The sequence below is a fragment of the Leucobacter allii genome (genome assembly GCF_022919155.1).
GTDB lineage: Bacteria > Actinomycetota > Actinomycetes > Actinomycetales > Microbacteriaceae > Leucobacter > Leucobacter allii.
In genome coordinates this window covers 735,693-846,061 of record NZ_CP095045.1, presented here as the reverse complement: position 1 = coordinate 846,061, position 110,369 = coordinate 735,693, and the positions used below count along the sequence as shown (strand labels likewise).

121 protein-coding genes (2 of these 121 cut by a window edge) are annotated in these 110,369 nt (G+C 71.3%); 35 read left to right on the top strand and 86 right to left on the bottom strand.

Annotated features, from left to right (window positions below; all coding sequences use genetic code 11):
• From glmM to truA, 4 genes are all read right to left on the bottom strand, one after another.
• Window positions 1-920, bottom strand: partial view of a phosphoglucosamine mutase gene (gene glmM / locus MUN78_RS03840; RefSeq protein WP_244693268.1) — the 5' portion only. Its footprint begins 430 nt before the window's first position; 920 of the gene's 1,350 nt are visible here — the first part of the coding sequence; the start codon lies at window positions 918-920; its stop codon lies off the left edge, out of view.
• Window positions 921-934: 14 nt separating this feature from the next.
• Complete coding sequence (gene rpsI, locus MUN78_RS03835) at window positions 935-1,414, bottom strand: 30S ribosomal protein S9 (protein WP_244693267.1); 480 nt, start codon at window positions 1,412-1,414, stop codon at window positions 935-937.
• Window positions 1,415-1,452: 38 nt separating this feature from the next.
• On the bottom strand, window positions 1,453-1,899 hold the full coding sequence (gene rplM, locus MUN78_RS03830) for a 50S ribosomal protein L13 (protein ID WP_244693266.1): 447 nt from the start codon (window positions 1,897-1,899) through the stop codon (window positions 1,453-1,455).
• A gap of 119 nt (window positions 1,900-2,018) precedes the next feature.
• The gene (truA, locus tag MUN78_RS03825; protein ID WP_244728889.1) at window positions 2,019-2,936 is read right to left on the bottom strand and encodes a tRNA pseudouridine(38-40) synthase TruA; all 918 of its coding nucleotides are present in this window, start codon (window positions 2,934-2,936) and stop codon (window positions 2,019-2,021) included.
• Between the two features lie 99 nt (window positions 2,937-3,035).
• On the opposite strand from truA, the gene MUN78_RS03820 reads away from it, so the two are divergent.
• Window positions 3,036-4,982 (top strand): acyltransferase family protein, encoded by a 1,947-nt coding sequence (locus MUN78_RS03820; protein WP_244728887.1) that lies wholly within the window; start codon window positions 3,036-3,038, stop codon window positions 4,980-4,982.
• Between the two features lie 674 nt (window positions 4,983-5,656).
• Here the strand turns inward: MUN78_RS03820 and rplQ are convergent.
• The 40 genes from rplQ to rpoB all read right to left on the bottom strand — a co-directional run bounded on the left by rplQ (window position 5,657) and on the right by rpoB (window position 39,266).
• Window positions 5,657-6,166 carry a 50S ribosomal protein L17 gene (gene rplQ / locus MUN78_RS03815; protein ID WP_244728885.1) on the bottom strand — a complete coding sequence of 170 codons (510 nt, stop codon included), beginning with the start codon at window positions 6,164-6,166 and terminating at the stop codon, window positions 5,657-5,659.
• Window positions 6,167-6,212: 46 nt separating this feature from the next.
• Complete coding sequence (locus MUN78_RS03810; protein ID WP_244693261.1) at window positions 6,213-7,199, bottom strand: DNA-directed RNA polymerase subunit alpha; 987 nt, start codon at window positions 7,197-7,199, stop codon at window positions 6,213-6,215.
• 143 nt (window positions 7,200-7,342) lie between these two features.
• The gene (gene rpsK / locus MUN78_RS03805) at window positions 7,343-7,741 is read right to left on the bottom strand and encodes a 30S ribosomal protein S11 (RefSeq protein ID WP_025133724.1); all 399 of its coding nucleotides are present in this window, start codon (window positions 7,739-7,741) and stop codon (window positions 7,343-7,345) included.
• A 48-nt stretch (window positions 7,742-7,789) separates the two neighbouring features.
• Entirely contained in the window at window positions 7,790-8,158 is a 369-nt protein-coding gene (gene rpsM / locus MUN78_RS03800; protein ID WP_244728883.1) for a 30S ribosomal protein S13, read from the bottom strand.
• A 169-nt stretch (window positions 8,159-8,327) separates the two neighbouring features.
• Window positions 8,328-8,444 carry a 50S ribosomal protein L36 gene (gene rpmJ / locus MUN78_RS03795; RefSeq protein ID WP_017885303.1) on the bottom strand — a complete coding sequence of 39 codons (117 nt, stop codon included), beginning with the start codon at window positions 8,442-8,444 and terminating at the stop codon, window positions 8,328-8,330.
• Between the two features lie 67 nt (window positions 8,445-8,511).
• Entirely contained in the window at window positions 8,512-8,733 is a 222-nt protein-coding gene (gene infA / locus MUN78_RS03790; protein WP_017885304.1) for a translation initiation factor IF-1, read from the bottom strand.
• Between the two features lie 171 nt (window positions 8,734-8,904).
• Window positions 8,905-9,747, bottom strand: coding sequence for a type I methionyl aminopeptidase (gene map, locus MUN78_RS03785; protein ID WP_244728881.1), 843 nt, complete (start codon window positions 9,745-9,747; stop codon window positions 8,905-8,907).
• Complete coding sequence (locus MUN78_RS03780; protein ID WP_244728880.1) at window positions 9,748-10,350, bottom strand: adenylate kinase; 603 nt, start codon at window positions 10,348-10,350, stop codon at window positions 9,748-9,750.
• Complete coding sequence (gene secY / locus MUN78_RS03775; RefSeq protein WP_244693257.1) at window positions 10,347-11,672, bottom strand: preprotein translocase subunit SecY; 1,326 nt, start codon at window positions 11,670-11,672, stop codon at window positions 10,347-10,349. The genes MUN78_RS03780 and secY overlap by 4 nt, the downstream gene beginning before the upstream one ends.
• Before the next feature lie 209 nt (window positions 11,673-11,881).
• On the bottom strand, window positions 11,882-12,343 hold the full coding sequence (gene rplO / locus MUN78_RS03770; protein WP_244693256.1) for a 50S ribosomal protein L15: 462 nt from the start codon (window positions 12,341-12,343) through the stop codon (window positions 11,882-11,884).
• Window positions 12,340-12,528 (bottom strand): 50S ribosomal protein L30, encoded by a 189-nt coding sequence (rpmD, locus tag MUN78_RS03765; RefSeq protein ID WP_244693255.1) that lies wholly within the window; start codon window positions 12,526-12,528, stop codon window positions 12,340-12,342. The genes rplO and rpmD overlap by 4 nt, the downstream gene beginning before the upstream one ends.
• A complete protein-coding gene (gene rpsE, locus MUN78_RS03760) occupies window positions 12,528-13,247 on the bottom strand; it encodes a 30S ribosomal protein S5 (RefSeq protein ID WP_244693254.1) in 720 nt (239 codons plus the stop codon). The genes rpmD and rpsE overlap by 1 nt, the downstream gene beginning before the upstream one ends.
• Entirely contained in the window at window positions 13,244-13,618 is a 375-nt protein-coding gene (rplR, locus tag MUN78_RS03755) for a 50S ribosomal protein L18 (RefSeq protein ID WP_244693253.1), read from the bottom strand. Before rplR ends, rpsE begins: the two co-directional genes overlap by 4 nt.
• A 3-nt stretch (window positions 13,619-13,621) precedes the next feature.
• On the bottom strand, window positions 13,622-14,158 hold the full coding sequence (rplF, locus tag MUN78_RS03750; protein ID WP_244693252.1) for a 50S ribosomal protein L6: 537 nt from the start codon (window positions 14,156-14,158) through the stop codon (window positions 13,622-13,624).
• Window positions 14,159-14,164: 6 nt separating this feature from the next.
• The gene (gene rpsH, locus MUN78_RS03745) at window positions 14,165-14,563 is read right to left on the bottom strand and encodes a 30S ribosomal protein S8 (protein WP_244693251.1); all 399 of its coding nucleotides are present in this window, start codon (window positions 14,561-14,563) and stop codon (window positions 14,165-14,167) included.
• Window positions 14,564-14,679: 116 nt separating this feature from the next.
• Complete coding sequence (rplE, locus tag MUN78_RS03740; protein ID WP_244693250.1) at window positions 14,680-15,243, bottom strand: 50S ribosomal protein L5; 564 nt, start codon at window positions 15,241-15,243, stop codon at window positions 14,680-14,682.
• Entirely contained in the window at window positions 15,243-15,605 is a 363-nt protein-coding gene (rplX, locus tag MUN78_RS03735; RefSeq protein ID WP_244693249.1) for a 50S ribosomal protein L24, read from the bottom strand. The genes rplE and rplX overlap by 1 nt, the downstream gene beginning before the upstream one ends.
• A 4-nt stretch (window positions 15,606-15,609) precedes the next feature.
• A complete protein-coding gene (rplN, locus tag MUN78_RS03730; protein ID WP_053382360.1) occupies window positions 15,610-15,978 on the bottom strand; it encodes a 50S ribosomal protein L14 in 369 nt (122 codons plus the stop codon).
• A gap of 30 nt (window positions 15,979-16,008) precedes the next feature.
• Window positions 16,009-16,281, bottom strand: coding sequence for a 30S ribosomal protein S17 (gene rpsQ, locus MUN78_RS03725; RefSeq protein WP_244693248.1), 273 nt, complete (start codon window positions 16,279-16,281; stop codon window positions 16,009-16,011).
• Between the two features lie 2 nt (window positions 16,282-16,283).
• Entirely contained in the window at window positions 16,284-16,598 is a 315-nt protein-coding gene (gene rpmC / locus MUN78_RS03720) for a 50S ribosomal protein L29 (RefSeq protein ID WP_244693247.1), read from the bottom strand.
• A complete protein-coding gene (rplP, locus tag MUN78_RS03715; protein ID WP_244693246.1) occupies window positions 16,598-17,017 on the bottom strand; it encodes a 50S ribosomal protein L16 in 420 nt (139 codons plus the stop codon). Before rplP ends, rpmC begins: the two co-directional genes overlap by 1 nt.
• A gap of 2 nt (window positions 17,018-17,019) precedes the next feature.
• Window positions 17,020-17,778 (bottom strand): 30S ribosomal protein S3, encoded by a 759-nt coding sequence (gene rpsC / locus MUN78_RS03710; protein ID WP_017885321.1) that lies wholly within the window; start codon window positions 17,776-17,778, stop codon window positions 17,020-17,022.
• Between the two features lie 4 nt (window positions 17,779-17,782).
• Entirely contained in the window at window positions 17,783-18,163 is a 381-nt protein-coding gene (rplV, locus tag MUN78_RS03705; RefSeq protein ID WP_244693245.1) for a 50S ribosomal protein L22, read from the bottom strand.
• 25 nt (window positions 18,164-18,188) lie between these two features.
• Window positions 18,189-18,470, bottom strand: a complete 282-nt coding sequence (gene rpsS / locus MUN78_RS03700) for a 30S ribosomal protein S19 (RefSeq protein WP_105804995.1) — start codon at window positions 18,468-18,470, stop codon at window positions 18,189-18,191.
• Window positions 18,471-18,494: 24 nt separating this feature from the next.
• On the bottom strand, window positions 18,495-19,331 hold the full coding sequence (gene rplB / locus MUN78_RS03695; protein ID WP_244693244.1) for a 50S ribosomal protein L2: 837 nt from the start codon (window positions 19,329-19,331) through the stop codon (window positions 18,495-18,497).
• A gap of 22 nt (window positions 19,332-19,353) precedes the next feature.
• A complete protein-coding gene (gene rplW / locus MUN78_RS03690; protein WP_244693243.1) occupies window positions 19,354-19,653 on the bottom strand; it encodes a 50S ribosomal protein L23 in 300 nt (99 codons plus the stop codon).
• On the bottom strand, window positions 19,650-20,303 hold the full coding sequence (gene rplD, locus MUN78_RS03685; RefSeq protein ID WP_244693242.1) for a 50S ribosomal protein L4: 654 nt from the start codon (window positions 20,301-20,303) through the stop codon (window positions 19,650-19,652). Before rplD ends, rplW begins: the two co-directional genes overlap by 4 nt.
• 3 nt (window positions 20,304-20,306) lie before the next feature.
• Entirely contained in the window at window positions 20,307-20,960 is a 654-nt protein-coding gene (gene rplC, locus MUN78_RS03680) for a 50S ribosomal protein L3 (protein ID WP_244693241.1), read from the bottom strand.
• A gap of 14 nt (window positions 20,961-20,974) precedes the next feature.
• On the bottom strand, window positions 20,975-21,283 hold the full coding sequence (gene rpsJ / locus MUN78_RS03675; protein ID WP_010156393.1) for a 30S ribosomal protein S10: 309 nt from the start codon (window positions 21,281-21,283) through the stop codon (window positions 20,975-20,977).
• A gap of 384 nt (window positions 21,284-21,667) precedes the next feature.
• On the bottom strand, window positions 21,668-22,768 hold the full coding sequence (locus MUN78_RS03670) for an MraY family glycosyltransferase (RefSeq protein ID WP_244728879.1): 1,101 nt from the start codon (window positions 22,766-22,768) through the stop codon (window positions 21,668-21,670).
• A complete protein-coding gene (locus MUN78_RS03665; protein ID WP_244693239.1) occupies window positions 22,765-24,564 on the bottom strand; it encodes a polysaccharide biosynthesis protein in 1,800 nt (599 codons plus the stop codon). The genes MUN78_RS03670 and MUN78_RS03665 overlap by 4 nt, the downstream gene beginning before the upstream one ends.
• A 201-nt stretch (window positions 24,565-24,765) precedes the next feature.
• Window positions 24,766-25,959: an elongation factor Tu gene (gene tuf / locus MUN78_RS03660; RefSeq protein ID WP_244693238.1), complete on the bottom strand. Its 1,194-nt coding sequence runs from the start codon at window positions 25,957-25,959 to the stop codon at window positions 24,766-24,768.
• Window positions 25,960-26,123: 164 nt separating this feature from the next.
• On the bottom strand, window positions 26,124-28,244 hold the full coding sequence (gene fusA / locus MUN78_RS03655) for an elongation factor G (RefSeq protein WP_244693236.1): 2,121 nt from the start codon (window positions 28,242-28,244) through the stop codon (window positions 26,124-26,126).
• Window positions 28,245-28,358: 114 nt separating this feature from the next.
• Window positions 28,359-28,829 (bottom strand): 30S ribosomal protein S7, encoded by a 471-nt coding sequence (gene rpsG / locus MUN78_RS03650; protein ID WP_024356767.1) that lies wholly within the window; start codon window positions 28,827-28,829, stop codon window positions 28,359-28,361.
• Entirely contained in the window at window positions 28,829-29,200 is a 372-nt protein-coding gene (rpsL, locus tag MUN78_RS03645; protein WP_017885335.1) for a 30S ribosomal protein S12, read from the bottom strand. Before rpsL ends, rpsG begins: the two co-directional genes overlap by 1 nt.
• A 300-nt stretch (window positions 29,201-29,500) precedes the next feature.
• Complete coding sequence (locus tag MUN78_RS03640) at window positions 29,501-30,136, bottom strand: spermidine/putrescine ABC transporter substrate-binding protein (RefSeq protein WP_244728878.1); 636 nt, start codon at window positions 30,134-30,136, stop codon at window positions 29,501-29,503.
• Between the two features lie 2 nt (window positions 30,137-30,138).
• On the bottom strand, window positions 30,139-30,621 hold the full coding sequence (locus MUN78_RS03635; RefSeq protein ID WP_244693233.1) for a hypothetical protein: 483 nt from the start codon (window positions 30,619-30,621) through the stop codon (window positions 30,139-30,141).
• Complete coding sequence (locus tag MUN78_RS03630) at window positions 30,618-31,640, bottom strand: hypothetical protein (RefSeq protein WP_244728876.1); 1,023 nt, start codon at window positions 31,638-31,640, stop codon at window positions 30,618-30,620. Before MUN78_RS03630 ends, MUN78_RS03635 begins: the two co-directional genes overlap by 4 nt.
• Before the next feature lie 192 nt (window positions 31,641-31,832).
• Window positions 31,833-35,726 carry a DNA-directed RNA polymerase subunit beta' gene (rpoC, locus tag MUN78_RS03625; RefSeq protein WP_244693231.1) on the bottom strand — a complete coding sequence of 1,298 codons (3,894 nt, stop codon included), beginning with the start codon at window positions 35,724-35,726 and terminating at the stop codon, window positions 31,833-31,835.
• Between the two features lie 42 nt (window positions 35,727-35,768).
• On the bottom strand, window positions 35,769-39,266 hold the full coding sequence (gene rpoB, locus MUN78_RS03620) for a DNA-directed RNA polymerase subunit beta (RefSeq protein ID WP_244693230.1): 3,498 nt from the start codon (window positions 39,264-39,266) through the stop codon (window positions 35,769-35,771).
• A gap of 249 nt (window positions 39,267-39,515) precedes the next feature.
• On the opposite strand from rpoB, the gene MUN78_RS03615 reads away from it, so the two are divergent.
• The 4 genes from MUN78_RS03615 (at window position 39,516) to MUN78_RS03600 (ending at window position 41,970) form a co-directional block, all read left to right on the top strand.
• Complete coding sequence (locus MUN78_RS03615; protein WP_244728874.1) at window positions 39,516-40,223, top strand: phosphatase PAP2 family protein; 708 nt, start codon at window positions 39,516-39,518, stop codon at window positions 40,221-40,223.
• Between the two features lie 79 nt (window positions 40,224-40,302).
• Window positions 40,303-40,599 carry a glutaredoxin domain-containing protein gene (locus MUN78_RS03610; RefSeq protein WP_244693226.1) on the top strand — a complete coding sequence of 99 codons (297 nt, stop codon included), beginning with the start codon at window positions 40,303-40,305 and terminating at the stop codon, window positions 40,597-40,599.
• Window positions 40,600-40,601: 2 nt separating this feature from the next.
• The gene (locus tag MUN78_RS03605; RefSeq protein ID WP_244728873.1) at window positions 40,602-41,513 is read left to right on the top strand and encodes a spermidine synthase; all 912 of its coding nucleotides are present in this window, start codon (window positions 40,602-40,604) and stop codon (window positions 41,511-41,513) included.
• A complete protein-coding gene (locus MUN78_RS03600) occupies window positions 41,506-41,970 on the top strand; it encodes a SprT-like domain-containing protein (RefSeq protein WP_244728871.1) in 465 nt (154 codons plus the stop codon). The genes MUN78_RS03605 and MUN78_RS03600 overlap by 8 nt, the downstream gene beginning before the upstream one ends.
• A 404-nt stretch (window positions 41,971-42,374) precedes the next feature.
• Here the strand turns inward: MUN78_RS03600 and MUN78_RS03595 are convergent, their stop codons facing one another.
• A complete protein-coding gene (locus tag MUN78_RS03595) occupies window positions 42,375-42,968 on the bottom strand; it encodes an NUDIX hydrolase family protein (RefSeq protein ID WP_244693221.1) in 594 nt (197 codons plus the stop codon).
• A gap of 172 nt (window positions 42,969-43,140) precedes the next feature.
• Between MUN78_RS03595 and MUN78_RS03590 the strand changes: the two genes are divergently transcribed.
• Window positions 43,141-44,013, top strand: coding sequence for a carbon-nitrogen family hydrolase (locus MUN78_RS03590; RefSeq protein WP_244728869.1), 873 nt, complete (start codon window positions 43,141-43,143; stop codon window positions 44,011-44,013).
• A gap of 21 nt (window positions 44,014-44,034) precedes the next feature.
• Here MUN78_RS03590 and MUN78_RS03585 read toward each other — a convergent pair whose 3' ends face one another.
• Window positions 44,035-45,324, bottom strand: coding sequence for a CapA family protein (locus MUN78_RS03585; protein ID WP_244728867.1), 1,290 nt, complete (start codon window positions 45,322-45,324; stop codon window positions 44,035-44,037).
• Between the two features lie 49 nt (window positions 45,325-45,373).
• Here MUN78_RS03585 and MUN78_RS03580 point away from each other — a divergent pair, with 49 nt between their 5' ends.
• Both MUN78_RS03580 and MUN78_RS03575 read left to right on the top strand, forming a co-directional pair.
• The gene (locus tag MUN78_RS03580) at window positions 45,374-46,150 is read left to right on the top strand and encodes a M15 family metallopeptidase (protein ID WP_244728865.1); all 777 of its coding nucleotides are present in this window, start codon (window positions 45,374-45,376) and stop codon (window positions 46,148-46,150) included.
• Window positions 46,147-46,575: an NUDIX hydrolase gene (locus MUN78_RS03575; RefSeq protein ID WP_346730608.1), complete on the top strand. Its 429-nt coding sequence runs from the start codon at window positions 46,147-46,149 to the stop codon at window positions 46,573-46,575. The genes MUN78_RS03580 and MUN78_RS03575 overlap by 4 nt, the downstream gene beginning before the upstream one ends.
• 54 nt (window positions 46,576-46,629) lie before the next feature.
• Here MUN78_RS03575 and MUN78_RS03570 read toward each other — a convergent pair whose 3' ends face one another.
• From MUN78_RS03570 to MUN78_RS03550, 5 genes are read right to left on the bottom strand one after another with little or no spacing between them, the layout of a single operon-like run.
• On the bottom strand, window positions 46,630-48,072 hold the full coding sequence (locus MUN78_RS03570) for a mycothione reductase (protein WP_244693215.1): 1,443 nt from the start codon (window positions 48,070-48,072) through the stop codon (window positions 46,630-46,632).
• 60 nt (window positions 48,073-48,132) lie between these two features.
• Entirely contained in the window at window positions 48,133-49,110 is a 978-nt protein-coding gene (locus tag MUN78_RS03565; RefSeq protein ID WP_244728864.1) for an ABC transporter substrate-binding protein, read from the bottom strand.
• A gap of 11 nt (window positions 49,111-49,121) precedes the next feature.
• Window positions 49,122-49,781, bottom strand: coding sequence for an ABC transporter permease (locus MUN78_RS03560; RefSeq protein ID WP_244693211.1), 660 nt, complete (start codon window positions 49,779-49,781; stop codon window positions 49,122-49,124).
• The gene (locus MUN78_RS03555) at window positions 49,778-50,539 is read right to left on the bottom strand and encodes an ABC transporter permease (RefSeq protein WP_244728862.1); all 762 of its coding nucleotides are present in this window, start codon (window positions 50,537-50,539) and stop codon (window positions 49,778-49,780) included. Before MUN78_RS03555 ends, MUN78_RS03560 begins: the two co-directional genes overlap by 4 nt.
• Window positions 50,536-51,348, bottom strand: a complete 813-nt coding sequence (locus MUN78_RS03550) for an ABC transporter ATP-binding protein (protein ID WP_244728860.1) — start codon at window positions 51,346-51,348, stop codon at window positions 50,536-50,538. Before MUN78_RS03550 ends, MUN78_RS03555 begins: the two co-directional genes overlap by 4 nt.
• Before the next feature lie 142 nt (window positions 51,349-51,490).
• Between MUN78_RS03550 and MUN78_RS03545 the strand changes: the two genes are divergently transcribed.
• Window positions 51,491-52,171 carry a lysophospholipid acyltransferase family protein gene (locus MUN78_RS03545; protein ID WP_244728858.1) on the top strand — a complete coding sequence of 227 codons (681 nt, stop codon included), beginning with the start codon at window positions 51,491-51,493 and terminating at the stop codon, window positions 52,169-52,171.
• Between the two features lie 26 nt (window positions 52,172-52,197).
• On the opposite strand, the gene MUN78_RS03540 is transcribed toward MUN78_RS03545, so the two are convergent.
• The 5 genes from MUN78_RS03540 to MUN78_RS03520 form a co-directional block, all read right to left on the bottom strand.
• Complete coding sequence (locus MUN78_RS03540) at window positions 52,198-53,154, bottom strand: sugar kinase (RefSeq protein WP_244728856.1); 957 nt, start codon at window positions 53,152-53,154, stop codon at window positions 52,198-52,200.
• Window positions 53,151-53,810, bottom strand: a complete 660-nt coding sequence (locus MUN78_RS03535; RefSeq protein ID WP_244693203.1) for a bifunctional 4-hydroxy-2-oxoglutarate aldolase/2-dehydro-3-deoxy-phosphogluconate aldolase — start codon at window positions 53,808-53,810, stop codon at window positions 53,151-53,153. Before MUN78_RS03535 ends, MUN78_RS03540 begins: the two co-directional genes overlap by 4 nt.
• The gene (locus tag MUN78_RS03530; protein ID WP_244728854.1) at window positions 53,807-54,559 is read right to left on the bottom strand and encodes an SDR family oxidoreductase; all 753 of its coding nucleotides are present in this window, start codon (window positions 54,557-54,559) and stop codon (window positions 53,807-53,809) included. The genes MUN78_RS03535 and MUN78_RS03530 overlap by 4 nt, the downstream gene beginning before the upstream one ends.
• Window positions 54,549-55,553, bottom strand: a complete 1,005-nt coding sequence (locus tag MUN78_RS03525) for a C-terminal binding protein (RefSeq protein WP_244728852.1) — start codon at window positions 55,551-55,553, stop codon at window positions 54,549-54,551. The genes MUN78_RS03530 and MUN78_RS03525 overlap by 11 nt, the downstream gene beginning before the upstream one ends.
• Before the next feature lie 87 nt (window positions 55,554-55,640).
• Window positions 55,641-56,459 (bottom strand): IclR family transcriptional regulator, encoded by an 819-nt coding sequence (locus MUN78_RS03520; RefSeq protein WP_244728850.1) that lies wholly within the window; start codon window positions 56,457-56,459, stop codon window positions 55,641-55,643.
• Window positions 56,460-56,663: 204 nt separating this feature from the next.
• On the opposite strand from MUN78_RS03520, the gene MUN78_RS03515 reads away from it, so the two are divergent.
• The 9 genes from MUN78_RS03515 to MUN78_RS03475 all read left to right on the top strand — a co-directional run bounded on the left by MUN78_RS03515 (window position 56,664) and on the right by MUN78_RS03475 (window position 67,421).
• Window positions 56,664-57,041, top strand: coding sequence for a cupin domain-containing protein (locus tag MUN78_RS03515; protein ID WP_244728848.1), 378 nt, complete (start codon window positions 56,664-56,666; stop codon window positions 57,039-57,041).
• A 34-nt stretch (window positions 57,042-57,075) separates the two neighbouring features.
• Window positions 57,076-58,824 carry an ABC transporter permease gene (locus MUN78_RS03510; protein WP_244728846.1) on the top strand — a complete coding sequence of 583 codons (1,749 nt, stop codon included), beginning with the start codon at window positions 57,076-57,078 and terminating at the stop codon, window positions 58,822-58,824.
• An 8-nt stretch (window positions 58,825-58,832) separates the two neighbouring features.
• The gene (locus tag MUN78_RS03505; protein ID WP_244728845.1) at window positions 58,833-59,948 is read left to right on the top strand and encodes an ABC transporter ATP-binding protein; all 1,116 of its coding nucleotides are present in this window, start codon (window positions 58,833-58,835) and stop codon (window positions 59,946-59,948) included.
• A 66-nt stretch (window positions 59,949-60,014) separates the two neighbouring features.
• Window positions 60,015-61,124, top strand: a complete 1,110-nt coding sequence (locus MUN78_RS03500) for an extracellular solute-binding protein (RefSeq protein ID WP_244728843.1) — start codon at window positions 60,015-60,017, stop codon at window positions 61,122-61,124.
• 64 nt (window positions 61,125-61,188) lie between these two features.
• Window positions 61,189-62,154 carry a 2-hydroxyacid dehydrogenase gene (locus tag MUN78_RS03495; RefSeq protein ID WP_244728842.1) on the top strand — a complete coding sequence of 322 codons (966 nt, stop codon included), beginning with the start codon at window positions 61,189-61,191 and terminating at the stop codon, window positions 62,152-62,154.
• A 37-nt stretch (window positions 62,155-62,191) separates the two neighbouring features.
• Window positions 62,192-63,019, top strand: coding sequence for a 5-dehydro-4-deoxy-D-glucuronate isomerase (gene kduI / locus MUN78_RS03490; protein WP_244728840.1), 828 nt, complete (start codon window positions 62,192-62,194; stop codon window positions 63,017-63,019).
• A 237-nt stretch (window positions 63,020-63,256) separates the two neighbouring features.
• Entirely contained in the window at window positions 63,257-64,618 is a 1,362-nt protein-coding gene (locus tag MUN78_RS03485) for a hemolysin family protein (RefSeq protein WP_244728838.1), read from the top strand.
• Window positions 64,615-65,655, top strand: a complete 1,041-nt coding sequence (locus MUN78_RS03480) for a CNNM domain-containing protein (protein WP_244728837.1) — start codon at window positions 64,615-64,617, stop codon at window positions 65,653-65,655. Before MUN78_RS03485 ends, MUN78_RS03480 begins: the two co-directional genes overlap by 4 nt.
• Before the next feature lie 65 nt (window positions 65,656-65,720).
• Window positions 65,721-67,421, top strand: a complete 1,701-nt coding sequence (locus MUN78_RS03475) for an FAD-binding dehydrogenase (RefSeq protein WP_244728835.1) — start codon at window positions 65,721-65,723, stop codon at window positions 67,419-67,421.
• A 23-nt stretch (window positions 67,422-67,444) separates the two neighbouring features.
• On the opposite strand, the gene ectB is transcribed toward MUN78_RS03475, so the two are convergent.
• Window positions 67,445-68,710 (bottom strand): diaminobutyrate--2-oxoglutarate transaminase, encoded by a 1,266-nt coding sequence (ectB, locus tag MUN78_RS03470; RefSeq protein WP_244728833.1) that lies wholly within the window; start codon window positions 68,708-68,710, stop codon window positions 67,445-67,447.
• Between the two features lie 196 nt (window positions 68,711-68,906).
• Here ectB and MUN78_RS03465 point away from each other — a divergent pair, with 196 nt between their 5' ends.
• A complete protein-coding gene (locus tag MUN78_RS03465; protein WP_244728831.1) occupies window positions 68,907-70,094 on the top strand; it encodes a pirin family protein in 1,188 nt (395 codons plus the stop codon).
• Window positions 70,091-70,420, top strand: coding sequence for a GNAT family N-acetyltransferase (locus tag MUN78_RS03460; protein ID WP_244728829.1), 330 nt, complete (start codon window positions 70,091-70,093; stop codon window positions 70,418-70,420). Before MUN78_RS03465 ends, MUN78_RS03460 begins: the two co-directional genes overlap by 4 nt.
• Before the next feature lie 72 nt (window positions 70,421-70,492).
• On the opposite strand, the gene MUN78_RS03455 is transcribed toward MUN78_RS03460, so the two are convergent.
• The 4 genes from MUN78_RS03455 to MUN78_RS03440 all read right to left on the bottom strand — a co-directional run bounded on the left by MUN78_RS03455 (window position 70,493) and on the right by MUN78_RS03440 (window position 73,884).
• On the bottom strand, window positions 70,493-70,915 hold the full coding sequence (locus tag MUN78_RS03455) for a Fur family transcriptional regulator (RefSeq protein WP_244693182.1): 423 nt from the start codon (window positions 70,913-70,915) through the stop codon (window positions 70,493-70,495).
• A 110-nt stretch (window positions 70,916-71,025) separates the two neighbouring features.
• Complete coding sequence (locus MUN78_RS03450; RefSeq protein WP_244728827.1) at window positions 71,026-71,670, bottom strand: SDR family oxidoreductase; 645 nt, start codon at window positions 71,668-71,670, stop codon at window positions 71,026-71,028.
• Window positions 71,671-71,716: 46 nt separating this feature from the next.
• Window positions 71,717-72,232 (bottom strand): PACE efflux transporter, encoded by a 516-nt coding sequence (locus tag MUN78_RS03445; RefSeq protein WP_244728826.1) that lies wholly within the window; start codon window positions 72,230-72,232, stop codon window positions 71,717-71,719.
• Window positions 72,233-72,381: 149 nt separating this feature from the next.
• Window positions 72,382-73,884 carry a protein adenylyltransferase SelO gene (locus MUN78_RS03440; protein WP_244728824.1) on the bottom strand — a complete coding sequence of 501 codons (1,503 nt, stop codon included), beginning with the start codon at window positions 73,882-73,884 and terminating at the stop codon, window positions 72,382-72,384.
• Between the two features lie 136 nt (window positions 73,885-74,020).
• Between MUN78_RS03440 and MUN78_RS03435 the strand changes: the two genes are divergently transcribed.
• Genes MUN78_RS03435 through MUN78_RS03425 form a run of 3 tightly spaced genes read left to right on the top strand, consistent with a single transcriptional unit; the run spans window position 74,021 to window position 77,635 of the window.
• Complete coding sequence (locus MUN78_RS03435) at window positions 74,021-76,270, top strand: MMPL family transporter (RefSeq protein ID WP_244728822.1); 2,250 nt, start codon at window positions 74,021-74,023, stop codon at window positions 76,268-76,270.
• A complete protein-coding gene (locus MUN78_RS03430; protein ID WP_244693175.1) occupies window positions 76,270-76,707 on the top strand; it encodes a pyrimidine dimer DNA glycosylase/endonuclease V in 438 nt (145 codons plus the stop codon). The genes MUN78_RS03435 and MUN78_RS03430 overlap by 1 nt, the downstream gene beginning before the upstream one ends.
• 31 nt (window positions 76,708-76,738) lie before the next feature.
• Window positions 76,739-77,635 (top strand): TIGR01777 family oxidoreductase, encoded by an 897-nt coding sequence (locus MUN78_RS03425; RefSeq protein WP_244728820.1) that lies wholly within the window; start codon window positions 76,739-76,741, stop codon window positions 77,633-77,635.
• Window position 77,636: 1 nt separating this feature from the next.
• Here MUN78_RS03425 and MUN78_RS03420 read toward each other — a convergent pair whose 3' ends face one another.
• Complete coding sequence (locus MUN78_RS03420) at window positions 77,637-78,146, bottom strand: MarR family winged helix-turn-helix transcriptional regulator (RefSeq protein ID WP_244693171.1); 510 nt, start codon at window positions 78,144-78,146, stop codon at window positions 77,637-77,639.
• 124 nt (window positions 78,147-78,270) lie between these two features.
• On the opposite strand from MUN78_RS03420, the gene MUN78_RS03415 reads away from it, so the two are divergent.
• Entirely contained in the window at window positions 78,271-78,474 is a 204-nt protein-coding gene (locus MUN78_RS03415; RefSeq protein ID WP_244693170.1) for a hypothetical protein, read from the top strand.
• A gap of 44 nt (window positions 78,475-78,518) precedes the next feature.
• On the opposite strand, the gene MUN78_RS03410 is transcribed toward MUN78_RS03415, so the two are convergent.
• Window positions 78,519-78,905, bottom strand: coding sequence for a DUF1304 domain-containing protein (locus MUN78_RS03410; RefSeq protein ID WP_244728818.1), 387 nt, complete (start codon window positions 78,903-78,905; stop codon window positions 78,519-78,521).
• An 88-nt stretch (window positions 78,906-78,993) separates the two neighbouring features.
• Here MUN78_RS03410 and MUN78_RS03405 point away from each other — a divergent pair, with 88 nt between their 5' ends.
• Window positions 78,994-79,242 (top strand): hypothetical protein, encoded by a 249-nt coding sequence (locus MUN78_RS03405; RefSeq protein ID WP_244693168.1) that lies wholly within the window; start codon window positions 78,994-78,996, stop codon window positions 79,240-79,242.
• Window positions 79,243-79,393: 151 nt separating this feature from the next.
• Here MUN78_RS03405 and MUN78_RS03400 read toward each other — a convergent pair whose 3' ends face one another.
• From MUN78_RS03400 to MUN78_RS03375, 6 genes are all read right to left on the bottom strand, one after another.
• Window positions 79,394-79,861 (bottom strand): SRPBCC domain-containing protein, encoded by a 468-nt coding sequence (locus MUN78_RS03400; RefSeq protein WP_244728816.1) that lies wholly within the window; start codon window positions 79,859-79,861, stop codon window positions 79,394-79,396.
• Between the two features lie 130 nt (window positions 79,862-79,991).
• Window positions 79,992-81,347 (bottom strand): MFS transporter, encoded by a 1,356-nt coding sequence (locus MUN78_RS03395; RefSeq protein WP_244728814.1) that lies wholly within the window; start codon window positions 81,345-81,347, stop codon window positions 79,992-79,994.
• Between the two features lie 20 nt (window positions 81,348-81,367).
• The gene (locus MUN78_RS03390) at window positions 81,368-82,459 is read right to left on the bottom strand and encodes a zinc-binding dehydrogenase (protein WP_244728813.1); all 1,092 of its coding nucleotides are present in this window, start codon (window positions 82,457-82,459) and stop codon (window positions 81,368-81,370) included.
• Window positions 82,456-83,346, bottom strand: a complete 891-nt coding sequence (locus MUN78_RS03385; RefSeq protein ID WP_244728811.1) for an NAD(P)-dependent oxidoreductase — start codon at window positions 83,344-83,346, stop codon at window positions 82,456-82,458. The genes MUN78_RS03390 and MUN78_RS03385 overlap by 4 nt, the downstream gene beginning before the upstream one ends.
• Complete coding sequence (pcaC, locus tag MUN78_RS03380) at window positions 83,343-83,735, bottom strand: 4-carboxymuconolactone decarboxylase (RefSeq protein WP_244728809.1); 393 nt, start codon at window positions 83,733-83,735, stop codon at window positions 83,343-83,345. Before pcaC ends, MUN78_RS03385 begins: the two co-directional genes overlap by 4 nt.
• On the bottom strand, window positions 83,735-85,138 hold the full coding sequence (locus MUN78_RS03375) for an aldehyde dehydrogenase family protein (RefSeq protein WP_244728807.1): 1,404 nt from the start codon (window positions 85,136-85,138) through the stop codon (window positions 83,735-83,737). The genes pcaC and MUN78_RS03375 overlap by 1 nt, the downstream gene beginning before the upstream one ends.
• A gap of 75 nt (window positions 85,139-85,213) precedes the next feature.
• Between MUN78_RS03375 and MUN78_RS03370 the strand changes: the two genes are divergently transcribed.
• From MUN78_RS03370 to MUN78_RS03355, 4 genes are all read left to right on the top strand, one after another.
• On the top strand, window positions 85,214-86,119 hold the full coding sequence (locus tag MUN78_RS03370) for a LysR substrate-binding domain-containing protein (protein ID WP_244728806.1): 906 nt from the start codon (window positions 85,214-85,216) through the stop codon (window positions 86,117-86,119).
• A 27-nt stretch (window positions 86,120-86,146) separates the two neighbouring features.
• Window positions 86,147-86,839: a TetR/AcrR family transcriptional regulator gene (locus MUN78_RS03365; RefSeq protein ID WP_244728804.1), complete on the top strand. Its 693-nt coding sequence runs from the start codon at window positions 86,147-86,149 to the stop codon at window positions 86,837-86,839.
• A 63-nt stretch (window positions 86,840-86,902) separates the two neighbouring features.
• Window positions 86,903-87,649: an SDR family oxidoreductase gene (locus tag MUN78_RS03360; protein ID WP_244728802.1), complete on the top strand. Its 747-nt coding sequence runs from the start codon at window positions 86,903-86,905 to the stop codon at window positions 87,647-87,649.
• A 78-nt stretch (window positions 87,650-87,727) separates the two neighbouring features.
• The gene (locus MUN78_RS03355; RefSeq protein WP_244728800.1) at window positions 87,728-88,126 is read left to right on the top strand and encodes a hypothetical protein; all 399 of its coding nucleotides are present in this window, start codon (window positions 87,728-87,730) and stop codon (window positions 88,124-88,126) included.
• A gap of 82 nt (window positions 88,127-88,208) precedes the next feature.
• Here the strand turns inward: MUN78_RS03355 and erm are convergent, their stop codons facing one another.
• The 5 genes from erm to MUN78_RS03330 all read right to left on the bottom strand — a co-directional run bounded on the left by erm (window position 88,209) and on the right by MUN78_RS03330 (window position 92,792).
• Window positions 88,209-88,973 (bottom strand): 23S ribosomal RNA methyltransferase Erm, encoded by a 765-nt coding sequence (erm, locus tag MUN78_RS03350; RefSeq protein ID WP_244693160.1) that lies wholly within the window; start codon window positions 88,971-88,973, stop codon window positions 88,209-88,211.
• A 256-nt stretch (window positions 88,974-89,229) separates the two neighbouring features.
• On the bottom strand, window positions 89,230-90,594 hold the full coding sequence (locus tag MUN78_RS03345) for an RNA polymerase sigma factor (RefSeq protein ID WP_244728798.1): 1,365 nt from the start codon (window positions 90,592-90,594) through the stop codon (window positions 89,230-89,232).
• Between the two features lie 4 nt (window positions 90,595-90,598).
• Window positions 90,599-91,024: a YciI family protein gene (locus MUN78_RS03340; RefSeq protein ID WP_244693157.1), complete on the bottom strand. Its 426-nt coding sequence runs from the start codon at window positions 91,022-91,024 to the stop codon at window positions 90,599-90,601.
• 193 nt (window positions 91,025-91,217) lie between these two features.
• On the bottom strand, window positions 91,218-92,201 hold the full coding sequence (locus tag MUN78_RS03335; RefSeq protein WP_244728796.1) for an aldo/keto reductase: 984 nt from the start codon (window positions 92,199-92,201) through the stop codon (window positions 91,218-91,220).
• Between the two features lie 9 nt (window positions 92,202-92,210).
• Complete coding sequence (locus MUN78_RS03330) at window positions 92,211-92,792, bottom strand: PadR family transcriptional regulator (protein WP_244728794.1); 582 nt, start codon at window positions 92,790-92,792, stop codon at window positions 92,211-92,213.
• 68 nt (window positions 92,793-92,860) lie between these two features.
• On the opposite strand from MUN78_RS03330, the gene MUN78_RS03325 reads away from it, so the two are divergent.
• Window positions 92,861-94,048 (top strand): FAD-dependent monooxygenase, encoded by a 1,188-nt coding sequence (locus MUN78_RS03325; protein WP_244728792.1) that lies wholly within the window; start codon window positions 92,861-92,863, stop codon window positions 94,046-94,048.
• A gap of 67 nt (window positions 94,049-94,115) precedes the next feature.
• Here the strand turns inward: MUN78_RS03325 and MUN78_RS03320 are convergent, their stop codons facing one another.
• The 7 genes from MUN78_RS03320 to MUN78_RS03290 form a co-directional block, all read right to left on the bottom strand.
• Window positions 94,116-94,946: a CPBP family intramembrane glutamic endopeptidase gene (locus MUN78_RS03320; protein WP_244728790.1), complete on the bottom strand. Its 831-nt coding sequence runs from the start codon at window positions 94,944-94,946 to the stop codon at window positions 94,116-94,118.
• Entirely contained in the window at window positions 94,943-95,944 is a 1,002-nt protein-coding gene (locus tag MUN78_RS03315; protein ID WP_244693153.1) for a glycoside hydrolase family 113 protein, read from the bottom strand. Before MUN78_RS03315 ends, MUN78_RS03320 begins: the two co-directional genes overlap by 4 nt.
• A complete protein-coding gene (locus MUN78_RS03310) occupies window positions 95,937-96,590 on the bottom strand; it encodes a TetR family transcriptional regulator (RefSeq protein ID WP_244693152.1) in 654 nt (217 codons plus the stop codon). The genes MUN78_RS03315 and MUN78_RS03310 overlap by 8 nt, the downstream gene beginning before the upstream one ends.
• Window positions 96,591-96,706: 116 nt before the next feature.
• Window positions 96,707-97,618, bottom strand: coding sequence for a Cof-type HAD-IIB family hydrolase (locus MUN78_RS03305; RefSeq protein ID WP_244728789.1), 912 nt, complete (start codon window positions 97,616-97,618; stop codon window positions 96,707-96,709).
• 42 nt (window positions 97,619-97,660) lie between these two features.
• Window positions 97,661-98,650: a phosphotriesterase family protein gene (locus MUN78_RS03300; RefSeq protein WP_244728787.1), complete on the bottom strand. Its 990-nt coding sequence runs from the start codon at window positions 98,648-98,650 to the stop codon at window positions 97,661-97,663.
• The gene (gene xylB / locus MUN78_RS03295) at window positions 98,647-100,164 is read right to left on the bottom strand and encodes a xylulokinase (RefSeq protein WP_244728786.1); all 1,518 of its coding nucleotides are present in this window, start codon (window positions 100,162-100,164) and stop codon (window positions 98,647-98,649) included. Before xylB ends, MUN78_RS03300 begins: the two co-directional genes overlap by 4 nt.
• Complete coding sequence (locus MUN78_RS03290) at window positions 100,161-100,898, bottom strand: SDR family NAD(P)-dependent oxidoreductase (protein ID WP_244693147.1); 738 nt, start codon at window positions 100,896-100,898, stop codon at window positions 100,161-100,163. The genes xylB and MUN78_RS03290 overlap by 4 nt, the downstream gene beginning before the upstream one ends.
• A 167-nt stretch (window positions 100,899-101,065) precedes the next feature.
• On the opposite strand from MUN78_RS03290, the gene MUN78_RS03285 reads away from it, so the two are divergent.
• The 5 genes from MUN78_RS03285 to MUN78_RS03265 are packed head-to-tail and all read left to right on the top strand — an operon-like array spanning window position 101,066 to window position 105,197.
• Window positions 101,066-101,665: a glucose-6-phosphate isomerase family protein gene (locus MUN78_RS03285; protein WP_244693145.1), complete on the top strand. Its 600-nt coding sequence runs from the start codon at window positions 101,066-101,068 to the stop codon at window positions 101,663-101,665.
• A gap of 2 nt (window positions 101,666-101,667) precedes the next feature.
• A complete protein-coding gene (gene eda, locus MUN78_RS03280) occupies window positions 101,668-102,342 on the top strand; it encodes a bifunctional 4-hydroxy-2-oxoglutarate aldolase/2-dehydro-3-deoxy-phosphogluconate aldolase (protein ID WP_244728784.1) in 675 nt (224 codons plus the stop codon).
• A 6-nt stretch (window positions 102,343-102,348) separates the two neighbouring features.
• A complete protein-coding gene (locus MUN78_RS03275) occupies window positions 102,349-103,323 on the top strand; it encodes a shikimate dehydrogenase family protein (protein WP_244728782.1) in 975 nt (324 codons plus the stop codon).
• A 5-nt stretch (window positions 103,324-103,328) separates the two neighbouring features.
• Window positions 103,329-104,270, top strand: a complete 942-nt coding sequence (locus tag MUN78_RS03270; protein ID WP_244728780.1) for an NAD(P)-dependent oxidoreductase — start codon at window positions 103,329-103,331, stop codon at window positions 104,268-104,270.
• Between the two features lie 54 nt (window positions 104,271-104,324).
• Window positions 104,325-105,197, top strand: a complete 873-nt coding sequence (locus MUN78_RS03265; protein ID WP_244728778.1) for a MurR/RpiR family transcriptional regulator — start codon at window positions 104,325-104,327, stop codon at window positions 105,195-105,197.
• Window positions 105,198-105,248: 51 nt separating this feature from the next.
• Here the strand turns inward: MUN78_RS03265 and MUN78_RS03260 are convergent, their stop codons facing one another.
• The 5 genes from MUN78_RS03260 to MUN78_RS03240 form a co-directional block, all read right to left on the bottom strand.
• Complete coding sequence (locus MUN78_RS03260) at window positions 105,249-106,235, bottom strand: transketolase family protein (RefSeq protein ID WP_244693138.1); 987 nt, start codon at window positions 106,233-106,235, stop codon at window positions 105,249-105,251.
• The gene (locus MUN78_RS03255; protein WP_244728777.1) at window positions 106,235-107,119 is read right to left on the bottom strand and encodes a transketolase; all 885 of its coding nucleotides are present in this window, start codon (window positions 107,117-107,119) and stop codon (window positions 106,235-106,237) included. Before MUN78_RS03255 ends, MUN78_RS03260 begins: the two co-directional genes overlap by 1 nt.
• Window positions 107,120-107,277: 158 nt before the next feature.
• The gene (locus MUN78_RS03250) at window positions 107,278-108,252 is read right to left on the bottom strand and encodes an L-idonate 5-dehydrogenase (protein ID WP_244728775.1); all 975 of its coding nucleotides are present in this window, start codon (window positions 108,250-108,252) and stop codon (window positions 107,278-107,280) included.
• 65 nt (window positions 108,253-108,317) lie between these two features.
• Complete coding sequence (locus MUN78_RS03245) at window positions 108,318-109,337, bottom strand: sugar ABC transporter substrate-binding protein (RefSeq protein ID WP_244693133.1); 1,020 nt, start codon at window positions 109,335-109,337, stop codon at window positions 108,318-108,320.
• Between the two features lie 74 nt (window positions 109,338-109,411).
• A protein-coding gene (locus MUN78_RS03240; RefSeq protein WP_244728773.1) for an ABC transporter permease crosses the window boundary here: on the bottom strand, window positions 109,412-110,369 show its 3' portion. It continues 50 nt past the right edge of the window; the window shows 958 of its 1,008 coding nt (coding positions 51-1,008); its start codon lies beyond the right edge, outside the window; the stop codon is at window positions 109,412-109,414.

Genomic DNA, 110,369 nt, shown 5'->3' with positions numbered 1-110,369 from the left:
CCGGTCTCCACGACCTCGATGCCGTTGTCGGCCATCGCGAGCTTCAGCCCGAGGTTCGACATCACCGTCGCCACGAGCGTATTCCGCTCGAGCTTGCCCCGTGCGGCGAGGGAGAGCGCCAGCACGGCCATGATCCGGTCGCCGTCGACGATCTCGCCGTCGGCGTCCACCGCGAGGCAGCGGTCGGCGTCGCCGTCGTGCGCGATGCCGAGATCGGCGCCGTGCTCCCGAACGGCGGCGATGAGCGGCTCGAGGTGCGTCGACCCCACGCCGTCGTTGATGTTGAAGCCGTCGGGATCGTTGCCGATGACGGTGACCCGGGCGCCGGCGTCCGAGAAGACGTCGGGCGAGATGCCGGCCGCCGCGCCGTGCGCGCAGTCGAGCACGACGTGCAGGCCGTCGAGGCGCACGCCCTCGAGCGTGCCGAGCAAGTGGACGAGGTAGCGGTCCTCGGCGTCGGCGAAGCGACGGATCCTGCCGACCTCGCGACCGGTGACCGCGATGGGCGGCCGCTCCATGGCCGCCTGGATCTCGTCCTCGATGTCGTCGGCGAGCTTGCGCCCGCCCGAGGCGAAGAACTTGATCCCGTTGTCGGCCGCGGGGTTGTGCGACGCGGACACCATCACGCCGAAGTCGGCGCCGGTGTCGGCGACGAGGTAGGCGGCCGCGGGGGTGGGGATCACTCCGGCGTCGTGCACGTCGACGCCCGCGGAGGCGAGGCCGGCGGCCACGGCCGCGGAAATGAACTCGCCGGACACCCGCGGGTCGCGGGCGATCACGGCGGTAGCGCGACGGCTCCCGGCCCGGGCTGAACGCCCGAGCACGAGAGCCGCTGCGTGTGCGAGGCTCAGGGCCAGCTCGGCGGTCACATCGACCCCGGCCAGACCCCGAACCCCATCCGTGCCGAACAGGCGTCCCATATGAGGACCCCTGGTTAGCGCTTCGAGTACTGAGGCGCCTTGCGTGCCTTCTTGAGACCGGCCTTCTTGCGCTCCTTGATCCGCGCGTCGCGGCTCAGGAAGCCGGCCTTCTTGAGGGTCGGTCGGTTGTGCTCGGCGTCGATCTCGTTCAGCGCGCGCGCGATGGCGAGGCGGAGCGCGCCGGCCTGGCCGGAGGGGCCGCCGCCCACGATGCGGGCGATCACGTCGTAGGAGCCGTTCAGCTCGAGCACGGTGAAGGGATCGGTGATGAGCTGCTGGTGCAGCTTGTTCGGGAAGTACTCCGCGAACTCGCGGCCGTTGACGGTCATGGCGCCGGTGCCGGGCACCAGGCGCACGCGCGCGATGGCCTGCTTGCGGCGGCCCACGGCCGCGCCCGGGACGGTCAGCGCCGGACGCGGCGTCTGAGCGGCGGCCTGCGAGGCCGGGGTCTCGGTGGTGTAGCTCTCGGGGGCCACGGTCTGCTCTTCAGTCACTGTGCAGTCTCTCTCTGGATGTCTCGTCGTCGGCGCGATTACTGCGCGACCTGGCCGAAGGTGTAGGGGGTGGGCTGCTGCGCCGCGTGCGGGTGCTCGGGGCCCGCGTAGACCTTCAGCTTGCGGAACAGATCGGCGCCGAGCGAGTTCTTCGGGAGCATGCCGCGGATGGCCTTCTCGACAGCGCGCTCGGGCTTGTTCTGGAGCAGCTCGGTGTAGCTGACCGAGCGGAGACCGCCCGGGTAGCCGGAGTGGCGGTACGCCTTCTTCTGCTCGGCCTTGTTGGCGGTGAGCACCACCTTGTCGGCGTTGACGATGATGACGTAGTCGCCCATGTCCATGTGGGGGGCGAACGTCGTCTTGTGCTTGCCGCGGAGCAGGGCGGCGGCGTGCGAGGCGAGTCGGCCGAGCACCACATCGGTGGCGTCGATGACGAGCCAGTCGTGCTTCTGCTCAGCGGCCTTCGGCGAATACGTGCGAGTCACGATCGTGCTGCTTTCTGTCGAATTGGAGGTGTTCGTGGATCCCACTCCGTGTCCGGTCCCGCGAACGGGTGCTCGGGCGGTGGAGGGCTCAACAAATCGGGTGCTGACGCACCAAAGAACTACTTTAGCACAGGCCGGGTCGGGTCGAGCGGCTCCCGCCGCGCGCGGGTGCGCTCCGCCCGGGCGGCGAGCTCCGCCTCCGCCGGGTAGGCGATCTCCTCGAGCGAGAGTCCGTGCGCCGGCATCACGGTGAAGCGGCTGGAGCGCTCGCGGGCGTCCCGGAGCCCGACGAGCTCCTCGTGGCCGATCCTGCCGCTGCCGACGGCGACGACCGCGCCGACGAGCGCGCGCACCATCGAGTGGCAGAACGCATCGGCCTCGATCCGGGCCGCGAACGCGCCGTCCTCCGTCCGCCGCCAGGTGAATTCGAGCAGATCGCGGATCGCCGTCGCGCCCTCGCGCGCCTTGCAGAAGGTCGTGAAGTCGTTGAGCCCGAGCAGCTCGTCCGAGGCCCGCTGCATCGCCGGGAGGTCGAGCGGACGCGGGACCTCCGCGGTGAATCGCGCGGTCAGCGGATCGCGCGGGCTCCCCTCCCCCCGCAGGCGGTACTCGTAGCGCCTGCGGAGCGCCGAGAACCGCGCGTCGAATGCATCCGGCACCAGCCGCACCCGGTGGATCGCGATGTCCGGTGCGGAGCGCTTGAGGACGCCGTTCAACTTCCTCGCCCGGAGGCGCTCCGCGGCGTCGTCCTCCGGCCCCGCCTCGTCCCGCGCCTCGGCGCCGCGCGCGCCGCTCCACTTCGCCAGCTGCGCGTCGTCGAGGTCGAGGTGGGCGACCTGGCCGCGCGCGTGCACGCCGGCGTCGGTGCGTCCGCCGACCGTGAGCCGCGCCTCCTCGGCGCGCAGCAGCGTGCGCAGGGCGCGCTCGACCTCGCCCTGCACCGTGCGCAGCCCGGGCTGCGCCGCCCACCCCGAGAAGTCGGTGCCGTCGTAGGCGAGGTCGAGTCGCACGCGGTGCGAGGGAGGAGCGGGGGTCACGCCTCGATCCTGCCAGATCCCCGCCGGATCGGCGCGCTCAGTGGGATCGCCTAGACTGGTGCGATCCCCGCCGGCGACCGGACCGGCGCCACGCGCACCATGACGACTCACACCGCAGCCCCCAGCACGCTCCGCCGCTCCGCGAGGTTCGGCGGGCTCGACGGACTCCGCACGATCGCGGTGGCGCTCGTGCTCGTCTACCATCTCTTCCCGGACGCCCTCCCCGGCGGCTTCCTCGGCGTCGACGTCTTCTTCGCGATCAGCGGCTTCCTGATCACCTCGCTGCTGCTGCGCGAGTACGACGCGCACGGCCGCATCTCCCTCGGTCGCTTCTGGCGCCGCCGGGCCAGACGGCTCCTCCCCGCGCTCGCCCTCGTGCTGCTCGTGTGCACGCCGCTCGCGCTCCTCGCGGACCGCGACCTCCTCGTCGGCATCGGCGCGCAGCTCGCCGGCGCCGCGCTCTTCGTGAGCAATTGGGTCTACATCGCGGCGGGCGCGGACTACTTCACGCGGGACGCCCCCGAGCTCTTCCGCAACACCTGGTCTCTGTCGATCGAGGAGCAGTTCTACATCGTGCTCCCGCTCCTCATCCTCGTGCTGTGCCGCTTCGGGCGGCGGGGGACGCCGGCGCTCGTGCTCGCCGGGCTCGGAGTCGCCTCCGGCTCCCTGATGGCCGTGCTGTCCCTGCAGGGAGCGGAGGCCACGCGCATCTACTTCGGCTCCGACGCGCACACCTTCGGGCTGCTCTTCGGCGCCGCGCTCGCCTGCCTCCTCGAGCGTCGGCGCCCCGGAGCGGATGCCGGGCGGCTGCGCACCGGTGCGCAGCTCGGACTGATCGCGGTGGCCGCGCTCGGGCTGACGGTGCTCGGCGTCCTCGCCTGGACGCTGCCGGAGGGCAGCCCCGCGAGCTTCCGCGGCGGTTTCCAGCTCGCCACCGTCGCCGCGCTCGCGACGGTCTGGGCGGTGACCCGCCCCGGCGCGTGGGCGGGTCTCGCGCTCGACGCCCCTCCCCTGCGATGGATCGGCGAACGCTCCTACGGCATCTACCTCTGGCACTGGCCGCTGCTGCTCATCAGCTCCGCGATCCTGCCGGTGCGCACCGATCCCGCAGCCGCATGGGCCGCTGCCGGGATCACGCTCACGACCACCGTCGCCGCGGCCGCGCTCTCCTATCGGTTCGTGGAGCAGCCGATCCGCCGGCTCGGGCTGCGCCGCACGGTGCGGCGCACCTTCGGCGTGCGCGACGCGCCGAGGGATCGTCGGGTGCTCGTCGCCGCGCTCGCCGCGCTCCTCCTGGTCACCGTCCCCGCCACCGGCGTCGCCGTCGCGCAGGCGCCCGAGCGGAGCTCCGCGGCCTCCGCCATCGAGCGGGGCAGGCAGGCCCTCGACGCGCGCTCGGCCGCACCGGAGGACGGCGGTGCGGAGGGCGCCGGCGCGGAGGACGGCTCCGGCGAGGCGGAGGAGGGTTCCGAGGCCGTATCCGGCGGAGCGGGCGGCGGAGCCCGCGGCGCCAACGCCGACGCACCCGTTCGCGCCGCGGGCCCGGACATCAGCGCCGTCGGCGACTCCGTGATGCTCGCGAGCCTGCCGGAGCTCGACGAGGCCTTCCCCGGCATCGCGGTCGACGCCGAGGTGTCCCGCGGGCTCGGCGTCGGCGTCGGCATCTCCGCCGATCTCGCCGCCGAGGGCGAGCTGCGGCGCGTGATCGTCGTCGGGCTCGGCACGAACGGGCCGGTGGATCCCGAAGACCTCGCCGCGCTGAACGCCGTCGCCGGCGATCGCGGTCTCGTGCTCGTGAACGCGTACGCCGAGCGCGACTGGATCCCTGGCGTCAACGCCGAGCTCGCGGCGTTCGCAGACGCGCATCGAGGGGTCGTGGTCGCGGACTGGGCCGGGGCGGTCGACGGCGTGCCCGACGCGCTCGCCGGCGACGGCATCCACCCGAACCCGAGCGGCGGCGTCATCTACGCGGAGGCGGTGCAGCGCGCCATCGACGCGCTCGAGACCCCCGAGGAGTCGCTGGGCTTCGCGCTCCCCCGACGCTGAGCCCTCGCCTCGAGCGGGCCCCGCGCCGCGTGCCGCGGCTTCGGCGAAGCACGCCGCCTCGGCAATCCGCGCTGCCTCGACAAGAGATGCGGCTTCGGCGATGGATGCCGCGTGGTCGAAGCGCGCTGCCTCGGTGATCCGCGGCGCCTCAGCGAGAGATGCGGCCACGGCGATCCGCGCTGCCTCGACGAGAGATGCGGCTTCGGCGATCCGCACTGCTTCGGTGAGAGATGCGGCGTCGGTGACACGAGATCCGGCGGCTCGAGCTCACGGAAGCCGCAGATCCGACCGGAGCGACGCCCCGGGCGGCCGCCCGTTCCCGCAGGAGCCGAACGTCCGCGAGCCGTCAGGCCCGCAGACCGGCACGCCTGCAGTCCCGCACCCTCGCAGACCCGCACGCCCGCAGTTCCGCTGACCCGCAGGCCGACCACGGCCCGCGCACGATCCGGGTCGCTTCGGCAGGGTACGCACCCGTGGCACCCTGCCGGAGCGACCCGATCCGGCCCATGCGAGGTTCGGAGCGACCCGATCCGGCGCATGCGAGGGCTCGGAGCGACCCGATCCGGCCCATGCGAGGCGCGCAGCACCACCCCGAAACGCAAAAAAACACCCCGAAACGCGAGCACCCCGCCGCGCCAGTGGCGCGACGGGGTGCTCGCAGGGGCGGGGTGAGCCTACTCGGCCTTCTCCTCAGCGGCGGGCGCCTCCTCAGCGGGAGCGTCCGCGGCCTCGGCGGCCTCGTCGCTCGCCTCCGGGGCCTCGGGCTCCTCGGCCTTCGGGGCTTCCTCGGCGGCGGCCGGCTTCGCGGCCTTCTGCTTCGGCGCGACGGGCTCGAGCACCAGCTCGATCACCGCGAGCGGCGCGTTGTCGCCCTTGCGGAAGCCGGTCTTGATGATGCGGGTGTACCCGCCCTCGCGGTTCTCCACGAGCGGCGCGATCTCGGTGAAGAGCTCGTGCACGACGGACTTGTCGAGGATCTGGCGCATCACCCGGCGGCGGGCGTGCAGGTCGCCGCGCTTCGCGAAGGTGACCAGGCGCTCGGCCACGGGCTGCAGGCGCTTGGCCTTCGTCTCAGTGGTCTGGATCCGCTTGTGCTCGAAGAGCTGCGAAGCCATCTGGTTGAGCATCAGGCGCTCGTGTGCGGGGCCGCCTCCGAGGCGGGGGCCCTTGTTGGGCTTGGGCATTGTTTACTCCAGTAAGTGGTGCGATCGGGCGGCGGGTGCCTGATCGTCAGTTGGTGTCGTCGTCGTAGCTGTAGAACTGCGCGCCGTCGAAGCCGGGCACGGCGTCCTTCAGCGACAGGCCCATCTCGGTGAGCTTGTCGCGCACCTCGAAGACCGACTTCTGACCGAAATTGCGGATGTTCATGAGCTGCGCCTCGGAGAGCGCCACCAGCTCGCTCACCGTGTTGATGCCCTCGCGCTTCAGGCAGTTGTAGCTGCGCACGGAGAGATCGAGATCCTCGATCGGGATCGACAGCTCGCCCTCGGAGACGACCTCGACCGGCGCGGGGCCGATCTCGACGCCCTCGGCGGCGGTGTTGAGCTCGCGCGCCAGGCCGAACAGCTCGACCAGCGTCGAACCCGCCGAGGCGATCGCGTCGCGGGGACTGATCGCGGGCTTCGTCTCCACGTCCACGACGAGACGATCGAAGTCGGTGCGCTCACCGGCGCGCGTGGCCTCCACGCGGTAGGTGACCTTGAGCACCGGCGAGTAGATCGAATCGACCGGGATCCGGCCGACCTCGGCATCGTCGTTGCGGTTCTGCGCGGCCGAGACGTAGCCGCGGCCGCGCTCGATCGTGAGCTCGAGCTCGAACTGGGCGGTGTCGCCGAGCGTCGCGATGACGAGCTCGGGGTTGTGCACCTCGACACCCGCCGGGGCGGAGATGTCGGCTGCCGTGACCTCGCCCGCGCCGGTCTTGCGCAGGTACGCCGTGATGGGCTCGTCGTGCTCGCTGGAGACGACGAGATCCTTGATGTTGAGGATGATCTCCGTGACGTCCTCGGTCACGCCGGGGATGGTCGTGAACTCGTGGGCGACGCCCTCGAAGCGGACGCTGGTGACCGCGGCGCCGGGGATCGAGGAGAGGAGCGTGCGACGCAGCGAGTTGCCGAGCGTGTAGCCGAAGCCGGGCTCGAGCGGCTCGATGGCGAAGCGCGAACGGTACTCGGAGATCGATTCTTCAGTCAGAGTGGGGCGCTGTGCAATGAGCACGGTGTGTGTTCCTTTCGCTGGAGTCCGCTATATGACTCATGCGTAATGGGGAATAGGGTCCGGGATCGCGGGCGGGCGTGCCGCCCGCGACCCCGGATGCCGCCCGGGGGACGGCGGTCGCGCCGAGGGGCGCGACCCAGTGCTCAGACGCGACGGCGCTTCGGCGGGCGGCAGCCGTTGTGGGTCTGCGGGGTGACGTCGTTGATCGAACCGACCTCGAGGCCCGCGGCCTGCAGCGAACGGATCGCGGTCTCGCGACCCGAGCCCGGGCCCTTCACGAAGACGTCGACCTTCTTCATGCCGTGCTCCTGCGCCTTGCGTGCGGCCGACTCGGCGGCGAGCTGCGCGGCGAAGGGGGTCGACTTGCGCGAGCCCTTGAAGCCGACGCCGCCCGAGGAGGCCCAGCTGATCACGGCGCCGGTGGTGTCGGTGATCGAGACGATCGTGTTGTTGAACGTGGACTTGATGTGGGCCTGGCCCACGACCACATTCTTCTTGTCCTTGCGACGCGGCTTGCGAGCCGCCGTCTTGGGTGCAGCCATTGAGTGTTCTCCTGAAAGCTCTGTGTGATGGTCGTGACGGACCGGCGGTTACTTCTTCTTGCCGGCGACGGTGCGCTTCGGCCCCTTGCGGGTGCGCGCGTTCGTCTTGGTGCGCTGACCATGCACGGGCAGGCCCTTGCGGTGACGGAGCCCCTGGTAGCTGCCGATCTCGACCTTGCGGCGGATGTCGGCGGTGACCTCGCGGCGGAGATCGCCCTCGACCTTGAAGTTGCCTTCGATGTAGTCGCGGAGCGCGACGAGCTGTTCGTCGGTGAGATCCTTGACGCGGGTGTTCCCGTCGATGCCGGTGTCGGCGAGGGTCTTCAGCGCGCTGGTGCGGCCGACGCCGTAGATGTAGGTGAGTGCGATCTCGACGCGCTTATCGCGCGGGATGTCGACTCCTGCGAGACGTGCCATGCTGGCTCTCCTTGCGGATTCTGGAGGTGTGGTGCGCACCGGGGGTTCGGGCCTCCGTCCCGAGGTGTCCCCCGCGCCGTTGCCGGCGGGGTTCTTCGGTGCGCTGTGGGGGTGTTCGGTGATGCATCGACGCCGTCCCGACCGCGTACGGTGCGGGGGCGGCGATCCGCTAGCCCTGGCGCTGCTTGTGGCGCGGGTTGCTCTTGCAGATCACCATGACGCGGCCGTGGCGACGGATGACCTTGCAGTGATCGCAGATCGGCTTGACGCTGGGCTTGACCTTCATGATGTTTCCTTCGTGGTTCGCTGTCCTCGTACCCGCGGGATGCCGCGAGCCGTTACTTTCCAGCGACCTACTTGTAGCGGTAGACGATGCGGCCGCGGGTCAGATCGTAGGGCGTCAGCTCGACGATCACGCGGTCCTCGGGGAGGATGCGGATGTAGTGCTGACGCATCTTGCCCGAGATATGCGCGAGTACTTTGTGTCCGTTGGTCAGCTCGACGCGGAACATCGCGTTCGGCAGAGCCTCGACAACCTGTCCCTCGATCTCGATGACGCCGTCTTTCTTCGCCATAGCCTCACTATCGCTTGCGTAGGTGTGTGCTGGTCTTGCGAATGCTCCGCACCCGATTTCGCGAACGCGAAAACAGGCGCAAGGCACCAACGGACAACTATACCCCCTTTCGGGGCGGCTGTCCACAGCACGCCGCGTCGACCGGCGCAGCGGTGCCGGCGCGGCGCCGGACTACGGGATGGGGATCGGCGTCACGCCGAGCGGCTCGAGGCCCGCCGCGCCGCCGTCCTCGGCCGTGAGGACCCAGATGCCGTCGGCGTGCACGGCGACGGAGTGCTCCCACTGCGCGCTCATCGAGCCGTCGGCGATCGTCACGGTCCAGTCGTCGTCCTCGACGACGGTGTCGATCCCGCCCGCCGAGATGATCGGCTCGATGGCCACGACGAGCCCCGGCTTCACCTCGGGGCCTCGCCGCCGCGTCGGCACGTTGAACACGGGCGGGTCCTCGTGCATGCTCCGACCGATGCCGTGACCGATGTAGTCCTCGAGCACGCCGTAGTCGCTGTGCGCGCGGACGTATGCGGAGACCGCCTCCCCCACCTCGCCGAGGTGGGAGGCGTTCGCGAGCCGCGCGATCCCGCGCCACATCGCCTGCTCGGTGACCTCGCTCAGCCGCGCGTTCGCGGCGGTGCGCTCGTCGTCGGCGTGATCGGGCAGCGCCACGGTGAACGCGGCGTCTCCGTGCCAGCCGCCCACGACCGCGCCGGCGTCGAGGGCGACGATGTCGCCGGGTTCGAGGGGGCGGTCGTCGGGGATCGCGTGGACGACGTGCGCGTTCACGTTCGCGCAGATGGTGTGCCGGTAGCCGGGCTCCAGCATGAAGTTCGGGGCTCCGCCCCGCGCCCGGATCGCCCGCTCAGCGATCGCGTCGAGCTCGAGCGGCGTGACGCCGGGGCGCACCGCCTCGCGCATCGCCGCGAGCGCCGCGGCCGTCGCGAGCCCGGGCGCGACCATCAGCCGCAGCTGCGCGGGCGACTTGTAGATCGAGCGGCGCAGGAGACCGCGGCGCGCCACCTACTCGACCTCGACCGCCGCGCCGAGACGCGCCTCGAGACCGTCCGCGATGCGCGCGGCGACCTCGTCGACCGAGCCGAGGCCGTCGACGCGCACGAGGATCCCGCGCTCGGAGAACAGATCGATCAGCGGGGCGGTCTGCTCCGCGTAGACCTGCTGGCGGTGGCGGATGACGTCCTCGGTATCGTCGGCGCGGCCCTCGAGCTCCGCGCGCTTGAGCAGGCGCGCGACGACCTCGTCGACGTCGGCCTCGAGCAGCACGACCGCGTCGAGCGCGTCGCCCTCGAGCATGCCGTCGAGGGCGTGCACCTGCTCGACGTTGCGCGGGTAGCCGTCGAGCAGGAAGCCGCGCGCGGCGTCCGCCTGCGCCAGCCGGTCGGCGACGATGCGGTTCGTGAGCTCGTCGGGCACGAGCTCGCCCCGCTCGATGATCGCCTGCACCTGCGTGCCGAGCTCCGTGCCGCCCGTGATGTTGGCGCGGAAGATGTCGCCGGTCGAGATCGCGGGCACCCCGAAGCGCTCGGCGATCCGGGAGGCCTGCGTGCCCTTGCCCGCTCCGGGCGGGCCGATGATGAGCAGTCGGACGGTCGTGGTCTCGGTCACTTGAGGAGCCCTTCGTAGTGGCGCTGCTGGAGCTGGGCGTCGATCTGCTTCACCGTCTCGAGGCCGACGCCGACGATGATGAGGATCGAGGCGCCGCCGAACGGGAAGTTCTGGTTCGCCCCGAAGAAGGACAGCGCGATGAGCGGGAGGAGCGCGATGACGCCCAGGTAGAGGGAGCCGGCGCTCGTGATGCGGGTGAGCACGTAGTTGAGGTACTCGGCGGTCGGCCGGCCGGCGCGGATGCCGGGGATGAAGCCGCCGTACTGCTTCATGTTGTCGGCGACCTCTTCGGGGTTGAAGGTGATCTGCACGTAGAAGAACGTGAAGCCGATGGTGAGCAGGAAGAAGACGAGCATGTAGAACGGCTGGTCGCCGTAGACGAGGTTGTTCTGGATCCAGACGACCCAGGGCTTGGCCTCCTCGCCGATCTGCGGCTGGTTGAACTGCGTGATGAGCATCGGCAGGTACAGGATCGCGGAGGCGAAGATGACCGGGATCACGCCGGCCATGTTCACCTTGATCGGGATGTAGGTGCTCGAGCCGCCGTAGGTGCGACGGCCGACGACGCGCTTCGCGTACTGCACCGGGATCCGGCGCTGCGACTGCTCGACGAAGACGACCGCGGCGACCACGACGAGACCGACGGCGAGCACGAGGAAGAAGACCTCCCAGCCGCGCGACTCCTTGATGACCCACATCGCGCCGGGGAAGGAGGCCGCGATCGAGGTGAAGATGAGCAGCGACATGCCGTTGCCGATGCCGCGCTCGGTGATGAGCTCGCCGAACCACATGATGAGGCCGGTGCCCGCGGTGAGCGTGATGATCATGATGAGGATCGCCCACCACTCCTGGGAGACCAGGTTCTGGCAGGCCTGATTCGCCACGGAGCCGAAGAGCTGACCCGAGCGCGCCACCGTGATGAGCGTGGTCGACTGGAGCACGGCGAGCGCGATCGTCAGATAGCGGGTGTACTGCGTGAGCTTCGCCTGGCCGGCCTGGCCCTCCTTGTGGAGCGCCTCGAAGTGCGGGATGACGACGCGCAGCAGCTGCGTGATGATCGATGCCGTGATGTAGGGCATGATGCCCAGCGCGAAGATCGACAGCTGCAGCAGCGCGCCGCCGCTGAAGAGGTTGATCATGTCGTAGAGCCCGGACGTGCCCTGGCTCTGGTTCGCCACGAGGCAGGCCTGCACGTTGTTGAAGTCGACGAACGGTGCGGGGATGAAAGAACCGAGCCGGAACAGCGAGACGATCGCGAGCGTGAAGACGATCTTCCGCCGCAAGTCCGGAGTCCGGAAGATCCGTCCGATGGCGCTGAACAAAATCTGCCTCCTGGGAACGTCAGTGGGGCTTCGCCGAAGACGAGAACCGATTGCACCAGCCTACACGGCGGGCGGGGCGTTACTGGGGTCGGCCGCCCGCGGGCGGGCCGGAATGGAAAAAGCGGGGGCGGGCGGAGCGGCACGAATGCCGGCTCCGCCGCTCCCCCGCTGCCCGAGTCATCCTCGAGATGTCGGACCCGGAAGGGTCCTTACTTGATCTCTCCGCCCGCGGCGACGATCTTCTGCTCGGCCGAGCCGGAGACCTTGTCGACCGACACGGTGAGCTTCACCTGCAGGTCGCCGTCGCCCAGCACCTTGACGGGCTGGTTCTTGCGGACGGCGCCCTTGGCCACGAGGTCCTCGACGGTCACCTCTCCACCCTGCGGGTAGAGCTCGGCGAGCTTCGCGACGTTCACGACCTGGTACTCCGTGCGGAACGGGTTCTTGAACCCGCGCAGCTTCGGGGTGCGCATGTGCAGCGGCATCTGCCCACCCTCGAAGCCGGCCTTGACCTGGTACCGGGCCTTGGTGCCCTTGGTGCCGCGGCCGGCGGTCTTGCCCTTGGACGCCTCGCCGCGACCCACGCGGGTCTTGGCCTTCTTGGCGCCGGGAGCCGGGCGGAGGTGGTGCGCCTTCAGCACGGGCTCGCGCTCCTCGTTCTTCTCGCTCATGCGTCGATCTCCTCAACCTGCACCAGGTGGGCTACCGCGCGGATGTAGCCGCGGTTGGCCTGCGTGTCCTCGCGAACGACCGACTGGCCGATCTTCTTGAGGCCGAGGCTGCGCAGCGTGTCGCGCTGGTTCTGCTTCTCACTGATAACGGACTTCGTCTGCGTAATCTTCAGGCTCTTCGCCATTACGCACCTGCCTTTGCCTTCGCGGCAGCGTCGGCCGCGGCCTTCGCCTCGGCGCGCACGATGCGAGCCGGGGCGACGCGGTCGAAGTCGAGGCCGCGGCGCGCTGCGACGGAGCGGGGCTCCTCGAGCTGCTGCAGCGCCTCGACGGTCGCGTGCACGATGTTCAGGGTGTTCGACGAGCCGAGCGACTTGCTCAGCACGTCGTGGATGCCGGCGCACTCGAGCACGGCGCGGACCGGGCCACCGGCGATGACGCCGGTACCGGCGGCAGCCGGACGCAGCAGCACGACGCCGGCAGCGGCCTCGCCCTGCACGGGGTGCGGGATCGTGTTGCCGACGCGGGGCACGCGGAAGAAGTTCTTCTTCGCCTCCTCGACGCCCTTGGAGATCGCCAGCGGGACCTCCTTGGCCTTGCCGTAGCCGACACCGACGGTGCCGTTGCCATCGCCCACCACGACGAGCGCGGTGAAGCTGAAGCGACGGCCGCCCTTGACGACCTTCGACACGCGGTTGATGGTGACGACGCGCTCGAGGAACTGGCTCTCGTTGCGGTCGCGGCCGCCGCGCTCGCCACGGGTGCCGCGGTCGCGGCTCCCCCGGCGCTGCTCGCGCGGCTCGTTGCGGTGGTCCTGAGCCGGGGCCTGCGCGGCCGCGGACTCAGTGGCCTGGGTCTCAGTGGCTGCTGCAGACACTTCCTGCTCCTTCGTTTCGTTGCTCACAGGGTCAGCCCCCCTTCGCGAGCGCCGTCGGCGATCGCGGCGACGCGGCCGGCGTACTTGCTCCCGCCGCGGTCGAACACGACCGCGTCGATGCCCGCGCCCTTCGCGCGCTCGGCGACGAGCTCGCCGACCTTGCGCGCCTTGGCGGTCTTGTCGCCGTCGAAGCCGCGCAGGTCGGCCTCCATGGTCGAGGCCGAGGCGAGGGTCAGACCCTTCGAATCGTCGATGACCTGGACGAACACGTGGCGCGCGGAGCGGTTGACGACGAGACGGGGGCGGGCCTCCGTGCCGACGATCTTCTTGCGCAGGCGGGTGTGGCGGCGGATGCGCGCGGCCGAGCGACCCTGAGCCCGAGATACTGAAGCGGCCATGGGTTACTTACCAGCCTTTCCTGCCTTGCGACGGACGACCTCGCCCGCGTAGCGAATGCCCTTGCCCTTGTAGGGCTCCGGCTTCTTCAGCTTGCGGATGTTGGCGGCGGCCTCGCCGACCGCCTGCTTCGAGATCCCGCTCACGGTGATCTTGGTGTTGCCCTCGACCGAGAGGGTGATCCCCTCGGGGGCGTCCACGTTGACCGGGTGCGAGAAGCCGAGCGCCAGCTCCAGGCCGCTGCCCTTCTGCTGCACGCGGTAGCCCGTGCCGACGACCTCGAGCTGCTTGGAGTAGCCCTCGGTCACGCCGATGATGTTGTTGTTGATGAGCGTGCGGGTGAGACCGTGCAGCGCTCGGGAGTTGCGCTCATCGTCGGGACGGGTGACGAGCACCTGTCCGTCCTCGAGAGCGACACGGATGGGCTCGGCGACGACGAGCGAGAGCTCGCCCTTCGAACCCTTGACCGTGACCTTCTGGCCATCGATCTTGACGTCGACACCACCGGGGACGGTGATGGGAAGCTTACCGATACGTGACATGACGGCTTACCACACGTAGGCGAGGACTTCCCCGCCGACGCCCTTCTGCTCGGCCTCGCGGTCGGTCAGGAGCCCCGAGGAGGTGGACAGGATCGCGATTCCGAGACCGCCGAGAACGCTGGGGATCTCGGTGGAGCGCGCGTAGACCCGGAGGCCGGGCTTGGACACGCGCTTGATGCCCTCGATCGAGCGCTCGCGGTTCGGGCCGTACTTCAGGGACAGGGTGATGGTCGTGCCGACGCGGGCGTCCTCGACCTTCCAGTCCTTGATGTAGCCCTCGCGCTTGAGGATCTCAGCGATCCGCTCCTTCAGCTTCGAGCCGGGGAGCGAAACGTCGTCATGATGCGCAGAGTTGGCGTTGCGCAGCCGGGTCAGCATATCTGCGACCGGATCAGTCATCGTCATGAGTGACTCTTCTTTCTCGCCTGGTATCACGCCCCGTTACACGAAGCGCGACCTGGGTGACACACGGATGGGGTGCCCGGGAAGCTCCCGGGCACCCTGCCGCTTGGACTATTGAATTATGCGGCCGACTTGAACGGGAAGCCGAGTGCGCGCAGCAGCGCACGGCCCTCGTCATCGGTCTTGGCGGTGGTCACGACGGTGATGTCGAAGCCACGCACGCGATCAATCTTATCCTGATCGATCTCGTGGAACACACTCTGCTCGGTCAGACCGAAGGTGTAGTTGCCGTTGCCGTCGAACTGGCGGTCCGAGAGCCCGCGGAAATCGCGGATGCGCGGCAGCGCCAGGCTGATCAGGCGGTCGAGGAACTCCCACGCGCGGTCGCCCCGGAGGGTGACGTGCGCGCCGATCGCCTGCCCCTCGCGCAGCTTGAACTGCGCGATGGACTTGCGGGCCTTGGTGACCATGGGCTTCTGACCGGTGATCTTGACGAGATCTGCGATCGCGCCGTCGATGACCTTGCTGTCGCGAGCCGCGTCGCCGACACCCGTGTTCACGACCACCTTGACGACGCCGGGGACCTGCATGATGTTGCCGTAGGAGAACTCCTCGCGCAGCTGGGGCACGATCTCGGAGCGGTACTTCTCCTTCAGGCGGGGCTGAATCTTGGTCTCGGTCATCAAAGATCCTTCCCGGACTTCTTCGCGTAGCGGATGCGGACGGTCTTCTTCTTGCCGTCCTTCTCGACCTCCTCGACGCGGAAGCCGACGCGGGTCGGCTGCTTCGTCTCGGGATCGACGATCGCGACGTTGGAGATGTGGATCGGGGCCTCGACGGTCTCGATCCCCCCCTCGCGCGTCCCGCGGTCGGACTGGCCGACGCGGACGTGCTTCGTGACGAAGTTCACGCCCTCGACGACGACGCGATCGCTCTCGGTCAGGACCTCGATGACGCGCCCCTGCTTGCCCTTGTAGCCGCCGCGCTCCTGCGACGGGCCAGAGATGACCTCGACGAGGTCACCCTTCTTGATCTTGGCGCCCATAGGACTAGATCACCTCCGGTGCGAGCGAGACGATCTTCATGAACCGCTTGTCGCGCAGCTCACGGCCGACCGGCCCGAAGATACGGGTGCCGCGGGGCTCCCCGTCGGCCTTGAGGATGACGGCGGCGTTCTCGTCGAACGCGATGTACGAGCCATCGGCGCGACGGGTCGACTTGCGCGTCCGGACGACGACCGCCTTCACGACGTCGCCCTTCTTCACGTTGCCGCCGGGGATCGCGTCCTTGACGGTCGCGACGATCGTGTCGCCGAGACCGGCGTAGCGACGCTTCGAGCCTCCGAGGACACGGATCGTGAGCAACTCCTTGGCGCCGGTGTTGTCGGCGACCTTGAGTCGGGATTCCTGCTGAATCACTTGTTACTCCTTCACTCAGTAAGCCGAGGCTTACTTCGCCTTCTCGAGGATCTCGACCAGACGCCAGCGCTTGGAAGCGCTGACCGGACGGGTCTCGTGGATGAGCACGAGATCGCCGATGCCGGCGGTGTTCTGCTCGTCGTGGGCCTTGACCTTCGACGAACGGCGCATGACCTTGCCGTAGAGCGGGTGCTTCACGCGGTCCTCGACCTCGACGACGATGGTCTTGTCCATCTTGTCGCTGACGACGTAGCCGCGGCGCGCCTTGCGGTATCCGCGCTGTTCAGTTTCGACCTCAGCCATGGTCAGGCCTCCTTCGTCTCGGCATCAGCGGCGGTCTCCGCCTGCTCGGTCTTCTTGCTCTTCTTCGCCTTGGCCGGAGCAGGGGCGGCAGCGGGCGTGGCCCGGATGCCGAGCTCGCGCTCGCGCAGCACGGTGTAGATGCGAGCGATGTCGCGCTTCACCTGACGCACGCGGCCGTGGCTCTCCAGCTGGCCCGTGGCCGACTGGAATCGCAGGTTGAAGAGCTCGGCCTTGGCCTTCTTGAGCTCTTCCGCCAGGCGCTCGTTCTCGAAGGAATCGAGCTCCGTGATGGCCAGTTCTTTGGTACCGATCGCCATTACGCGTCGCCCTCCTCGCGCTTGATAATTCGTGCCTTCAGCGGGAGCTTGTGAATGGCGCGGGTGAGCGCCTCACGAGCGAGCTGCTCGTCGACGCCGGCGACCTCGAAGAGGACACGGCCGGGCTTGACGTTGGCGACCCACCACTCGGGCGAGCCCTTGCCGGAGCCCATGCGGGTCTCGGCGGGCTTCTTGGTCAGCGGGCGGTCGGGGTAGATGTTGATCCACACCTTGCCGCCGCGCTTGATGTGACGGGTCATCGCGATACGAGCGGACTCGATCTGACGGTTCGTCACGTACGCCGGCGTGAGCGCCTGGATGCCGAACTCGCCGAAGGCGACCTTGTTGCCGCCCTTCGACTGGCCGGTCCGGCTGGGGTGGTGCTGCTTGCGGTACTTGACTCGACGGGGAATCAGCATGCTTACTTCTCCGCTCCTGCTGCAGCGGGTGCAGCCTCGGCCTGCGCGCCACGGGGCGCACGGCGGCGGTCGCCGCGGTCGCGGGACGGCTTCTGGGCCGCCTGCTCGCGGGCGAGTTCCTTGTTGGTCAGGTCGCCCTTGTAGATCCAGACCTTCACGCCGATGCGGCCGAAGGTGGTCTTCGCCTCGTAGAAGCCGTAGTCGATGTTCGCGCGGAGGGTGTGCAGCGGCACGCGCCCCTCGCGGTAGAACTCCGAACGGCTCATCTCGGCGCCGCCGAGGCGGCCGGAGACCTGGATGCGGATGCCCTTGGCGCCGGCGCGCTGGGCGCCCTGCAGGCCCTTGCGCATCGCGCGGCGGAAGGCCACGCGCGCGGCGAGCTGCTCGGCGATGCCCTGCGCGACGAGCTGAGCATCGGCCTCGGGGTTCTTCACCTCGAGGATGTTCAGCTGGATCTGCTTGCCGGTGAGCTTCTCGAGGTCGGCGCGGATGCGCTCGGCCTCGGCGCCGCGGCGGCCGATGACGATGCCGGGACGCGCCGAGTGGATGTCCACGCGGACGCGGTCGCGGGTGCGCTCGATCTCGACGCGCGAGACGCCCGCGCGATCGAGCTGCTTCGTCAGGTGCTGGCGGATCTTGATGTCCTCGGCCAGGTAGTCGGCGTAGCGCTGACCCTTCTTGGTCGAGTCCGAGAACCAGCGGGACACGTGGTCCGTGGTGACCCCGAGGCGGAAGCCGTAGGGATGAATCTTCTGGCCCATACCGTTAGGCTCCCTTCTTCGCGGCAGCGAGCTCGTCGGCCGACTGCAGCACGATCGTGATGTGGCTGGTGCGCTTGTTGATGCGGAACGCGCGTCCCTGCGCCCGGGGGCGGAAACGCTTGAGCGTGGCGCCCTCGTCCACGAAGGCGCGAGCGATGACCAGCTCGTCCTCGTTGAGACGCAGGTTCTCCTTGTCGGCCTTGACGCGCGCGTTCGCGATCGCCGAGGCCACCAGCTTGAAAATGGGCTCCGAGGCGGCCTGCGGGGCGAACTTCAGGATGGCGAGCGCCTCCTGAGCGTTCTTCCCGCGGACCAGGTCAACGACGCGACGGGCCTTCTGGGGGGTGATGCGGATATGACGCACGCGTGCGATCGACTCCACCATTGCTCTTCCTCCTTCACGTCGCCGCTTAGCGGCGACGGCCCTTCTTGTCGTCCTTCACGTGACCGCGGAAGGTACGCGTGGGCGCGAACTCGCCCAGCTTGTGACCGACCATGGTCTCCGTGACGAACACGGGGATGTGCTTCCGACCGTCGTGCACCGCGATGGTGTGCCCCAGCATGGCGGGGATGATCATCGAGCGGCGCGACCAGGTCTTGATCACGTTCTTGGTGCCGGCTTCGTTCTGGGCGACCACCTTGTTCAGCAGGTGGTTGTCGACGAAGGGGCCCTTCTTGAGACTACGAGGCATCTTCTACTCTCTCCTACCTGCCGATTAACGCTTCTTGCCGGTCGGACGGCGACGCACGATGAGCTTGTCGCTTTCCTTGTTCGGATGGCGCGTACGGCCTTCCTTCTGACCCCACGGGCTGACCGGGTGACGGCCGCCGGAGGTGCGGCCCTCGCCGCCGCCGTGCGGGTGGTCGACCGGGTTCATGACGACGCCGCGGACGGTCGGGCGGACGCCCTTCCACCGCATGCGGCCGGCCTTGCCCCAGTTGATGTTCGACTGCTCGGCGTTGCCCACCTCGCCGACCGTGGCGCGGCAGCGCACGTCGACGTTGCGGATCTCGCCTGAGGGCAGGCGCAGCTGGGCGTAGGGGCCGTCCTTCGCCACGAGGCGGACGGACGCGCCGGCGGAACGCGCGAGCTTCGCGCCCCCGCCCGGCTTCAGCTCGATCGCGTGGATGACCGTACCGGTGGGGATGTTGCGCAGCGGCAGGTTGTTGCCCGGCTTGATGTCCGCGCCGGCGCCCGACTCGACGACGTCGCCCTGCTTCAGCTTGTTCGGAGCGATGATGTAGCGCTTCGTGCCGTCCTCGAAGTGCAGCAGCGCGATGCGCGCCGTGCGGTTCGGGTCGTACTCGATGTGCGCGACCTTGGCGTTCACGCCGTCCTTGTCATTGCGACGGAAGTCGATGACGCGGTACTGGCGCTTGTGCCCGCCGCCGATGTGGCGCGTGGTGATGCGGCCCTGGTTGTTGCGGCCGCCCGTCTTGGGGAGCGGGCGGAGCAGCGACTTCTCGGGCGTGGAGCGGGTGATCTCGGCGAAATCAGCGACGCTCGACCCGCGACGACCCGGGGTCGTCGGCTTGTACTTGCGAATAGCCATGTTGTGTTCCTTCTCGCCCCTTCTACAGCGCAGCCGTGAAGATGTCGATGGAGCCCGACTTCAGCGTGACGATCGCGCGCTTGGTGTCCTTGCGCTTGCCGGTGCCGAACTTCGTGCGACGGGTCTTCCCCTTGCGGGTGAGCGTGCGGACCTTCTGGACCTTCACGTCGAAGACCTGCTCGATCGCGAGCTTGATCTCGGTCTTGTTCGCCTCGGGCTGCACCTCGAAGGTGTACTGGCCGTTGGCGTCGATGAGACCGTAGCTCTTCTCCGAGACGATGGGGCGGATGATGACGTCGTGTGCGGACTTGTTGAAGCTCACTTCGAGTCCTCCTTGGCGGCGCGGCCGGCGACGAACGCGTCGAAGGCCGCCTTGGTGAAGACGAGATCGTCGCTGACGACCACGTCGTATGCGTTGAGCTGATCCTGGAACAGCACGTGGACGTGCTGCAGGTTGCGCACGCTGAGCGCGGTGACCTCGTCCTCGCGATCGATGATCACGAGGACGCGCTTGCCCGGCGCGACCGAGGCGAGGAACTCGCGCGCGGTCTTCGTGCTGGGCTTCTCGCCGATGCCGAAGCCCTCGACGACGTGCAGGCGGTTCGCGCGGGCGCGATCCGAGAGCAGGCCGGTGAGCGCCGCGGCGATCATCTTCTTCGGGGTGCGCTGGGCGTAGTCGCGCGGCACCGGGCCGTGCACGACGCCGCCGCCGCGGTGCTCAGGAGCGCGGACCGAACCCTGACGGGCGCGGCCGGTGCCCTTCTGCTTGAACGGCTTGACGCCCGAACCGGAGACCTCGCCGCGGTTCTTGGTCTTGTGCGTGCCCTGACGCGCGGCTGCGAGCTGCGCGGTGACCACCTGATGGATCAGCGGGACGTTGGTCTCGGCGCCGAAGATCGCCTCGGGGAGCTCGACCGAACCGGCCTGCTTCCCCTGGGCGTCGAGCACCTCGAGCTTGGTAGCGGTAGCCATGAACTACGCCCCCTTCACTGCGTTGCGAACGAAAACGAGACGACCGCGACCGCCGGGAACCGCACCCTTGACCAGGATGAGCCCCTTCTCGGCGTCGATCGCCTGCACGGTGAGGTTCTGCACGGTGACGCGCTCCCCGCCCATGCGGCCGGCCATGCGCTGGCCCTTGAACACGCGACCCGGGGTCGCGGCGCCGCCGATGGAGCCCGGCTTGCGGTGGTTGCGGTGCGCGCCGTGCGATGCCGAGACGCCCTTGAAGTTGTGGCGCTTCATGGTTCCGGCGAAGCCCTTGCCCTTGGAGGTGCCGACGACGTCGATCTTCTGACCGGCCTCGAAGGTGGCGTCCACGGTGAGCTCCTGGCCCAGCGCGTACTCCGCGGCATCCGCGGTGCGGACCTCGGTGAGGTGACGGCGCGGGGTGACCCCGGCCTTCTCGAAGTGGCCGGCGGAGGGCTTGTTGACCTTGCGGGGATCGATCTGACCCGCGGCGATCTGCACGGCGCTGTAGCCGTCGACCTCGGGGGTGCGGATCTGGGTGACGACGTTCGGCGCCACCTCGATGACCGTGACGGGAACGACCTTGCCGTTCTCGTCCCAGACCTGCGTCATGCCGAGCTTGGTGCCCAGGAGACCCTTCACGTTACGTGCTACTGACATGTCCGGATCCCCCCTTAGAGCTTGATCTCGATGTTGACGTCGGCAGGCAGGTCGAGGCGCATGAGCGAATCGACGGCCTTCGGGGTGGGATCGACGATGTCGATCAGGCGCTTGTGCGTGCGCTTCTCGAAGTGCTCGCGGCTGTCCTTGTACTTGTGGGGCGAACGGATCACGGCGATCACGTTCTTCTCCGTCGGAAGCGGCACGGGGCCGATCACGGTCGCACCCGCGCGGGTCACCGTGTCGACGATCTTGCGCGCGGAGCTGTCGATGACCTCGTGGTCATACGACTTCAGTCGGATGCGGATCTTCTGTCCCGCCATGTGACTCTCTACTTTCTACTTGCGTCGTACCGCGGCCTGACGGCTGCGGCATTGGACGTCTTGCGTACCAGCGCCCTGGCTGCGCGCGCTCCGGGGAGCGCGCCGTGCTGGGTCTCTGTTCACCTGTCAAAACCGCGCCTCGACGGCGCGGCCCCGCACACGAGAAGGCGCCCGGACTCGCATCCGGTGCGCCTCTGGCGTGCGGGTGTCGTTCGCTACCCGCGGCCTAGCCCGGACCGCGGCCCCGAAGGCTCGGGATCGCGGCGGCTATGCACTGCCTGGCAGTGATCCGCACCGAAGCGCGGAGTACTGAACCTGTCTATTCTCGCACGGCTGGTCCCTCCGTGCAACCCGGGCGTGTCGCGCGTCGTTCCGCGCCGCGGATCAGCTGCGCTCGGGCAGCAGACGGGGCAGTAGCAGATAGCAGACGAGCACGGCCAGCCCCCCGAGGAACAGCGCGATCGTGCCGATGAGGCCGGTGAAGAGGGAGCCGAGGCCGAGCAGCGAGACGAGGAGCGTGCACCCCGCGGCAAGCCCCGAGGCCTGCAGGTGGCTGTAGCCGAGCTGCTGGATGCGCTGGTAGGCGTGCTCCTTGTGCGGCTCGTCCCAGCGCCTGCCCGCCCGCACCCGCTTCACGAGCGTCACCGCGACGTCGCCGAAGGGGATCACCATCGGACCGATGGCGGCCAGCAGGGGCACGCCGGAGACGAGCGCGGCGAAGCTCGTGACGGCCACCGCGCCCCCGAGCAGGTAGCTGCCGACGTCGCCGAGGAACGCGCCGCGGCGGCTGAGGTTCCACGGCAGGAAGCCGCCGAATCCCGCCGCGAGCACGAGGCCCGCGATGAGCAGCCACGGCAGGGCCGTGAGCCAGCCCGCGGCGGCGAACGCGAGCCCCGCGATCACGCCGTGGAAGCCGCTGATCCCGTTGAGCCCGTCCATGAAGTTCGCGACGTTGATGTAGCTCGAGATGAAGAGCACCGCGTAGACGGCCAGGAGGGCGAGGCCCCACCACGGCAGCCCGGCCGTGAACGCGGCGCCGGTCCACCCGAAGGCGGCACCCCCGCCGACCACGGGCACCGAGCCGTCGCCCTCGCGCGAGCTGAGGATGAGCGCGAGCGACGCCCCCAGGGCGATGGCGATGAGCAGCGCGCTGCGCGCACGGACGCTCAGGCCGCGCAGATCCTCGGCGAGCCCGAGCGCTCCCGCGAGCGCCGAGCCCGCGACCACGATCACGAGCGTCGTCGCGCCGGGGAGGGCGTTCTCGGGGTGGGCGAGGAGCGCCGCGCCGAGCCCGCCGCCCGCCGCCAGAGCGAGGAGCACCGCGAGGCCGAGGCCGCGCAGCACCGGTCGCGCATGCGAGGAGCGGGCGTTCGGCACGTCCATGACCCCGAGCCGCACGAGGAGCGGCCGCACCGCGAACGGCAGCGCGAGGCTCAGCAGCAGGGTGACGGCGCCCGCGACCGCCGCGATGGCGATCGGGGTCACTGCACGCGCTCCTCGGCCTCTCGGGTGAGATCCATCCGGGCGATCCAGCCCTCGTGATCGAGTACCTCGGGCGCGATCGTGTCGACGTGCGCGTGCGTGATCTTCGGATGGAAGGGGCGCTCGTCGCCCTCCCCGACGCCGATGAGCTCCTCGTGGAGCTTCTCGCCGTGCCGCAGCCCCGTGAACACGATCTCGACGGGCTTGCCGGACTGCGCGATCATCCGCTTGGCGACGTCGAGGATGCTCACGGGCTCCCCCATGTCGAGGATGAGCACCTCGCCCGGCCGCCCGATGCCCCCCGCCTGGATCACGAGCTGGCAGGCCTCGGGGATCGTCATGAAGAACCGCGTCACCTCGGGGTGCGTCACCGTGAGCGGTCCGCCGGCGTCGATGAGCTTCCGGAAGGTCGGCAGCATCGAGCCCCGGCTGCCGATGACGTTGCCGAATCGGACGGACAGGTAGCGCTCCCCCGTCTGCTCCGCCATCCAGGCCGTGAGCTTCTCCGCGACGCGCTTGGAGTGGCCGAGGACGCTCGTCGGGTTCGCGGCCTTGTCGGTCGAGACGTTCACGAAGGTGCCGACGCCCGCGCCCCGGGCCGCGCGGAGGACGTTGAGCGTGCCGAGCACGTTGGTCTTCCACGCCTCGTCGGGGTACTGCTCGAGCATCGGCAGGTGCTTGAGCGCGGCGGCGTGGAACACGACCTCCGGGCGGCGCTCGGCGAACAGCAGGCGGAGGGCGTCGGCATCGCGGATGTCCGCGAGCACCACGTCGCTCGTGTCCAGCAGCCCGTGGCCGCTGATGGACAGCTGCGTCTCCTGCAGCGCGGTCTCGTCCCGGTCGAGCATGATGAGCTCGTCGGGGGCGAAGCGGACGAGCTGCCGGCAGAGCTCGGCGCCGATCGACCCGCCCGCTCCCGTCACGAGCACGCGCCTCCCCTGCAGGTAGGACGCGATCGACTCCGTCTCGAGCCGCACGGGGTGCCGGCCGATGAGATCCTCGATCGAGAGCTGGCGGACGTCGGAGATCGCGGAGACGTTGTTGAGGATCTGGTCGAGCGGCGGCAGCACGAGCGCGGAGATGCCCGCGCGATCCGCGGCGCGGTCGACGCGACGCATCAGCGCGGCGTCGGCGTCGCCGATGCACACGATGAGCTTCGTCGCCCGGGTCTCCCGGATCGCGTCGGCGAGGTCGTCGAAGCCGCCGAGCACCCGCACACCGCGCACGTCCTGGTGCCGCTTGGCGGGATCGTCGTCGATGAAGCCGACAGGCAGGGCCGCGCCCGCGGCATCGGTGAGCAGGCGCTTCACCGTCTGCACGCCCAGGTACCCGGCGCCGTAGATGAGCACGCGCTCCGCCTCGGCGCCCGGCATGAGCTGGCGCTCGGCGTAGAGCCTGAGCACGTAGCGGGCGACGCCCATGAGGCTGAAGGTGATGGGGGCCGCGATGATGAGTGCGCTGCGCGGGATGCCGTTGCCGTAGCCGACGAGGTACGCGAAGACCCAGGCGACGACCATCACGGCGGTGATGTCGATGACGAGCGCGCGCACCTCGTCGAAGGAGCCGATCGCGTAGCGGTTGCGGTAGAGCCAGAAGACCCAGCCGGCCGCGAGCTGCAGCGCCACCGTCACGCCGATCACCGCGAGCGTCCACCCCCAGTGGATGCGGAAGAGCTCGAAGTCGAAGCGGAGCACGAGGGCCGCGAGGATCCCCACCGCCCAGGCCGCCGCGTCCAGCAGGAACAGCAGGCCGTACTGACGGGCGAAGTGGGCGATCCGTTCACCGGCGGTCTGCGGCACGCGTCCTCCATTCCCTGTGCTCGTCGCGAAGCGTCGCCCCACAGGGGCTGCATCGAGGATACCGCGATCCCGCTGCGGATCCGCGCAGCGCGGCCGCCCGCGGCGAAACCGCCCCGGAACGCGCGGAACCCCCGGGAGTGTCCTCCCGGGGGTTCCGACTGCGCGGCTGCAGGAGCCGCGGGTCACACGAGGTCTGAGACCTTACTCGACGACCTTGGTCACCGTGCCGGCGCCGACGGTGCGGCCGCCCTCGCGGATCGCGAAGCCGAGGCCCTCCTCCATGGCGATCGGCTGGATGAGCTCGACCGTCATGTCGGTGGTGTCGCCGGGCATGACCATCGGCTTGTCCTCGGGCAGGGTGATGACACCGGTCACGTCAGTCGTACGGAAGTAGAACTGCGGACGGTAGTTCGTCTCGAACGGGTTGTGGCGGCCGCCCTCGTCCTTCTTGAGGATGTAGGCAGTGCCCTCGAACTTGGTGTGCGGGGTGATCGAGCCGGGTGCGACGACGACCTGGCCGCGCTCCACATCCTCGCGCTTGGTGCCGCGGAGGAGGAGGCCGCAGTTCTCGCCGGCCCACGCCTCGTCGAGCTGCTTGTGGAACATCTCGATGCCGGTGACGGTGGTCTTCTGCGTCGGACGCAGGCCCACGATCTCGACCTCGGAGTTGATCTTCAGCGTGCCGCGCTCGGCGCGGCCCGTGACGACCGTGCCGCGACCGGTGATGGTGAAGACGTCCTCGACGGGCATGAGGAACGGCTTGTCCTTGTCGCGCACCGGGTCGGGGATGTTGTCATCGACGGCCTGCATGAGCTCGAGGACGGAGTCGACCCACTTCTCGGTGCCCTGGAGCGCCTCGTAGCCGGAGACGCGGACCACGGGGACGTCGTCGCCCGGGTAGCCCTGCTTGGAGAGCTCCTCGCGGACCTCCATCTCGACGAGCTCGAGGATCTCCTCGTCGTCGACCATGTCGCTCTTGTTCAGGGCGACGAGCAGGTAGGGGACGCCGACCTGCTTGGCGAGCAGGATGTGCTCCTTGGTCTGCGCCATCATGCCGTCGGTCGCCGCGACCACGAGGATCGCGCCGTCCATCTGAGCGGCACCGGTGATCATGTTCTTGATGTAGTCGGCGTGACCCGGCGCGTCGACGTGCGCGTAGTGGCGCTTGTCGGTCTCGTACTCGACGTGCGAGATGTTGATGGTGATGCCGCGCTGGCGCTCCTCGGGAGCCGAGTCGATCGTGTCGAAGTCGCGCTGCACGTTGACGTCAGACGGGAACTTGTCAGCGAGGGTCTTCGAGATCGCCGCGGTAAGAGTGGTCTTACCGTGGTCGACGTGACCGATCGTACCGATGTTTACGTGCGGCTTAGTCCGCTCGAACTTGGCCTTCGCCACTATGGTCCTCCTCAGGACGTCGTTGCACCCGCTTCTCTCCGACGGTTTCGAAGAGGCACGGGCACGGGGTTTGTGTACCTATGTTACAAGCTCGGGACGGTGAACGCGACCTGAGCGGGGTGTCGGGCGGCGGGAGGAGATCCCGCCGCCCGCAGCGGGCGGAGTTACTCGCCCTTAGCCTTCTGAACGATCTCCTCGGCCACGGCCTTCGGCACCTCAGCGTAGGAATCGAAGGTCATCGAGAACACCGCGCGACCGCTGGTCTTGGACCGCAGATCGCCGATGTACCCGAACATCTCGGACAGCGGGACGAGCGCGCGGACGACCTTGACGCCCGACGCGTCCTCCATCGACTGCACCTGCCCGCGACGCGAGTTCAGATCGCCGATGACGTCGCCCATGTACTCCTCGGGCGTGCGGACCTCGACGGCCATCATCGGCTCGAGCAGCACGGGCTGCGCGAGGCGGGCGGCCTCCTTGAAGGCCATGGAGCCGGCGATCTTGAACGCCATCTCCGAGGAGTCGACGTCGTGGTACTGGCCGTCGAGCAGCTGCGCCTTGACGTTGACGACCGGGAAGCCGGCCAGGATGCCGTACTGCATCGCGTCCTGGATGCCCGCGTCGACCGAGGGGATGTACTCGCGCGGCACGCGGCCGCCGGTCACCTTGTCCTCGAACTCGTAGGTCTTGTCGCCGGCCTCTTCCGCGTCGAGCGGGGCGAGCGAGATCTGCACCTTCGCGAACTGACCGGAGCCGCCGGTCTGCTTCTTGTGGGTGTAGTCGTACTTCGGCACCTCGCGGCGGATGGTCTCGCGGTAGGCGACCTGGGGCTTGCCCACGTTCGCCTCGACCTTGAACTCGCGCTTCATGCGGTCCACGAGGATGTCGAGGTGCAGCTCGCCCATGCCGGCGATGACCGTCTGGCCCGTCTCCGCGTTGAGGCTCACGCGGAAGGTCGGATCCTCCTCGGCGAGCTTCTGGATCGCGACGCCGAGCTTCTCCTGGTCGCCCTTGGTCTTGGGCTCGATGGCCACCTCGATCACGGGCTCGGGGAAGGTCATCGACTCGAGCACCACCTGGTTGCTCGGATCGGAGAGCGTGTCGCCCGTCGTGGTGTCCTTGAGGCCGATCACCGCGTAGATGTTGCCCGCGGTGAGGCTGTCGACCGGCATCTCCTTGTTCGCGTGCATCTGGAAGATCTTGCCGATGCGCTCCTTCTTGCCCTTGGTCGAGTTGATGACCTGGGCACCGGAGTCGAGCTGGCCCGAGTAGACGCGGACGTAGGTGAGCCGGCCGAAGAACGGGTGCACGGCGATCTTGAACGCGAGCGCCGAGAACGGCTCGTCCGCCGACGGCTTGCGCTCGATGACGATCTCCTCGTCGCGCGGATCGTGCGCCTCGATGGAGCCGATGTCGAGCGGGTTGGGGAGGAAGTCGACGACCGCGTCGAGCATCGGCTGGATGCCGCGGTTCTTGAAGGCCGAGCCGCAGTAGACGGGGTAGATCTCGTTGTTCACGACGAGCTTGCGGATGCCGGCCTTGAGCTCGTCGATCGTGAGCTCCTCGCCGCCGAAGAACTTCTCGAGCAGCGCGTCGTCGGTCTCGGCGACCGTCTCGACCAGCTGCGCGCGGTACTCCTCGGCCTTGGCCCGGAGCTCGGCGGGGATCTCCTGCGTCTCGTAGGCCGCGCCCAGGGACACGTCGCCCTTGGCGTCGCCCTCCCAGACGAAGGCCTGCATCGAGAGCAGGTCCACGACGCCGATGAAGTCGGACTCGGAGCCGATGGGGAGCTGCATCACGAGCGGCTTGGCGCCGAGGCGGCTGACGATGGTGTCGACCGTGAAGTAGAAGTCGGCGCCCATCTTGTCCATCTTGTTGACGAAGCAGATGCGCGGGACGCCGTACTTGTCGGCCTGGCGCCAGACGGTCTCGGACTGGGGCTCGACGCCCTCCTTGCCGTCGAAGACGGCGACGGCGCCGTCGAGCACGCGGAGCGAGCGCTCCACCTCGACGGTGAAGTCGACGTGACCCGGCGTGTCGATGATGTTGATCTGGTTCTGGTTCCAGAAGCAGGTCACCGCGGCGCTGGTGATCGTGATGCCGCGTTCCTTCTCCTGCTCCATCCAGTCGGTGGTCGAAGCGCCGTCGTGGGTCTCGCCCAGCTTGTGGTTGACACCCGTGTAGAACAGGATGCGCTCGGTCGTGGTGGTCTTGCCGGCATCGATGTGGGCCATGATGCCGATGTTGCGGACCTTGCTCAGGTCGGTGAGCACGTCTTGTGCCACGGGTGACTCCTCCGTATAAGGGGGGTGGGAAGTTTCAGTGCGCGGGCGCGCTGCGCCGCCCGCTGATGGCGGGCGGGATCGCCACGACGGCGACCCCGCCCGACCGCTGCGGGACTACCAGCGGTAGTGAGCGAACGCGCGGTTCGACTCGGCCATCTTGTGCGTGTCCTCGCGGCGCTTCACGGCGGCACCGAGGCCGTTGGAGGCGTCGAGGATCTCGTTGGTGAGGCGATCGGTCATCGTGTTCTCACGACGGGCCTTCGCGTAGCTGGTCAGCCAGCGGAGCGCGAGCGTGTTCGCGCGGTGCGGCTTGACCTCGACGGGCACCTGGTAGGTGCTGCCGCCGACGCGACGCGAACGGACCTCGAGGGTGGGGCGCACGTTGTCGAGCGCCTTCTTGAGGACCGTGACCGCATCCTGACCGGACTTCTCGGCAACGTTCTCGAGCGCGCCGTAAACGATGCGCTCGGCGAGACCCTTCTTGCCGTCGAGCAGGATCTTGTTGACGAGCTGGCTCACCACGGGCGAGCCGTACACGGGATCGGCGACGACGGGGCGCTTGGGAGCAGGACCTTTACGGGGCATTACTTCACCTTCTTCGCACCGTAGCGGCTACGAGCCTGCTGACGGTCCTTGACCGCCTGCGTGTCGAGCGCGCCGCGCACGATCTTGTAACGGACACCGGGGAGGTCCTTGACACGACCACCGCGCACGAGCACCAGCGAGTGCTCCTGCAGGTTGTGGCCCTCGCCCGGAATGTAGGCGGTGACCTCGGTGCCGTTGCGGAGCTTCACACGAGCGACCTTGCGCATCGCCGAGTTCGGCTTCTTGGGCGTGGTGGTGTAGACGCGGGTGCACACCCCGGCCTGCTGCGGGTTCGCCTTCAGAGCGGGAGCCTTGGTCTTCGAGACCTTCGGCGTCCGGCCCTTGCGAACCAACTGCTGAATGGTAGGCAATGGTTCTCCTAGTTCGTCCTGCACGGTGACAGGAATGCTGCAATGGTTGAGCATGTGCGGCCGCTTGCGCGGCCGCTGACCTGCTGCTCCGACCGGGGCCGGAGCGGAGTGCAGGTATGCCGTGGGGGTGTCGCCCCTGATGGAGCGCGCGACCCTGTGGCGCCTTCCCCGGCCCCCACGTGCGGGCACGACGGAACCGTTGGAACACACCAACAGTCAACTATAAGCGCCGGAGGGCGCTTTTGGCAATGCCGGATCGGGTCCGGCCCGTACGCGGTCGACGGCCCGGGCGGCCGCGGATCACTGCGGCGGCTCGAGATTCCGGCTCAGCTCGTCGAGCATGGCCCGGACCTGCGGTTCGACGAAGCGCGAGATCGCGGTCTGGATGCGCGGTCGGTGCGCGGCGAGGGCGAAGCAGAGCTCGCGCCCGGCCTCCTCCGCGCAGCGATCCGCGAGCTCGATCTCCCGGCGCAGTCGCTGCTTCTCCTCGGCGCTCAGGGGCGGACGCGGCAGCGGCGGCTCGGGCCGCGTCTCCTCCGCGAGCCCGGCGAGGGTGAAGAGGAACGGCTGGTCGCCCTCCGCCGGCTCCGGATCCGGATCGAGTCCCTCGTACTCCGGCGCGAGGCCCGCCGCGGGATCGTAGCCCCGGGTCCGCCAGAGCTCCTCCCCGCTGAGCTCGGCGTGCAGGGTCGGCAGTTCGTCCGCGGTGAACTCGTCCACCCGGCGGTCGATGATGCGCTGCATCCGCGAGACGAGGGCGTGGGTGACCTGGTGCGGGACGTCGTTCGCGATCCCCGCGGCCGTGAGGACCGGCGATCCGGTGCATCGCCGGCAGAGCCGGGCGCGCCCGCGATGCGTGCCGGGCGCCCAGCCGGGCACCCAGCGCAGCCAGGCGTCGACGGCGACGTTCACGCGCTCCTCGATCGTCGCGGCCACGCTCAGGCGTCCCCGTCCTCGTCGCGCTCCCACGGCCAGCGCGGCGGCGGGCGGTCCGTGTAGACGCGGCGCCCGAGCACTGCCCAGAACAGCAGCGCGGCGACCGCCCAGATCGGTACGAGCGCCGCGGCGAAGGGGCTCAGCCAGGTCTCCTCGACCCGCATGCCGGCGCCGAGACCGGCCAGGGACCAGATCGCGTAGGCGCCGAGCGAGGCCGCGACGACGAGGCCCCATGCGGGCGCCCTGCGGCCCCGCAGCAGCGCGATCGCCTGGCGCCAGAGCGCCCAGGCCAGCGCGCCGAGGGCGAGCGCGAGGATCAGCGGCGCCGCCCAGATGGGCGTCTCGCTCGCGACCGGCTCGCGCGCGAGGCCGAGCGCCAGCAGCCCCCAGACCGCGACCACGAGCGCCGCGGCGACGATGAGCGCGGCCACGATCAGGCCCCCGACGTAGCCGCGGGTGACCCCGCGACGAGGGCCCGAGGTCATGGCCGCTTCGCCTGCACCTCGGCGAGGGCCGCCTCGTACTCGGCGAGCGCCTCCGCGTTCCGCAGCTTCATCCGCCGCCCGCGCGCCCCGATCCAGGCGCCGAACCAGACCGTCGCCTCGCGTGCGACGAGCGCGGCCGCGAGCGTCGGCACGGTGAGGCCGAAGCGGTTCAGGATCTCGGGGAGGTTGTCGAAGCCGCCCAGCGCGCCGCCGATCATCTCCTGCGGGGTCTCGTCCGGCGTGCCGAAGTAGGCGAGCGACGCCGTCGCGGCGGCCCACACGAGCGCGGCCACCGCGAAGCCGCCGAGCACGTACGCCCACCACCCCGCGCGACCGACGACGAGCACGAGGAGCACGAGGCCGACGAAGAAGGCGACGGCGGCGGCGATGACCGGAAGCGAGGTCAGCCACGGCACGAGGCCGTCCGTCACGAAGGCGGAGGGCGGGTAGTGCGGAGCGAGCCAGAGCGCGAGCACCCCGGCGTAGACGATCGCGAAGCCGACGGTCGCGAGCAGTGCGATGAGCACGCCGGCGCCCCGGTTGCCCCGGAGATCGGGCGGCACCGGGGTCTGCGTGTAGAGCGCGGCCATCGGGTGGTCTGCGCTGATGCGGATCTCGCCGTCGCGCACGGGGGGCTCCGCGGCCGAGGGCAGGTCGTCGAGCGGGGTCAGCGGCTCCCGGGGCGCCGTGAGATCCGGCTTCTCCAGATCGAGCTGCGTGTCGACCTCGGAGATGGCCTGGCGCCTGGCCGTCTCCGCGGCCTCGGGGTCGGCCGCGACCGCCGTCTCCGCGTCGGCGGCCTCGGGGGCGGCCGTGGGCTCGTCCGCCGGCGCGCCGGCCGCCGCGGCGGCGGGCGCCGGCTCGCCGGCCGCCTCCTCCTCCGGCTGCTGCGTCGCGCGCTCGACGGCGCGGAGCACCTCCGTGCGGCTGGCCTCCGACTCCTCGACGGGAGCGCCCGGGTTCGACGGCTCCGCGGCCTCCGCGGCTCGGGGTGCGGGGGTCTCGCGGTCCTCGCTCATCGCTTCACCTCTCGTTGCAGTGCCGGCGCGCCAGGGTCGCCCGGCGCATGCATTCTGCCGCCACAGTACAAGCACACCTCCGCGTCGGCCGCACAGCGCGCCGTGTTGCCGCGATCCCGAGCGGGACTCCGCCGGGAAACGGGAACGGGCGCCCGCACCGGAGTGCGGACGCCCGTTCCCCGGGGCACCGGATCAGCTGTAGTTGCCCGGGTTGAACTCGTCGGCCGTGAAGCTGTCGAAGTCCACGAAGGAGAGGTCGTTCTCGTCGAAGGTGCCCTCGGTCGCGAACAGGCGGTTCGGGTACCGCTCCGCCTTCGCCTCCTCGGTCGCCGCCACGTCGACGTCGCGGTAGCCCGACAGGCCGGTGCCCGCAGGGATGAGCTTGCCGATGATGACGTTCTCCTTGAGACCGATGAGCGGATCCCGCGATCCCTCCATCGCCGCCTGGGTGAGCACGCGCGTGGTCTCCTGGAAGGAGGCCGCCGACAGCCACGACTCGGTCGCGAGCGAGGCCTTGGTGATGCCCATGACCTCGGGGCGCGCCGTCGCGGCGCGCTTGGTCTCGAGCAGCGCCTCGCGGTTGATTCGCTGGTAGCGCGAGCGGTCCACGAGCTCGCCCGGGAGCAGCTCGGTCTCGCCGTGGTCGACGACCGTCACCTTGCGCAGCATCTGGCGCACGATGACCTCGATGTGCTTGTCGTGGATCGGCACGCCCTGCGAGCGGTAGACGCCCTGCACGCCCTCGACGAGGTACTTCTGCACCGCGCGCTCGCCGGGGATGTGCTTGCCGTTCTCCGTGGAGCCGACCTGCAGGATGTCCTTCGGGTCGAGCGTGCCCTGGAGGAAGGGCTGGCCGAGCTCGACGTGGTCGCCGTCCTCGACGAGGAGGGTCGCGCGCTTGAGCACGGGGTAGGCCTTCTCCTCGGTGCCGTCGTCCGGCGTGAGGAGGATGCGGCGGCTCTTCTCGGTGTCCTCGATCGTGACGCGGCCGGCGGCCTCGGCGATCGGGGAGGCGCCCTTCGGGGTGCGCGCCTCGAAGAGCTCCTGCACGCGGGGCAGACCCTGCGTGATGTCGTCGGCCGACGCGGAACCGCCCGTGTGGAAGGTGCGCATCGTGAGCTGGGTGCCCGGCTCGCCGATCGACTGGGCCGCGATGATGCCGACGGCCTCGCCGATGTCGACGCGCTGACCGGTCGCGAGCGAACGGCCGTAGCAGGTCGCGCAGACGCCGACCGCGGACTCGCAGGTGAGCACGGAGCGGACCTTGATCTCGGTCACGCCGCCCGCCACGAGCTTGTCGATGAGCACGTCGCCCACGTCCTCGCCCGCCGCCGCGACGACGGTGCCCTCGCCGTTGACCGCGTCGGCCGCGAGCGTCCGGGCGTACACCGAGTTCTCGACGTTCTCGTCGCGCACCAGCACGCCGTTCGCGTCCGCCTCTGCGATCGGGAGGTCGAGGCCGCGGCGGGTCCCGCAGTCCTCCTCGCGGATGATGACGTCCTGGGAGACGTCGACGAGTCGACGGGTCAGGTAGCCGGAGTCCGCGGTGCGGAGCGCCGTGTCCGCGAGGCCCTTGCGGGCGCCGTGGGTCGCGATGAAGTACTCCGCCACCGACAGGCCCTCGCGGTACGAGTTGATGATCGGGCGCGGGATGATCTCGCCCTTCGGGTTCGACACCAGGCCGCGCATGCCGGCGATGTTGCGGATCTGCAGCCAGTTGCCTCGGGCGCCCGAGGACACCATCCGGAAGATGGTGTTGTCCTCGGGGAACGACTCGCGCATGGCGGCGGCGACCTCGTCGGTGGCCTCGGTCCAGATCTCCGTCAGCGCCTTGTGGCGGTCGCTGTCGAGGATCAGGCCGCGGTCGAAGTCGCGCTGGACCTTCGCGGCGCGCTGCTCGTGCTCCGCGATGATGTCGTACTTGTTCGCCGGCGTCACGATGTCCGAGAGCGCCACGGTGATGCCCGACTGCGAGGCCCACTTGAAGCCCGCGTCCTTGATCCGGTCGAGGGTCGCGGCGACCTCGGTCTTCGGGTACCGCTCGGCGAGGTCGTTGACGAGGCCCGAGAGCGCGCCCTTGTCGGCAACCCGCTCGAAGTACGGGTAGTCCACCGGCAGCGCCTCGTTGAAGATGGCGCGGCCGAGGGAGGTCTCCACGAGCTTCGGCTTGTCGTAGGTCACGCCGTTCGCATCGGTGTAGCCGACGAGGCGGATCTTGACCTGGGACGCGATGTCGAGGGTGCCCTCGTCCTTCGCGAGGATCGCCTCGGCGATCGAGCCGAAGGCGCGGCCGGTGCCGACCGTGTCCTGCTTGACAGTGGTGAGGTAGTGCAGGCCGACGATCATGTCCTGCGAGGGCAGGGTCACCGGGCGGCCGTCGGAGGGCTTCAGGATGTTGTTCGACGCGAGCATGAGCACGCGCGCCTCCGCCTGCGCCTCGACCGAGAGCGGCAGGTGGACGGCCATCTGGTCGCCGTCGAAGTCCGCGTTGAACGCGGCGCACACGAGCGGGTGCAGCTGGATCGCCTTGCCCTCGACGAGCTGGGGCTCGAAGGCCTGGATGCCGAGGCGGTGCAGGGTCGGCGCGCGGTTGAGCAGCACCGGGCGCTCGCGGATGATCTCCTCGAGCACGTCCCACACCTCGGAGCGCGCGCGCTCCACCATGCGCTTGGCGGCCTTCACGTTCTGCGCGTGCGACAGGTCCATGAGGCGCTTGATGACGAACGGCTTGAACAGCTCGAGCGCCATCTGCTTGGGCAGGCCGCACTGGTGCAGCTTCAGCTGCGGGCCGACGACGATGACCGAACGGCCGGAGTAGTCGACGCGCTTGCCGAGCAGGTTCTGGCGGAAGCGGCCCTGCTTGCCCTTGAGCATGTCGCTCAGGGACTTCAGGGCGCGGTTGCCCGTGCCCGTCACCGGGCGGCCGCGGCGGCCGTTGTCGAACAGCGCGTCGACGGCCTCCTGGAGCATGCGCTTCTCGTTGTTCACGATGATCTCGGGGGCGCCGAGATCGAGCAGGCGCCGCAGGCGGTTGTTGCGGTTGATCACGCGACGGTAGAGGTCGTTGAGGTCCGAGGTCGCGAAGCGGCCGCCGTCCAGCTGGACCATCGGGCGCAGCTCCGGAGGGATCACCGGCACCACGTCGAGCACCATCGCGGCCGGGCTCGCGCCCGTCTGCAGGAAGGAGTTCACGACCTTCAGGCGCTTGATGGCGCGGATCTTCTTCTGGCCCTTGCCCTCGGCGATCTGCAGGTGCAGCGTGTCGCTCTCGGCGGCGAGGTCGAAGGACTCGAGGCGCTTCTTGATCGCCTCGGCGCCCATGTACGCCTCGAAGTAGTCGCCGTAGCGGTCCATGAGGTCCGCGAAGACCGCGTCCTCGGGCTTGAGGTCGCCGACCTTCAGGTTGCGGAAGTCCTCCCACACCCGCTGCAGGCGCGCGATGTCGTCGTCGAAGCCCTTGCGGATCGCGGCCATCTCCTTCTCGGCGGAGGCCTCGGCGCGACGGCGCTGATCCGCCTTCGCCCCCTCGGCCTCGAGCGCCGCGAGGTCGGACTCGGCCTGCTGCTGGCGCTGCGCGATCGAGATGTCGCGCTGATCCTCGAGCGCCTTCAGCTCGAGCCGCAGCTCGGCCTCCAGCTCCGCGAGATCCTCGTGACGCCCCTCCTCATCGATGTCGATGATCATGTACGCGGCGAAGTAGATGACCTTCTCGAGGTCCTTCGGCGCCATGTCGAGCAGGTAGCCCAGGCGCGACGGGACGCCCTTGAAGTACCAGATGTGCGTGACGGGCGCGGCGAGCTCGATGTGGCCCATCCGCTCGCGTCGCACGCTGGACTTCGTCACCTCGACGCCGCAGCGCTCGCAGACGATGCCCTTGTAGCGGACCCGCTTGTACTTGCCGCAGGCGCACTCCCAGTCGCGGCTGGGACCGAAGATCTGCTCGCCGAAGAGGCCGTCCTTCTCCGGCTTCAGCGTGCGGTAGTTGATGGTCTCCGGCTTCTTGACCTCGCCGAACGACCAGCTGCGGATGTCCTCGGCGGTGGCCAGACGGATCTGCAGCTCGTTGAAACTCGTACCCTCGAGCAAAATGTTCTCCTTGGGAATCTGGAAAGTTGTCGTCTGACCGGCTCAGATCTCGTCGACGGACGAGGTCTCGAAGCGGGTGGACAGGTTGATGCCGAGCTCCTCCGCCGTGCGGTGCGCCTCGTCGTCGTTGTCGCGCAGGTTGACGGCGTTGCCGTCGGCCCCGAGGACCTCGACGTTCAGGCAGAGCGACTGCATCTCCTTCATGAGCACGCGGAAGGACTCCGGCACGCCCGGCTCGGGGATGTTCTCGCCGCGGACGATCGCCTCGTAGACCTTCACGCGGCCGAGGATGTCGTCGGACTTGACCGTGAGCAGCTCCTGCAGCGCGTACGCGGCGCCGTAGGCCTCGAGCGCCCACACCTCCATCTCACCGAAGCGCTGGCCGCCGAACTGGGCCTTCCCGCCGAGCGGCTGCTGGGTGATCATCGAGTAGGGGCCCGTCGAGCGCGCGTGGATCTTGTCGTCGACGAGGTGGTGCAGCTTGAGGATGTACATGTAGCCGACGGAGATCGGGTACGGGTACGGCTCGCCCGAACGGCCGTCGAACAGGCGGGTCTTGCCGCTCGAGCCGATGAGCCGGTCGCCGTCGCGCGTGGGCAGCGTGGAGTCGAGGAGACCGGCGATCTCCTCCTCGGAGGCGCCGTCGAACACCGGGGTCGCGACCTTCGTGTTCGGCGCGGCCTCGAGCGCGGCCTCGGAGAGCTTCTTGGCCCACTCCGGCGAGCCGTCGACCTTCCAGCCCTGCTTCGCGATCCACCCCAGGTGGATCTCGAGCACCTGGCCGAAGTTCATGCGGCCGGGGATGCCGAGCGGGTTCAGGATCACGTCGACGGGGGTGCCGTCGGCGAGGAACGGCATGTCCTCGACCGGCAGGATCTTCGAGATGACGCCCTTGTTGCCGTGGCGGCCGGCGAGCTTGTCGCCCTCGGTGATCTTGCGCTTCTGGGCGATGTAGACCACGACGCGCTGGTTGACGCCCGAGCCGAGCTCGTCGTCGTTGTCGTTCTCCGCGTCGAAGACCTTGACCGCGGTGACCGTGCCGGAGACGCCGTGCGGCACCTTCAGCGAGGTGTCGCGGACCTCGCGGCTCTTCTCGTTGAAGATCGCACGCAGCAGGCGCTCCTCGGCGGAGAGCTCGGTCTCGCCCTTCGGCGTGACCTTGCCGACGAGGATGTCGCCCGGGGCCACCTCGGCGCCGATGCGGATGATGCCGCGCTCGTCCAGATCCTTCAGCGCCTCCATGCTGGCGTTGGGGAGGTCGCGGGTGATCTCCTCCTTGCCGAGCTTGGTGTCGCGGGCGTCGACGTCGTACTCCTCGATGTGGATCGAGGAGAGGGTGTCGTCCTTCACCAGGTTCTGGCTGAGGATGATCGCGTCCTCGAAGTTGTGCCCCTCCCAGGACATGAACGCGACGAGGAGGTTCTTGCCGAGCGCGAGCTCGCCGTTCTCCGTCGCGGGACCGTCGGCGATGACCTCGCCCTGCTCGATGCGCTCCCCCGCCTTCACAATGACGCGGTGGTTGTAGTTCGTGCCCTGGTTCGAGCGGTCGAACTTGCGCATGAAGTAGCTCTTCGTGCCGCCCTCGTCCTCCTGGATGGTGACGAAGTCGGCCGAGACCTCGGCGACGACGCCGGCGCGCTGCGCGGTGACGACGTCACCGGCGTCGATCGCGGCGTAGCCCTCCATGCCGGTGCCGACGACGGGCGACTCGCTGCGCACGAGCGGCACGGCCTGGCGCTGCATGTTCGCGCCCATGAGCGCGCGGTTCGCGTCGTCGTGCTCGAGGAACGGGATGAGCGAGGTCGCAACCGAGACCATCTGGCGCGGCGAGACGTCCATGTAGCTGACGCGCGCCGCGTCGACCATGATCACCTCGGAGCCGCGGGGGCGCGCGAGCACCTGGGCCTCGGCGAAGGTGCCCTCCGGGGTGAGCGGAGCGCCGGCCTGGGCGATGAGGTACTCGTCCTCCTCGTGGGCGGTGAGGTAGTCGACCTGGTCGGTCACCTTGCCGTCGACGACGCGGCGGTAGGGGGTCTCGATGAAGCCGAAGGCGTTGATGCGCGCGAACGTCGCGAGGGCGCCGATCAGGCCGATGTTCGGGCCCTCAGGGGTCTCGATCGGGCACATGCGGCCGTAGTGCGAGGGGTGCACGTCGCGGACCTCGACGCCCGCGCGGTCGCGCGAGAGGCCGCCGGGACCGAGCGCCGAGAGGCGGCGCTTGTTGGTCAGCCCCGCGAGCGGGTTGTTCTGATCCATGAACTGCGACAGCTGCGAGGTGCCGAAGAACTCCTTGATCGCCGCGAGCACGGGGCGCGTGTTGATCAGGGTGTTCGGTGTGATCGCCTCGATGTCCTGCGTCGTCATGCGCTCGCGGACGACGCGCTCCATGCGGCTGAGGCCGGTGCGGACCTGGTTCTGGATCAGCTCGCCCACGGCGCGGATGCGGCGGTTGCCGAAGTGGTCGATGTCGTCGGTGTCGAGACGGACGTCGATCTCCTTGCCGTCGCGGATGCCCGGCAGGGTCTCCGTGCCGGCGTGCAGCCCCACGAGGTACTTGATCGTCGCGACGATGTCCTCGAGGGAGAGCACCGAATCGGTGATCGGCGCGTCGACGCCGAGCTTGCGGTTGATCTTGTAGCGGCCGACCTTGGCGAGGTCGTAGCGCTTCGGGTTGAAGTAGCTGTTGTCGAGGAGCGCGCGGGCCGCCTCGATCGCGACCTGCTCGCCCGGACGCTGCTTGCGGTAGATGTCCTTGAGCGCCTCCTCCTGGGTGAGGATGCCGTCCTTCTCGAGGGTGAGCGCGATCGACTCGTAGCCGGCGAACTCCTCGAGGATCTCCTCGCTCGTCATGCCGAGCGCCTTGAGGAAGACCGTGACGGACTGCTTGCGCTTGCGGTCGATGCGCACGCCCACCTGGTCGCGCTTGTCGACCTCGAACTCGAGCCACGCGCCGCGGCTCGGGATCACGCGGGCGGTGAAGACGTCCTTGTCGGAGGTCTTCTCCTGGGTGCGCTCGAAGTAGACGCCGGGGCTGCGCACGAGCTGGGAGACGATGACGCGCTCGGTGCCGTTGATGATGAACGTGCCCTTGTCCGTCATGATGGGGAAATCGCCCATGTAGACGGTCTGGCTCTTCAGCACCTGCGTCTCGGTGTTGTAGAAGGCCGCCTCGACGTACAGCGGCGCGGCGTAGGTCTTGCCGCGCTCCTTGCACTCCTCGATGGTGAACTTCTGCTCGTCGAGGATCGGGTTCTCGAAGGACAGCTGCATGGTGCCAGCGTTGTCCTCGATCGGGGAGATCTCGTCGAAGATCTCCTCGAGCCCGCTCTTCAGCGCGATGTCGTCGCGCCCCTCCTCCTGAGCCTGGACGACGCGTTCCTTCCACGCGTCGTTTCCGACGAGCCAGTCGAAGCTCTCCAGCTGCAGTGCCAGCAGATTCGGCACCGACAGCGTGTCGGAAATCTTGGCGAAGGAGAGACGCGAGTGGTCGCGGCCGTTCTTCGGGTTATGGGTTGACGATGCGTTGCGCGCAGCAGCCAAGGAAACTACCTCCGTGGGCCCCGTCGGGCCGGTTGACCTGGTCTTGCGAGAATTGCATCGGATCACGCGGGCGAGGCTCATCTGCGCTTGCGCGCCAGCTCCCGGGGCCTACCGCTATATGAAGGCATACTGGTGTCCGTAGTGCAACTATCAACTGTAACACCATCGTTATCGTCTGTCCAGCGCATCCTGGATGACCGCTGCGCGCGCAACGGCGTGCCGCTCAGGCGGCTTCGCTAGCGTATCGGGATGGGGAGATCCGCCGCACCGCTCCGCGACCGCTCCGACCGCTCCGGGCCGTCGGGCATCGCCGTCGGCGCCGCCGTGCTCGGCCTCGTCGCGGTGGCGGCGTTCGGCGCCGTCCTCCGCCTGACGCACCCGGGACCGCTTCCCGTCGACGAGTGGTGGCACGGCGTCGCCTCGGTCTCCCCCGGCTCACCGGCCTCCGCGATCGCCGTCTTCCTCGCGCAGCTCGGCGGCGGCGCCGGAGCCGCGGCGTGTGCGGGCATCGCGGCCGCGCTCTGCTGCGCGCTGCGCCGCCCACGGGACGCCGCGGCGATCGCGACCGCGGCGCTGCTCGGCGTGCTCCTCTCGGAACTCGGGAAGTCGCTCGTGCTCCGGCCCCGCCCCTGGGACCAGCTCTACGAGAGCCACGGCACCTCCTACCCCTCGGGCCACTCGATGGGAGCGGCGGCGCTCGCGGTGTCCGCCGCGCTCGTGGCTCTGGGTTCGGAGCGGCTGGGACGCCGAGCGGAGCGCGCCGTCGCGCTCGCGGCGCTCGGATGGATGCTGCTCATGATGTGGAGCCGGACGGCGCTCCACGTGCACTGGCTGAGCGACACGGTCGCCGGCGCGATCCTCGGCGCGAGCGCCGCGGTGCTCGCGCGCCGTCTCTGGTTCGGCGGCGGTCGGGCGGCCGCGCCGCGCGGCCGCACCGCGCGAGCGGCTCCGCGGTGATGCCGGCGATGCCTGCGATGGCCGCGATGCCCGCGATGCCCGCGATTCCGGTGTCGTCGGCGGCGCGTAGGCTGGAGGCATGAACGAGCAGTCGCCCGCGGCACCCGGCCCCGTCGCCCCCGAGACCCTCATCTTCGGCGCGGACTGGTGCGGCGACTGCCGCCGAGCGAAGCTCGTCTTCGACCGCTCGGGCGCCCCGTACCGCTACATCGACCTCGTGCGCGAACCCGAGGCCGCGGAGGTCGCCCGGGACATCAGCGGCCGCACCAACATCCCCGTGATCGTCTACCCCGACCGCAGCCATCAGGTCGAACCGTCCAACGCGGACATGCTGCGCAAGATCGCCGAGCTCGGCCTCGGCCGCGACGGATCGTGACGATGCGACTCCCCGATCCCGTGACGCTCTCCTCGGGGCTCACGGCCGAGATCGAAGAGGACCGCTGGGTGCCCGGCGCGATCCAGCTGCTCGTCGACGGCACCCCGCAGTCCCACGTGAATCTGCGCGACCCCGGCGAACTGTTCTTCGAGTACATCCGTCGCATCGGCCACGTCATCGATCTGTTCCGCGAGCCCGGGCGCCCAATCTCGGCGCTGCACCTCGGCGGCGGCGCGTTCACGCTGCCCCGCTACATCGAGGCCACGCGTCCGGGCAGTCGCCAGCAGGTCGTGGAGCTCGAGGGGGCCCTTGTCGACCTCGTCCGCGCGGCCGCGCCGCTGCCGGCACGGGCGAGCATTCGCGTGCGCCGGGGCGACGCGCGCGCCGTGCTCGGCCGGCTCCCCGAGGGCATGCGGGGCGCGATGGACCTCGTCGTCGTGGACGTCTTCGCCGGCGCCCGCACCCCCGCGCACGTGTCGAGCATCGAGTTCTACACGGAGGTGCTGCCGTTCCTCGCCCCCGACGGCGTCGTCGTCGTGAACGCCGCAGACGGCCCCGGCCTGCCCTTCGTGCGCGGCCAGGCCGCCACGCTCGCCGCGTGCTTCGACGCCGTCGCCGCGATCGCCGAGCCGCAGGTGCTCAAGGGCCGCCGCTTCGGCAACGTGGTCTTCGTCGCGTCGGGGGCCCGCTCCGACGCGCACGGTGGGCAGGGCCACGCGGACCGCAGCGCGGACCGACGCGCCGCGCTCGAGGGCCTCGACTGGCTGCCGCGGCTCCTCGCCGGCGGACCGCACCCCGCGCGCATGCTCGCGGGCCGGGAGCTCGCGGAATTCATCCGCGGCGCGGCGCCGGTCACCGACGCGAACGCGGTGGACTCTCCGGCGCCCGCGCAGGAGCTCTTCGAACGTGGCTGAACTGGCGCGGGTGCGCGTCTGGGCGGAGGCGCTGCTCCGGATGCACCTCGATCCCGGGCCGGGGAGCGCACGCTGGTCCTTCGGATTCGACCACGCGAAGCGACGCGCGGGGCTGTGCAACTACACCGAGCGGCGCATCACCGTCTCCCGGTACCTCGCGGCGAAGTTCTCGGACGACGAGATCCACCAGGTGCTCCTGCACGAGGTGGCCCACGCGCTCGCCGGGCCCGAGGCGGGCCACGGCCCGGTCTGGCAGCGCACGGCGGCCGAGATCGGATACGTCGGCGGCCGGACGCACGACGGCGAGATCGCGCACGAGCGCGCGCCATGGGTGGGGCGCTGCCCCGCCGGCCACGAGCACTTCCGCTTCCGGCGGCCGAGCCGCGAGTCCTCGTGCGCGAAGTGCTCCCGAGGCTTCTCCCGCGCACACCTCATCGCCTGGCGGCGCCGCGACTGAGCCGTGCGGTCGGCTCGAGCCGCTCGCGGACCGGCGACGATCCTCGGGCGAGTCGGCAGGGGACGCTCCAGGTGCCCCGGTTCCTGAGATCCAGCGCGGGTACGCACCCGATCCGGATCGCTTCGGCACCGTCCGGCGTACATCCGCCCGATCGGGATCGCTTCGGCATCGTCCGGTGTGCATCCGCCCGATCCGGGTCGCTTCGGCACGGTGCCGATCGCGCGCACCCTGCTGGATCGACCCGGATCGTTCGTCCCGGCGGAGAGGCGGGCGGGGCTTCGGTGAGCGATGCGGCTTCCGTGGGAGCGATTCGGCCAATCCGGGCTCACCGAGACCGCATCGCTCACCGAAGCCGCATCAGGTCAGCCGCATCGCTCACCGAAGCAGGCGCCGCCGAGGCCGGGTCAGCAGCCGACGGCGGAGAGCGCCTGGCGCAGCAGCGTGCCGCGGCCGCCGGGCAGCTCGTCGAGCGTTTCGGGCGAGAGCGCCTCCTCCGGCGCCATCCACGTCACCTCGAGCGCGTCCTGGCGCGGGTCGCAGGCGCCCGTGACCGGCACCACGTAGACGAGCGACACTGCGTGCTGCCGGTCGTCGACGTACGGCGTAATGCCGGGCATCGGGAAGTACTCGGCGACCTGCACCGGGCACATCGTCGTCGGCATCTGGGGGAAGGCCATCGGCCCGAGGTCGTTCTCGAGGTGCCGGAAGAGCGCCTCGCGCAGCGTCTCCCCGTAGCGCACGCGACCCGAGACGAGCGCGCGGGTCATCACGCCGTCCGGGGTGCCGCGCAGCAGCAGGCCGACCTCGACGACCTGACCGAGCCCGTCGAGGCGCACCGGCACGGCCTCGACGTACACGACGGGGAGCCGGCCACGCACGAACTGCAGCTCGTCCTCGCTCAGCCAGCCGGGATTGCCCGCGGGCGCGGGCCGGTCGGCGGGTGCGGGGCGGTCCTCGGCATCGTCGGGATCGGGGAGCTCAGCCGTGTCGATGTTCATGCAAGCCCCTCCTCGCGGACCCGTGGCGGGAGGCGACCGCCCCCTCACGTGCCATTCTGCCCCACCCTCCCCCGTCGCGGCTGCACGCCCCGCCCTGCACGCCCCGCCCTGCACGCCCCGCCCTGCACGCCCCGCCCTGCGCGGGCTCGGGCGCAGCGCGTAGGGTGGGGGCATGGCCCCGCAGACCGTCCCCGCAGACCTCCCGCGCAGCCGACGCGTCGCGCTCGTGCAGCTCGCGAGCCCCGCCGAGGAGACCCGGGAGGAGCGGATCGCGCGCGTGGGGACGCTGCTGCGCCGATATGCGGGGATCGATCTCTTCGTGCTCCCCGAGCTCTGGAGCGCCGGCTACTTCGCCTTCGACCGCTATGCGGAGCTCGCCGAGACCCTCGAGGGCCCGACCGTCGAGATGGGCCGCCGCGTCGCCCGCGATCTCGGCAGCGCCGTGCATCTCGGGAGCTTCGTGGAACGGGGCGAGAACGGCGCGCTCCACAACACGGCCGTGCTCATCGACGAGCACGGCGAGATCGCGCACCTCTACCGCAAGATCCACGTCTTCGGCTACCAGTCGCTGGAGGCCGAGCTGCTCGCACCGGGCGCCTCGCTCGGGATCGCCGACGGTCCGCTCGGCCGCATGGCCGGCACCACCTGCTACGACCTCCGCTTCCCGGGGCTGTGGCAGGAGCTCAGCTCCCGCGGGGCGGAGGCGGTGGTGGTGCCCGCCGCGTGGCCCGCGGCGCGGCGCGAGCACTGGTGCCTGCTCACGCAGGCCCGCGCCGTCGAGCACCAGATGTGGGTGCTCGCCTGCAACGCCTGCGGCGAGCAGCGCGGCGTGGACGGATCGAGCGTGCCCCTCGGCGGCTTCAGCCGGATCGTCGATCCCTCGGGCCGGGTCGTGGCCGAGTGCGGCGACGGCGAAGAGGTGCTCGTCGTCGAGCTCGATCCCGGCCGGGTGGCCGAGGTGCGGGCGGAGTTCCCCGTCATCGCGGACCGCTTGAGCCCCGAGGACTACGGCGCGCTCTCGGCGGATCCGCTCAGCGCGCGCTGAGCCGCCCGGCGCCCGAGCCGGCTACTCGGCGAGGATCTCGACGTCGGGGCCGAGGATCGCGGCCGAGGCCTCGATCTGCTGCTCCGGCGTGACGCCGAATCGCGTGCTCGCGAGCCGCTCGCCCGCGCCGGCGAGCGGGCCGAGGGAGAGGTTCCTCCGCGCGAGCAGGTCGCCGGCCGCCTCTTCCTCGGCGCTCCAGTCGTAGTGCATGTAGGTGAGGATCCCCGTGGGACGCTCGATCGCGTAGTCCCCGGCGCCGTCGGGGACGACGTCGAAGCCCGCGATCACGCCGGTGAGCTGATCCAGGCCGAGCTGCGTGTTGAGCATGTTGCCGAGGGAGTACCAGACGAGGGTCCGCCCGCCGTCGGCGCGATCCAGCCACGCGGCGGGCTGCAGCACGTGCGGCCCGGTGCCGAGGATCACGTCGGCCCCGAGATCCGCGACGCGCTGCGCGAAGGCCCGCTGCTGATCGTTCACCTCGTGGGAGTCCTCCGTGCCCCAGTGCGCCGAGACGATGACGACGTCCGCGACCTCGCGCGCCTGCGCCATGAGCTCGGACACGAGCGCGTCGTCCTCCATGAGGTTGAGCGACACGCCGTCGATCGGCGCGTTCGAGTACTCCGCGAAGGAGACGAGCGCGAAGCTCGCCCCGCCCTGCTCGAAGACGGGGACCGTGCGCTGCTCCTCGGCGCTGCGGTTGGCCCCTGCGACCGCGACCGGGCCGAGCCCGTCCCACACGGCGCGGGTGGCGGCGATGCCCTCGACGCCCTGGTCCGCCGTGTGGTTGGTCGCCGTGTTCACGAGGTCGCAGCCGACGACCTCGTGCAGATCGCGGGCGAACTCCGCGGGCGCGTTGAACGTCGGGTACCCGCTGATGCCGAAGTCGACGCCGGCGCTCGGCACCTCCTGGTTGCAGAAGGTCACGTCGGCATCGGCCAGCTGCGGGGCGAGGCCCGCGAAGAACTGCCCGTAGTCGTAGCCGCCGTCTGCGCCGAGGGCGTTCGCGTTGACCGAGTCGTGGGGCAGCATATCCCCCATCGCGATGACGCGGATCGCCTCGTCCTCGGTCTCGGGTGCCGGCTCCGCGCTCGGATCGGGCGACGCCGCGGCCGGCCCCGTCGATTCCGTCGGGTCGGGCGTCGCAGCGGGCCGCGCCTCCCCGTCGTCCCGCCCCGAGCCGCCCCAGACGGCCGCCGCGGCGATCCCTCCCCCGAGGAGGAGCGCCGCCGCCACGCCGAGCGTGATCGCGAGCCGTGCGCGCCGGGGCAGGCCGCGCCGGGCCCGCCGACCGGTTCCGATGCCGTCGTCCATGCGACCAGCCTAGCTCCGCCGCCGACACCCGCACCGCTAGCATGAAGGCATGGCACGACCTCACCGCCGACTCCTCGGCGCCGCGGCCCTCGCCTGCGCCGCGACCCTCGCCCTGAGCGGCTGCGCCCCCGAACCGGATCCCGCTCCGGCCCCGTCGGCGACGCCGGAGCCGAGTCGCGCCCCGACACCGACGCCGGAGGCGGCGCCCGCCCCGGAGTTCGACCGGACCGCGCACTCGATCGACGACCCGGCCTCGGTGTGGGTCGTGAGCAACAAGCTCCGTCCGCTCGACCCCGTCGACTTCGCCCCGGCCGACCTCGTGATGCCCGAGGGCGTGGAGAACGAGTTCGCCCAGCCGCTGCGCGCGGAGGCCGCGCGCGCCGTCGAGGCGTTCATCGCGGCCGCGGCGGCCGAGGGGCACGGCGTGCGCATCATCAGCGCCTACCGGGACTACGCGACGCAGGTGTCCCTCTACGACGGCTACGTCGCCCGCGACGGGCAGGAGGCCGCCGACGCCTACTCGGCGCGGCCGGGCCATTCCGAGCACCAGACGGGACTCGTGGTCGACCTCGACGACCACGGCGACTGCTACCTCGCGGCGTGCTTCGCGGACACGCCCGCGGGCTCCTGGCTCGCCGAGCACGCCGCCGAGCACGGCTTCATCGTGCGCTACCCGGCGGGGAAGCAGGAGGTCACCGGGTTCATGCCGGAGCCCTGGCACTTCCGCTACGTCGGGACGGGGCTCGCGCAGGAGATGCGTTCGACGGGCACCGCGACGCTCGAGGAGTTCTTCGGGCTTCCGGCGGCCCCGGGGTACGCCGCGTGAGCACGGGCGGGCCCGGCGCGGAGCGCGTCATCCGGGTCAGCGCGGTCGTGATGCGCGATGCCGCCGGGCACGTGCTCCATGTCCGCAAGCGCGGCACCGCGTCGCTCATGCTCCCGGGCGGCAAGCACGAGGCGGGCGAGGATCCGCGGGACACGGCCGTGCGCGAGTTCGGCGAGGAGCTCGGGATCGCGCTCGACCGGGATCGGCTCGTCGCGCTCGGCGTGTTCCGCTCGCCCGCGGCCAACGAGCCCGATCACCTCGTCGAGGCGGCCGTCTTCGAGCATCCGCTCGTGCCCGGCGCGCTCCGCGCGCGGCCGCTCGCCGAGATCGAGCACCTCGAGTGGGTAGATCCCTCGCTGCCGCGCCCCGACATGGCTCCGCTGAACACCGAGCACGTCTTCCCGGCGCTCGGCGACGCGCGCTGACCGCCCGGCGCCGCGGCGCCGAGCGCGAGGGCGACCGCGGCAGACTCCGACGGACTACAGCGGCGGCCGCGGCCCCTGCGGCACGTCGAGGCCGAGCAGCGCGTTCTCCGCGACCTCCATGAGCGCCGGGTGGATCCAGTACTGCCCGCGCGCGGCCGTGTGCGCATCGATGCCGAAGCTCATCGCCGAGACCACGACCTGGATGAGGTTCGAGGCCTGATAGCCGAGGACGTGCGCGCCGAGGATGCGGCCGTCGCGGCGGTCGGCGACGACCTTGAACATCCCCGTCGTGTCCTCCATGGCCCAGCCGTACGCGGTGTCGCCGTACTGCTGGGTCTTGACCGTCACGTGCTCGGCGCCGATCTCGCGCACCGCCTCGGCCTCCGTCAGGCCCACGACCGCGATCTCGGGATCCGAGAAGACCGCCGCGGGGATCGCGTCGTGCCGCGCCTCGCGCAGGGCGCCGGGATGCTCGAGGTTGTGCGCGACGACCCTAGCCTCGTGGTTCGCGACGTGCTTGAGCTGGTGGGCCGAGCACACGTCGCCGAGGGCGTAGAGCCCCGGCACCGGACGCCCGCCGGAGAGCACCCGCTGCGCCGCGTCCACCGCGATCCGGCCATCCGGATGGAGGTCGAGCCCCGCCTCGGCGGCGCCGACGAGATCGGAGTTCGGCCGCCGGCCGAGCGCCACGAGCACGACGTCCGCGGCGATCGTCTCCGCGGTGTCCGAGCCGTCGGGGCGGGCGAGGGATGCGACCACGCCGCCGTCAGGGCCGGCGTCGATCCGCGCGACGGTGCGCTCGAGCCGCAGCTCCCAACGGCGCGCGGCCTCCGCGGTGAAGCGGGTCGAGACGTCGGCGTCGAGCTGCCTGAGCAGGCGCTCCCCGCGCTGCACCTGCACCACCTCGGCGCCGAGCCCGGAGAACACCCCGGCGAACTCGCAGGCGATGTATCCGCCGCCGATGACGAGCACGCGGCGCGGCAGCTCGGGCAGGCGCATGACGGTGTCCGAGGTGTGCACCTGCGGCAGCCCGATACCGGGGATCTCGGGCAGCACGGCGCGCGATCCCGCCGCGATCACGAGCTGCTCGGCCTCGACCCTGGTCCCGTCGGCCGCCTCGAAGCTGCGGGGGCCGGTGAGCGTGACGCGCTGGGAGAGCAGCGTGACGTGCTCCTGCTCGTCGCGCCGGAACCGCTCCCCCGCGGCGGAGATCGCGTCGATCCGGGAGAAGATCCGGTCGCGGATCGCCGGCCAGTCGACGGCCTCGGTGCGCAGCGTCACGCCGAGCCGCGCCGCCTCCTCCGGGCTCCGCGCGAGCGCGGCGGGGCGGACGTACATCTTCGTCGGGATGCAGCCGACATTGAGGCAGGTGCCGCCGAACACGCCCTGCTCGGCGATCACCACCCGCCGCTCGTCCCAGAACGGCGTCAGGAGGGAGTTCCCCGACCCCGATCCGATGATCGCGAGGTCGGCGGCGAGGGTCGAGGAAGTCGTCATGCCGCCATCGTAGGGCAGCCCGCCCGGGCGCCGCGCACGGCTCCATGGGCGGGCCGCGGCTCAGACGAGGCCCTGCTCCGCGAGCCAGTCGGCGGCGATCTCGGCCGCGGGAAGCTCCTCCTCGACGCTGCGCGCGTTGAGCGCGATGAGCTCCTCGGGGGTCAGCGCCGCGCTCACCGCGTCGATCGCGGCCTCGGCCTCCCCGTCGATGCGCTCACTCGCGAGCGGCACGACGTTCGAGGAGAGGAAGATGCCCCGCGTGTCCTCGAGGACGACGAAGTCGTGCTCGGCGATCGCGGGGCTCGAGGTGTAGATGTCGGCGAGCTGCACCGAGCCGTCCTGCAGCGCCTTGACCGTGAGCGGTCCCCCGCCGTCCTCGATCGGGGTGAAGCGCACGCCCTCGATCCCGTAGACCTCCGCGAGCCCCGCCGGACCGTAGGGACGCGTCTCGCCCTCGGAGTTCGCCCCGAAGGTGAGCGGAACGGTGACGTTCCCGAGGTCCTCGATCGTCTCGAGGTCCCACTGCTCGGCAAACTCCCGGGTGACGACGTAGGAGTCCTGATCGGTCGCCGACGCCTGGTCGAGCACCCGCAGCCCGTCGGGGAGCGCATCGGCGAGCTCGGCGTAGACGTCGTCGGGCAGCCGCGCCTCGGTCTCGGCATCGAAGTACTGCAGGAGGTTGCCGCTGTACTCGGGGAAGAGGTCGATGGCCCCCGACTCGATCTCGGGCAGATAGACCTCGCGCTGCCCGATGCGGAACTGCCGGTCCACCTCCGCGCCTTCGGCCTCGAGCGCCTGGGCGTAGAGCTCGGCGACGATCTCGTTCGAGTAGTAGTCCTGGGACCCGACGACGATGGGCGCATCCTGCGCCGGGGCCGCCGCATCCGTCTCGGCGAGCGGGTCGGCGGCGGAGCAGCCCGCGAGGGCCGCGCCGACGGCGAGGGCCCCCGCGGCGAGGACGACGGATCGGGGACGACGGGCGGTCGTGCGGGACGCCCGCGGGCGATCCTCGACGGGGACGGGGCGACGGAGCTGCATCGGTGTTCCTCTCAGTGGGTGGATCGGGGCGCTGCGGCGCGCTGGCACGCGGCGAGCAGGAGTTCGAGGACGAGGGTGAGCACGACAACGAGGACCGCGCCCGCGAGCATCTGCGGGTAGTCGCGGGACTTCAGACCGGCGAAGAGGTAGCGGCCGAGTCCGACGTCGGCGGTGTAGGCGGCGAGCGTCGCGGTCGAGACGAGCTGGAGCGTCGCCGCGCGCACGCCGCCGATCATCACCGGCAGGGCGAGCGGCAGCTCGACGCGCAGCAGCACCTGGGCGGGGCTGAAGCCGATGGCCCGGGCGGCGGCGGGCACCCCGGGGTCCACGGCGCGCACGCCGGCGTACGCCCCGGCGAGCAGGGACGGGATCGCGAGCAGGACGAGGGACAGGAGCGGGGCCGCGAGGCCGATCCCGAGCGCCAGGCCGAAGAGCGTGAGCACGCCGAGCGTCGGCAGCGCGCGCGCCGCGCCGGTCGCCGCGCCGACGAGGCCGGCGCCGCGCCGCGTGTGGCCGATGAGCGCGCCGGCGGGAAGCGCGACGGCGGCGGCGATGCCGAGCGCGAGGGCGGTGAGACCGAGGTGCTGGAGCAGCCGGTGGGGAACGCCGGCCGGGCCCGACCAGTGCGCGGGGTCGAGGAGCCAGGCGACGGCGTCGGCGAAGAGGTTCATCCCCGCTCCGCCCCGCTGCTCCCGCCGGCGGCCGCGGGCGCCTCGGCACCGGATCCCGCACGCGCCTCGGCACCGGCGGCCGCGCGCGATTCGGCACCGGCGGCTGCGCGCGATTCGGCACCGGCGGCTGCGCGCGTCCATGGCGTCAGCGCCCGGCCGATCCCGAGCACCGCGGCGTCGAGCACGAGCGCGAGCACGACGGTCGCGAGGACGCCGGTCCAGACCTCCGCGGCGATGCCGCGCTGGAAGCCGTCGGTGAGGAGCGTGCCGAGGCTCGGGATGCCCACGAGCGCGCCGAGCGTCACGAGGCTGATCGTCGAGACGGTGACGACCCGGATGCCCGAGATCAGCACCGGCACCGCGAGGGGCAGGTCGATCCTCCAGAAGACGCCGCGCGGGGCGTAGCCGATCGCGACCGCCGCTTCGCGCAGCGCCGGATCGACGGCGGTGAAGGCGTCGCACACGGTGCGCACGAGCAGTGCCACGCCGTACACGCCGAGCACGACGACCATCGTCTGCCAGGAGCGCAGCGGCGTGCCGATGAGCGCCGGGATGATGATGAGCAGCGGCAGCGCCGGGATCGCGTAGGCGAGGGTGGCGAGCGACAGCAGCGGGCCGCCGATCCTCGGCCGACGGAACGCGAAGCGCCCGATCGGGAGCGCGACCGCGACGCTGAGCACGATCGCCGGCAGGCTCAGCAGGAGGTGCGCCCACGCGAGCTCCGCGACGAACCCCCAGTTGGCGAGCGGCCAGATCACGGCGCGAGCACCCCGACCGGCCGGCCCGCCTCGTCCACGGCGATGCGCCGTCCGTCGACCTCGGCGACGCTCAGGCGCCGGTCGGCCAGCTCCGCCCCCACGAACTCCCGGACGAAGGCGTTCGCGGGACTGCCGAGGATCTCGGCCGGGGCGCCGCGCTGGGCGATCCGTCCGCCGGCCTCGAGCACCACCACCTCGTCGCCGAGGAGGAACGCCTCGTCGACGTCGTGCGTGACGAAGAGGATCGTCTTGCCGAGCTCCGCCTGCAGCCGGAGCAGCTCCCGTTGCAGCTCGCGGCGCACGATCGGGTCGACGGCGCCGAACGGCTCGTCCATGAGCAGGATGTTCGGATCGGCGGCGAGCGCCCGCGCGACGCCGACGCGCTGCTGCTGCCCGCCGGAGAGCTGGGCGGGGTAGCGCGCGCCGAGGGCGGGATCGAGGCCGACCCGCTCGAGGAGCTCGCCCGCGGCGATCCGCGCGCTCCGCTTCGGCGCGCCGATGAGCACGGGGACGGTCGCGACGTTGTCGAGCACGGTGCGGTGCGGCAGCAGGCCGCCCTGCTGCAGGACGTAGCCGATGGAGCGGCGCAGGGCGACCGGATCGCGCGTGCGGACGTCCTCTCCGTCGATGAGGACGCGCCCCTCCGTCGGATCGACCATGCGGTTCACCATGCGCATCAGCGTGGTCTTCCCCGAGCCGGAGGATCCGACGAGCACGACCGTGCGGTGCGAGGGGACGACGCAGGAGAACTCCCGCACGGCCTCGGACCCTCCCGGATACACCTTGGACACCCGTTCGAACTCGATCACCTCGGTACCCCCGGAGGTCGCGGATCAGGCGTGGCATGGCCATTCACCCTAGCGCGGCACCGGGGCCCCTCCGCAAGACCTTGCCCCGCCGCACGTCTTCGTATATGGGTCGTCGCGACGCGGCTGCGGCTAGGCTCGAGCCGTGCGTTCCTCCCCCGCCCCCGTCGGGCCCGGCCCCGTCTTCACGATCGGGCGGGCGGTGCTCCGGCCGCTGCTCCGGCTGCGCTTCCGGCCGCGGATCTCCGGCGCCGAGCACGTGCCGGATCGCGGGCCCGTGCTGCTCGCGAGCAACCACCTCTCGGGCATCGACACGATCCTCATCCCGTCCTTCTCGCCGCGCAAAGTGCAATTCCTCGCCAAGGCCTCGCTCTTCTCCTCGCGGCTCGGCGGCTGGTTCTTCCGCAGCATCGGGGCCGTGCCCGTGCACCGCGAGGCGTCCTCCGCCGCGCAGGCCGCGCTCGACGCCGGTCGCGAGGTGCTCGCGGCCGGGAACGTGTTCGCCGTCTTCCCGGAGGGCAGCCGTTCCCGGGACGGGCGGCTCTACCGCGGCCGCGGTGGCGCGGCCTGGCTGGCGCTCGAGACCGGCGCGGCCGTCGTGCCCGTGGGGCTCGTCGGCACGAACCGCGCCCTCAGAGACCCGGCGACCGGTCGCGTCCCGCGCATGGAGGTGCGCTTCGGCGCGCCGCTCGACCTTGCCGATCTCGGTGCGCTGCCGCGCGGACGCGCCCGGCGTGAGGCGACCGAGCGCATCATGGCGGCCATCGCCGCGCTCACGGGCCAGGAGCTCGCGGACGACCACGCGGCGGGCGGCCGCGGGGCCTGAGTCGGGCCGCCGGTCGCGACACCGGATCAGCGCTGCACGGGGTCCGCCCGTCGCCAGAGCTCGAGGTCCCGGCGCGTGGGCAGTCCCTCCCAGTCGCCCGGGTGCAGGCAGGCGAAGGCGCCGGCGAGGATCGCGGTGTCCAGGCGCTGCGGCACCGGCGCCCCGGACACGCGCTCCGCGAGGTACGCGCCGACGAACGCGTCTCCCGCGCCCACCGTGTCCACGACCCGCACCGGCGTCGCCGCGCGCTCGTGCTCGGCGCCGTCGATACGCGCGAAGCACCCCCTGGCCCCGAGCTTGACGACCACCTCTGCGGGGCCGAGCTCGGCGAGCGCCGCCGCGAGTTCGGGCACCGGCCGCGCTCCCACGACGATCGCGGCCTCGTCGTCCCCCGCGAAGACGATGTCGGCCGCGGCGATGAGGGCGCGCAGGCGCTCGGCCGCCTCGCCCTCGCTCCAGAGGGCGGAGCGGTAGTTCAGGTCGAGCGACACCGGTACCCCGGCGGCGCGGGCGCGCGCCACCGCGGCGTCGACCGTCGCGGAGGCGCTCGCGGAGAGCGCCGGGGTGATCCCGGTCACGTGCAGCAGCGCGGCCCGCTCGATCGCTCCGGCGGGGACGTCCTCGGGGCGGAGCCGCGACCCCGCGCTGCTCCGCCGGTAGTAGACGACGCGGGACGTGTCCGGGATCGGGCGCTCCTTGAGCATGAGCCCGGTCGCGGCGTCGGGATCGCGCACCACCCGCGGCGTCACGCCCTCGGCGCGCAGCTCGCGCTCGATGAGGTCGCCGACGCTGTCCTCGCCGAGCCGCCCGATCCACTCCGCGGGAGCGCCCAGTCGACTCGCCGCGATCGCGACGTTCGATTCCGCGCCGCCGAAGCCGAAGCCGAGCTGCCGTTGCGCGTGCAGGGGGCCGGGGCGCTCCTGTCTGAGGAGGCCCATCGACTCGCCCAGGGTGACGATCGGACCGCTCGCCCCGCGCGTCATGCCCCGGCTCCCCGGAGCTCGGAGATCGTCCGGCCCAGCTCCCGCGCGCGCTCGGTGAGCGCGCCGAGCGAGCCGCCGTCGAAGGCGTCGCGCAGCAGCGGGCCGCCGAGGCTGACGGCGCAGGCCCCGGCGCGCAGCCAGGCCGCCGCGTCCTCGACCGTGAGCCCGCCCGAGGGCACCACCTCGATGCCGGGGAACGGGCCGCGCAGGTCCGTGAGGTAGCCGGCGCCGAGCCGCGACGCCGGGAACACCTTCACGGCGGTCGCCCCGGCCTCCCAGCCCGTGAAGAGCTCAGTCGGCGTGAATCCGCCGGGGAACACGGGGATCCCGGCCGCGCGGGCGACCGCGATCACCTCGGGGAGCATCGCCGGGGTGACGAGGTACTCGGCGCCGGCCTCGATCGCGCGCTCGGCCTGCGACCGCGACGTGATCGTGCCGATGCCGATCGAGGCGGCCGAGCCGAAGCGCTCGCGCAGCCCCGACATCTCCGCGAACACGCCTGCGGTGCTCAGCGTCAGCTCGACGTGGATCACCCCGCCGGCGACGAGCGCCTCGACGACGGGCGCGTACTCCGCGGCGTGCCGAGCGCGGAGCACGGCGACGATCGGCGAGCGGCGCAGGGAGGCCGGGATCGGGAGCCGCGTCGCGTCGCTCATCGTCCGAGCCATCCGCCGTCGACCGGGAGCACCGTGCCGTGGATGTAGTCGGCGTAGGGGGTGCAGAGGAAGACGACCGCCCGTGCGATGTCCTCCGGCGTCCCCCAGCGGGCGGCCGGGATGCGCTCGCTGAGCTGCCGGTACCGCTCGGGGTCCGCGATGAGCGCCTCGTTCATCTCGGTGCCCACGTAGCCCGGGGCGACCGCGTTGACGTTCACGCCGCGCCCGGCCCACTCGTTGCTGAGCGCCTTCACGAGCTGCGCCACGGCGCCCTTCGAGGCGGCGTAGGCGGGCACGCGGAGCCCGCCCTGGAAGGAGAGCAGCGAGGCGAGCGCGACGATCTTGCCCGAGCCGCGCTCGACCATGCCGCGCCCGAAGCCCTGGCTCAGCTGGAACACGGCGTTGGCGTTCACCTGCATGACCCGGGAGAAGTCGTCGATCGGGAACTCCGTGGCGTCGGAGCGGATCTGCGTGCCCGCGTTGTTCACGAGGATGTCGACCCGGTGCTCGTCGTTCACGGCCTCGACGGTCGCGGCGATCGAAGCGGGGTCCGCGAGATCCACCGCCCGGTGCGCGAGACGGCGTCCGAGCCGTTCCGCCTCGGCGGCGAGGTCCGCGGCCGGCGCCGAGCGCTGCAGCGCCACGACGTCCGCGCCCGCGCGCAGGAGCACCGAGGCGACGGCCGCCCCGATGCCCTGGGAGGCCCCGGTCACGACCGCCGTGCGGCCGACGAGCGCGTCATCGAACATCGGCGGCCTCCTGCAGCGCGGCGGCGTTGACGACGTTCGTCGCCGACAGCCCGGAGCAGAATTCGAGGATCTGCTCCATGGCACGGCGCTTCAGTTCGACGAAGGACTCCTCGCTGTACCAGGCGGCGTGGGGGGTGAGGAGCACCTGCGGGTAGTCGCGCAGCCGGCTGTCGGCGGGAAGCGGTTCGACCTCGAACACGTCGAGCGCCGCCGCGGAGACCGCGCCCGAGTCGAGTGCCGCGATGAGCGCGGCGGTGTCGACGACCCCGCCGCGGCAGGTGTTCACGAGCTTGATTCCGCGCCGCGCCCGGCCGAGCGCCTCGGCGCCGATCAGATGGTGCGTCTGGGGCAGCAGCGGCAGGTGGAGCGAGAGCAGCTGCGATCGCTCGAGGAGCTCGTCCTCCCCCACGACGACGGTGCCGGACGGACTCGTGGACCCCGCGGCGAAGCGCGGATCGACGCCGATCACGGTGAAGCCGAGCCCGCGCGCCTTGCGCGCGGTGGCCTCGCCGATGAGACCGAGCCCGAACACCCCGAAGACCGTCTCCGAGAAGCGATGCAGGGGCTTGACGGGGTCGAGCGAGGCGACGCCGCTGCGCAGGCCGGCGTCGAGCGCGGGGAGGCCGCGCAGCAGCGCGAGGGCGAGGGCGATGGCGTGATCGCTCACGTCCTCCGTCCCGTAGTCGGGCACGTTGCAGACGGCGACGCCCCGGGCGGACGCCGCGTCGACGTCCACGGTGTCGACGCCCACGCCGTAGCGCCCGACCGCGCGCACGGCGGGCAGCGCGGCGAGCACCCGCTCGGTGACGGGCGCGTACTGCGTGAGCAGCGCGACCGCGCCCGCGGCGCGCCCGGCCGCGATCACCTCGTCCTCGTCTCGGCACTGCGCCGTCACGAGGCGGTAGCCGAGCCGCGCGGCGACGCGCTCCTCGATGGCGACGTCGCCGTGGTCGCAGTCGGTGATCAGCACGGTCGGCTGGATCTCGGGGGTCACGCTACCTCCAGGGGCTCGAATTTTGAAACATCATTTCATAACATTCGATCCCCGTAAAGCGCCGCTCCCGCGCCGCCGCGCGTCCGCCTAGACGAGCAGCGCCTCCGGGGCGCCGAGCGCCCGGCTCACCCCGCGCGCCGACTCCGCGACGAGCCCGCCGAAGCGCTCCCCCGCCTCGCTCGACACCCGCGAGGTCGGGCCGGCGACGCTCAGCGCGGCGCAGGCCGCGCCCGTGTGATCGAAGATGGGCGCGGCGAAGCCGACGATCCCTTCGCGATTCTCGGAGTCGTCGATCGCGTAGCCGCGTTCGCGCACCTCCGCGAGATCGGCCCGCAGCCGTTCGGGATCCGTGATGGTGCGCACGGTCCGGGCCACGAGCTGCGCCGGCAGATGCTCGCGGAGGCGATCCTCGGGGACGTGGGCGAGGATCGCCTTGCCGATCGCCGTGGCGTACGCCGGGATCGAGTCCCCCACCTTGCTGAAGAACCGCACCGGCTGCGGGCTGTCGACGAGCTCGATGTACACGACGTCCGCCCCGGAGAGGATGCCGAGATGTGCGGTCTCGCCGGTCTCCGCCACGATCGCGCGCAGCGCGGGCAGCGCGACGCGGCGGTAGTCGATGCGCCCCAGGTACTCCGAGCCGAGCCGGGCCGTGAGCATGCCGAGCGAGTACACCCCGAGCTCCTCGTCGAAGTGCAGCAGGTTCCGCCGGGTGAGGGTGAGCAGCATGCGCTGGGTGGTCGCCTTGCTGAAGCCGAGCACGCCCGTGCAGTCGGCGAGCGTCACCCCCGGCCGCGGCGCTCCGGCGATGAACTCGAGCACGTCGATCGCCTTCTCCAGGCTCTGCGTCCCCGTGACGCGCTCGCTCGACGTCAGCCCTCCCGACGAGATGACCCGTTCGCTCATGCGTTTCGACCCCTTTCGATCATGGGCGACGGTGCGGCCGCATGCGCGACCGCACCGTCGCCCCCATCCTACGAACCGGCCCGTGTTACAAGTTCGCGAACGGCGTTGACAACGTATCTTCAATCATGAGACAGTGTTTCAAATTTCGCAATGCCGCTGTGTCGATCCCATCGACGGCGGTCGCACACCGAAAGGCCGCCAGAGATGCCCGCACCGCTGTTCGCTCCGAACGACCGCGACCGACTGACCGAGATCGAGCTCGGGCCGAGTCCCGCCCCCGCCCGGATCCTTTCCGGCGCGCCCGAGACGTCCGAGCTCATCCTCCATGAGGCCCCGGGACTCGAGATCGGCGTCTGGGAGGTGACCCCTGGTGCGTTCCGCTCCACGAAGCAGGGGATCTCGGAGTTCATGGTGTTCCTGGCCGGTCGCGGCACCATCACCCGGGAGTCGGGCGAGGTCGTCGCGATCGAGCCGGACGCGTTCGTCTCGCTCCCCGACGGCTCCGAGGTCGTCTGGGACGTCGTCGAGACCGTCAGGAAGGTCTACGTGATCACCGACACGACGCCGGCGGTTGCGCGATGAGCGCGCCCCATCGCGCCGGGGAACGGGGCGAGCGATGACCACCCGCACCACCGGCATCCCCACCGTGCGCCGGCCGAAGCGCCCCGTCTTCGAACTGAGCCGGGCGCCGCAGCTCGCGCTCGGGCTCGGCGTCATCGCCTTCTTCCTCATCTTCTTCGTCTGGCCGCTGCTGGACGTCGTGCTCCGCAGCGTGAGCGTCGACGGCATCGTCGACTGGTCGGCCTTCGCGTTCACCTGGGACAACTACGTCGCCATCGCGCAGGACGAGTTCCTCCACCTCGTCGAGTGGCGCACCGTCGTGCTCGCGGTGAACTCGACCGTCATCGCCTTCGCGCTCGGGTTCCCGACGGCCTACTTCATCTCGCGGCTGCCCAAGCGCGCGGCGGGACTCGTGCTGCTCGCCATCCTCATCCCCTTCCAGGTCTCGATCGTGGTGCGGCTGTTCGCGGTGACCTCGATCCTCAGCCCGAACGGCCTGCTCAGCCAGGCGTCCCAGTCCCTCGGAGGCGAGCAGTTCTCCCTGCTCTACACGCAGGCAGGCACGCTCGTCGGCACGGTCATGTACCTGCTGCCCTACATGATCCTGATCCTCTACGCGGGCATGTCGGGCGTCGATCACAACGTGCTGCTCGCGGCGAAGACGCTCGGCGCGTCGGGGACGCAGACGTTCGTCAAGGTCTTCCTGCCGCTCATCCGCACCTCGATCCTCAGCGCGGCACTCCTGTGCTTCATCCTCGCCCTGAGCTTCTTCATCGTGCCGGCGATCCTCGGCGGCCCCCAGGAGCAGACCGTCGCGGTGTACATCCAGCAGCAGATCGACCTCTTCCAGTGGGGCATCGCCTCGGCGCTCGGCGTGGTCCTCCTCGTGGCGACCCTCTTCCTCTACATCGCGGTCATCCGCTTCGGCGGCGGCTTCACCGCCCCCGGCCTCGGCAGCGTGCAGGCCAAGGGGGTGAGCGCCGAGCAGCGCTTCACCTGGGGACCGAGCACCATCGTCACGGGGATCCTCTCCGCGGTCTCCCTCGTCGTGCTGATCCTGCCCGTGCTCATCGTCTTCCCGCTCTCCGTCGGCGAGACGAAGACCGTCGTCTTCCCGCCGCGCGGCTTCACGATGCAGTGGTACGGCGAGGTGCTCACCACCTCCACCTGGCTCAGCCCGACGCTGCGGAGCGTGCTCGTCGCGCTGCTCACCGGCATCGTGGCGACGGCCCTCGCGCTCTATCTCGCGCGCGTCGTCCAGACGGCGAAGTCGGAGCGCACGAAGATCTTCCTCTCGGGGATCGCCTTCGCGCCGCTGATCACCCCGACCATCCTCCTCGCGATCGGCATCTACGCGGTGGAGCTGAGGCTCGACCTCGACGGCACGATCCCCGGGCTCGTGCTCGCCCACACGCTCATCGCGTTCCCCCTCGCGTTCGCGATGCTCAACACCGCCCTCTCCTCGCGCGGTCTCGACCTCGAGACCGCCGCATGGACGATGGGGGCGTCGCGCACGGCGGCGTTCTGGAAGGTCACCGCCCGCGGGATCCTGCCCGCGATCCTCGGCGCCTTCGGCCTCGCCTTCGTCACCTCCTGGGACGAGGTCGTCCTCGCGCTGTTCCTGCAGACCGGCCCCGTGAAGACGCTGCCGGTCACCATCTACCAGTACCTCGAGAGCGGCATCGTGCCGACGGTGCCCGCGATCGCGGCGCTGCTGACGATCCTCGTCGTCCTCGTCATCCTCATCCAACGTCTCGCGCAGCGTCGCAGCCGCGCCCAGCTCTCATCCGCCGGAAAGGAATGAGCACCGCCATGTCGAATCCCCTCGCTGACGCATCGGCCGCCACCAAGCGGGGCGAGGTGACCGTCGATCGCGTGAACTGCGATTTCCACGGCACCCGCGTCCTCTTCGAGACCGACCTCGTCGTCGAGGCCGGCGAGTTCTTCACCCTGCTCGGCCCCTCGGGCTCGGGCAAGACCACGCTCCTGCGCATCATCGCCGGCCTCATCGACATCGACGAGGGGACCGTCGCGATCGACGGGGTCGACGTGACGCGGCTCCCGACCCAGCAGCGCGACATCGGCTTCGTCTTCCAGAACTACGCGCTCTTCCCGCATCTCACGGTGGCTCAGAACATCGCGTTCGGGCTGAAGATCCGGAAGGTGCGCAAGGAAGCGCTGCGCAAGCGCGTCGACGAGATGCTGGAGCTCGTCGAACTCGGGCCGCTGGCCGACCGCTTCCCCGCGCAGCTCTCCGGCGGGCAGCAGCAGCGCGTCGCCCTCGGCCGCGCGCTCGCCCAGCGCCCGCGCGTGCTGCTCCTCGACGAGCCGCTCGGGGCGCTCGATCGGCGCCTGCGGCAGGATCTCGGCGCCGAGATCCGCCGCATCCAACAGGAGTCGAACACGACCGCCGTCTACGTCACGCACGACCAGGAGGAGGCCTACATCCTCTCCGATCGCATGGGCGTGATGGAGGCGGGCTACATCCGCCAGGTCGGCACCCCGGCCGAGGTCTACGGCTCGCCCAGGGACAGCTTCGTCGCGAACTTCCTCGGCGAGACCAACACCTTCGCCGCGGAGGTCGCCGGACACGACGGGGAACTCACGGTCGTGCGGGCGAACGGCTTCTCGGTCCCCGCGCGCGGCAACGCCGCGCTCGCGGGCGGATCGCTCTGCCGGCTCAGCATCCGCCCCGAGCACATCCGACTGAGCCCCGACGCGGCGTCGGCACCCGAGGGCTTCCATCCGGTGGCCGAGGTCCGCGTCACCGACGCCCGATTCTTCGGCCAGACCATCCGCGTACGCCTGGCCGACGAGCACGGCCAGTACCTCGTCGACCTCGACAACGAGGTGCGGATCCCGAACGCCGGCGAGTCCGCGGTGATGAGCGTGCGCCGAGGCGCGGCCGTGCTCCTCCCCGCGGGCTGACCCCGGCCCGCAACACCCCAACCCCCGCAACACACCCCTGCACCATCGATCATCAAGGAGGACCCGATGAAGGGCTTCACTGCACGGACCGGCGCGCTCTGCGCGCTGACCCTGACCGGCGCGCTCGCGCTGACCGCCTGCTCCGGCGGCGGCGACGCCGGCGGCACCGCCGAGGAGGGCGAGGCGTCGCTCTCCGGCGAGATCCTGTTCTACGACACCAGTGGCGGCGACGTCTGGACGGGGCTCGACGAGACGCTCTTCGCCGACTTCACCGAGGAGACCGGCGTCACCGTCGTCGACGATTACAACGAGGCGTCGACGAAGTTCTTCGCCGCAGCCCAGAACGGCGCCGTCGACTGGAGCCTCGTGTTCCTCCCCTCGGTGAGCGACGCCCAGACGGCCGCGGATAACGGCTACCTCGCGGAGATCGACACGAGCATCGTGCCGGTCGATCAGCTCGTCGAGGGCAGCTATTCGGACACCGGCATCGAGGTGGGCACCTTCGGCATGGTGCTCGCGTGGAACGAAGACGTCTGGCCCGCCGACGGCGAGCACCCCGAGACCTGGGAGGATCTCTACGATACGGAGGCCTTCCCCGGCCAGCGCTGCCTCTTCAACAACCCGCAGTACGGCTGGACGCTCGAGTCCGCGCTCCTCGCCGACGGCGTGGCCGCCGACGAGCTCTACCCGCTCGACACCGATCGCGCGCTCGCCAAGCTGGAGACCATCAAGGACGACGTGACCTGGTGGTCGAGCGGTGCGCAGTCGATCGAGAGCTTCGAGAACGGCTCATGCGACCTCGGCATCGTCTGGGCGAACCGCGCCTACACCGCGAAGCAGGACAACGGCTTCCCGATGGGCGTGAGCTGGGATCAGGCGGGCTACGCGAACAGCGTCTGGGCGATCCCCGCAGACGCGCCGAACCCGGAGGCCGCCCAGCACCTGCTGAAGAGCGTCATCGAGAACGTCGACGGCCAGGTCGCCTTCGGCGACCGCGTCCCCACGCCGATCCCGGCCGCCACCGCGGGCGTCGAGGTCGGGGACTTCGCCGAGACCGCGCAGCCCTTCCTCCCCGTCGGCGAGAACGTCGCGAACGCGATCGCGCTCGACGCGGCCTACTACGAGGAGCACAACGCGGAACTCACCGATCTGTTCAACCGCTGGGTCGCCGAGTAGGCCACCCGCACCCGCGGGGCGGGGGATCGCTCCCCCGCCCCGCACCACCCGAGAGAGGAACACGATGAAACTGGTCTGCATCGACGGGGAGGCGCAGTACGCCTCGATCGTCCGGCGCGATGTCATCGACCCCCTGGCCGCGCGCGGCCATCAGCTCGACTGGTTCGAGGAGCGCTTCGCCGACGTCGACGCGACGATCGCCCGCGCCCAGGGCTACGACGGCGTCTACATCATCGGCGACCAGGGCCCGCTCCCGGAGGCGTTCCTCCGCAGCGTGCCCGGCCTGAAGCTCGTGAGCTTCGTCGGCACCGGAGCCCACCGCTTCGTGAACGTCGCGGAGGCCGAGTCCCTCGGCATCACGGTAACGAACGTCCCCGACTTCGCGAGCCGCAGCGTGGCCGAGCACGCGATCGCCCTGCTGTTCGCCGTGGCCAGGCGCGTCCCCGAGGCCGACGCCATCGTGCGGGCCGGCGATTGGGAGAAGCGGCAGGGCCTGAAGCTCGCCGGGCGCACGCTCGGCGTCGTCGGCACCGGCGCCATCGGGCGCGAGGTGATCCGCATGGGGCACGCGCTCGGCATGGACGTGCGCTACTGGAACCGCACGGAGCGCCCCGAGATCGAGGCGGGACTCCCCGGTCGCCGCGTCCCGCTCGCCGAGCTCTTCGAGACGAGCGACGCCGTGAGCCTCCACCTCACCCACACCGCCGAGACCGAGGGGATCATCTCGGCGGAGCTGCTCGAGCGCCTGCCCGAGCGCGCGATCGTCATCAACACCGCTCGCGCCGAGCTCCTCGACACCGCCGCGCTCTGCGCGCTCCTGGAGCGCGGCCGCCTCTTCGGCGCCGGGCTCGACGTCTTCGCCTCGGAGCCGCCCGAGCTCTCCGAGTTCCCGCTCGAGCAGCGAAACCTCATCCTCACCCCGCACGTCGGCTTCCACACCGACGAGGCGGACGACGTCTTCAAGATCGCGGGCGAGAACATCCTCGCCTTCGCCGACGGCGCGCCGCGCAACGTCGTCACCAGCTCCTGACCCCCACCCACCGCAGCCACCGAAGGAACCCCACAGCATGCACATCCGTCACGCGACGCACCCCGACGAGCTCGTCAAGATGACCGACGAGGAGCTCCGCGCCCGCTTCGTCATCAGCGACCTGTTCGTCCCCGGCGAGGTCAGGGCCGTCTACAGCCACGAGGACCGCATGGTGCTCGGCGGCGTGCAGCCCCGCCCCGGCGCGGCGCCGCTCGTCCTCGAGAACTACGCGGATCTCCGGGCCGAGTTCTTCTGCCAGCGGCGCGAGCTCGCGGTCACCTGCATCGGCGGCTCCGCGACGGTCGTCGTCGACGGCACCGCGCACGCGCTCGGGGCGATGGACGTGCTCTACGTCGGGCAGGGATCCCGGGAGGTCTCCTTCGCCGCGGACGCCGAGGGCACCCGCCTCTTCCTGTCCTCGGCGATCTCGCACGCCACCCACCCCACGAAGCTCATCCCCGCGACCGAGGCGCTCACGACCCAGACCGGCGAGCAGTTCCACGCGAACGAGCGCACGGTGCGCAAGCACCTGCACGAGGACGGCGCCCCGAGCAGCCAGCTCGTGCTCGGCATCACGTCCCCGCACGAGGGCAACGTGTGGAACAGCATGCCGCCCCACACGCACGATCGGCGCACGGAGGTGTACCTCTACTTCGGGCTCGGCGAGGGCGAACGGCTCTTCCACTTCATGGGGACGCCGGGGCGCACCAGGCACGTCGTGCTCCAGGACGGCGACGTGGTCATCTCCCCCGCCTGGTCCATGCACTTCGGCGCCGGCACGAGCAACTACTCCTTCCTCTGGGTGATGGCGGGCGAGAACCAGTCCTTCGCCGACATGGATCAGATCGCCGTGCCTCAGATCTGAGCCGTCCGGATCGGGGACCGTCGATGCCCCGGATGCGCGTGCGCGTCCGGGGCATCGCCGCGTCGACGGCCGTCCGCGATCCCCAGCAGGCTCCAAGCGAGCGGGGGCGCCCGGCTGTGTAGTCTGGAAGCACCACGTCTGACCCACGAGAAGGAATCCCGTGAGCCACCCCAGTGCCTCCTCCGATCAGGAGGGCCGATCTCCCGACCCCCTCGCGTCGAGAGGGGGTGAGTCCCGGTGATCGCGGAAGTGCTCACCCTGCTGCTGGGCGTGCTGCTCACGCTCGCGATCATCGCGGCCTGCGGCTTCTTCGTGGCCCAGGAGTTCGCGTACATGTCCGTCGACCGCTCCCGCATGACGGCGCTCAGCGAGCAGGGCGACGCGCAGGCGGCGCGCGTGCTGGCGATCACGAAGCGCACCTCGTTCATGCTCTCGGGGGCGCAGCTCGGCATCACGGTGACGGGCCTCCTCATCGGCTACGTCGCGGAGCCCCTGATCGGCGCGTCGATCGGCGCACTGCTCGGCGGCGTCGGCATCGACCCGGTCGTGTCCCTGCTCATCGGCACGAGCGCCGCACTGCTGCTCGCGACCGTGGTCACGATGATCTTCGGTGAGCTCTACCCGAAGAACCTCGCCATCGCGAGCCCCGAACCGCTCGCCCGGGCCCTGGCGATGCCGACGCGCATCTACCTCATGCTCTTCGGGTGGCTCATCACGATCTTCGACCGCGCGGCGAACGTGCTGCTGCGCCTCGTGCGGATCGAACCGCTCGAGGACGTGGACGAGAGCGCCACGCCGCGCGATCTCGAGGCGATCATCGAGGAGTCCCGCCGCAGCGGGCACCTCCCCGACGAGCTGTCGATGGTCTTCGACCGCATCCTCGACTTCCCGCGGCGCGACGTCGAGCACGCGATGGTCCCCCGCTCCCGCGTCGACGCGGTCCCCGCCGGCGCCACCGTCGGCGAGGTGCGCGCGATGATGGCCACCGGGCACACCCGCTACCCCGTCACGGGCCCGGCCGACGAGCCGATCGGCGTCGTCGAGCTGATCGATCTGCTGCGCGGCGATCACGACGACCGTCTCGAGGTCGCCGAGGTGATGCGCGAGGCCGTGATCCTCCCGACCGCGATGCCGCTGCCCGCCGCGCTCGACCGGATGCGGCAGACCCGCAACGAGCTCGCCTGCGTCGTCGACGAGTACGGCAACTTCGACGGGATCCTCACCGTCGAGGACCTCACGGAGGAGGTCGTCGGCGAGATCGCGGACGAGCACGACGACGCCCCCTCCGGCCCGGTGCGCGTGGGCGACCGCGCCTGGGTGCTCGACGGCGACGTGCACCTCGACGAGATCGAACGGCTCATCGGACACGATCTCCCCCGCGAGGAGGACGAGACGATCGCCGGGCTGCTGATCCGCGAGCACGGGGATCTGCTCCCCGAGGGCGGCGCGGTGAGCGTCATCCTCCCCGCCACCGCCTCGGAGGCGGTGCAGGGGATCGCGGTGCAGCGCCGGCTCGAGATCGTGGTCGTGGCGGTCGAGCGCCACGTCCCGTCGCGGCTCCGGGTGAGCCTGCACGAGGATGCGGAGGGCTCACGATGAGCTGGTGGCTGGTGACGCTCATCACCATCGCGCTCATCGTGGCGAGCGCCTTCTTCGTGATCGTCGAGTTCGCGCTGCTCGCGGCGCGGCGCCACCGGCTGGAGGCCGAAGCGGGGCGGAGCCGGTCGGCCCGCGCCGCGCTCCGCAGCATGAACGAGCTCACGGTGCTGCTCGCCTTCGCCCAGCTCGGGATCACCATCTGCACCTTCCTCCTCGGCGCCGTGACCAAGCCCGCGATCGACTACGCGCTGTCTCCGGTCTTCGCCCGGTGGGGGCTGCCCGAGGCGCTCGCCGACGTGAGCGCGTTCGTGATCGCCCTCGTCGTCGTGACCTTCCTCCACCTCGTGATCGGCGAGATGGCGCCGAAGTCCTGGGCGATCGCGCACCCCGAGACGGCCGCGAAGGCGACCGCGGTGCTGGCGCGCGGCATGACCTGGCCGCTGCGGCCGTTCCTGCTGTGGATCAACCGCATCGCGAACCGCCTCGTCGCCGCCTCGGGCGTGGAGCCCGTGGAGAAGGCGGCCGCGGGCGGGCAGGACGCAGACACGATCCGCGAGCTCGTCGCCCACTCCCGGGCCGCGGGCGCCCTCGACGGGCAGTACGCCGACCCCATCGCCCGGACGATCGCGCTGAGCACGCTCACCGTCGGCGAGATCGCCGAGACGGACGCTGCGCCGACCGCGGTGCCCGCGACCGCCACGGTCGCCGAGCTGCAGGCCGCCGCGGCGGCGTCGGGGCATCTGCGCATCCTCATCGGAGACGGGCCGGAGTGCCGGGTCGCCCACGTGCGCGACACGCTGACGGCGGCTCCGTCGACGCCCGCGGCGAGCGTCGCCCGCCGGCCGTTCGTCCTGCCGCCCGGCACCTCGGCCACCGAGGCGCTGGCGAGCATGCGGGCCGCGCGCGAGCAGCTCGCGGTGGTCGTCGACGCGGGGCGCCTCATCGGCGTGGTCACGCTGGACGATCTGCTCGGCGAGATCCTCCCCGGGTCCGCCGACGGACCGGAGGGCGCCGCCCGGGAGCCCCTGCCCGCCTGACCGCCCGCGGCGCAGCCGCCCGCCCGGTCGGCGCGCCGCGGGCGTCCATGCGTCACAATGGTGCCATGGACGGCAACGGAGCTGACGTCATCATCGTGGGGGCGGGCCTCGCCGGGCTCGTGGCCGCCAGGGAGACCGTGCGCGCGGGACTGCGGACGATCCTGGTGGACCAGGAAGGACCGCAGGATCTCGGCGGCCAGGCGTGGTGGTCGTTCGGCGGCCTCTTCCTCGTCGATTCGCCCGAGCAGCGCCGGCTCGGGGTGCGCGACTCCCCCGAGCTCGCCTGGCAGGACTGGCGCGGCAGCGCCGGCTGGGACCGTCTGGCCCCGGAGGCGGACGGCGCCCCCGGGGCCGATGCCTGGGCCGAGCGGTGGGGACGGGCGTACGTCGACTTCGCCGCCGGGGAGAAGCGCTCCTGGCTCCGCGAGTCCGGCATCGAGCTCACGCCCGTGGTCGGCTGGGCGGAACGCGGAGATCTGACGGCCGGCGGGCACGGCAACTCCGTGCCTCGCTTCCACATCCCGTGGGGCACCGGCACGGGGGTCGTCGGGCCCTTCGCCGACGCGGCCGCGGAGGCCGTCGCCGCGGGGCGCGCGGAGATCCGCCACCGGCATCGCTGCGACGGGCTGCTCGTCGAGGGCGGCCGAGTCGTCGGCATCCGCGGCAGCGTGCTCGCCGAGGACCGGACGCCGCGCGGCGCCGCATCGAATCGCATCGTCGAGCGCGACTTCGAGCTGCGGGCCGATGCGGTCGTCGTCGCGAGCGGCGGCATCGGCGGCGATCACGAGCTCGTGCGCCGCTTCTGGCCGGATCGGCTCGGCACGCCGCCGAGCCGCATGGTCGCCGGGGTGCCGGCGTACGTCGACGGCAGGATGCTCGGGATCGCGGAGGAGGCGGGGGCCCGCCTCGTCAATCGCGACCGCATGTGGCACTACACCGAGGGCGTGCGCAACTGGGCGCCGGTCTGGCCCGGTCACGCGATCCGGATCCTGCCAGGCCCCTCGCCGCTCTGGCTCGACGCGCTCGGACGGCGGCTGCCGCCCCCGGCCCTCCCCGGCCACGACACGCTCGGAACGCTGCGGCTGCTGCGCACCGACCCCGCGATCGCGGGGTTCGACCATTCCTGGTTCATCGTCACCCACCGCATCGCCGCGAAGGAGTTCGCGCTCTCGGGCTCGGAGCAGAACCCCGATCTCACGCACCGGGATCGCCGCCTGCTCCTGCGGACCCGTCTCGGACGGGGAGCCCCCGGTCCGGTGCAGGCCTTCATCGACCGCGGCGCCGACTTCGTCTCCGCCACCGGCGCCGCCGAGCTCGTCGCCCGCATGAACGCGCTGACCCCGGATGCGCCGCTCGACCCCGCGGCCGTCGAGCGCGTCATCCGCGAGCGCGACGCGGAGCTCGCCAACCCCTTCTCGAAGGACGCGCAGCTGCACAGCATCCGCAACTCCCGGCGCTACCTCGGGGACCGGCTCACGCGCACGACGGCGCCGCACCGGCTCCTGGATCCGGCGGCCGGCCCGCTCGTCGCCGTGCGGCTGCACGTGCTCACGCGCAAGAGCCTCGGCGGCATCCAGACCGATCTCGATTCCCGCGTGCTCGACCCGCGCGGCGCGGTGATCCCCGGGCTGTACGCCGCGGGCGAGGCCGCGGGCTTCGGGGGCGGCGGCGTGCACGGCTACAACGCGCTCGAGGGCACCTTCCTCGGCGGCTGCCTCTTCTCGGGGCGGGCCGCCGGGCGCGCGGTCGCGGCGGAGGCGCGCTGAACCGGTGCCGGAGCGGCGGGAGCCTAGGCCGCGAGCGCCGCGAGCAGCGCCTCGCGCACGACGGCGAGGCCGCGATCGAGCTCCTCGGCGGTGATGGTCAGCGCGGGCAGGAACTTCAGCACCTCGTCGCGCGCGCCCGAGGTCTCGATGACGACGCCGCGCGCGAAGGCCTGCGCGGAGACCGCGGCGGCGAGCTCCGGCCGCCCCGGGGCGGCGAGCCCGAACATGAGCCCGCGTCCGCGCACGGTGAAGCCGGCCTCGGGCGCCTCGGCGGCGAGGCGCTCGAGGGCGCGGCGCAGCTGCACGGAGCGCTCGGCGATCGCGTCCGTGAAGGCGGCGTCGGCCCAGTAGGTCTCGAGGGCGACCCTGGCGCTCACGAAGGCGAGGTTGTTGCCACGGAAGGTGCCCGTGTGCGCGCCCGGCTTCCAGACGTCGATCTCGGGGCGCAGCAGGAGCAGCGCCATCGGGAGCCCCGAGGCCGAGATCGACTTCGACACGGTGACGAGATCGGGCACGATCCCCGACTCCTCGAAGCTGAAGAAGGCGCCGCTGCGCCCGACGCCCGCCTGGATGTCGTCGACGATGAGCAGGATGCCCCGCTCCTCGGTGATCGCGCGCAGCCGCCGGAGCCACGCCGCGGAGGCGACGTTGATGCCGCCCTCCCCCTGGATCGCCTCGACGATGACGGCCGCGGGGAGGTCGAGCCCGGAGCCCGGGTCGTCGAGCATCTTCTCGAGCAAATCGAGCGTGTCGAGATCCGCCCCGAGGTAGCCGTCGTAGGGCAGCCGGGCGATGTCGCCGAGGGAGACTCCGCCCGCGGCCCGGTACTTCTCGTTGCCCGTCGCGGCGAGCGCGCCGAGGCTGAGCCCGTGGAAGCCGCCCGTGAACGCGACGACGTTCCGCCTGCCGGTGGCCTGGCGCGCGAGCTTCAGCGCCGACTCGACGGCGTTCGCGCCGGTCGGCCCCGTGAACTGGAGCTTGTAGTCGAGGCCGCGCGGCGCGAGGACGAGCCGCTGGAACGCCTCGATGAAATCGCGCTTCGCCGAGGTCGCCATGTCGAGGCCGTGGATGATGCCGCCGCTGCCGAGGTACGCGGCGAGCGCCTCGGTGAAGACCGGATTGTTGTGCCCGTAGTTGACGACGCCCGCGCCGCTGAAGAAGTCGAGGTACTCCCTGCCGTCCTCGGCGACCAGCACCGAGCCGCGCGCCGTCTCGAAGACGACGGGGAACGAGCGGATGTAGCCGCGCACCTCGGATTCGAAGCGGTCGAACACCTCAAGCTGGCTCATGCATCCCGTTCTTTCTCTGCGGGCGCGGGATCCCCGCGCGGCCTCCGTCGATCGGCGCCGATCCGGCGCGAGACCATCTGCATACGAGCATAGGCGCTCCGTGCGACGGCCGCGCGACGGCCGCGCGGGAGCCGCGCCGCGCGCTCCCAGGCCCGCGTGCGAGACTGGGCGCCGTGTCGCGCGTACGGAGGCCTGCATGACGAACCCGGATCCCCGCCCGGTCGAGACCGTGTGCGCCCCGGGGGCCGGCGCCGCGGCGTTCGAGCTGCTCGAGCCGCGAGACGTTCCGCTCGGCGGTCTGCGCGCGATGACCGTGCGCCGCACGCTGCCGCAGCGCTCGCGCTCGCTCATCGGCGCCTGGTGCTTCGTCGACCACTACGGACCGGACGACGTCGCCGCGACGGGCGGCATGGACGTCGCCGCGCACCCCCACATCGGGCTCCAGACGGCGAGCTGGCTGTTCTCGGGTGAGATCGAGCACCGCGACAGCGCCGGATTCCACGCCGGGGTGCGGCCCGGCGAACTGAACCTCATGACGGCGGGGCGGGGCATCAGCCATTCGGAGCGCAGCACCCGGTCGACGACGGTGCTGCACGGGGTGCAGCTCTGGATCGCGCTGCCGGAGCGCCGCCGCGGCATCGATCCCGGCTTCGCGCACTACGCGCCTCCGGTGCGACGCGGAGCGGGCTGGTCGGCGCGGGTCTTCCTCGGGCGGCTGCTCGGCGAGACCTCGCCCGTGCGCCCGCATACCCCGCTGCTCGGGGCCGAGATCACCCTCGCCCCGCACGCGGAGCTCGAGTTCGGGGTCGACGCGGGCTTCGAGCACGGCGTGCTCGTCGACTCCGGGGAGCTCGCGCTGACGCGGATCGTCGCCGATGCGGAGCCCGGGGCCGGCGAGCCCGGATCCCCGGAGTCCGGGATCTCCGTGTCGCGGACGCGGCTCGTCTACACGCCCGTGGGCGCCGACCGGCTCCGCTTGAGCGCGGGCGCCGCGGGCGCGCGGGTGCTGCTGCTCGGGGGCGAGCCGCTCGGCGAGCGCATCGTGATGTGGTGGAACTTCGTGGGCCGGGACCACGGCGAGATCGCGCAGGCGCGCGCCGACTGGCAGGCGGGGATCGCCCGGCTCGGCGTCGGCGATCCCTCCGGAGCCGGCGACCCGGATACCGCCGCCCCGGCCGCCGGCGCGCCCGCGACGAGCCCGGGAGCGGGCGCCGCGGCGCGCCGCGCCTCGGCGCCCGGCAGCGCGCCGGACCCCGAACGCTTCGGGATCCCCGCGGGCGAGCCCGCGCCGCCGATCCCCGCGCCGGCGCTGCCCGCCACGCGCATCCTGCCGCGCTCCGCCGGCCCGGCCGCCCGCAGCCCCGAACGAACGGAGGACTCATGACCGAGCAGCACCGCGAGGACGGAGCGGGAACGGCCCGCGTCCGGCACGACGAGGCGGCCAGGCGCTTCGTCATCGAGACGGACGGCGTCGACGCCGGCTTCGCCGCCTACCGCGAACGCGCGGACGGCGCCTTCGACTTCGTGCACACCGAGGTCGATCCGGCATTCTCCGGCCGCGGCTTGGGCGGGACGCTCGTGGAGGCCGCGCTCACCCGCAGCCGGGAGCTCGGGCGCACGATCGTGCCGCACTGCCCCTTCGTCGCCGCATGGCTGCGGCGCCACCCGGGGTTCGTGGCCGACGTGGACTGGCCGGACGACGCGGCGTAAGCCGGGCGCCGTCGGACTCCCGGCCGCCGGCGCCGCCGACCTCGAGGGGGCGGCGGGTTCGTCGATGCGGGCTTAGACGGCCGCGGCCTGGCACTCGGGGCAGAGGCCCCAGAACGTGACCTCGGCGGTCTGGACGGTGAACCCCGCCGATGACGACGGGGCGAGGCACGGCGCATGCCCGACGACGCAGTCCACGTCGGACACCGCTCCGCAGGAGGAGCAGACGACGTGGTGATGGTTGTCGTGCACGCGCCGCTCGTACAGCGCCGCGGATCCTGCCGGTTCGATCCGGCGGATGAGTCCCGCCGCCGTCAGATCCGCGAGGATGTTGTGCACCGACTGGATCGACGTGGTCGGCAGCTCGCGAGCGACCACTCGGAACACGCGTTCCGCGTCCGAGTGGGGCATGGAGGCGAGCGCGTCGAGCACGGCGACCCGGCCAGCGGTCGCACGCAATCCGGCATCGCGCAATGCCGTCCCGATGCTCGTCTCCATGTCCTCTACCCTAGCCCTTTATTTTGAGTAATTCAAATGTGGGCGCGGGATCCGCGCGGAGTCGCCCGCAGACGCCATCGATCCGCGACGCCCGGAGGACGGGGCGCTCATCACTGCCGAATGGCGGCGGCGATCGGCGTGTCGCCGCCGTTGAAGCGGATCGTGCGCCCGACCGTGCCGTCGTCCTCGAGCACGGCCGCGATGACGGCCGCGACGTCTCCCCGCGCCACGCTTCCGGCCTCCTCGGCCCCGGCGTCGATGCGCCCGCCAGCGGGATCGAAGGTGAGCCCGCTCGGTCCGAGCACCGTCCAGTCGAGCCCCGAGGCGCGCAGTCGCGCGTCGGCCGCGGCCTTCGCCTCGGCGTAGGCGAAGAACGGATTCCCGGGATCGACGCCGTGATCCTCGGCCGCCCCGAAGTAGGAGACCATGACGTAGCGCCGCACCCCCGCGCGCTCGGCGGCGTCCATGGTGCGGATCGCGGCGTCGCGGTCCACCGCGCGGGTGCGCGCGGGGTCGCCCCCGCCCGCGCCCGCGGACCAGACGACGGCGTCGTGCCCCGCGATGAGCTCGGCGAGCGCGTCGATGCCCAGCGCCTCGACGTCGGCCACCCGCGGGGTCGCGCCCGCTGCGGCGACCGCGGCCGCGTGGTCGGGGTTGCGGATCACGGCGGTGACCTCGTCGCCGCGCCCGGAGAGGATAGGCTCGAGCAGCAGAGCGACCCTGCCGTGCCCGCCGAAGAGGATGATGCGTGCCATGCGCCCCAGCCTACGGCGGGGACGGACGCGCGTCGACCGCGCGGGGTCAGGCGGCGGACTCGGGAAGCCCGAAGAGGCGGTCGAACGCCCAGGTGTAGACGACCGTGAACACGAGGAAGAAGACGAGGAGGCCCCCCTCGATCATGACGGCCTCGAGCAGGCCGACGCCGAGCATGAGCGCGACGAGCGGGATCGTGAACACGAGCACGCCCCCCTCGTAGCCGAGCGCGTGCACCGCGCGCGCGAGCGGCCCGCGTCCGCCGGCGCCGAAGCGGCGTTCCCACGCCTCGTAGGCGGTGTTCCACACGTAGTTCCAGAGCGTTGCGACGGTGGAGAGCAGGATCGCGGTGAGCGTCGACTCGCCGCCGCCGTGCCCGAGCAGCGCGCCGAGCACGAGCACGGTGCAGAGAACGCTGAGCGCCTCGTAGCCGATGACGAAGACCACGCGCCTGAGCACGGGCCTGCCGGCGAACGGGCGCCTCGGGGCGGCGGGCGCCTCGGGGGCCGGGACGGGACGGGTCGCGGGCATCGACATGCCCGGGGTGTGGCCTGGGGCGGTCACGGGTATCACTCCAACTCGAGCCGATGCCGCGGAGCCGCCGCTTGCGGCGGGCCTCGAAGAACGCGGGTTACATCGACATAACGAGCATATCGCAACCGATCCAGTTGTCAAATTGCCATTTTACGACTATTTCCGTAGACCTGGTGCGTTCAGGTGCCGCAGAAGGTGACGTGGCGAGGCGCCCCGGGCGGCGGCCCCGCCGCGAAGCGCTCTCCGCCCGGCCGCACAGCGAAGGGCGTACGGACGGCCGCGAGGAGCTCGCGGAACGGGCCGGGCTCGCCAGATTCGGCGGCGTCGAGGGCGGGATCGACGAGATGGTTACGCGGGATCACCACGGGGTTCACCCGGTCCATCGCCGCGGCGTCGGGGTCGAGCGCGAGCCAGCGCGCGAACCACGCGCCGGGCGCCGCGGTGCCGGGGTAGCGCGCGCGGAACGCCGCGGCGTCGCCGCGGGCGGCCTCTGCGAGCTCGCGGAATGCGAGCGTGTAGTCGATACGGTGCGTGCGGAGGTCGTCCAGGAGCCCGCCGGTGAGCTCCGCGAGCGCGTCGTCCCCCATCCCCGCGCGCTGCGCGGCCTCCGCGATTCCGAGCTTCTCGCGCATGCCCGCATCCCATGACGCGGTGAAGCGCTCCGGGTAGCGGCCGAGCTCCGCGAGCGCGATCTCCTCCGCCGCCTCCGGCTCGGGCGCGAGCAGCGGGAGGAGGGTCTCGGCGAAGCGCGTGAGGTTCCAGCCCGCGATGCCCGGCTGCCTGCCGTAGGCGTAGCGGCCCCCGTGGTCGATCGAGCTGAAGACCGCCTCGGGATCGTAGGCGTCGATGAATGCGCACGGGCCGTAGTCGATGGTCTCCCCGGAGATCGTCGTGTTGTCGGTGTTCATGACGCCGTGCACGAAGCCGACGAGCATCCATCGCGCGACGAGATCGGCCTGCGCGCGCACGGTGGCGGCGAGGAGCGCGCGGGCCGGCAGCTCGGCGCCCGCCCCCTCGGGGACGTGGCGCTCGATCGCGAAGTCGACGAGCCGCGCGAGAAGCCCGAGGTCGCCGCTCGCCCGCGCGTACTGGAAGCTGCCGACCCGCAGGTGGCTCGCCGCGACCCGCGCGAGGACGGCTCCGGGGAGGAGCTCGGCGTCGCGGCGCACCCGCCGCCCGGTGGCCACCACCGCGAGGGCGCGGCTCGTGGGGACGCCGAGGGCGTGCATCGCCTCGCCGAAGAGCACCTCCCGCAGCATCGGGCCGAGGGCCGCGAAGCCGTCGGCCCGCGCGAAGGGCGTGCGCCCGGAGCCCTTGAGATGGAGATCCACGCGGCGCGCGGTCGGATCGCCCGGCACGGCGATCTCCCCCAGCAGCAGCGCCCGCCCGTCGCCGAGGCGCGGCGAGTAGCCCCCGAACTGATGCCCGGCGTAGGCCTGGGCGACGGGCACGCTGCCCGCGGCGAGCGCATTCCCGATGAGGAACCGTACGCCGCGCTCCTCGCGGAGCGCGGCGGGGTCGAGGCCGAGCTCGCGTGCGAGGGGCTCGGTGAGCTCCACGAGTTCCGGCGATTCCGGACGGGCCGCGCGGAAGGGGACGGCCATCTCCGGGAGACGGCGGGCGAAGGCGCTCTCGAGCACGGCGCCCGCGAAGCGCGGCAGGGACTCGGCGTGCTCCTCCATACCCCGAGGCTACGCCGCGACCGGGCCCGCCGCACGGGGTTCGCGCTCGGCGGAGATGCGCGCTACGATTTAGCTAGCTTATCTAGCTAGTTGATCGGCGCCGCCCCGGGCCGATCCATCGACCCGAGGAGGCCGCATGCCGCAGACCGCAACCGAGCGAACGACGGGGCGCCGCTGGCTGCGCGTGCTGCTGCCCGCCCTGCTCGTGATCGTGTGGCTCGCGGGGGCCGGCATGGGCGGCCCCCTCTTCGGCAAGGTCGACGAGGTCTCCTCGAACGACCAGACCGCGTACCTCCCCTCCTCCGCCGAGGCCACGGAGGTCCAGGAGTCGCTCGGGGGCTTCCTCGGCGACGACTCGCTCCCCGCGGTCGTCGTCTTCTCCTCGGACGAGGAGCTCGACGCCGCGCAGCTCGACGCGCTCGGGACGGCGGCCGCCGACGCGGCCGACCTCGAGGGCGTGAACGGCGATCCCTCCCCCGTCATCCCGTCCGAGGACGGCCAGGCCGCCCAGCTCTACGTGCCGATCGACGCGGACGCCGAGGTCGCGGACGTCGTCACGGAGCTCGGCGAGACGCTGCGCGCGGACGCGCCCGACGGCGTCGACGTGCACGTGACGGGACCGGCCGGCTTCACGGCGGATCTCGTCGCGGGCTTCGCGGGGATCGACGGCATCCTCCTGCTCGTCGCGCTGCTCGCCGTCCTCGTCATCCTCGTCATCGTCTACCGCTCCCTGCTGCTCCCCGTCGTCGTGCTCGCCACGAGCCTCTTCGCGCTCTGCGTGGCCCTCCTCGTCGTGTGGCACCTCGCCGATGCCGGCGTGCTGCTGCTCAGCGGCCAGACCCAGGGCATCCTCTTCATCCTCGTCATCGGCGCCGCCACGGACTACTCTCTGCTGCTCGTCGCGCGCTTCCGCGAGGAGCTCCGGGTGACGCAGGATCGAGGCGCGGCCGTCATCGCGGCGATCAAGGGATCCTTCGAGCCGATCGTCGCCTCCGGCGGCACGGTCATCGCCGGTCTGCTCTGCCTGCTGCTCAGCGACCTGAAGTCGAACAGCACCCTCGGCCCCGTCGCGTCGATCGGCATCGTGTTCGCGATGCTCGCGGCGCTCACCCTGCTGCCCGCACTCCTCTTCGTCTTCGGCCGCGCCGCGTACTGGCCGCGGCGCCCCGCGTACGAGCCGGAGCGCGTCGCCGCCGAGGAGGGGCTCCCCCAGGCGAGCCTGTGGCGCAGGCTCGCCTGCGCGATCCAGCGACACCCCCGCCCCATCTGGATCGTCACCCTCGTGCTGCTCGTCGCCGGTGCCGCAGGCGTGACCCAGCTGCAGGCGCAGGGCGTGCCGCAGTCCGATCTCGTGATCGGCGCCTCCGAGGCGCGGGACGGCCAGGCCGTCCTCGGCGAGCACTTCCCCGGCGGCTCCGGCAGCCCCGCCTACGTGCTCGTGGCGGAAGATGCGCTGCAGGAGACGGCGGACCTCGTGCGCGAGACCGACGGCGTCGACGCGATCGCGGTCACGAGCGCGGACTCGCCGAGCGGCAGCGCCCCGGTCACGTCGGACGGGATCGCGGCGGTCGGGCCCCCGGGCACCCCGGCGCCCGAGCCGACCGTGTCCGAGGGACGGGTGCTGCTCCAGGCGACGCTCGCGGACGCCGCCGACTCGGACGCCGCCGCGGCGACGGTCGAGCAGCTGCGCGACGAGCTGCACGCGGCGGGGGACGGCGCCATCGTGGGCGGCGTGACGGCCACCGCCGTCGACACGAATCAGGCCTCGATCCACGACCGCACCCTCATCATCCCGATCGTGCTCCTCGTGATCCTCGTGATCCTCATGCTGCTGCTGCGATCGGTCCTCGCGCCGGTGCTCCTCATCCTCACGACCGTGCTCTCCTTCGGCACGGCCCTCGGGGTCGCCGCGCTCGTCTTCAACGGCGTCTTCGACTTCCCGGGCGCCGATCCCGCCGTGCCGCTCTACGGCTTCGTCTTCCTCGTCGCCCTCGGCATCGACTACAACATCTTCCTCATGACGCGCGTGCGGGAGGAGACGAAGCGGCACGGCACCAGGGAGGGCATCTTCAGGGGCCTCACCATCACCGGCGGCGTCATCACCTCGGCCGGCCTCGTGCTCGCGGCGACCTTCGCGGCGCTGTCCGTGATCCCGATCCTCTTCCTCGTGCAGATCGCGTTCATCGTCGCCTTCGGCGTGCTGCTCGACACCTTCGTCGTGCGCTCGCTGCTCGTGCCGGCGCTCGCGACCGACATCGGGCGGGCCATCTGGTGGCCGTCGCGGCTGGCGCGACGCGACGCGGAGCCGCACGCCCCGACGCACGCGCTCCCCGAGCACGGCAGGCACGCGGGCGCGGAGGACGACGCCGGCGCGTCGGAGCGGTGATGAGGATCTGGTCGCTCCACCCCGGCCACCTCGACCGGGCGGGCCTCGTCGCCTGCTGGCGCGAGACCCTGCTCGCGCAGGCGGTGCTCGCGGGGCGCACCCGCGGGTACCGCAGCCACCCGCAGCTGCACCGCTTCCGGGAGGCCGCGGATCCGCTCGCCGCGATCACGGCGTACCTCCACGGCGTCGCCGACGAGGCGGATCGCCGCGGCTACCGCTTCGACCGTTCTCGGGTGGATCTCCCGGCGCCGGCCCCGGAGCACGCCCCGAGGCTCGCGGTCACCGACGGGCAACTCGCGCTCGAGTGGCGGCACCTGGGCGCGAAGCTCGCGGCGCGCAGCCCGGAGGACGCCGCGCGCTGGCACGGCACCGAGCCGACCCCGCACCCGCTCTTCGTCGTCGAACCGGGGCCCGTGGCGCCGTGGGAGCGCGCGTAGGATCGAGGACAGAGGCCGGAGGAGGCGCACCATGGACGCACCGCACGTCGTACTGGCGGGAGGATCAGGCCTGATCGGCCGGGCCCTCGCCGCATCGCTCGAGGCCGACGGGATCCGGGTGGTGCGCCTCGTGCGCCGACCCGCCGCAGGACCCGACGAGGCGGAGTGGCTCACGGGCGGGACGCTCGATCCCGATGTCCTCGCCGGGGCTCGCGCCGTCGTGGGACTCAACGGCGCGAGCATCGGACGGCTGCCCTGGACCCCCGGCCGGCGCGAACTCCTCAGGAGTTCCCGCCTCGGGCCCACCCGAGCGCTCGCACGGGCGGTCACGGCCCTCGGCACGGACGCGCCGCCCTTCCTCTCCGCTTCCGCGGTCGGCTTCTACGGCGACCGGCCCGGCCAACGGCTCGACGAGTCCTCGGGCGCGGGAAGCACCTTCCTCGCCGAGCTCTGCACCGCATGGGAGCGGGAGGCGCGCGCCGCGGAAGGCGCCGCGCGCGTCGTGCTGCTGCGCACCGCTCCGCTCATCGACCGCGGCGGGGTGCTCGCGCCGCTCATCGCGCTGACCCGTCTCGGGCTCGGGGGACCGCTCGGCGGCGGCGCGCAGCACTGGCCGTGGCTCTCCCTGCTCGACGAGGTGCGCGCGATCCGCCACCTGATCGACGCCGACGTCGCCGGCCCCGTGAACCTCACCGGGCCGGCGCCCGCGACGGCGAACGACATCGGCCGCGCGCTCGCGCGGGCCATGCGCCGCCCGTTCGGCGTGCCCGCCCCGGCCTGGGCGCTGCGGCTCGGGCTGGGACGCGACGCCGCGGACTCGCTCTTGCTCGCGGACGCCGATGCGGTGCCGGCGGCGCTCCTCCGCACGGGCTTCGCCTTCCGCCACGACACGGTCGAGGCGGCCGTCGCGGCCGCGCTCGAGCGCTGAGTCAGTCCTCGGGCTCCGCCTCGATCGCCGCGCTCACCGCGCGGATGACGCGCTCCGCGATCTCCAGCTCCGCGTCGTCGAACTCGGCGACCGCGGCGCGCATCGCCGCGAGCCGGCTGCCGTAGCGGCGGAAGAACTCCGCCCGCGACGCCTCCGTGAGCGCGATGACGCGTGCGCGGCGGTCCCGGGGATGCGGCTCGCGGCGCGCGTGGCCGGCGGCGACGAGCCGGTCGAGGAGCTTCGTCGTCGATGCCGTCGAGATGCGCAGGTGCTGCGCGATCTCCCGCGGGGTGACCGGCGCGCCCTGATCCTCCCTGATGACGAGGAGGCGCAGCGCGGCGAGGTCGGAGGCGTTCATGCCCATGCCGTGGCGGAGGGACCCCGTCATCCGATCGTGCGAGTCGCCGAACTGGCGGACCGCGCGCAGCACGGCGAGCTCGACGGCCGCGCGCCCACCGGGCGCCGGCTCGTCATGACCCCCCGTTCGGGGCGCTCGCGGTTCCGCCTGCACCCTCCCATTCTCCCCCACCGCGGCCGATCCGGCGATGCACGGCGACGTGCGCGGAGCGCCCCCCACTCCTGTGGGCCGACTGTGCATTTCCATAATCCGCGAGGGTCGCGGTAACGTTACCGTCATGGACACTTCGAGCTTTGAGCGCCTGCCCGAGAGCATCCGGCGCCTCGTCATCGATGGACTGGACGGCGAGGTCCAGTCCGGCCTCGAGCACCTCGACGAGGCGAAGAAGACCGGAGCGCTCGACGCCGAGGCGACGGCCGCCATCGAGGGCGACATCCGTCGCGCCGCCGAGCTGCGCAACCGCTTCTCCCCCGCGAAGTAGCCCCGCGGGAGCGCGGACGCGCTCGAATCGGCCCCGCCCTCGCGCTAGCCGAGCAGGCTGCCGAGCGTGAGGGCGGCGACCGCGAGCAGCGGCAACGCGCCCTGCTTCACCGCAGCCCCGCGCTTCGCGGGCGACGAGATGCCGAGCACGAGCGCCGCGGCGAGCATCGATCCCGTGCCGGCGAGCACGAGGGCGAGGCCGACGGCAGGTTCCGCCGCGCCGAGCGCGAGGCCGAGCACGACGAGGATCGCGAGGAACAGGTTGTAGAAGCCCTGGTTATAGGCGAGCTCGCGGGTCGCCGCCGCCTCCTCCGCGGTCGTGCCGAAGACGGCCCGCGCCCGCGGCGAGGCCCAGGCGACCGACTCCAGATAGAAGATGTATCCGTGCAGCAGCGCGGCGAGGGCCGCGAGCACCCATCCGGCGACGATCATCGCGACCTCCGATCCCGCGGCCCGTGCGAGCCGGCCCGTCCAGCGTAGCGCGCCGCTCCGCGCGGTCGCGTCGGCTAGGGTGTGAGGCATGGAGGATCGAGGGGGCGCCGCCGGGAATCCGGTGCGCCGGGAGCCCAACCGGCCGCTGAACTGGCTCGCGCTCATCGCGGTGCTCTGCTTCGCCGTCGGCGCGACCGGGATCGTCTGCATCGTCGCCGCCGGGGATACCGCGACCGCGGTGGTCTGGGGACTCGTGACCTCCCCGGCGCTCGCGGCGGGAGCGTTCTCGCTCGTGGCCTACCTCGCGGTCCGGGCGCTCCTGGCCGACCGCCGCTGAGCTTCCGCACGGCGCCGGCTGCTACGGTGGCGGGGTGGTCACCGCGGCAGTCCTCTCCTGGACGATCTTCGTCGTCGCCGGCATCGTCGTCGGCTGGGCGCTCTGGGTGCAGCGCCGCAACCGACGTCGCTGACCGGGCGCCGCGCGGCCGTCAGGCCGCCTCCGCGAGCGCCGCCGTGACGGCACCCCAGCCCTCGGCGAAGCCGAGCTCCTCGTGGCGCTGCCGATCTGCGGCGGTGCCGTGCCGCACGAGAGCGCGGTACTCGGCGCCCTCGGCGTGCGCATCGAGCACGATCTCGGCGGTCATCGCCACCGGCGCGGGGGCCGCGGGGCGCCAGGCGCTGTCGATCGCGTTCGTGAAGACGAGCCGCCGCTCCGGCTCGACGACGAGGAAGAGGCCGTCGGTGTGCGGCGAGAAGGCCGCGCCGTCGTCGCTGAGGCTCGTCACGAAGGCCCCGCCCGGTCGGACCTCGAGCCGTTCGACGCGGGCGACCGTCGGCGCGGGCACCCACCACTGCGCGAGGAGCTCCGGGTCCGTCCAGGCGCGCCAGATCGCGGCCCGCGGCGCGCGGATGATGCGGGTGAGCGTCAGGTCGAGCTGCGGGTCGATCTCGGTCATGGGGTCCTCCTGGTCCTCGCGCCCGGCGCGGCGGGAGCCGGGCGACTCCTTCAGCCTCGCCCCGCGCGGCGGATAGCGCAAGGGCCCGGAGCGGCGTCTCGGCGCCGTCCCGGGCCCCGGGGACCCCGCGTCAGGGGGCGACGGGAGTCTCGCCGATCCGATCGAGGTCCAGGTCCTTCGTCTCCCGTGCGCACATGACGGCGACGGCGGCGATCACCGTCGTCGCGACGATGACGATGACGAGGGGCCAGGTCCCTCCGGTGACCTGCACGAGCCAGGCGGCGATCGCCGGGGTGAAGCCCGCGAGCAGGATCGCGGCGGTCTGGTAGCCGACGGACATCCCCGTGTACCGCACCGAGGTCGGAAAGAGCTCACTGTAGAAGGCGGGGAGCACCGAGTACACGGCGGCATGGCCGACCATGAGGAAGATCGCCACGCCGATGACGATCGCCCAGAGCTCCCCGATCTTGACGAGCTCGAAGATCGGCCAGGCGCTCAGGATGATGACCGCCGCCCCGAACAGGAACGTCTTCTTCCGGCCGATCCGGTCGGAGAGGTTCCCGAAGAACGGGATCGCGATGATGTTGAGTGCGGAACCGATCATCACGGCGATGGGACCGTAGTGCCCGGGCAGCTCGAGCGTCGTGGCCACGTAGGAGAGCAGAAACACCGTGAACAGGTAGTAGGTGCCGGCCTCGGCGAACCGAGAGAAGAGTGCGATCAGGAGCGGCTTGCGATGGTGCTTGAAGAGCTCGGGAATCGGCGCCTTCATCTTCTCCTGGCGGCGCTCGGCCTCCTCCTTTGCCGCAGTGAAGGCGGGGCTCTCCATGGCGTTCAGGCGGATGTAGAGCCCGATTGCGGCGAGTACGATGCTGATGAGGAACGGCAGGCGCCATCCCCATTCCGAGAACGCGTCGCCCGAGATCCACTGCGAGAGCGCGACGGCCGCAGTGCCGAGCAGGAAACCGCACGAGACGCCGATCTGCGGCCACGAGCCGAAGTATCCGCGGCGTCCTCGGTCGGCGCTCTCCACCGCGATGATCGCGGCGCCGCCCCACTCGCCGCCGATCGCGAAACCCTGGGCCAGGCGCAGCACGCAGAGCAATACGGGCGCCCAGATGCCGATCGCGGCGTAGGTGGGGAGCAGGCCGATGGCCGCTGTCGCGCCGGTCATGATGAGGAAGGTGAGAATCAGCGTGGCCTTCCGCCCGACACGGTCGCCCAGGTGACCGGCGACGAACGCGCCGATGGGTCGGGCGATGAAGCCCACGCCGAAGCTCGCGAGCGCGGCGACCTGCGAGACGCCCGGCTGCCCGCTCGGGAAGAAGAGCGTGCCGAACACGAGCGCGGCTGCGGTCGCGTACACGGTGTACTCGTACCACTCGATCACGGCGCCGATCGTGCCGGAGAAGAGGCTCTTGCGGCGCGCGGCGTTGAGCTCCTGGGCGCTGAAGGCGGTCGTCGAGGACGACAGGATCTGGGACATCGTTGTTCCTTTGCTGAGGGTCAGGGCAGCACGATGGCTGCACGGGTCACGGTGCGGGCGAGCGATTGATCGAGCGCCTCGCGGATCTGGTCGAAGCCGAACTCCGCGTCGACGAGCCGCGCGAAGGGATAGCGGTCGAGGTGGGCGCCGACGAAGTCGAGCGCGCGTGCGAGATACCGCGCCTCGTAGCGGTCGACATGCCGGATGGTGAGCGCCTTACGGGTCACGTATCCCGGGTCGAAGGGCACGGCCGCGCCGGGCGAGAGGTTGCCCATCACGAGATAGGTCCCGCCGCGACGCACATGGCGCAGCCCCTCCCCGAACGCCGCGGGAACACCGGTCACCTCGAGCGCGACGTCCGGCCCGCGGCCGCCCGTGAGCGCCTGCACGGCAGCGACTCGAGCGTCCACGTCCGCGATCTCCGTCATGTCGATCACATGGTCGGCGCCGAACGCTCCCGCCAGTTCGAGCCGGGAGGCTACGCCATCGATGACGACCACGCGGGCACCGAGCTCCTTCGCGATGGGGATCGCGTTGAGGCCGAGTCCGCCCGCTCCCTGGACGAGGAGCGTGGAGCCGAAGCCGAGCGGGGTGCGCGAGAGGCCGAAGAGCACCTGCGACAACGCGCAGTTCACGCCTGCGGCGACAGCATCTGGGATCGCGTCCGGCACTCTGAAGACGTGCTGTCGGGGATGGACAACATAGTGGCTCGCGAACGCCGAGTGGAAATGCGGGGCCTCCTCCGGCTGCTTCGCGAAGAACTCGTAGGCACGATCGCAGAGGTTGCGCTCGCCCTGCAGGCAGTGGAAGCACTCCTCACAGGTTTGGAAGTAGGTGACGACGACGCGGTCGCCCACCGCGAGCGACTCGCCCCGGTTGTCGATGCGGCGCCGCTCGCCGAGCTCCACGACCCTGCCGAGCATCTCGTGCCCGAGGCCGCCGCGGCGCTTCACCGGGTGCTTGCCATTCCAGATGTGCAGCTCGCTGCCGCAGACGTTCGCCCGGGTGATCCCGAGCACGATCTCGTCTTCCGCGGCGCGGGGCACCGGGTAGTCCTGGTAGACGAGCTCGCCGGGTGCGGTCATGACGGCGATGCGTCCGATTTCGCTCATCGTGGGTCCTCCTCCCGCCCGACCGCGATGCGGTCGAGCAGCTCGTACATGCGGGTGTGATCGGCGTCGGCGAAGCGCTCCGCCGTCGCCGCCCAGATCTTCGCGACGTGCGCCCCGAGGACGACCGGGTCGCCCTGCGCATCGGCGAGCCCGACCGCGATCGCGACGTCCTTGTTCATCAGGCCGACGGGGAAACCGGAGTCGAACGTCCCGGACAGCATGAACCGCTCGGCCTTCTGCTCGCTCGTGACACTGCGCCCCGAGGAGGCGTTGAGCACCTCGACGAACCGCTGCGATGCGATCCCGAAGGAGCGCGCCGCGCGGATGGCCTCCGCGGTCGCCACGACCGACGCCGCGGAGACCAGGTTGTTCAAGGCCTTTGCCGCGTGGCCCGCACCGTGCCCGCCGACATGCGCGATGGTACCGCCGAGCTCGCGCAGCATCGGTGCCACAGCGTCGACATCGGCGTCCTCACCGCCTACCATGATCGCGAGCGTCCCGGCCTCGGCGCCTCGGACGCCGCCCGAGACGGGGGCGTCGAGGGCGCGCAGACCCGCGGCGCCGAGACGATCCGCCAGCGCGCGGGAGCGCACCGGCTCCGCGGACGACATGTCGACGACGAGCGTGCCGCGGGCGAGCTCGCCGACGAGCCCGCTCGCTTCGAGAGCCGCTTCGACGCTGTCGGAGGTCGGCAGCATGGTCACGACGACTTCGGCGCGCGCACGATCCTCAGGGGCGGCGGCGCGGATACGCGGGCTCGCAGAGGCGAGTGCCGCGACCCGATCAGGGTCGAGATCCTGCACCGCCAGTTCGTGCCCGGCATCCGCGAGCCGTCGTGCCATCGGCGCACCCATATTGCCGAGACCGATGAAGAGGATGCGGCTCATGCCTCCGTCTCCTCGCGTTCCATGTCGGCGAAGACCTCACGGGCGAGCCGGAAGGCCTCGAGACCCGCGGGCATGCCGCAGTAGATCGCGACCTGCAGGAACACCTCCTGGATCTGGGACCGCGTCACGCCGTTGTTCACGGCTCCGCGCACGTGCACCTTGAGCTCGTGCGGCCGATTGAGCGCGGCGATCATGGCGAGATTGATGAGGCTGCGCTGAGCGCGCTCCAGACCGGGCCGGTTCCAGACGTCGCCCCAGCAGTGACGCGTGACCATCTCCTGCATCGGCATCGAGAACGCATCCGCGCCTGCGATGCTGCGCGCGACGTACGCCTCCCCGAGCACGGCTCGGCGCGTCGCCAAGCCTCGTTCGAACAGCTCGTCCTCCATCAGCGCTCCTCCTCGGCCTCGACGACCCACACCGTCTGCGGGTTCGTGAATTCTCTGACACCGTGCCCGGCCAGCTCGCGGCCGAAGCCGCTGGACTTGACGCCGCCGATCGGCACGCGGACGTCAGACACGGTGCCCTTGTTGACGAACACGCTGCCCACTTCGAGACGCGCGGCGATCCGTCGGGCCTCGGAGGTGTCGGCGGTCCACACCGATGCGCTCAGCCCCCAAGGCGAGAGATTCGCGAGTGCGATCGCGTCGTCCGTGTCTTCCGCCTCGACCACCGCGACCGCGGGACCGAAGATCTCCTCGTCGAACGCGGGGTTCCCGGGCCGCACGTCGCCGAGCACCGTCGGCGCGACGTAGTTGCCGCCGTACGCACTCGTCGTCCCTCCCGTGAGCAGCCGCGCTCCGGCTGCGAGCGAGCGCTCGATCTGCCCGACGACCTCGTCCCTGATGTCGCGGCGCGCGAGCGGCCCGATCTCCGTGCGCGGATCGCGCGGATCGCCGACGACGAGGGAATCGACGAGCGGCAGCAGTTCGGCGAGGAAGTCCGCCGAGATCTCACGATGCAGGATGATCCGCTTCGCGGCGATGCAGACCTGCCCGGTATTGCTGTAGCGGCTCTGCACCGCGGCACGGGCGGCCGCCGCGAGATCCGCGTCCGGCAGCACGATGAGCGCGTCGTTGCCGCCGAGTTCGAGCGTCACGCGCTTGAGGTGCCGTCCTGCGGACTCCGCAACGGCGGCGCCGGCGGCGCCGCCGCCCGTGAGTGTCACTCCGGCGACCCGATCGTCGGCGATGACGCGGTGCGTCTGCGCGGAAGCGATGTGCAGCACCGTGAACGCCCCGTGCGGCAGTCCCGCTTCGGCCCAGAGCCGTGCGAGATGCTCAGCGGACCCGACCGTGGTGTGCGCGGGTTTGAGCGCCTGCGCGTTCCCGGCGAGGAGAATGCCTGCGCCGCCGCGGAGCACCTGCCAGACGGGGAAGTTCCAGGGCTCGACGGCGAGCACGACCCCGATCGGGCGATGCTCGATCCGGGCCTCGGGCACCTCCGTGGGTTCGGGAGCGAGCAGTGACTCGGCGCGCTCCGCGTACCAGACGAGTGCTGCGGCGGCCTTCGCGACCTCGGCGCGGGACTGGGTGATCGGCTTGCCGACCTCCTCCGTGATGGTCTCCGCCACGATCTCGGCGTCGCGCCCGAGGAGCTCGGCCATGCGGAGGAACACGCGGCCGCGCTCGGAGACCGTTGTCGACGCCCACGCGCGCTGACCCGCAACTGCCCGGTCGAGACAGGTGTCGAGTTCGACATCGTCCGAGTGCGGACGCTCGGGAAGCGCTTCGCCGGTGGCGGGATTGGTCAGGGCGCGCTCGGCGCGCGGTGGGATCGTCGTGAGAGCCATGAACCCTACCGTAGAGTGGGACAACACTTCAAAGAAGTAGCAGCTTCGAAACCAAAAATTCACGTGGAGAGAACAATGGAGATCGCGCAGCTCGAAATATTCGCGGCCGTCGCCGAGCACGGCGGGGTCATCAAGGCCTCCGAGGCGCTCCTGCGGGCACCCTCGAATGTCTCGACGCGCATCAAGCAGCTCGAGCGAGAGCTCGGCGTGCAACTCCTCGTCCGCGACAAGCGACAGTCGTCGATCTCCTCGGACGGCATGGCGTTCCTCGAATACGCGAGGCGGATCCTCGAACTCGTGGAGGAATCCCGCACCATCGGGGGCGGCGGGGCGCCGCGCGGACGGTTCCGCGTCGGCGCGCTGGAGAGCGCTGCCGCAGTGCGCATTCCATCGATTCTCGCCGGCTTCCACCTCGCGTACCCCGACGTGGAGGTGGAGCTCGAGGCCGGCGCGTCCGGCAGCATGTTCGACCGGGTGATGTCCGGCAGCCTGAGCGCCGTCTTCACGGACGGGCCGCCCGCCAGCCCGGTCCTCGCCGGCCTGCGGGCATTCGAGGAGCAGCTCGTGGTCATCTCCCCGCCGAGCACGGCCGGACTCGACGACCCCTATTGGTCCAACAACCCGACCGCTTTCGTGTTCGGATTCCAGTGCTCCTACCGCCAGCGCTTCGACGACTGGATGGCTGCCACGGGCGTCGTGCCCGCACGCTCGGTCGAGATCTCGTCCTACTACTCCATGGTCGCCTGCGTGGCGTCGGGAGCCGGGATCGCGATGATTCCGAGCTCGCTGCTCGCCTCGCTTCCCGGCGCATCGGGCGTGCGGCGCCACGAGATCGGCGCACTCGGTCGCGCGGAGACCTGGCTCACCTGGCGGCGCGACGCGGGCTCGGTGAACCTGCGCGCATTCGTCGCCCACGTGCGCAGCGCCGTCGGCGCGGAGGAAAGCGAGCCGGAGACCCCGAGCGCAGCGACGCCCGCGTGAGCCCTCCGACGTGTTATCATCGATAACATGTCAACGAGATCATTGATACTCTCCCGCGCGATCGAGCTGCTCGCCGAGTCGCCGGACGGGGACATCTCGACGCGCGCCGTGTGCGAGGCGGCCGGCGTCACGCAACCCGTGCTCTACCGCCAGTTCGGCGACAAGAGCGGACTGCTGACGGCCGTCGCGGACGCGGTCTGGGACGAGTACCTCGAGATGAAGCGCGCGGCGTCGCCGTCGGAGGATCCCGTTGCGGACCTCCGCTCCGGCTGGGACGCGCACACCGGATTCGCCCTCGCCCACCCCCACGCCTACCGGCTCGTCTTCGCGAGCGGACTGGACTCCCCGCCCGCCGCGCTGGCGGAGGCGATGGCGCTGCTGCAGGACGCGCTCGCGCGCATCGCGCTGCGGGGCCGACTGCGGATGGATCCGTCCCGGGCGGCTCGGATCGTCATGGCCGCGAACAGCGGCGTCGCGCTCGCGCTGATCCTGCGCCCCGAGGAGTACCGCGGCACGGACGCCTCGGCCGACGCGCGCGAGGCGACCCTGCGGGGCATCCTCGTCGACGCGCCCGAGGACGCACAGCCGGTCGACGGGATCGCCGCCGCAGCGACCGCCATCCGGGCGCTCCTCGCGCGCTCGTCTGAGGAGCCGGCGCCCTTCTCCCCGGCGGAGGCCGCGCTGCTCGACGACTGGCTCGCGCGCCTCCCGGGCGGTTGATCCGCGGCCTCGGCGCCTTCCCACCGACCCACGTCATCGTTCCCGCCCGATCGGAGCTCACCCATGCACACCACTCCCGCCCCCTTTCCGCGCATCGCGCTCGTCACCGGCGCCTCCGGCGGTATCGGTCGAGCGGTCGCGCTCCGCCTCGCGGCCGACGGCCTCGCCGTCGCCGTGCACTACGCCGGCAACCGGGCGGCCGCCGAGTCGACTGTCGCGGACATCACCGCAGCCGGAGGGCGCGCCCTCGCCGTCGGCGGGGACGTCGCCGACGACGCGGCGATGGCCGCGGTCTTCGACACCGTCGAACAGGAGGTCGGCGGGCTCGACGTCGTGGTGCACACCGCAGGCGTCATGGTCCTCGGCCCGCTCGCCGACTACCCTCTCGACGACTTCGACCGGATCGTGCGCACCAACCTCCGCGGCACCTTCGTGGTGACGCAGCAGGCCGCGCGACGCGTACGGCCGGGCGGCGCCATCGTCACCTTCTCCACCACGGTGACCCGCACGGCGTTCCCGAGCTACGGTCCGTACGTCGCGACGAAGGCCGCGGTCGAGGGCATGACGATGATCCTGGCGCGGGAGCTGCGCGGCAGGGACATCACGGTGAACGCCGTCGCTCCCGGTCCCACCACCACCCCGCTCTTCCTCGAGGGCAAGGACGAGGCGACGCTCCGAGGACTCGCGCAGGCCGCGCCGCTCGAGCGCCTCGGCCGCCCGGAGGACATCGCCGAGACCGTCGCATTCCTCGCCGGCCCAGGCCGTTGGGTCAACGGGCAGACGCTCTTCGCCAACGGCGGTCTCGCGTAGCGCACGTGGGGGTTGCGCACGGTCGCACCTCCGGCGGTCCCGCCGCGTCTCCAGCGGTCCCGCCGCTACACTGGCGGGATGGGCGGAGCACGCGGGCGGAACGGCCGTGCGGGCGGCTGGATCTGGATGCTGCTCGCCTTCCTCCCCCTCGCAGCCGGCCTCGCGCTGACGTTCCGGCAGATGCTGCCCGCCACCGTCAGTTCGGCGGCCGAGCTCGCCAGGGTCGGCTTCGGCTGGCCGTTCGCCTGGACGGTGCAGGACCACCGCGGGATCGCCTCCCCCGCCGAATATCCCGCCGCGCTGCGGTACCTCGGCGAGCGGCGCGGCGCTGCGGTCTCAGCGCCGACGACGGAGGTCCACTGGGGGCTCTTCGCGCTCGACACGGTCCTGCTGTGGGCGGCGGTCGCCGCGCTCCTGCTCGCGGGTATCGCCGTGACCCGGCGGGTCCTGCGCTCGAGGCGGCCGCGGGCCCGGTGACCGCGCTCCGGGTGACCGCGGGGCGGCGACCGCGTGCGCGCGCCCCGATCGGGCTGCGAGGCCGCGCGCTCGCCGGGAGGCGTCAGCAATCGGGGAGCGCGGACCAGAGCGCCGCCCACTGCTCCGGACCGAGGTCGCGGGGAAGCGCCCCGGGCGGCACCTCGGCGCGCGCGAGCGCCCGAGCAGCGGAGCGCCCGCCGGTCCGCGCCGCGCGACCGACGATCCGCTCGAGCCGGCCGCCCGGCCCCGTGAACACCGCGCGGACGAAACGCTCGTACGCCGCGCGCTGACGGGCGGGCACGAGAGGACGGGATCGCCGCGAGACGCGCATGACGCCGCCGTCGACGCCCGGTCGGGGGCGAAAGCCCCCGGCGGGCACGCGACCGTGCAGGGAGAACGCGAACCACGGCGCCGTCTGCGCGGTGAGCAGGGTGCCGCCGCCGACCCCGCAGCGCTTGCGCGCCACCTCCCACTGGGTGAGCAGCACGGCGTGCCGCCAGTCGCCGGCGGAGAGCAGCCGTCGGAGGATCGGCGTCGTGAGATGGAAGGGAATGTTGCCGACGACCGCGGGGGCCGTCAGCGGGACGCGCAGCGCGTCGCCCTGCGCGACCTCGACGCGCGGATAGGCGCGCCGCAGCCGTGCCGCGCGATGCTCGTCGAGCTCGATCGCGGTGAGGGGACGTCCGAGCCGCGCGAGCGGCCCGGTGAGGGCGCCGTCGCCGGCGCCGAGCTCCAGGATGGGGCCGCGCGTCTCCGCGACGAGGGCGGTGATCGTCTCGATGGTCGAGCGATGGATGAGGAAGTTCTGGCCGAGTTCGTGCCGGCCGCCATGGGTCGATCGTGGCATGGTCGCGCTCCAGGATGAGATGGGTGGAGCGTCTCGGGACGGGCGGATGCCTACGACGGTGCACGGGGACACCGGAGTCGTCCCGAGACGCGGAGGTCTCTCGGACGGACGACGCGCGAGGCGTTCGGCGAGGCGCGCCGTCAGGCGCGGCGGTCGCGAACGGCGAGCGAGTGCGTCACGGCGAACGCACGATTCAGGGTACCCATGCGGGCCATCATAGGGCATCGCCGCGGCAGGGCGCCACGGAGGCTGCCGGTCACGGCCCCGACGCGCCGGGGTCGCGATCCCGCACCGCGGCCGCCTTCTCGCACAGCACCGCGCGTTCGCGCGCGTTCGTCGCGAGCGCGGCGGCGCGATCCAGTTCCGCGGCGGCCTCGTCATCGCGGCCCAGCCGCGCGAGCAGTTCACCCCGCACGCTCGGCAGCAGGTGTCCTGCGGCGAGCGCCCGCTCGCCCGCGAGCCGCTCGACGAGCTCGAGGCCGACCAGCGGCCCCTCGGCCTCCGCGACGGCAATGGCGCGGTTGAGCTCGGCGACGGGCGACGGCGCGACGGCGCAGAGTTCGCGGTAGATCTCGGCGATGCGCCGCCAGTCGGTGTCCGCGAAGCGCGCCGCCGAGGCGTGACAGGCCGCGATCCTGGCCTGCAGCGTGTATGCGCCGGACACCGCGTCCCCGCGCCCCGCGGCCCCCGACCCGGCCGCGCGGCGCGCCCACTGCGCATCGGCGCGCTCGAGCGCGCGGTCGCCGAGGCCGATGAGCGCCCGGTCCCAGCTCGCACGGTGCTGCTCCGCGAGGAGGACGGGGTGCCCCTCGGCGTCGATGCGCGACGAGAAGCGCGAGGCCGTGTAGGCCATGAGCGCGACGAGGCCGTGGACCTCCGGCTCAGCGGGCATCAGCGCGGCGACGACGCGCGCGAGCCGCAGGGCCTCCATCGCCAGCTCGGGGCGCATCCAGTCGGGGCCCGAGGTCGCGACGTGCCCCTCGGAGAACATCAGGTAGAGCACGCCGAGGACGCCGCCGAGCCGGCGGCCGCGCTCGGCCGCCGCCGGCAGCTCGAAGGGCACCTCGGCCGCGGCGAGCTTCTGCTTCGCGCGCACGATGCGCTGCTGCACCGTCGGCACCGGCAGCAGGAACGCCCGCGCGATCTGCGCGGTCGTGAGACCGCCGACCACCCGGAGCGTCAGCGCGAGCTGCGCCTCGCGCGAGAGCACCGGGTGGCAGGAGATGAAGACGAGCCGGAGCACGTCGTCCCCGATCGCATCCGGGTCCCCGGGCGCTTCCTCGGCCGCCTCGGCTTCGTGGGCGCGCTGCGCGTCCGCGACGAGCGCGAGTGCGCGCTCGGCGACCTCGCGACGCCGCCAGCCATCGATGGCCCGCCGCTTCGCGGCGGTCGTGAGCCAGGCTCCGGGATTCCCGGGCACGCCGGATCGCGGCCACTCCCGCAGCGCCGCGGCGAGCGCCTCCTGCGCCAGGTCCTCGGCAAGGCCGAAGTCGCCGACGTATCGCGTGAGCGTCGCGACGATCCTGGCGGCCTCGATGCGCCAGACGGCCTCGACCGCGCGGGCGGCCCGGGCCGCCCGCACGGTCTCGGCGGTCCCGTCGCGCCGATCGCTCGGCGTCATCGGCTCAGTTGCCGCGCGCCTTGCCCTCGGCGATCCACTCCTGCTCCTTCTGGATCCACTCGTTGTCCTGCGGGAAGTCCTCCGGCCCGGTGACCCGGCGCACCTCGATCTGGGACCCGGCGCCGAGCGGCGCGCGGCGCGCCCACTCGATCGCCTCCTCCTTCGAGGAGACCTCGAGGGTCCAGTAGCCGTTGAAGAGCTCGCGGAGCTCGCCGTACGGGCCGTCGGTGACGACCGGCTCCTCGGCGGCGAAGTCGACCACGGCGCCCTCCGAGGCGTCGGAGAGTCCCGCGCCGTCGACCATGACGCCCGCGGTGATCATCGACTCGTTGTAGGCGCCCATCTCGGCGATGATCTCCTCGAAGGGGCGCTGCTGGTACTCCTCGACGGCGGCCTGGTCGACTGCGCGCATGATGAGCATGTACTTCATGATGACTCCTCTGGTCGTGCGATCCGGGGGATCGGTCGATCCCCCTCACCCACTACGTCGAACCAGCGTATGCGGGATCGACAGGCGCGGGAAGATTTTTTCCAAGGAGCCGGCGCCGATCCGTGCCCGCGGTGCGCGAAGACCGCGGAGCCCGTGATGGCGAGGCGTGCCGGTCGATCCGACGATGCGCCGCTCAGCGCGCCCGGCGGGCCGGCGCGAAGGTGGTGTACCCCGATCCGGACCCCGGAGCCGCGAGCGCGTCGAGCGCGTCCCGGTCCTCCGCAGCGGGCGTCCACCGGATCGCCGCCGCGTTGGCGGCGATCTGCTCGGGCCGGGTCGCACCCGCGATCACGGAGCCGACGACGGGCTGGGAGCGCAGCCAGCCGAGGGCGACGTCGAGCATGCCGATGCCGCGCTCCTGGGCGAAGCCGCGGATCCCCTCGACGAGATCCCAGTCCGCGCCGTCGAAACGGGCGGTTTCGGCGTCGAGGCGGGAGCCGGTCGGCGCCGCCTCGCCCCGCGCGTACTTGCCGGTGAGCAGACCGTAGGCGAGCGGGAAGTAGGGCAGCAGGCTCGCGCCGATGTGCGCGAGGGCGGGCACGAGCTCGCGCTCGGCGCTGCGGTTGACGAGGGAGTACTCGTTCTGCGCCGTGACGAAGCGCTCGCTGCCGATGGCCTCGGCCACCGCCGCCGCATCCGCGACCTCCCAGGCCGCGAGATTCGAGCAGCCGATGTAGCGGACCTTGCCGGCGCGCACGAGGTCCGTGAGAGCGGCGAGCGTCTCCTCGATCGGGGTGAGGCGATCCGGCGTGTGCAGCTGGTAGAGGTCGATGTAGTCGGTGCCGAGGCGGGTGAGGCTGCCTTCGACCGCGCGGATGAGGTAGCCGCGGCTCGCACGGTTCTCGCGCGCGCCGGGGATCAGACCCCCGAGGTCCATGCCGAATTTCGTGGCGACCACTGCCTCGTCGCGGCGGGTGCCGAGGGCGACGCCGAGCATCGTCTCGGAGGCTCCGGCTCCGTAGGAGTCGGCCGTGTCGAAGAACGTGACGCCGGCGTCGAGCGCCGCGCCGACCACGGCGCTCGTGCGCGCCTGATCGATGCGGCGCCCGAAGGCGTTGCACCCGACGCCGAGGGCGGAGACGAGGAGACCGCTGGATCCGAGGGGCGCGTAGTCCATGCCCCCACGCTAGTACGAGTCGGAGGCCGGGTGCGCCCAGCTCAATCGCCCATCCTCGAGCTCCTCGACGGTCGCGGCCACCCAGGCGCGCTCTGCGGCGAGCATGGCCCGCCGGTACTCGTCCTCGATCACGAAGACCCGCGCGAGCCCGTGCGCCTCGCGCGTGCGCTCCGGCTGCACCGCGGCCACAAGCGCGTCCAGGGCGGTCAGGCGCTCGCGGAGCAGGGAGGCGAGGACATCGGGCGTGGTGAGCGGCAGGCAGGAGAGCGCCGCGGCGAACGACGGGTACTCGTTCCGCGGGCGCGCGAGGGTCTCGGCGAGCCAGCCGAGCAGCACCTCGCGGCCCGCAGGGGTGTTCCGGTAGACCACGCGGGTGCGCGCGGAGTCGTCGGGCTCCGCGACCACGAGGCCATCGCGCTCGAGCCGGCTGAGCACCTGATGGATCGAGTTGCGCGAGGCGACGTTGACGACGGCGTCCTTCTCGCGCATGCGGATGAGCTGCTGCATCCGGTAGGCGTGCATCGGCGCCTCCTCGAGGAGCGTGAGGACGATCATCGCGAGCGGTGACCGGCCCGGCAGAGGCTGCGCCATTCCGCACCTCCCGGAGTCGTTCGCGCCGAATGCTTGACGCCCCCACTGTATCTAGTCATAATATGACCATGACACGCGCACTCATCATCGGCGGCGGCATCGCCGGGCCCGCTGCGGCACTCGCACTCGCCCGAGCGGGCGTCGCATCGGAGATCTTCGAGCAGCATCCCGGCCCGGCGGACGAGGCGGGGGTGTTCTTCACGCTGGGATCGAACGGTGTCGACGCGCTCGGCGCGATCGGGCTCCGGGAGGCGGCGATGGATCGCGGCTTCGCAACCCCGGCGATCGAACTGCGCAGCGGCACGGGAAAACCGCTCGGCGTCAGCCGGATCACGACGACGCGAGAGGACGGCACGCCCAGCCAGACGATGCGTCGCGCCGAGCTGTACGGGATCCTGCGGGACCGCGCCGTCGCGGCGGGGATCCCCATCACCTTGGGCACGAAGCTCGTCACGGCCGCCGACACCGGCGAGGGCGTCGTGGCGACCTTCGACGACGGCAGCACGGCCCACGGCGACCTCCTCATCGGCTGCGACGGCGTCCACTCGCGCACGCGGACGCTCATCGATCCCGGCGCGCCACGGCCCGTGGGCGCCGGTCTCGTCAACTTCGGCGGCTACACCTCGGGCGTCCGCGTCGACACCGAGCCCGGTACGTTCCGCATGATCTTCGGCTCGCGGGCGTTCTTCGGCTACGCGACGGCCCCCGACGGGACGGTCTGGTGGTTCGCGAACGAGCCGACGTCGGGATCCGCACCGGCGGACCTCCCGTCGCGCGATGCCGCCGAGCTCCGCCGGCATCTCGGCGCGCTGTTCCGCGACGACGCCGGGCCCGCGGCGGAACTGATCGCCGCCGGTCACGATCTCGCCCGCCCGACGCTCACGCACCTGCTGCCGCATCTGCCGCACTGGCGTCGCGGCCGCATGGTCGTGATCGGCGATGCCGCGCACGCGCCCTCGCCGAGCTCGGGGCAGGGCGCTTCGCTCTCCATCGAGGACGCGATCGTGCTCGCGCAGTGCGTGCGCGATCTCGGCGCGGTGCCCGCCGCCCTCACCCGCTTCGAAGCGATCCGGCGCCCGCGCGTGGAGCGCATCGTCGCGTCCGCGGCGCGCGTCAACAGCTCGAAGGCCGCCACCGGAATCGCGCGCCGCGTGCGCGACCTGGTGCTGCCCGCGATTCTGCGGTTCAGCGGTGCGCACGGCATCGAGGACACCTACGGGCATCGCATCGAGTGGGATCGGCGGATTGAGGCGTAGAGCTGGAGGACATCGGGACCGCCGCGACCCGAGGTCGTCGCATCTCCCGCGGCACCGGCGGATGCCGTCACCGCGCGGCGGTGCCGGGGTGGACGATCCGGGGGACCCCGGCGGTGCTGACGAGGATCGCGGCGACGGAGAACGGGACGATCCCGAGCGCGAGCATCGCCGCTCCCGTGCCGCCCTCGAAGTCGACGGCGCCGTGCGAGAGGACGAGCTGCGCACCGGTCTGGAACGCCGTGTGGAACCCGATCGGCATCCAGATCGAACCGGTGATCATGCGCAGGTATCCGAAGCCGATGCCCATCGTGAAGAAGAGCGAGAGGTCGGCGGGGTGGGCGTTCTGCCGCAGGACCGCGGCGAACAGGGTGAACAGGAGCGCCTGGACGACGATGACGCCCCATCCGCGGAGGACCGTTCCGAGCACTGCCGCGACGTAGCCGCGGAAGACCGCCTCCTCCGGGAGCGCCTCGGTGATCAGCACGGCGAGGAGCAGCAGTCCGACGGTCCCCGCGAGCTCCGGCCCCGAGACGACGATGCGCAGCGGGGCGCCGAGGAGCGCCAGCACCCCGAAGGTCGCGGCGGCCGGGGCGATCCAGATCACGGCTCCCCACAGCGCCAGCCGCCACCCCGACCGGATGCTCGTCACCCCCGCATCGCCCAGCCGACCCCCGTCGGCGCGGTGCACCAGCAGGGCGATGACCATGAGCGTCACGGCGCTGATCACGAGGCCGGCCGCGATCCGGAGGACCAGCGTCGTCGGCGCGGAGGGATCGGGGGCGGCCGGGAGCAGCGCCGACAGGATGGCGAGGCCCGCGCCGAGCGGCAGCAGGGCGAGCGCGATCCGCCAGGCGGCGGACGCGAGGCGGCGGGAACGCGGCTCAGGTGCGGTCGTCATGTCGTTCCTCCGTCGTATCGGCGGGCGAGGGCGCGAAACGCGCGCTTGGGGTGCCAGCTGCCGTCGGCGTGCGCGGCGACGACGCCGTAGCTGGCCAGGTCGAGGTCACGACCCGGAACGTCTGACGCGACCAGGGCGGGCTCGCTGAACCCCCAGACGAAGGTCCCGTCCACCCCCGCCCGGTCGAAGAGGTCGAGGAGATCGATGAGATAGTCGGCCTGCTCCTGCTCGTCGCGCACGAGGCCGCGGGGCACGGACGTACCCGCGCGGCCGCTGAGCACCCCGGACGCCGTGGAGGCCCGTGCCGCGGCCCCGCGGTAGGCGCAGGAGCCGAACTCGAAGACGTAGCACGGCGCGCGCTGCGCGCGCGCCGTGTCCACCAGCGCGCGGATGTCGTCCTCGAATCGCCACGCGTTGCGCGCATCGCGATAGCGATCGGCGCCGACGACGTCGAAGATCGACCAGTCCGGCCGCTCCCACTCCCCCGCCCCGTAGGACACGGGGCCGGCGAAGCGCTCCCGCGCGTCGCCGACGAGCTCGGCGAGCAGCCGGCGCAGCCGCCGGTTGGCGAGCGGCAGCAGCGGGAACGTCACCGCCAGCAGCCTCCCCCTCGCCCAGAAGCTCGGCCCCGGGAGCATCCCGGGCACCGAGAGCGTCAACTCGCACCCGACCACGAGCCCGGTCTCGGCGCCCGAGGAGCGCAGGTGTTCCGCAGCGGCCGCCGCCGACCGCACGGCGGCGCGCATCTCTTCGCGGGGCCGGTCGAAGGGGCGCGGCTGCAGCCACACGCCCAGCCCCTCCTCCGCGGCGATGCCCGCGGCGAGGGCGAGGCGGCGGGCATCGTCGGCCATGATCAGCACGGCGTCGCAGCCGAGCTCCCTCCGGATCGCCCGGAAGTCGCGCCGCGCCGTCTGTGCGGTGAAGCCGGGATGGCTCTCGAACCCCCGCTCGTAGCGCACGCCCGCGTCGTATCCGATCCCGCGCACGGGTTCAGCCATCGGCCGCTCCCAGCGCCCGGAACAGGAACGGCACGGCGTGCGCGCGCAGCGGACCGAGATCGGCCCCGGGGTCTCGTTGCACCAGGGTGATCGCACGATCCAGCACGCTCTCGACGAGCCCCGTCGCGACATCGAGCGGCATCGGCTGGAATGCACCGTCCGCCATTCCGGCGCGGAGGATGCTCCGCACCAGGGCCGCGTCATCCTCGTCCGCGACGAGGTAGAGCGGGGTGCCATCGGCGGTACGGTGCGAGACCACGATCTCGACCGCTGCGGCGAGCGCCTCGCGCTCGGCATCCACGTGCGCGAGGTACGCCTCGGCGTATCCGCGCAGGCGAGCGGCGGGCTCCTCGACGCCGTCAACCGCACGCAGCACGCGCTCCCCGAGCGCCTCGAACACGGTCTGCACCAGCTCGAGCAGGAGCCCCTCCTTCGAGGAGAAGTAGTACGCGACGGCGCTCTTGGCGATCCCCGCCCGCCCGGCGATCTCCGCGAGGGACGCGCGGTGGTAGCCGATCTCGTTCACGGTGACCGTCGCCGCGGCGATCAGCTGCTCGCGCCGCGCCGCCTCGATGAACGACCGCGATCCCGCCGCGGGGGGCCTCGCCGAGTCGGCGTCGCGCTCGATCGGAAGTTCAGAACGCATGGTCTGATTTTAGAACGATTGATCTGATGCGTCCAGAGTACGGACGCGGGCGGGCCCGATTCCGCACGGAGCGGGCTCCCGGGGCGTCCGCGATGGACGGGATGCCGTGCCTTCGGCTACAGCGGGACGTCGAGCAAGCGGCGCAGCACCGAGACCACCCCGTCCTCATGGAAGGCCGGGGCGACGTACCGCGCGGCGGGCTGCACCTGAGGGTGGCTATTGGACATGGCGAACGACCAGCGCGCTGCGCCCAGCATCTGCAGATCGTTGAGATAATCGCCGAAGACGACGGTGTGCGCGGCGCTCACGCCGATCGCATTCTGGAGTGCGCGCACGGCACTGCCCTTGTCGACATCGGTCCGCATGATGTCCAACCAGTGCTTGCCGGAGATCACCGCTTGGTGTCCGGCGGCGACGTCCCGGAAGGTCGTCTCGAGAGCCGTCTGCGCGTCGGAGAAATCGTACACCGCCACCTTCAGCACATCGTCCTCGACGCTCGCGAGGTCGTCGACCACGTTGAGCTCCGCGTAGTACCGTTCCACCTCGCGGGTGAATGCCCGATCGGTGCGCTCCACGTACGCGCCCCGGAGTCCCGAGACGACCACTCCGAGGTTCCGGGCCGCGGCGGCGTCTCTCGCCGCGGAGACGACCCGTCGGACGATATCGCCTCCAAGCGCGCTGCTCGAGAGCCGCCGCCCCGCATGGATGACGAGATTGCCGTTATCGGCGATGTACGAGATGCCGTCGTCGGAATGGTCGAAGAGTCGCGCGAGGGCCGCGTGGTGCCGTCCGCTGGCCGGTGCGAACGCGATCTTCCGAGCACGCATGATCTCCAGGAGCGGCCAGAAGGTCTCAGGCACCCTCCCGCCCTCGGTCAAGAGGGTGCCGTCCAGATCCGTGACGACCAGCCGCACGTCGTGGGGTCCCGGCGGGATCTGCGACCAGCTGACGGGCTCGGCGGCGTCCGACGGCCGCATCCGCACGGCACCCCCGGCCGTCGCCGTCCCGCTGTTCTGCTTGTCGATCATGCGCTGCTCCTCCTCGGAATCTCTTGCACCGCGGGTGCGCGGTCAGCCGGCCGGTGTCGACCAGGCCAGCAGGCTCCGCGGGTTGGTCTCGAGGAACGCGCGGATCACGTCCGGCCCCACGCGCGCGGCCAGTCTCGGGATGAATCTCGATGTCAAATAGCCGATGCCTGGCATGCCGCCGTAGGCCGCGTATCTCGATCGTCTGGCGACGTCGCCGCCGAGGAGCACGCGGTCGGCGTGCCCCGCCTCGGCCGCGCCGGCGATGGCGTCGATCAGGAGCGACTCCGGCCATTCCTTCAGCCTCGCCGCCCCGTCGCACCCGAGGTAGGCGCCTCGGGCGGCGAGTTCGGCGTACAGGATCGGATCGGGGCTCCGATCGATGTGCGCCAGGACGATGCGATTCTCGGCGACCCCCTCCTCCGCGAGGATGTCGAGCGCTTCGTGCGCGCAGGTGCCGTGCTCGAGGTGCACCATGATGGGCGCGCCCGAAACGCGATGCGCGGCAGCGACCGCAGCAAGAGCGCGTCGCTCGAACGGGGAGATCGACCAGTAGCCGACTCCGGCTTTCAGCATGCCCGCCCGCACCGGAGCCCCGTGCGGCGCGCGCGCGATTCGCGAGGCGCCGCTGCGATCGCCGTCTACCGCGGGTTGCCCGTCATGCAGTTCCGCGACGCACTGCGCCGTCATCGCGGCGAGGTCCAGACCCGCCGCATCGGTACGGCCCGCGTAGTGCGCCTCGCGATGGAATCCGGCCGTGACGATCACGCTGAGTCCCGTGCGCGCCGAGATCCGCGCGACGGCTTCGGGGTCCCGTCCGAGGCCCCAGGGAGTGGCGTCGACCATCGCATCGATACCGCCGGCGCGCATCAGGGCGGCCTCCTCCCCGCTCAGCCGCTCGTCTGCGAGCTCCTCGCCGGGCAGCAGCGGCGTCGCCTGGAAGAGGTGCTCGTGATAGTTCACGCGCCCGAGGCTCTCGGGTGCCACGTCGCCGAGCACGGTACGCACGAACGGCGTCTCACGGTCGTTCATCATCGATCGAACCAGCCTTCCATTCGGCGATAGGCATCCATGAAGGTGTCGTACCGCTCGGCGTTGATCGTCGCATCGAGTACCGGTTCCACCGCATCGCCCGATGGCTTGCCGACGAACGACCGCACATCGGCACGATCGAGCAGGCCGACGCCCATCGCGGCGATCGCCGCCGCTCCGAGACTCGTGGCGTGATCGCCCATCGAGTTCGGACGCACGCGCAGCTGCCAGGCATCCGCGAGGATCCGGGCGACCAGAGGAGACTTCGCCGCACCGCCGATCGCGGCGATCGCGGCGAAGCGATGCCCCGACTCCGCGAAGGCGACCAGGCCGGTGCGGAGATTGTAGGCGACGCCCTCGATGACCGCGCGCACCAGGTTGCCCTGATCGTGGGCCATCGTGAGGCCGGCGAACACCGCCCGCGCATGGGGATTCCAGTACGGCGATCGCTCGCCGAGCAGATGGGGCAGGAAGTACAGCCCGTCCGCGCTGGCCTCCGACGTCTCCGCCGCGGCGAGCGCCTGCTCGAAGCGATCGTCGGCGCCGGGCCGGAGCACCGAGGCGATCCAATCGAGCGACGCTCCGCCGGCCTGCATGGTCGCGGTCGGGACGAATTGCCCGGGAATCACATGGTTGTAGGTCATCGAGCGCATCTGCGGATCGTGCAGGGGCGCGATGTCGGCGAACGACACCCACGAGGAGGACCCGAGATACGCGTAGGCCCCGCTCGCGCGATCGACGATTCCGGCGCCGAGCGCACCCATCGGCCCGTCTCCCCCTCCGGCGATCACGCGCGTCGTCGCCGCGAGCCCCGCTTCCGCCGCCGCCGCGCCGCGCACCGCGCCCAGGTCGGTCGTCGACGCGACGATCTCGGGGAACAGCCTCCGCGGGAGCCTCGAGGCGGAGAGCAGCTCGTCGCTCCACGCAGCGCGCAGCTGATCGTACGCGTTCGTCCCGGAGGCGTCGGAGTGATCGGTCACGTGCATCCCGGTCAGGCGCTGCAGGATGACGTCCTTCGCGGTCGAGAACCGCCTGGACCCGGCGAATGCCTCCGGATCGTTGTCGCGCACCCACATGAGCTTCGCCAAGGAGTACGTCGGGTTCGCGCGGTGTCCCGTGATGCGGTAGACCTCCGCCATGCCGACGCGCTCGATCAGACGAGCGCACTGGGACTCGGCGCGAGTGTCGGCCCAGATGATCGCGGGTCGCGTCGGACGCCCCGCCGCATCGGTCAGGACCGCCCCCATCATCTGCCCCGAGAACGACACCGCCGCAACACGCTCCGGTGCGACGCCGTGCTTCGCCAGAAGCAGCCGATTGGCTCTGCAGAATGCGTTCCACCAATCGTCCGGATGCTGCTCGGCCTTCCCGTCCGCACCGAAGTCGACCGGATAGGCGACGGTCACCGAGGCGACGACTTCGCCGGTCGGGGTGACAAGCGTCGCCTTGTCCCCGGTCGTGCCGAGATCGTGCGCGAGCACGAGCGGCGCCTCGTCGGCCCTTCCAGATGCGCTCATCGCAGCGAGAACCCGCCGTCCATCAACAGCTCGGCGCCGACGAAGTACCCCGAGCGCTCGCTCAGCAGGAACTCGACCGCATGCGCCGCCTCGAGCGGCGTCCCCATGCGTCCGAGCACGGTCCCGGCGTTCCATTCGGCGTGCATCCGAGCCTTGAGGCCGTTGAGCGGAGTGTCGATGTAGCCGGGCGAGAGGGCGTTCACCCGCACACCGCGGGGACCCCACTCGACGGCGAGCGACTTCGTGAGCGCCGTGACCGCGGCCTTCGACGCGTTGTAGATGCACTGGCGCTGCGGGGAGTTGACCACGTGGTTCCCGGACATCGATGCGATGTTGACGATCGCGCCTCCGCCCCGGGCGATCAATTCACGGCCGAACGCCTGATTCGCGAGGAAGACACCTCGGAAGTTCACGCCCATGACCCGATCGACCAGTTCGATGTCGAGTTCCTCGGCGGCGACATCGTCCTCGACGATCCCCGCGGCCGTCACCAGGAACACGGGCGTGTCGAGCTCGGCGTAGACGCTCGCCACCGCGCGTTCCACACTGGCGCCGTCCAACAGGTCGCACTCGATGAATTCTCCGGCGCCATCACCGGGTACGCGGTCGAGCGCATACGTCCGCCATCCCCGCTCCTCGAGTGCCCGGCAGATCTCCGTGCCGATGCCCCCGGAACCGCCGGTCACCGCGACGCGTCCGCGCAGCGCCGCCGGCGCGGGGTCCTCCATGCTCATCTCGCCACTCCATTCCGAGGTCGACGTTCCGATCCCCTGCGAGTAGTAACACTACTGCATTCCACACCAAGACTCGCCAGAATCGCTCGCTAATCCCCGTGAACACGAACTCAGTCGGGATATCATGTAGCATTACTACGAAACTTCACGCTGATGGAAGGACTCTCGTGCCCGAACTCGATCTCCCCGCCCAGCTCGTCGTCTCATCGGACGGCACGCTGACGGGCAACAACGGCATCTACTCGAAGCACCTCGGCGATATGCGCGGCGTGTACCGCGACAGCGCCGCCTACGATGCGGCCGTCGTCGCGCAGGGAGCCGACGCGCTCGTCTACCGCGTCGAGTCCCAGGACCACGGCCCCCACTCCGGCGCCTTGACCATCGGCACCTCCCGCCTCCTTCCGGGACGCTACGGCGAGGAGTTCGCCGTGACTCGCGGGCATCTCCACGAGGTCTCGGACCGCGCCGAACTCTACTACTGCCTCTCGGGGCGCGGTGTCATGCTGCTCGACACCATCGACGGCAGGAGCGAGGCGGTCGAACTCACCCCCGGCTCAGCGGTGAACGTGCCAGGCGAATGGGTGCACCGCAGCGTCAACGTCGGCGATGAGCCCTTCGTGACGCTCTTCACGTACGCCACCGATGCCGGGCAGGACTACCAGCTCATCGCCGACGCCGGCGGCATGCGGCGGATCGTCGTCACGGACGGCGCCGGCGGCTGGACGCTCCGCGAGAACGCCGACCACGTCGGCTACCGGAAGGCGTAGGCGTGCCCACCCGGCGGGACGCGCAGGCCGAGCTCTCGGCGACCGCCAGAGCGCTCCTCAGCGGGAATCGCGTCGTTCCCGTCATCGAGATCGATGACCCGGCGCAGGCGGTTCCGCTGACCCGCGCCCTCGCCGCAGGCGGAATCACGATCGTCGAGATCACCTTCCGCACGTCCGCCGGCGCCGATGCGGTGCGTGCCGCCGCATCGGGCACGGACAGCATTGTGGGAGCGGGAACGCTCCTCACCCCGTCGGACGTCGACGCGGCTGCGGATGCCGGTGCCGCCTTCGGTGTGAGCCCGGGCTGGGATCCGCTGACCGCGGCGCGGGCCCTCGAACGCGGCCTGCTCGTGATCCCGGGGGTCACCGGGGCGGGAGAGATCCAGCAGCGTCTCGCCGAGGGGCACACGACGGTGAAGTTCTTTCCCGCGGAGGCGAACGGCGGGGCGGCGGCGCTCGCGCAGCTGTCGGCCCCGTTCGCGCACACCGGCCTCTCGTTCATGCCCACCGGCGGGATCGGCGCGCACAACGCCGCGAGCTATCTCGCCATTCCCGCGGTGACCGCCATCGGTGGCAGCTGGGTGGCCCCCCGGGCACTCGTCGCCGCCGGGGAATGGGCGCAGATCACCGCACTCGCCGCGGGCGCCACCGCGGCCCTCTCGACCGCAGGAGCGTAACCCGACATGACCGACCAGTACCCGACGTTCACCGCCACGACGCTGCACCCGGCGAGGCGCCGCACGTTCTACTTCATCGGCGTCAGCACCGCGAAGTCCTCGATACGACGGGTCTTCCCGTTGTGGGCCGAGGAGCTCGGCCTCGGGGACGTCGACTTCGTCGGCATCGACCTCCCGCTGCACGCCCCGGTGGACGACTACCGGGCCGTCGTCCAGTTCTTCCGCGACGACGCACTCAGCATCGGGGCGCTCGTCACCACGCACAAGCTCGACCTGTATCAGGCGGCCGCGGACCTGTTCGACTACGCGGATCCGTTGACCGTGCTCATGGACGAGATCAGCTGCATCTCCCGGCGTGACGGGCAGCTGCGCGCCCACGCGAAGGACCCGATCACCGCGGGCTACGCACTCGACGCGATCGTCGCCGACGGCGAGTGGCCGGGTCGCTCCGTGTTCCTCATGGGTGCCGGCGGCTCGGCGATCGCCATGGCCTGGCACCTGACCCGAGCCGAGCGCGGCTCCGATGTGCCCGCCGAGATCGTGGTGAGCAACCGCAGTCAGGCGCGTCTCGATTCCCTGGCGGAGGTCTACGCGGGATTCGGGACCGATGTACCGCTGCGATGCGTGCTGAGTCCGCATCCCGTCGAGAACGACGCCGTCCTCGCTTCGATGCCGGCGGGGAGCGTCATCGTCAACGCCACCGGCCTGGGGAAGGACGCCCCGGGATCCCCGCTCAGCGACGCCGCGGTCTTCCCCGCGCGGGCCCGGGTGTGGGATCTGAACTACCGCGGCGACCTCGTCTTTCTCGACCAGGCGCGAGCGCAGGAGGGCGAGCGCGATCTCGACGTGCACGATGGATGGGTCTACTTCATCCACGGATGGACCCGCGTCATCGCCGAGGTCTTCGACGTCGACATCCCGACCTCGGGCGCGGCCTTCGATCGCCTCGGGGCGATCGCCCGCGACGCGCGGGAGGCCTGAACACCATGATCGCAGCACGCGAACGCATTCTCGTCACGCCGCGCTCTCTCACCTCGGCGGGCCTCGAGAACGTGCCGGAGCTGGCTCCGCTGATCGAGGCCGGATACGAGCTGCTGCCGGGACCGCCCGGCCGCACTCCGGACGAGACCGAGCTCTCGGACCTGCTCTCGCAGGACGTCGTCGGCTATCTCGCGGGAGTCGAACCGGTCTCCGCCGAGGCGCTCCGCTCCGCTCCGGCCCTGCGCGTGATCTCGCGCAACGGCGTGGGGACGGACGCGATCGACATGTCGGCCGCAGCGGCGGCGGGCATCGCGGTCGAGGTCGCGCGCGCCGCCAACGCCCCGGGCGTCGCGGAGCTGACCGTACTGCATATGCTCGCGGCGCTCCGAGACTTCGACGGGGCGGTTGCCGCGGTGCGGGCCGGCGAATGGGATCGCACCCGCGGCGGCGAACTCGGCAATCGCACGGTCGGGATCGTGGGGCTCGGGGCGATCGGCCGCACCGTCGCGGCCGTGGCCGCCTCCTTCGGCGCCGACGTGCTCGCGAGCGATCCCTTCGTCGAGCAGAGCAGCCTCGCCCGCATGGTCGACACCGCCGAGCTGTTCTCGTCGTCGGACGTCATCACGCTGCACAGCCCGCCCGGCGACCGACCGCTTGTCGACGCCGACGCGCTCCGGGCGCTGCGACACGGGGCGATCCTCATCAATACGGCGCGGTCGTCCCTCGTCGACGATGCGGCCGTGCTCGATGCCCTCGAAAGCGGACGACTCGGGGCGTACGCGGTCGATGCCTTCGACGCCGAACCGCCCGCGCTCACGCCGCTGCTCCGCCATCCGAGGTGCCGTCCCACGCCTCACCTCGGCGGCTTCACCGAGGAGAGCATGCACCGCGCGGTCTCGCTTGCCGTCGACAATCTGCTCCGCGGCCTCGGCTCCGAGGCCGCATAGCCGATCCCGCCGGGGCGGCGCCGTGGCGCGCACCCGTGGCGCTACAGTGATTCCGTGTCCACCTCCCTGCTGCAGTCGATCTCGGACCGCCTCCCCGCGTTGAGCCGGTCGGAGCGGGCGGTCGCGGAGTACGTGCTCCAGCATCGCGAAGAGGTCACGCGGATGACGTTGGCCGCGGTCTCTCGGGCCGCCGGGGTCAGTGAGCCCACGGTCATCCGCTTCTGCGCGAGCATGGGGTTCGCGGGGTTCCGGGGATTCCGACTCGAGATGGCGCGGTTCCTGGCGCTCGGCGTGCCGACGACGCACTCCGCGATCGAGGAGAGCGACGCGCTTCCGACGATCATCACGAAGATCTTCGACCACACGATCTCGAGCCTCGACCACACCAGGCGGTCGTTCGATCCCGACTCGGTCGCGCGCGCGATCGCGCTCATCGAGGCGGCGGATCGCCTGCACTTCTTCGGTTTCGGCGCGTCGTCCATCATCGCGGAGGATGCCGAGCAGAAGGCGGCTCTCTTCGGAAAACCGTGCTCGGCGCTCGCCGATCCGCATCAGCAGTTCATGACGGCCGCGACCGCGGACACGGGCGACCTCTTCGTGCTCGTCTCGCACACGGGCCGCACGGTGCCGCTCTCCACGATCGCGTCGGAGGCGCGCGCGAACGGCGCGCACGTCATCACGATCACCGCTTCGAGCACCGGACCCCTCATCGACGCGTCCGACGTCGCGATCGTCACCGCCACGCTCGAGGACACGGACGTCTACACCCCGACCATCAGCCGCATCGCCGCGCTCGTCGTGATCGACATCCTCGCCACCACGACCGCGATGAAGGGAGAGCACGTCAATCTCGCACGGCTGCGGGGCATGAAGCAGAAGCTCGCCGCGTTCCGCTCGACCCTCGATCCGGGCAGCGCACCCGAGTAGCCGCGCGGTTCGGGCGGCCCACGGCGCGAAGCGTCGCGGGCCGCCCGCGGATCAGCTCCGGGGTTCCAGTTGCTCGCGTACGACTTCGGCGAGCCCCGGGCCGTCGAGCCGGTAGTGCGCGTAGAGGCGCGTGGGAGCGGCGATGAGGCTGTACTCGTCCCTGATGCCGTGCCGGAACAGGCGCGCTCCTCCGGGATGCTCGGCGAGCACCTCCGCCACGGCCGCGCCGAGTCCGCCGATGATGTTGTGCTCCTCGGCGGTGATGATCACGCCGGTGCGGCCGGCGACGTCGCGCACCAGATCCTCGTCGAGGGGCTTCACGGTCGGCATGTCGACGACCCCGACGGAGACCCCCTCCTCCGCGAGCCGTTCCGCCGCCTGGAGCGCCGCGTGCACGAGGATCCCGCACGCGATGATGGTGACGTCGGTGCCGCGCAGATGCTCGATGCCCTTGCCGAACTCGAACTCGACGCCGTCCCCGTAGACCTGCGGGTCCCGGCCGCGGCTGATGCGGAAGTAGATCGGCTCCGGCCAGTCGGCCGACGCGCGGATGGCGGCGCGCAGCTGCGGTCCGTCGGCGGGCGAGACGACCGTGAGCCCCGCGATCGCCCGCATGGTCGAAATGTCCTCGGTCGCATGGTGGCTCGTTCCGTAGAACCCCAAGGAGATGCCCGTGTGGTGACCGACGAGCCGCACCGGCAGCTTCGTGTACGCCACATCCATGCGGATCTGCTCGCAGCACAGCAGGCCGAGGAACGAGGCGAACGTCGCGACGAACGGCATCGTCCCCGCCGTCGCCATCCCCGCTGCGGCCGACACCATGTGCTGCTCGGAGATGCCGAACTGCACGAATCGGTCGGGATGGGAGGCCTGGAACCGGTTGAGCCCGTTCGAGTAGGTCAGGTCGGCCGTGCCGGCGACGACGGGCGCACCGGCCGCGACGAGGTCCTCGAGCCCGAGGGACAAATAGTCGAGGCCGGGATTGAGCTCGTTCAGCGCGCGGTACTGCCAGGATCCTGCGTCAAGCGTCGACGACATCAGACGTCCGCTCCTTTCGTCTTCGTGTTCCGGATCTCCGCCACGGCCCGCTCCGCATCCTGCGGCGCGAGATAGCCGAGGTGCCACCCCGGCTCCTCCTCCATGTAGGCGACTCCCTTGCCCTTGCTCGTCCTCGCGATGACGCAGGTCGGGACGCCGTCGGGCTCGCGGTGCTTCGCTTCGCGCAGCACCGTGCGCACGGCTTCGACGTCGTGTCCGTCCACCTCGACCACGCGCCACCCGAACGCGCGCCACTTCTCGGCGATGGGCTCGATGCCGATGATGTCATCGACCTCGCCGTCCAGCTGGAATCCGTTCCGGTCGACGATCGCGACCACCCGGTCGAGCTTGTGGTGCGCCGCCGACATCGCGGCCTCCCACACCTGGCCCTCCTGCATCTCGCCGTCGCCGAGCATCACGAAGACGGAGAAGTCGCGCCCCTCCATGCGCCCGGCGAGGGCCATGCCGATGCCGTTCGACAGGGCGTGTCCGATCGACCCCGAGCTGAAGTCGATGCCCGGGATCTTCGTCATGTCGGGGTGGTCGCCGAACGCGCTGCCCAGGTGGGCATAGGTGTCGAGAGCGCTCATGGGGTAGTAGCCCAGATCCGCCAGGATCGGGTACATGCCGACGGCCGCGTGCCCCTTGCCGATCGTGAAGCGATCGCGATCGGGATCGTCCGGGCGCTCGGGCGTGAGATGCATGACGTCGTAGTAGAGCGTCGCGAGAATCTCGGCCGCGGAGAACACCGAGCTGTAGTGCCCGACCTTCGCGATCTCGATGAGGCGCACGGTCTCCGTGCGGATGAAGGTCGCGCGGTCGCGCAGGCGCGCGACCACCTCGGCCGGGTCGGTCCCGGCGTCGCCGTGCGGCGTGTCATTCATTGCGTTGATCTCCCAACTTCGTCGATGCGATCCCACCATCGTACATCTGATTCTCACATTTCGGTAATGTTGTCCATTTTTCGATAACACATCCGCCCTCGAATGACGAATGCCCGCATCGCCGAAGCGACGCGGGCACCTCGTCGGAGGCGAAGCGCTCAGAACTCGATCAGCACTTTCGTCGAGCCTCGCGAGTCGGCGGCGGTCTCGAACGCCTTGCGTGCATGCTCCACCGGGAACACATGAGAGACGACGGCGTCGAGTGCCTCGGAATGCGCGAGAATCCTCACCGACTCGTCGAGTTCGACATCGAATCGCTGAGACCCTCGAAGCGTGACCTCGCGGCTCACGAGCGATGCGAGCGGCACCGGGAGCTCGCCGTCGGGCAGCATGCCCAGCTGCACGATGGTGCCGCCCCGTCGCACCGCCCGCAGCGCGGACACCGTGGCCGCCGGGGACCCCGAGGCCTCGATGACCACATCGAACGCGTCGTCGGCGAGCGGGGGGTCGACCCCGAGTCGACGGGCCTCATCCGCGCCGACCATGCGCGCGACGCGCAGCGGCTCTTCCCACATGTCGGTCGCCACGATCTCCCCGGCACCGCGCCGACGCAGCGCCGCGATCGCGAGACACCCGATCGGCCCGGCGCCGCTCACGAGCACGCGCTTGCCCGCGTAGTCCCCCTCGTAGCGGTCGACTCCGTGCAGTGCGACGGCCAGCGGCTCGGCCAGCGCTGCGCGCCGCAGCGGCAGCCCCTCGGGCAGCCGGCGGAGCTGATCGGCGGTCGTCCGCACGAACTCGGCGAAGCCACCCGGTGTGTGCGGCACCGTCGATGCGCTCCCGAGGTAGCTCCCTCCTGGAGCGAGGTGCAGGCCATGCCCGGCCGCACCGCCGGGAGGCGGCGTGGGGATCGCGGGATGGATCGCCACGGCCTGCCCGACGAGCAGGTCTCCGGGGACTCCCGGGGCGATCTCCGCGATGGTCCCCACGATCTCGTGCCCCAGGACCAGGGGCGACCGCAACTCGTAGATGCCGTTCCGGCCGTGCCGGTAGTAGTGGAGATCGCTCCCGCAGATCCCTCCGAAGGCGACCCGCACGAGCACCCCATCGGATTCGAGCAGCGGCTGCTCCACCCGCTCGATCCTCAGATCGCCTGCGCCATGCACCGTCACTGCACGCATCTCCACCCCTCCGCTGTTCAGAACAGGCTGTCGGCGTTGTAGTACTCGGCGGCGTTGTCGCAGTCGATGCCGACCGCTTCGGTGTGGATGACCGGCTCGAAGTCGGACGCCGCGGCCTCGCCGGTCGCGATCTGCAGCGCGATCGTGAAGGCCTCGTCTGCAGCGAGTTCGGGTGAGTTCAGCCCCGTGGAGACGTACTGGGCATCGCACCCCTCATCCATCATCTTCTTGATGGCCTCTTTCTGGCCGTCCGCCGAGGCTGCGACGAGGGTGGTCGTGTTCCCCTGATCCTCGAGCACGGTCAGCGCGCCCAGGGCCATCGAGTCGTTGAGCCCCAGGATCAGGTCGACATCGGGGTGCGCCGACAGGATGTTCTCGGTCGCGGGCACCGCGCGATCCTGCGAGTACACGGCCGGCTGCTCGGCCACGACCTCGTAGCCGACGCCGCCTGCTTCGAGACCGTCCAGGAAGCCCTGCTGACGCTGGGGCCCGACGACCTCGTCATCCGGACCGCCGTTGAGTACGGCGACAGTGATCTCGGAGCCCGCGCCGATGCGTTCGGCGGTGAGACCGCCCGAGAGCTTCCCGATCTCGTAGTTGTCCGATTGCACCGTCGTGATACCGACCTCATCGATGCCGGTGTCGACGAACACGAGCGGGACTTCCTGAGCGATATCGGCGAACTGCACCTTCTGGCTGGCGGGGCTCATCGAGTCGACGACGAGCACGTCGACCCCTTGGCTCACGAGGGTCTGCGCCTGATCGATCTGCGTCACGGCGTCGCCATCGGCGTTCTGCACGCGCACTTCCCAGCCCTCGGCCTTCGCGCGGTCTTCGGCGATCTGCACCATTGCGGCGAAGTAGGGCGCATCGACCTGGCGCTGCGCGAAGCCGATGACGACCTCATCGAGCGCTTTCCCGCCGGCTTCCCGATCACCGCCTCCCGTATCGCTGCCGATGGTGGAGCAGCCCGAGAGCACCAGCGCGAGCGAGCCGGCAACGGCCGCGACCTTCGCGGTTCGACGGATGAACTTCATGAGGATTCCAATCTGATTTCTGGCGTGGGACGGTGCCGACCGAGGTCGACGGGATGCGCTTCCGAAGCGACGGACTAGGCAGCCGCGCGCTTCCGGGCGCGGAGCTGGATCGTCGTGAGCAGAACGGCGACGAGGATCAGGCCGCCGCGGAAGGCGTCCTGGAGGAAGGTCGAGACGTTGAGCAGCACGAGCAGGTTCGAGATCACCCCGAAGATGAGCACGCCGACGACGGTGCCGAAGACCCTGCCTCGGCCTCCGACGAGGCTCGCCCCGCCGATCACGACCGCGGCGATGGTGTCGAGCTCATAGTTCAACCCGCCGGTCGGGGTCGCCGATCCGACGCGTGACGCCAGCAGAAAACCGGCGAAGCCGACGAGCAGACCGGCGATCATGTACACCCAGAGCGTGGTGCTGCGCACCGGGATGCCCGAAGCCTCCGCGGCTTGACGGCTGCTGCCGAGCGCGTAGACGCGCCGGCCGAAGACGGTGCGGCTCACCAGGAACCAGATGCCGACGGCGATGGCGATCCAGATGATGCCGAGCAACGGCACCGGGCCGACGGCGGTCGTCGCGATGACGCGGAAGTTCTCGGCTCCCGGGCTCACGGGCACCCCTTCGGTCTGCGCATACACGAGTCCCCGGGCGAGCGCCATCATTCCCAGCGTCACGATGAAGGCCTCGAGCCCTCTGAACGCGACCAGATACCCGTTGATCACTCCGACCAGCAGCCCCACGGCCAGCGCCACCAGGATGGCGACGAGGACGTTCTCGCCCCCGAACAGCCCCGCCGCGAGCACGCCCGAGAGCCCCACGACCGAGCCGACGCTGATGTCGATGCCGCCGGTGAGGACGACGAGGAACTGCGCGAGCGCGACGATGCCGACGACCGACACCTGCAGGATGACGTTCGTGAGGTTGCGCGGGGTGAAGAAGGCGCTCGTCGACAGTCCGGCGATGACGAGGAGCACGACGAGAATCCCCAGGGCGTACTGGCCGGAGAGCCAGCCGAGGAACGCCGACCCCGGCCCCTCT

Coding starts and splice junctions, on each gene's coding strand:
- MUN78_RS03820 (WP_244728887.1), top strand. CDS start 3,036: ATGACGACTCACACCGCAGCCCCCAGCACGCTCCGCCGCTCCGCGAGG.
- rplQ (WP_244728885.1), bottom strand. CDS start 6,166: ATGCCCAAGCCCAACAAGGGCCCCCGCCTCGGAGGCGGCCCCGCACAC.
- rpsK (WP_025133724.1), bottom strand. CDS start 7,741: ATGGCTGCACCCAAGACGGCGGCTCGCAAGCCGCGTCGCAAGGACAAG.
- rpsM (WP_244728883.1), bottom strand. CDS start 8,158: ATGGCACGTCTCGCAGGAGTCGACATCCCGCGCGATAAGCGCGTCGAG.
- rpmJ (WP_017885303.1), bottom strand. CDS start 8,444: ATGAAGGTCAAGCCCAGCGTCAAGCCGATCTGCGATCACTGCAAGGTC.
- infA (WP_017885304.1), bottom strand. CDS start 8,733: ATGGCGAAGAAAGACGGCGTCATCGAGATCGAGGGACAGGTTGTCGAG.
- rplO (WP_244693256.1), bottom strand. CDS start 12,343: ATGAGCGAGAAGAACGAGGAGCGCGAGCCCGTGCTGAAGGCGCACCAC.
- rpmD (WP_244693255.1), bottom strand. CDS start 12,528: ATGGCGAAGAGCCTGAAGATTACGCAGACGAAGTCCGTTATCAGTGAG.
- rplR (WP_244693253.1), bottom strand. CDS start 13,618: ATGGCCGCTTCAGTATCTCGGGCTCAGGGTCGCTCGGCCGCGCGCATC.
- rplF (WP_244693252.1), bottom strand. CDS start 14,158: ATGTCACGTATCGGTAAGCTTCCCATCACCGTCCCCGGTGGTGTCGAC.
- rpsH (WP_244693251.1), bottom strand. CDS start 14,563: ATGACGATGACTGATCCGGTCGCAGATATGCTGACCCGGCTGCGCAAC.
- rplE (WP_244693250.1), bottom strand. CDS start 15,243: ATGACCGAGACCAAGATTCAGCCCCGCCTGAAGGAGAAGTACCGCTCC.
- rplX (WP_244693249.1), bottom strand. CDS start 15,605: ATGGGCGCCAAGATCAAGAAGGGTGACCTCGTCGAGGTCATCTCTGGC.
- rpsQ (WP_244693248.1), bottom strand. CDS start 16,281: ATGGCTGAGGTCGAAACTGAACAGCGCGGATACCGCAAGGCGCGCCGC.
- rpmC (WP_244693247.1), bottom strand. CDS start 16,598: ATGGCGATCGGTACCAAAGAACTGGCCATCACGGAGCTCGATTCCTTC.
- rplP (WP_244693246.1), bottom strand. CDS start 17,017: ATGCTGATTCCCCGTCGAGTCAAGTACCGCAAGCAGCACCACCCCAGC.
- rpsC (WP_017885321.1), bottom strand. CDS start 17,778: ATGGGCCAGAAGATTCATCCCTACGGCTTCCGCCTCGGGGTCACCACG.
- rplV (WP_244693245.1), bottom strand. CDS start 18,163: ATGGTGGAGTCGATCGCACGCGTGCGTCATATCCGCATCACCCCCCAG.
- rpsS (WP_105804995.1), bottom strand. CDS start 18,470: ATGCCTCGTAGTCTCAAGAAGGGCCCCTTCGTCGACAACCACCTGCTG.
- rplB (WP_244693244.1), bottom strand. CDS start 19,331: ATGGCTATTCGCAAGTACAAGCCGACGACCCCGGGTCGTCGCGGGTCG.
- rplD (WP_244693242.1), bottom strand. CDS start 20,303: ATGGCTACCGCTACCAAGCTCGAGGTGCTCGACGCCCAGGGGAAGCAG.
- rplC (WP_244693241.1), bottom strand. CDS start 20,960: ATGTCAGTAGCACGTAACGTGAAGGGTCTCCTGGGCACCAAGCTCGGC.
- rpsJ (WP_010156393.1), bottom strand. CDS start 21,283: ATGGCGGGACAGAAGATCCGCATCCGACTGAAGTCGTATGACCACGAG.
- rpsG (WP_024356767.1), bottom strand. CDS start 28,829: ATGCCCCGTAAAGGTCCTGCTCCCAAGCGCCCCGTCGTCGCCGATCCC.
- MUN78_RS03635 (WP_244693233.1), bottom strand. CDS start 30,621: ATGACCTCGGGCCCTCGTCGCGGGGTCACCCGCGGCTACGTCGGGGGC.
- MUN78_RS03630 (WP_244728876.1), bottom strand. CDS start 31,640: ATGAGCGAGGACCGCGAGACCCCCGCACCCCGAGCCGCGGAGGCCGCG.
- MUN78_RS03615 (WP_244728874.1), top strand. CDS start 39,516: ATGGGGAGATCCGCCGCACCGCTCCGCGACCGCTCCGACCGCTCCGGG.
- MUN78_RS03610 (WP_244693226.1), top strand. CDS start 40,303: ATGAACGAGCAGTCGCCCGCGGCACCCGGCCCCGTCGCCCCCGAGACC.
- MUN78_RS03605 (WP_244728873.1), top strand. CDS start 40,602: ATGCGACTCCCCGATCCCGTGACGCTCTCCTCGGGGCTCACGGCCGAG.
- MUN78_RS03595 (WP_244693221.1), bottom strand. CDS start 42,968: ATGAACATCGACACGGCTGAGCTCCCCGATCCCGACGATGCCGAGGAC.
- MUN78_RS03590 (WP_244728869.1), top strand. CDS start 43,141: ATGGCCCCGCAGACCGTCCCCGCAGACCTCCCGCGCAGCCGACGCGTC.
- MUN78_RS03585 (WP_244728867.1), bottom strand. CDS start 45,324: ATGGACGACGGCATCGGAACCGGTCGGCGGGCCCGGCGCGGCCTGCCC.
- MUN78_RS03580 (WP_244728865.1), top strand. CDS start 45,374: ATGGCACGACCTCACCGCCGACTCCTCGGCGCCGCGGCCCTCGCCTGC.
- MUN78_RS03570 (WP_244693215.1), bottom strand. CDS start 48,072: ATGACGACTTCCTCGACCCTCGCCGCCGACCTCGCGATCATCGGATCG.
- MUN78_RS03565 (WP_244728864.1), bottom strand. CDS start 49,110: ATGCAGCTCCGTCGCCCCGTCCCCGTCGAGGATCGCCCGCGGGCGTCC.
- MUN78_RS03560 (WP_244693211.1), bottom strand. CDS start 49,781: ATGAACCTCTTCGCCGACGCCGTCGCCTGGCTCCTCGACCCCGCGCAC.
- MUN78_RS03540 (WP_244728856.1), bottom strand. CDS start 53,154: ATGACGCGCGGGGCGAGCGGTCCGATCGTCACCCTGGGCGAGTCGATG.
- MUN78_RS03535 (WP_244693203.1), bottom strand. CDS start 53,810: ATGAGCGACGCGACGCGGCTCCCGATCCCGGCCTCCCTGCGCCGCTCG.
- MUN78_RS03530 (WP_244728854.1), bottom strand. CDS start 54,559: ATGTTCGATGACGCGCTCGTCGGCCGCACGGCGGTCGTGACCGGGGCC.
- MUN78_RS03520 (WP_244728850.1), bottom strand. CDS start 56,459: ATGAGCGAACGGGTCATCTCGTCGGGAGGGCTGACGTCGAGCGAGCGC.
- MUN78_RS03515 (WP_244728848.1), top strand. CDS start 56,664: ATGCCCGCACCGCTGTTCGCTCCGAACGACCGCGACCGACTGACCGAG.
- MUN78_RS03510 (WP_244728846.1), top strand. CDS start 57,076: ATGACCACCCGCACCACCGGCATCCCCACCGTGCGCCGGCCGAAGCGC.
- MUN78_RS03505 (WP_244728845.1), top strand. CDS start 58,833: ATGTCGAATCCCCTCGCTGACGCATCGGCCGCCACCAAGCGGGGCGAG.
- MUN78_RS03500 (WP_244728843.1), top strand. CDS start 60,015: ATGAAGGGCTTCACTGCACGGACCGGCGCGCTCTGCGCGCTGACCCTG.
- MUN78_RS03495 (WP_244728842.1), top strand. CDS start 61,189: ATGAAACTGGTCTGCATCGACGGGGAGGCGCAGTACGCCTCGATCGTC.
- kduI (WP_244728840.1), top strand. CDS start 62,192: ATGCACATCCGTCACGCGACGCACCCCGACGAGCTCGTCAAGATGACC.
- MUN78_RS03480 (WP_244728837.1), top strand. CDS start 64,615: ATGAGCTGGTGGCTGGTGACGCTCATCACCATCGCGCTCATCGTGGCG.
- MUN78_RS03475 (WP_244728835.1), top strand. CDS start 65,721: ATGGACGGCAACGGAGCTGACGTCATCATCGTGGGGGCGGGCCTCGCC.
- ectB (WP_244728833.1), bottom strand. CDS start 68,710: ATGAGCCAGCTTGAGGTGTTCGACCGCTTCGAATCCGAGGTGCGCGGC.
- MUN78_RS03465 (WP_244728831.1), top strand. CDS start 68,907: ATGACGAACCCGGATCCCCGCCCGGTCGAGACCGTGTGCGCCCCGGGG.
- MUN78_RS03460 (WP_244728829.1), top strand. CDS start 70,091: ATGACCGAGCAGCACCGCGAGGACGGAGCGGGAACGGCCCGCGTCCGG.
- MUN78_RS03455 (WP_244693182.1), bottom strand. CDS start 70,915: ATGGAGACGAGCATCGGGACGGCATTGCGCGATGCCGGATTGCGTGCG.
- MUN78_RS03450 (WP_244728827.1), bottom strand. CDS start 71,670: ATGGCACGCATCATCCTCTTCGGCGGGCACGGCAGGGTCGCTCTGCTG.
- MUN78_RS03440 (WP_244728824.1), bottom strand. CDS start 73,884: ATGGAGGAGCACGCCGAGTCCCTGCCGCGCTTCGCGGGCGCCGTGCTC.
- MUN78_RS03435 (WP_244728822.1), top strand. CDS start 74,021: ATGCCGCAGACCGCAACCGAGCGAACGACGGGGCGCCGCTGGCTGCGC.
- MUN78_RS03430 (WP_244693175.1), top strand. CDS start 76,270: ATGAGGATCTGGTCGCTCCACCCCGGCCACCTCGACCGGGCGGGCCTC.
- MUN78_RS03425 (WP_244728820.1), top strand. CDS start 76,739: ATGGACGCACCGCACGTCGTACTGGCGGGAGGATCAGGCCTGATCGGC.
- MUN78_RS03415 (WP_244693170.1), top strand. CDS start 78,271: ATGGACACTTCGAGCTTTGAGCGCCTGCCCGAGAGCATCCGGCGCCTC.
- MUN78_RS03410 (WP_244728818.1), bottom strand. CDS start 78,905: ATGATCGTCGCCGGATGGGTGCTCGCGGCCCTCGCCGCGCTGCTGCAC.
- MUN78_RS03405 (WP_244693168.1), top strand. CDS start 78,994: ATGGAGGATCGAGGGGGCGCCGCCGGGAATCCGGTGCGCCGGGAGCCC.
- MUN78_RS03400 (WP_244728816.1), bottom strand. CDS start 79,861: ATGACCGAGATCGACCCGCAGCTCGACCTGACGCTCACCCGCATCATC.
- MUN78_RS03395 (WP_244728814.1), bottom strand. CDS start 81,347: ATGTCCCAGATCCTGTCGTCCTCGACGACCGCCTTCAGCGCCCAGGAG.
- MUN78_RS03390 (WP_244728813.1), bottom strand. CDS start 82,459: ATGAGCGAAATCGGACGCATCGCCGTCATGACCGCACCCGGCGAGCTC.
- MUN78_RS03385 (WP_244728811.1), bottom strand. CDS start 83,346: ATGAGCCGCATCCTCTTCATCGGTCTCGGCAATATGGGTGCGCCGATG.
- pcaC (WP_244728809.1), bottom strand. CDS start 83,735: ATGGAGGACGAGCTGTTCGAACGAGGCTTGGCGACGCGCCGAGCCGTG.
- MUN78_RS03375 (WP_244728807.1), bottom strand. CDS start 85,138: ATGGCTCTCACGACGATCCCACCGCGCGCCGAGCGCGCCCTGACCAAT.
- MUN78_RS03370 (WP_244728806.1), top strand. CDS start 85,214: ATGGAGATCGCGCAGCTCGAAATATTCGCGGCCGTCGCCGAGCACGGC.
- MUN78_RS03365 (WP_244728804.1), top strand. CDS start 86,147: ATGTCAACGAGATCATTGATACTCTCCCGCGCGATCGAGCTGCTCGCC.
- MUN78_RS03360 (WP_244728802.1), top strand. CDS start 86,903: ATGCACACCACTCCCGCCCCCTTTCCGCGCATCGCGCTCGTCACCGGC.
- MUN78_RS03355 (WP_244728800.1), top strand. CDS start 87,728: ATGGGCGGAGCACGCGGGCGGAACGGCCGTGCGGGCGGCTGGATCTGG.
- erm (WP_244693160.1), bottom strand. CDS start 88,973: ATGCCACGATCGACCCATGGCGGCCGGCACGAACTCGGCCAGAACTTC.
- MUN78_RS03345 (WP_244728798.1), bottom strand. CDS start 90,594: ATGACGCCGAGCGATCGGCGCGACGGGACCGCCGAGACCGTGCGGGCG.
- MUN78_RS03340 (WP_244693157.1), bottom strand. CDS start 91,024: ATGAAGTACATGCTCATCATGCGCGCAGTCGACCAGGCCGCCGTCGAG.
- MUN78_RS03335 (WP_244728796.1), bottom strand. CDS start 92,201: ATGGACTACGCGCCCCTCGGATCCAGCGGTCTCCTCGTCTCCGCCCTC.
- MUN78_RS03330 (WP_244728794.1), bottom strand. CDS start 92,792: ATGGCGCAGCCTCTGCCGGGCCGGTCACCGCTCGCGATGATCGTCCTC.
- MUN78_RS03325 (WP_244728792.1), top strand. CDS start 92,861: ATGACACGCGCACTCATCATCGGCGGCGGCATCGCCGGGCCCGCTGCG.
- MUN78_RS03320 (WP_244728790.1), bottom strand. CDS start 94,946: ATGACGACCGCACCTGAGCCGCGTTCCCGCCGCCTCGCGTCCGCCGCC.
- MUN78_RS03315 (WP_244693153.1), bottom strand. CDS start 95,944: ATGGCTGAACCCGTGCGCGGGATCGGATACGACGCGGGCGTGCGCTAC.
- MUN78_RS03310 (WP_244693152.1), bottom strand. CDS start 96,590: ATGCGTTCTGAACTTCCGATCGAGCGCGACGCCGACTCGGCGAGGCCC.
- MUN78_RS03305 (WP_244728789.1), bottom strand. CDS start 97,618: ATGATCGACAAGCAGAACAGCGGGACGGCGACGGCCGGGGGTGCCGTG.
- MUN78_RS03300 (WP_244728787.1), bottom strand. CDS start 98,650: ATGATGAACGACCGTGAGACGCCGTTCGTGCGTACCGTGCTCGGCGAC.
- xylB (WP_244728786.1), bottom strand. CDS start 100,164: ATGAGCGCATCTGGAAGGGCCGACGAGGCGCCGCTCGTGCTCGCGCAC.
- MUN78_RS03290 (WP_244693147.1), bottom strand. CDS start 100,898: ATGAGCATGGAGGACCCCGCGCCGGCGGCGCTGCGCGGACGCGTCGCG.
- MUN78_RS03275 (WP_244728782.1), top strand. CDS start 102,349: ATGACCGACCAGTACCCGACGTTCACCGCCACGACGCTGCACCCGGCG.
- MUN78_RS03270 (WP_244728780.1), top strand. CDS start 103,329: ATGATCGCAGCACGCGAACGCATTCTCGTCACGCCGCGCTCTCTCACC.
- MUN78_RS03260 (WP_244693138.1), bottom strand. CDS start 106,235: ATGTCGTCGACGCTTGACGCAGGATCCTGGCAGTACCGCGCGCTGAAC.
- MUN78_RS03255 (WP_244728777.1), bottom strand. CDS start 107,119: ATGAATGACACGCCGCACGGCGACGCCGGGACCGACCCGGCCGAGGTG.
- MUN78_RS03245 (WP_244693133.1), bottom strand. CDS start 109,337: ATGAAGTTCATCCGTCGAACCGCGAAGGTCGCGGCCGTTGCCGGCTCG.